The sequence below is a fragment of the Synechococcus elongatus PCC 11801 genome (genome assembly GCF_003846445.2).
GTDB classification, from domain to species: domain Bacteria; phylum Cyanobacteriota; class Cyanobacteriia; order Synechococcales; family Synechococcaceae; genus Synechococcus; species Synechococcus elongatus_A.
In genome coordinates this window covers 1,996,906-2,108,530 of sequence record NZ_CP030139.2, presented here as the reverse complement: position 1 = coordinate 2,108,530, position 111,625 = coordinate 1,996,906, and the positions used below count along the sequence as shown (strand labels likewise).

114 protein-coding genes and 1 tRNA gene (2 of these 115 running past the window's edge) are annotated in these 111,625 nt (G+C 55.3%); 67 read left to right on the top strand and 48 right to left on the bottom strand.

The features are described from left to right. The 4 genes in view from DOP62_RS10490 to DOP62_RS10475 are tightly spaced (at most 18 nt apart) and all read right to left on the bottom strand, a layout consistent with a single transcriptional unit that may run on beyond the window. Window positions 1-174, bottom strand: the 5' portion of a protein-coding gene (locus tag DOP62_RS10490) for an amino acid ABC transporter ATP-binding protein (RefSeq protein ID WP_275937693.1). The gene continues 612 nt to the left of window position 1, outside the view; 174 of the gene's 786 nt are visible here — the first part of the coding sequence; the start codon lies at window positions 172-174; its stop codon lies beyond the left edge, outside the window. Between the two features lie 18 nt (window positions 175-192). Next, a complete protein-coding gene (locus tag DOP62_RS10485) occupies window positions 193-1,383 on the bottom strand; it encodes an amino acid ABC transporter permease (RefSeq protein ID WP_208674628.1) in 1,191 nt (396 codons plus the stop codon). 1 nt (window position 1,384) lies between these two features. Then, a complete protein-coding gene (locus DOP62_RS10480; RefSeq protein WP_208676784.1) occupies window positions 1,385-2,515 on the bottom strand; it encodes an amino acid ABC transporter permease in 1,131 nt (376 codons plus the stop codon). 6 nt (window positions 2,516-2,521) lie between these two features. After that, on the bottom strand, window positions 2,522-3,601 hold the full coding sequence (locus DOP62_RS10475) for an amino acid ABC transporter substrate-binding protein (RefSeq protein ID WP_208674625.1): 1,080 nt from the start codon (window positions 3,599-3,601) through the stop codon (window positions 2,522-2,524). A gap of 177 nt (window positions 3,602-3,778) precedes the next feature. Here DOP62_RS10475 and gap point away from each other — a divergent pair, with 177 nt between their 5' ends. The 4 genes from gap to DOP62_RS10455 all read left to right on the top strand — a co-directional run bounded on the left by gap (window position 3,779) and on the right by DOP62_RS10455 (window position 8,838). Then, on the top strand, window positions 3,779-4,840 hold the full coding sequence (gap, locus tag DOP62_RS10470) for a type I glyceraldehyde-3-phosphate dehydrogenase (RefSeq protein WP_208674622.1): 1,062 nt from the start codon (window positions 3,779-3,781) through the stop codon (window positions 4,838-4,840). Window positions 4,841-4,851: 11 nt separating this feature from the next. Continuing rightward, window positions 4,852-7,386 carry a glycogen/starch/alpha-glucan phosphorylase gene (locus DOP62_RS10465; protein WP_208674620.1) on the top strand — a complete coding sequence of 845 codons (2,535 nt, stop codon included), beginning with the start codon at window positions 4,852-4,854 and terminating at the stop codon, window positions 7,384-7,386. 100 nt (window positions 7,387-7,486) lie between these two features. Continuing rightward, on the top strand, window positions 7,487-7,630 hold the full coding sequence (locus tag DOP62_RS10460; RefSeq protein ID WP_011243582.1) for a chlorophyll a/b-binding protein: 144 nt from the start codon (window positions 7,487-7,489) through the stop codon (window positions 7,628-7,630). 98 nt (window positions 7,631-7,728) lie between these two features. Next, window positions 7,729-8,838: a calcium/sodium antiporter gene (locus DOP62_RS10455; RefSeq protein WP_208674618.1), complete on the top strand. Its 1,110-nt coding sequence runs from the start codon at window positions 7,729-7,731 to the stop codon at window positions 8,836-8,838. Window positions 8,839-9,055: 217 nt separating this feature from the next. On the opposite strand, the gene trpA is transcribed toward DOP62_RS10455, so the two are convergent. Genes trpA through ndhL form a run of 3 tightly spaced genes read right to left on the bottom strand, consistent with a single transcriptional unit; the run spans window position 9,056 to window position 10,441 of the window. Then, the gene (trpA, locus tag DOP62_RS10450; RefSeq protein ID WP_208674616.1) at window positions 9,056-9,856 is read right to left on the bottom strand and encodes a tryptophan synthase subunit alpha; all 801 of its coding nucleotides are present in this window, start codon (window positions 9,854-9,856) and stop codon (window positions 9,056-9,058) included. 30 nt (window positions 9,857-9,886) lie between these two features. Next, window positions 9,887-10,216, bottom strand: a complete 330-nt coding sequence (locus DOP62_RS10445; RefSeq protein WP_208674614.1) for a DUF3007 family protein — start codon at window positions 10,214-10,216, stop codon at window positions 9,887-9,889. Continuing rightward, on the bottom strand, window positions 10,217-10,441 hold the full coding sequence (gene ndhL, locus DOP62_RS10440) for an NAD(P)H-quinone oxidoreductase subunit L (RefSeq protein WP_261789898.1): 225 nt from the start codon (window positions 10,439-10,441) through the stop codon (window positions 10,217-10,219). Window positions 10,442-10,883: 442 nt separating this feature from the next. Here ndhL and DOP62_RS10435 point away from each other — a divergent pair, with 442 nt between their 5' ends. After that, window positions 10,884-12,056: a homocysteine biosynthesis protein gene (locus DOP62_RS10435; RefSeq protein ID WP_208674612.1), complete on the top strand. Its 1,173-nt coding sequence runs from the start codon at window positions 10,884-10,886 to the stop codon at window positions 12,054-12,056. On the opposite strand, the gene DOP62_RS10430 is transcribed toward DOP62_RS10435, so the two are convergent. Beyond that, complete coding sequence (locus tag DOP62_RS10430; protein ID WP_208674609.1) at window positions 12,036-13,013, bottom strand: pentapeptide repeat-containing protein; 978 nt, start codon at window positions 13,011-13,013, stop codon at window positions 12,036-12,038. The two genes, DOP62_RS10435 and DOP62_RS10430, sit on opposite strands and share 21 nt — an antisense overlap. Before the next feature lie 243 nt (window positions 13,014-13,256). Here DOP62_RS10430 and DOP62_RS10425 point away from each other — a divergent pair, with 243 nt between their 5' ends. The 3 genes from DOP62_RS10425 (at window position 13,257) to DOP62_RS10415 (ending at window position 15,670) form a co-directional block, all read left to right on the top strand. After that, window positions 13,257-13,598 carry a hypothetical protein gene (locus DOP62_RS10425; RefSeq protein ID WP_208674607.1) on the top strand — a complete coding sequence of 114 codons (342 nt, stop codon included), beginning with the start codon at window positions 13,257-13,259 and terminating at the stop codon, window positions 13,596-13,598. A gap of 77 nt (window positions 13,599-13,675) precedes the next feature. Next, window positions 13,676-15,184 carry a stress-responsive protein Ycf46 gene (gene ycf46 / locus DOP62_RS10420; RefSeq protein ID WP_208674605.1) on the top strand — a complete coding sequence of 503 codons (1,509 nt, stop codon included), beginning with the start codon at window positions 13,676-13,678 and terminating at the stop codon, window positions 15,182-15,184. 135 nt (window positions 15,185-15,319) lie between these two features. After that, the gene (locus tag DOP62_RS10415; protein ID WP_011243410.1) at window positions 15,320-15,670 is read left to right on the top strand and encodes a DUF1257 domain-containing protein; all 351 of its coding nucleotides are present in this window, start codon (window positions 15,320-15,322) and stop codon (window positions 15,668-15,670) included. A 90-nt stretch (window positions 15,671-15,760) separates the two neighbouring features. Here DOP62_RS10415 and bioB read toward each other — a convergent pair whose 3' ends face one another. From bioB to DOP62_RS10400, 3 genes are read right to left on the bottom strand one after another with little or no spacing between them, the layout of a single operon-like run. After that, window positions 15,761-16,723 (bottom strand): biotin synthase BioB, encoded by a 963-nt coding sequence (gene bioB, locus DOP62_RS10410; RefSeq protein ID WP_370538906.1) that lies wholly within the window; start codon window positions 16,721-16,723, stop codon window positions 15,761-15,763. 47 nt (window positions 16,724-16,770) lie between these two features. After that, window positions 16,771-18,336, bottom strand: coding sequence for a peptide ligase PGM1-related protein (locus DOP62_RS10405; protein WP_208674603.1), 1,566 nt, complete (start codon window positions 18,334-18,336; stop codon window positions 16,771-16,773). Between the two features lie 29 nt (window positions 18,337-18,365). Then, window positions 18,366-18,767, bottom strand: coding sequence for an MAPEG family protein (locus tag DOP62_RS10400; RefSeq protein ID WP_261789896.1), 402 nt, complete (start codon window positions 18,765-18,767; stop codon window positions 18,366-18,368). 196 nt (window positions 18,768-18,963) lie between these two features. Here DOP62_RS10400 and DOP62_RS10395 point away from each other — a divergent pair, with 196 nt between their 5' ends. Continuing rightward, the gene (locus DOP62_RS10395; RefSeq protein WP_208674601.1) at window positions 18,964-20,106 is read left to right on the top strand and encodes a hypothetical protein; all 1,143 of its coding nucleotides are present in this window, start codon (window positions 18,964-18,966) and stop codon (window positions 20,104-20,106) included. 94 nt (window positions 20,107-20,200) lie between these two features. Here DOP62_RS10395 and DOP62_RS10390 read toward each other — a convergent pair whose 3' ends face one another. Further along, window positions 20,201-20,419 carry a hypothetical protein gene (locus DOP62_RS10390; protein WP_011243405.1) on the bottom strand — a complete coding sequence of 73 codons (219 nt, stop codon included), beginning with the start codon at window positions 20,417-20,419 and terminating at the stop codon, window positions 20,201-20,203. A 255-nt stretch (window positions 20,420-20,674) separates the two neighbouring features. On the opposite strand from DOP62_RS10390, the gene psbA reads away from it, so the two are divergent. Continuing rightward, window positions 20,675-21,757: a photosystem II q(b) protein gene (psbA, locus tag DOP62_RS10385; RefSeq protein WP_208678318.1), complete on the top strand. Its 1,083-nt coding sequence runs from the start codon at window positions 20,675-20,677 to the stop codon at window positions 21,755-21,757. Window positions 21,758-21,865: 108 nt separating this feature from the next. Here psbA and DOP62_RS10380 read toward each other — a convergent pair whose 3' ends face one another. The 5 genes from DOP62_RS10380 to DOP62_RS10360 all read right to left on the bottom strand — a co-directional run bounded on the left by DOP62_RS10380 (window position 21,866) and on the right by DOP62_RS10360 (window position 26,025). Continuing rightward, complete coding sequence (locus tag DOP62_RS10380; RefSeq protein ID WP_208675025.1) at window positions 21,866-22,243, bottom strand: DUF760 domain-containing protein; 378 nt, start codon at window positions 22,241-22,243, stop codon at window positions 21,866-21,868. An 85-nt stretch (window positions 22,244-22,328) separates the two neighbouring features. Continuing rightward, the gene (gene scpB / locus DOP62_RS10375; protein ID WP_208675027.1) at window positions 22,329-22,889 is read right to left on the bottom strand and encodes an SMC-Scp complex subunit ScpB; all 561 of its coding nucleotides are present in this window, start codon (window positions 22,887-22,889) and stop codon (window positions 22,329-22,331) included. 13 nt (window positions 22,890-22,902) lie between these two features. Further along, window positions 22,903-23,751, bottom strand: coding sequence for a heme ABC exporter ATP-binding protein CcmA (gene ccmA / locus DOP62_RS10370; RefSeq protein ID WP_208675029.1), 849 nt, complete (start codon window positions 23,749-23,751; stop codon window positions 22,903-22,905). A 30-nt stretch (window positions 23,752-23,781) separates the two neighbouring features. Then, a complete protein-coding gene (gene cimA, locus DOP62_RS10365; protein ID WP_208675031.1) occupies window positions 23,782-25,410 on the bottom strand; it encodes a citramalate synthase in 1,629 nt (542 codons plus the stop codon). A 75-nt stretch (window positions 25,411-25,485) separates the two neighbouring features. Beyond that, window positions 25,486-26,025 carry a hypothetical protein gene (locus DOP62_RS10360; protein WP_261789945.1) on the bottom strand — a complete coding sequence of 180 codons (540 nt, stop codon included), beginning with the start codon at window positions 26,023-26,025 and terminating at the stop codon, window positions 25,486-25,488. 158 nt (window positions 26,026-26,183) lie between these two features. Between DOP62_RS10360 and dxs the strand changes: the two genes are divergently transcribed. The 4 genes from dxs (at window position 26,184) to DOP62_RS10340 (ending at window position 31,451) form a co-directional block, all read left to right on the top strand. Beyond that, entirely contained in the window at window positions 26,184-28,094 is a 1,911-nt protein-coding gene (dxs, locus tag DOP62_RS10355; protein WP_208676816.1) for a 1-deoxy-D-xylulose-5-phosphate synthase, read from the top strand. 11 nt (window positions 28,095-28,105) lie between these two features. Further along, window positions 28,106-29,359 carry an NAD(P)/FAD-dependent oxidoreductase gene (locus DOP62_RS10350; RefSeq protein ID WP_261789946.1) on the top strand — a complete coding sequence of 418 codons (1,254 nt, stop codon included), beginning with the start codon at window positions 28,106-28,108 and terminating at the stop codon, window positions 29,357-29,359. Next, a complete protein-coding gene (locus tag DOP62_RS10345) occupies window positions 29,349-30,044 on the top strand; it encodes a M15 family metallopeptidase (RefSeq protein WP_208675037.1) in 696 nt (231 codons plus the stop codon). Before DOP62_RS10350 ends, DOP62_RS10345 begins: the two co-directional genes overlap by 11 nt. 198 nt (window positions 30,045-30,242) lie before the next feature. Beyond that, entirely contained in the window at window positions 30,243-31,451 is a 1,209-nt protein-coding gene (locus tag DOP62_RS10340) for a protelomerase family protein (protein ID WP_208675039.1), read from the top strand. A gap of 31 nt (window positions 31,452-31,482) precedes the next feature. On the opposite strand, the gene DOP62_RS10335 is transcribed toward DOP62_RS10340, so the two are convergent. Further along, window positions 31,483-31,556 (bottom strand) — tRNA-Arg (locus DOP62_RS10335). A 70-nt stretch (window positions 31,557-31,626) separates the two neighbouring features. Between DOP62_RS10335 and DOP62_RS10330 the strand changes: the two genes are divergently transcribed. From DOP62_RS10330 to DOP62_RS10315, 4 genes are read left to right on the top strand one after another with little or no spacing between them, the layout of a single operon-like run. Then, a complete protein-coding gene (locus DOP62_RS10330; protein WP_208675041.1) occupies window positions 31,627-32,631 on the top strand; it encodes a permease in 1,005 nt (334 codons plus the stop codon). 10 nt (window positions 32,632-32,641) lie between these two features. Then, on the top strand, window positions 32,642-33,397 hold the full coding sequence (locus tag DOP62_RS10325) for a TIGR03943 family putative permease subunit (RefSeq protein WP_208675043.1): 756 nt from the start codon (window positions 32,642-32,644) through the stop codon (window positions 33,395-33,397). Window positions 33,398-33,411: 14 nt separating this feature from the next. Then, complete coding sequence (locus DOP62_RS10320; protein ID WP_208675045.1) at window positions 33,412-33,708, top strand: HNH endonuclease; 297 nt, start codon at window positions 33,412-33,414, stop codon at window positions 33,706-33,708. Window positions 33,709-33,710: 2 nt separating this feature from the next. Further along, on the top strand, window positions 33,711-35,816 hold the full coding sequence (locus tag DOP62_RS10315) for a hypothetical protein (RefSeq protein ID WP_208675047.1): 2,106 nt from the start codon (window positions 33,711-33,713) through the stop codon (window positions 35,814-35,816). Between the two features lie 437 nt (window positions 35,817-36,253). Here the strand turns inward: DOP62_RS10315 and DOP62_RS10310 are convergent, their stop codons facing one another. Next, window positions 36,254-36,568: a P-II family nitrogen regulator gene (locus tag DOP62_RS10310; RefSeq protein ID WP_208675049.1), complete on the bottom strand. Its 315-nt coding sequence runs from the start codon at window positions 36,566-36,568 to the stop codon at window positions 36,254-36,256. A gap of 802 nt (window positions 36,569-37,370) precedes the next feature. On the opposite strand from DOP62_RS10310, the gene DOP62_RS10305 reads away from it, so the two are divergent. Continuing rightward, entirely contained in the window at window positions 37,371-38,498 is a 1,128-nt protein-coding gene (locus DOP62_RS10305; RefSeq protein WP_208675051.1) for a sodium-dependent bicarbonate transport family permease, read from the top strand. 297 nt (window positions 38,499-38,795) lie between these two features. Here DOP62_RS10305 and bchM read toward each other — a convergent pair whose 3' ends face one another. Both bchM and nagA read right to left on the bottom strand, forming a co-directional pair. Continuing rightward, window positions 38,796-39,488, bottom strand: coding sequence for a magnesium protoporphyrin IX methyltransferase (gene bchM, locus DOP62_RS10300; protein ID WP_208675053.1), 693 nt, complete (start codon window positions 39,486-39,488; stop codon window positions 38,796-38,798). A 45-nt stretch (window positions 39,489-39,533) separates the two neighbouring features. Continuing rightward, the gene (gene nagA, locus DOP62_RS10295) at window positions 39,534-40,748 is read right to left on the bottom strand and encodes an N-acetylglucosamine-6-phosphate deacetylase (protein ID WP_208675055.1); all 1,215 of its coding nucleotides are present in this window, start codon (window positions 40,746-40,748) and stop codon (window positions 39,534-39,536) included. Window positions 40,749-40,814: 66 nt separating this feature from the next. On the opposite strand from nagA, the gene purE reads away from it, so the two are divergent. Next, window positions 40,815-41,378 (top strand): 5-(carboxyamino)imidazole ribonucleotide mutase, encoded by a 564-nt coding sequence (purE, locus tag DOP62_RS10290; RefSeq protein ID WP_208675057.1) that lies wholly within the window; start codon window positions 40,815-40,817, stop codon window positions 41,376-41,378. Window positions 41,379-41,648: 270 nt separating this feature from the next. Then, on the top strand, window positions 41,649-43,142 hold the full coding sequence (locus DOP62_RS10285; protein ID WP_338429796.1) for an ammonium transporter: 1,494 nt from the start codon (window positions 41,649-41,651) through the stop codon (window positions 43,140-43,142). Between the two features lie 157 nt (window positions 43,143-43,299). Here the strand turns inward: DOP62_RS10285 and DOP62_RS10280 are convergent, their stop codons facing one another. Next, window positions 43,300-44,541 (bottom strand): S-layer homology domain-containing protein, encoded by a 1,242-nt coding sequence (locus DOP62_RS10280; RefSeq protein ID WP_208675059.1) that lies wholly within the window; start codon window positions 44,539-44,541, stop codon window positions 43,300-43,302. A 41-nt stretch (window positions 44,542-44,582) separates the two neighbouring features. Continuing rightward, window positions 44,583-45,266, bottom strand: coding sequence for a hypothetical protein (locus DOP62_RS10275; RefSeq protein WP_208675061.1), 684 nt, complete (start codon window positions 45,264-45,266; stop codon window positions 44,583-44,585). A gap of 35 nt (window positions 45,267-45,301) precedes the next feature. Between DOP62_RS10275 and DOP62_RS10270 the strand changes: the two genes are divergently transcribed. After that, window positions 45,302-45,490, top strand: coding sequence for a hypothetical protein (locus DOP62_RS10270; RefSeq protein WP_208675063.1), 189 nt, complete (start codon window positions 45,302-45,304; stop codon window positions 45,488-45,490). Between the two features lie 104 nt (window positions 45,491-45,594). Here the strand turns inward: DOP62_RS10270 and DOP62_RS10265 are convergent, their stop codons facing one another. The 6 genes from DOP62_RS10265 to DOP62_RS10240 all read right to left on the bottom strand — a co-directional run bounded on the left by DOP62_RS10265 (window position 45,595) and on the right by DOP62_RS10240 (window position 50,519). Next, window positions 45,595-46,662 carry an ABC transporter permease gene (locus DOP62_RS10265; RefSeq protein ID WP_261789948.1) on the bottom strand — a complete coding sequence of 356 codons (1,068 nt, stop codon included), beginning with the start codon at window positions 46,660-46,662 and terminating at the stop codon, window positions 45,595-45,597. Between the two features lie 68 nt (window positions 46,663-46,730). After that, entirely contained in the window at window positions 46,731-47,033 is a 303-nt protein-coding gene (gene rpsN / locus DOP62_RS10260) for a 30S ribosomal protein S14 (RefSeq protein ID WP_208675065.1), read from the bottom strand. A gap of 29 nt (window positions 47,034-47,062) precedes the next feature. Next, window positions 47,063-47,764: an endonuclease III gene (gene nth, locus DOP62_RS10255; protein ID WP_208675067.1), complete on the bottom strand. Its 702-nt coding sequence runs from the start codon at window positions 47,762-47,764 to the stop codon at window positions 47,063-47,065. After that, window positions 47,761-48,855 (bottom strand): RIP metalloprotease RseP, encoded by a 1,095-nt coding sequence (rseP, locus tag DOP62_RS10250; protein ID WP_208675069.1) that lies wholly within the window; start codon window positions 48,853-48,855, stop codon window positions 47,761-47,763. The genes nth and rseP overlap by 4 nt, the downstream gene beginning before the upstream one ends. A 45-nt stretch (window positions 48,856-48,900) precedes the next feature. Further along, window positions 48,901-50,187: a serine--tRNA ligase gene (serS, locus tag DOP62_RS10245; RefSeq protein WP_208675071.1), complete on the bottom strand. Its 1,287-nt coding sequence runs from the start codon at window positions 50,185-50,187 to the stop codon at window positions 48,901-48,903. Between the two features lie 86 nt (window positions 50,188-50,273). Beyond that, window positions 50,274-50,519, bottom strand: a complete 246-nt coding sequence (locus DOP62_RS10240; protein WP_208675073.1) for a NifU family protein — start codon at window positions 50,517-50,519, stop codon at window positions 50,274-50,276. A gap of 398 nt (window positions 50,520-50,917) precedes the next feature. Here DOP62_RS10240 and DOP62_RS10235 point away from each other — a divergent pair, with 398 nt between their 5' ends. Continuing rightward, the gene (locus DOP62_RS10235) at window positions 50,918-51,544 is read left to right on the top strand and encodes an alpha/beta hydrolase (RefSeq protein WP_208675075.1); all 627 of its coding nucleotides are present in this window, start codon (window positions 50,918-50,920) and stop codon (window positions 51,542-51,544) included. A gap of 99 nt (window positions 51,545-51,643) precedes the next feature. On the opposite strand, the gene DOP62_RS10230 is transcribed toward DOP62_RS10235, so the two are convergent. After that, complete coding sequence (locus DOP62_RS10230; protein WP_039755863.1) at window positions 51,644-51,973, bottom strand: DUF3155 domain-containing protein; 330 nt, start codon at window positions 51,971-51,973, stop codon at window positions 51,644-51,646. A gap of 291 nt (window positions 51,974-52,264) precedes the next feature. On the opposite strand from DOP62_RS10230, the gene DOP62_RS10225 reads away from it, so the two are divergent. Next, on the top strand, window positions 52,265-53,485 hold the full coding sequence (locus DOP62_RS10225) for a GAF domain-containing sensor histidine kinase (RefSeq protein ID WP_208675077.1): 1,221 nt from the start codon (window positions 52,265-52,267) through the stop codon (window positions 53,483-53,485). Here the strand turns inward: DOP62_RS10225 and cobS are convergent. Continuing rightward, on the bottom strand, window positions 53,460-54,215 hold the full coding sequence (cobS, locus tag DOP62_RS10220) for an adenosylcobinamide-GDP ribazoletransferase (protein ID WP_208676820.1): 756 nt from the start codon (window positions 54,213-54,215) through the stop codon (window positions 53,460-53,462). The two genes, DOP62_RS10225 and cobS, sit on opposite strands and share 26 nt — an antisense overlap. 28 nt (window positions 54,216-54,243) lie before the next feature. On the opposite strand from cobS, the gene tgt reads away from it, so the two are divergent. The 3 genes from tgt (at window position 54,244) to DOP62_RS10205 (ending at window position 58,022) form a co-directional block, all read left to right on the top strand. Further along, window positions 54,244-55,398, top strand: coding sequence for a tRNA guanosine(34) transglycosylase Tgt (gene tgt / locus DOP62_RS10215; protein WP_208675078.1), 1,155 nt, complete (start codon window positions 54,244-54,246; stop codon window positions 55,396-55,398). A 53-nt stretch (window positions 55,399-55,451) separates the two neighbouring features. Beyond that, window positions 55,452-55,589: a photosystem II reaction center protein K gene (locus DOP62_RS10210; RefSeq protein WP_208675079.1), complete on the top strand. Its 138-nt coding sequence runs from the start codon at window positions 55,452-55,454 to the stop codon at window positions 55,587-55,589. Window positions 55,590-56,087: 498 nt separating this feature from the next. Beyond that, window positions 56,088-58,022: a beta strand repeat-containing protein gene (locus tag DOP62_RS10205; protein ID WP_370538785.1), complete on the top strand. Its 1,935-nt coding sequence runs from the start codon at window positions 56,088-56,090 to the stop codon at window positions 58,020-58,022. 82 nt (window positions 58,023-58,104) lie between these two features. Here DOP62_RS10205 and DOP62_RS10200 read toward each other — a convergent pair whose 3' ends face one another. Then, window positions 58,105-58,617: a pentapeptide repeat-containing protein gene (locus DOP62_RS10200; protein WP_208675081.1), complete on the bottom strand. Its 513-nt coding sequence runs from the start codon at window positions 58,615-58,617 to the stop codon at window positions 58,105-58,107. A gap of 53 nt (window positions 58,618-58,670) precedes the next feature. Between DOP62_RS10200 and DOP62_RS10195 the strand changes: the two genes are divergently transcribed. The 7 genes from DOP62_RS10195 (at window position 58,671) to DOP62_RS10165 (ending at window position 66,614) form a co-directional block, all read left to right on the top strand. Further along, a complete protein-coding gene (locus DOP62_RS10195; RefSeq protein ID WP_208675082.1) occupies window positions 58,671-59,099 on the top strand; it encodes a YraN family protein in 429 nt (142 codons plus the stop codon). Between the two features lie 26 nt (window positions 59,100-59,125). Continuing rightward, a complete protein-coding gene (rsmA, locus tag DOP62_RS10190) occupies window positions 59,126-59,965 on the top strand; it encodes a 16S rRNA (adenine(1518)-N(6)/adenine(1519)-N(6))-dimethyltransferase RsmA (RefSeq protein WP_208675083.1) in 840 nt (279 codons plus the stop codon). Continuing rightward, window positions 59,962-60,897 carry a 4-(cytidine 5'-diphospho)-2-C-methyl-D-erythritol kinase gene (ispE, locus tag DOP62_RS10185; protein ID WP_208675085.1) on the top strand — a complete coding sequence of 312 codons (936 nt, stop codon included), beginning with the start codon at window positions 59,962-59,964 and terminating at the stop codon, window positions 60,895-60,897. Before rsmA ends, ispE begins: the two co-directional genes overlap by 4 nt. Before the next feature lie 322 nt (window positions 60,898-61,219). Then, complete coding sequence (locus DOP62_RS10180) at window positions 61,220-63,127, top strand: NAD(P)H-quinone oxidoreductase subunit F (RefSeq protein ID WP_338429781.1); 1,908 nt, start codon at window positions 61,220-61,222, stop codon at window positions 63,125-63,127. Window positions 63,128-63,157: 30 nt separating this feature from the next. Beyond that, on the top strand, window positions 63,158-64,297 hold the full coding sequence (locus tag DOP62_RS10175; RefSeq protein ID WP_208675089.1) for a CO2 hydration protein: 1,140 nt from the start codon (window positions 63,158-63,160) through the stop codon (window positions 64,295-64,297). Between the two features lie 32 nt (window positions 64,298-64,329). Further along, entirely contained in the window at window positions 64,330-65,547 is a 1,218-nt protein-coding gene (locus tag DOP62_RS10170) for a cation:proton antiporter (protein WP_208675090.1), read from the top strand. Window positions 65,548-65,576: 29 nt separating this feature from the next. Then, entirely contained in the window at window positions 65,577-66,614 is a 1,038-nt protein-coding gene (locus tag DOP62_RS10165; RefSeq protein ID WP_208675091.1) for a hypothetical protein, read from the top strand. Between the two features lie 46 nt (window positions 66,615-66,660). Here the strand turns inward: DOP62_RS10165 and DOP62_RS10160 are convergent, their stop codons facing one another. Together DOP62_RS10160 and DOP62_RS10155 are read right to left on the bottom strand one after the other, a co-directional pair. Continuing rightward, complete coding sequence (locus DOP62_RS10160; protein WP_208675092.1) at window positions 66,661-67,308, bottom strand: Coq4 family protein; 648 nt, start codon at window positions 67,306-67,308, stop codon at window positions 66,661-66,663. A 125-nt stretch (window positions 67,309-67,433) separates the two neighbouring features. Further along, entirely contained in the window at window positions 67,434-68,522 is a 1,089-nt protein-coding gene (locus DOP62_RS10155; RefSeq protein ID WP_208675093.1) for a potassium channel family protein, read from the bottom strand. A gap of 161 nt (window positions 68,523-68,683) precedes the next feature. Between DOP62_RS10155 and DOP62_RS10150 the strand changes: the two genes are divergently transcribed. Continuing rightward, window positions 68,684-70,123: a phospholipase D-like domain-containing protein gene (locus DOP62_RS10150; RefSeq protein ID WP_208675094.1), complete on the top strand. Its 1,440-nt coding sequence runs from the start codon at window positions 68,684-68,686 to the stop codon at window positions 70,121-70,123. A 39-nt stretch (window positions 70,124-70,162) separates the two neighbouring features. Here DOP62_RS10150 and DOP62_RS10145 read toward each other — a convergent pair whose 3' ends face one another. Together DOP62_RS10145 and DOP62_RS10140 are read right to left on the bottom strand one after the other, a co-directional pair. After that, window positions 70,163-70,594 carry a GNAT family N-acetyltransferase gene (locus tag DOP62_RS10145; RefSeq protein WP_208675096.1) on the bottom strand — a complete coding sequence of 144 codons (432 nt, stop codon included), beginning with the start codon at window positions 70,592-70,594 and terminating at the stop codon, window positions 70,163-70,165. Window positions 70,595-70,731: 137 nt separating this feature from the next. Next, complete coding sequence (locus DOP62_RS10140; RefSeq protein ID WP_208675098.1) at window positions 70,732-71,094, bottom strand: single-stranded DNA-binding protein; 363 nt, start codon at window positions 71,092-71,094, stop codon at window positions 70,732-70,734. Between the two features lie 228 nt (window positions 71,095-71,322). Between DOP62_RS10140 and DOP62_RS10135 the strand changes: the two genes are divergently transcribed. From DOP62_RS10135 to DOP62_RS10090, 10 genes are all read left to right on the top strand, one after another. After that, window positions 71,323-72,324 (top strand): rod shape-determining protein, encoded by a 1,002-nt coding sequence (locus DOP62_RS10135; RefSeq protein ID WP_275937699.1) that lies wholly within the window; start codon window positions 71,323-71,325, stop codon window positions 72,322-72,324. Window positions 72,325-72,348: 24 nt separating this feature from the next. Next, a complete protein-coding gene (gene mreC / locus DOP62_RS10130; protein ID WP_208675101.1) occupies window positions 72,349-73,098 on the top strand; it encodes a rod shape-determining protein MreC in 750 nt (249 codons plus the stop codon). Continuing rightward, on the top strand, window positions 73,059-73,742 hold the full coding sequence (gene mreD / locus DOP62_RS10125) for a rod shape-determining protein MreD (protein ID WP_261789949.1): 684 nt from the start codon (window positions 73,059-73,061) through the stop codon (window positions 73,740-73,742). The genes mreC and mreD overlap by 40 nt, the downstream gene beginning before the upstream one ends. Before the next feature lie 132 nt (window positions 73,743-73,874). Further along, entirely contained in the window at window positions 73,875-75,326 is a 1,452-nt protein-coding gene (locus DOP62_RS10120; protein WP_208675103.1) for a cbb3-type cytochrome c oxidase subunit I, read from the top strand. Further along, a complete protein-coding gene (locus tag DOP62_RS10115) occupies window positions 75,323-76,075 on the top strand; it encodes a cbb3-type cytochrome c oxidase subunit II (protein ID WP_208675105.1) in 753 nt (250 codons plus the stop codon). The genes DOP62_RS10120 and DOP62_RS10115 overlap by 4 nt, the downstream gene beginning before the upstream one ends. A 6-nt stretch (window positions 76,076-76,081) precedes the next feature. Continuing rightward, window positions 76,082-76,609 carry a DUF2231 domain-containing protein gene (locus DOP62_RS10110; RefSeq protein WP_261789950.1) on the top strand — a complete coding sequence of 176 codons (528 nt, stop codon included), beginning with the start codon at window positions 76,082-76,084 and terminating at the stop codon, window positions 76,607-76,609. After that, window positions 76,609-77,523 (top strand): DUF2231 domain-containing protein, encoded by a 915-nt coding sequence (locus DOP62_RS10105; protein ID WP_370538784.1) that lies wholly within the window; start codon window positions 76,609-76,611, stop codon window positions 77,521-77,523. The genes DOP62_RS10110 and DOP62_RS10105 overlap by 1 nt, the downstream gene beginning before the upstream one ends. A gap of 3 nt (window positions 77,524-77,526) precedes the next feature. Further along, on the top strand, window positions 77,527-78,954 hold the full coding sequence (locus tag DOP62_RS10100) for an NAD(P)/FAD-dependent oxidoreductase (protein ID WP_208675107.1): 1,428 nt from the start codon (window positions 77,527-77,529) through the stop codon (window positions 78,952-78,954). Window positions 78,955-79,013: 59 nt separating this feature from the next. After that, window positions 79,014-80,375 carry a folate-biopterin transporter gene (locus DOP62_RS10095; RefSeq protein WP_208675109.1) on the top strand — a complete coding sequence of 454 codons (1,362 nt, stop codon included), beginning with the start codon at window positions 79,014-79,016 and terminating at the stop codon, window positions 80,373-80,375. Then, window positions 80,372-81,853, top strand: a complete 1,482-nt coding sequence (locus tag DOP62_RS10090) for a carotenoid oxygenase family protein (protein WP_208675111.1) — start codon at window positions 80,372-80,374, stop codon at window positions 81,851-81,853. Before DOP62_RS10095 ends, DOP62_RS10090 begins: the two co-directional genes overlap by 4 nt. 190 nt (window positions 81,854-82,043) lie before the next feature. On the opposite strand, the gene DOP62_RS10085 is transcribed toward DOP62_RS10090, so the two are convergent. The 4 genes from DOP62_RS10085 to DOP62_RS10070 form a co-directional block, all read right to left on the bottom strand. Beyond that, window positions 82,044-82,271, bottom strand: coding sequence for a hypothetical protein (locus DOP62_RS10085; protein ID WP_208675113.1), 228 nt, complete (start codon window positions 82,269-82,271; stop codon window positions 82,044-82,046). Continuing rightward, window positions 82,249-82,497 carry a DUF4160 domain-containing protein gene (locus DOP62_RS10080; RefSeq protein ID WP_208675115.1) on the bottom strand — a complete coding sequence of 83 codons (249 nt, stop codon included), beginning with the start codon at window positions 82,495-82,497 and terminating at the stop codon, window positions 82,249-82,251. The genes DOP62_RS10085 and DOP62_RS10080 overlap by 23 nt, the downstream gene beginning before the upstream one ends. After that, a complete protein-coding gene (locus DOP62_RS10075) occupies window positions 82,481-82,831 on the bottom strand; it encodes a hypothetical protein (protein ID WP_370538783.1) in 351 nt (116 codons plus the stop codon). Before DOP62_RS10075 ends, DOP62_RS10080 begins: the two co-directional genes overlap by 17 nt. A 152-nt stretch (window positions 82,832-82,983) precedes the next feature. Continuing rightward, a complete protein-coding gene (locus tag DOP62_RS10070) occupies window positions 82,984-83,412 on the bottom strand; it encodes a pentapeptide repeat-containing protein (protein ID WP_208675119.1) in 429 nt (142 codons plus the stop codon). Window positions 83,413-83,525: 113 nt separating this feature from the next. Between DOP62_RS10070 and polA the strand changes: the two genes are divergently transcribed. From polA to DOP62_RS10035, 7 genes are all read left to right on the top strand, one after another. Then, on the top strand, window positions 83,526-86,387 hold the full coding sequence (gene polA, locus DOP62_RS10065) for a DNA polymerase I (RefSeq protein WP_208675121.1): 2,862 nt from the start codon (window positions 83,526-83,528) through the stop codon (window positions 86,385-86,387). Between the two features lie 379 nt (window positions 86,388-86,766). Continuing rightward, on the top strand, window positions 86,767-87,060 hold the full coding sequence (locus DOP62_RS10060) for a hypothetical protein (RefSeq protein ID WP_261789952.1): 294 nt from the start codon (window positions 86,767-86,769) through the stop codon (window positions 87,058-87,060). A 78-nt stretch (window positions 87,061-87,138) separates the two neighbouring features. Further along, window positions 87,139-87,282 carry a hypothetical protein gene (locus DOP62_RS10055; RefSeq protein WP_208675123.1) on the top strand — a complete coding sequence of 48 codons (144 nt, stop codon included), beginning with the start codon at window positions 87,139-87,141 and terminating at the stop codon, window positions 87,280-87,282. A 2-nt stretch (window positions 87,283-87,284) separates the two neighbouring features. Further along, window positions 87,285-88,085: a hypothetical protein gene (locus DOP62_RS10050; protein ID WP_261789953.1), complete on the top strand. Its 801-nt coding sequence runs from the start codon at window positions 87,285-87,287 to the stop codon at window positions 88,083-88,085. A gap of 426 nt (window positions 88,086-88,511) precedes the next feature. Beyond that, window positions 88,512-89,507: an ABC transporter transmembrane domain-containing protein gene (locus DOP62_RS10045; RefSeq protein WP_208675125.1), complete on the top strand. Its 996-nt coding sequence runs from the start codon at window positions 88,512-88,514 to the stop codon at window positions 89,505-89,507. Window positions 89,508-89,698: 191 nt separating this feature from the next. Beyond that, a complete protein-coding gene (locus DOP62_RS10040) occupies window positions 89,699-90,208 on the top strand; it encodes a protein-tyrosine phosphatase family protein (RefSeq protein WP_261789954.1) in 510 nt (169 codons plus the stop codon). A gap of 58 nt (window positions 90,209-90,266) precedes the next feature. Beyond that, on the top strand, window positions 90,267-91,052 hold the full coding sequence (locus tag DOP62_RS10035) for a hypothetical protein (RefSeq protein WP_370538782.1): 786 nt from the start codon (window positions 90,267-90,269) through the stop codon (window positions 91,050-91,052). Here DOP62_RS10035 and DOP62_RS10030 read toward each other — a convergent pair. Continuing rightward, window positions 91,049-91,252 (bottom strand): hypothetical protein, encoded by a 204-nt coding sequence (locus tag DOP62_RS10030; protein WP_208678387.1) that lies wholly within the window; start codon window positions 91,250-91,252, stop codon window positions 91,049-91,051. The two genes, DOP62_RS10035 and DOP62_RS10030, sit on opposite strands and share 4 nt — an antisense overlap. Before the next feature lie 150 nt (window positions 91,253-91,402). Here DOP62_RS10030 and DOP62_RS10025 point away from each other — a divergent pair, with 150 nt between their 5' ends. The 3 genes from DOP62_RS10025 to folB all read left to right on the top strand — a co-directional run bounded on the left by DOP62_RS10025 (window position 91,403) and on the right by folB (window position 93,895). Next, on the top strand, window positions 91,403-91,888 hold the full coding sequence (locus DOP62_RS10025; RefSeq protein ID WP_208676828.1) for an NUDIX hydrolase: 486 nt from the start codon (window positions 91,403-91,405) through the stop codon (window positions 91,886-91,888). Window positions 91,889-92,032: 144 nt separating this feature from the next. Continuing rightward, the gene (gene gndA, locus DOP62_RS10020; protein ID WP_208675129.1) at window positions 92,033-93,448 is read left to right on the top strand and encodes an NADP-dependent phosphogluconate dehydrogenase; all 1,416 of its coding nucleotides are present in this window, start codon (window positions 92,033-92,035) and stop codon (window positions 93,446-93,448) included. A gap of 18 nt (window positions 93,449-93,466) precedes the next feature. After that, the gene (gene folB, locus DOP62_RS10015; protein WP_261789956.1) at window positions 93,467-93,895 is read left to right on the top strand and encodes a dihydroneopterin aldolase; all 429 of its coding nucleotides are present in this window, start codon (window positions 93,467-93,469) and stop codon (window positions 93,893-93,895) included. Between the two features lie 164 nt (window positions 93,896-94,059). On the opposite strand, the gene DOP62_RS10010 is transcribed toward folB, so the two are convergent. Beyond that, window positions 94,060-94,560 (bottom strand): MarR family winged helix-turn-helix transcriptional regulator, encoded by a 501-nt coding sequence (locus DOP62_RS10010; RefSeq protein ID WP_208675132.1) that lies wholly within the window; start codon window positions 94,558-94,560, stop codon window positions 94,060-94,062. A 104-nt stretch (window positions 94,561-94,664) separates the two neighbouring features. Here DOP62_RS10010 and DOP62_RS10005 point away from each other — a divergent pair, with 104 nt between their 5' ends. The 7 genes from DOP62_RS10005 to DOP62_RS09975 all read left to right on the top strand — a co-directional run bounded on the left by DOP62_RS10005 (window position 94,665) and on the right by DOP62_RS09975 (window position 99,615). Further along, window positions 94,665-95,567 carry an NAD-dependent epimerase/dehydratase family protein gene (locus tag DOP62_RS10005; RefSeq protein WP_370538781.1) on the top strand — a complete coding sequence of 301 codons (903 nt, stop codon included), beginning with the start codon at window positions 94,665-94,667 and terminating at the stop codon, window positions 95,565-95,567. Window positions 95,568-95,615: 48 nt separating this feature from the next. Further along, a complete protein-coding gene (locus tag DOP62_RS10000) occupies window positions 95,616-96,110 on the top strand; it encodes a DMT family transporter (RefSeq protein ID WP_208675133.1) in 495 nt (164 codons plus the stop codon). Between the two features lie 3 nt (window positions 96,111-96,113). Continuing rightward, entirely contained in the window at window positions 96,114-96,569 is a 456-nt protein-coding gene (locus tag DOP62_RS09995; RefSeq protein ID WP_208675134.1) for a DMT family transporter, read from the top strand. Window positions 96,570-96,584: 15 nt separating this feature from the next. Beyond that, window positions 96,585-97,760, top strand: coding sequence for an MFS transporter (locus DOP62_RS09990; RefSeq protein WP_208675135.1), 1,176 nt, complete (start codon window positions 96,585-96,587; stop codon window positions 97,758-97,760). A gap of 124 nt (window positions 97,761-97,884) precedes the next feature. After that, window positions 97,885-98,682 (top strand): RecB family exonuclease, encoded by a 798-nt coding sequence (locus tag DOP62_RS09985; RefSeq protein WP_208675136.1) that lies wholly within the window; start codon window positions 97,885-97,887, stop codon window positions 98,680-98,682. A gap of 187 nt (window positions 98,683-98,869) precedes the next feature. Beyond that, entirely contained in the window at window positions 98,870-99,070 is a 201-nt protein-coding gene (locus DOP62_RS09980) for a hypothetical protein (protein ID WP_208675137.1), read from the top strand. A gap of 68 nt (window positions 99,071-99,138) precedes the next feature. Continuing rightward, the gene (locus DOP62_RS09975; RefSeq protein WP_208675139.1) at window positions 99,139-99,615 is read left to right on the top strand and encodes a Tic20 family protein; all 477 of its coding nucleotides are present in this window, start codon (window positions 99,139-99,141) and stop codon (window positions 99,613-99,615) included. A 79-nt stretch (window positions 99,616-99,694) separates the two neighbouring features. Here the strand turns inward: DOP62_RS09975 and DOP62_RS09970 are convergent, their stop codons facing one another. Then, window positions 99,695-100,843 (bottom strand): pyridoxal-phosphate-dependent aminotransferase family protein, encoded by a 1,149-nt coding sequence (locus tag DOP62_RS09970; RefSeq protein WP_208675141.1) that lies wholly within the window; start codon window positions 100,841-100,843, stop codon window positions 99,695-99,697. A gap of 74 nt (window positions 100,844-100,917) precedes the next feature. Between DOP62_RS09970 and cbiD the strand changes: the two genes are divergently transcribed. Both cbiD and guaA read left to right on the top strand, forming a co-directional pair. After that, entirely contained in the window at window positions 100,918-102,042 is a 1,125-nt protein-coding gene (gene cbiD, locus DOP62_RS09965; protein ID WP_208675144.1) for a cobalt-precorrin-5B (C(1))-methyltransferase CbiD, read from the top strand. Between the two features lie 156 nt (window positions 102,043-102,198). Then, window positions 102,199-103,785, top strand: coding sequence for a glutamine-hydrolyzing GMP synthase (gene guaA / locus DOP62_RS09960; RefSeq protein ID WP_208676830.1), 1,587 nt, complete (start codon window positions 102,199-102,201; stop codon window positions 103,783-103,785). A 119-nt stretch (window positions 103,786-103,904) separates the two neighbouring features. On the opposite strand, the gene DOP62_RS09955 is transcribed toward guaA, so the two are convergent. Next, window positions 103,905-105,641, bottom strand: a complete 1,737-nt coding sequence (locus DOP62_RS09955) for a GGDEF domain-containing phosphodiesterase (RefSeq protein WP_208675145.1) — start codon at window positions 105,639-105,641, stop codon at window positions 103,905-103,907. Between the two features lie 257 nt (window positions 105,642-105,898). Here DOP62_RS09955 and DOP62_RS09950 point away from each other — a divergent pair, with 257 nt between their 5' ends. Continuing rightward, the gene (locus DOP62_RS09950; protein WP_208676832.1) at window positions 105,899-106,942 is read left to right on the top strand and encodes a hemolysin family protein; all 1,044 of its coding nucleotides are present in this window, start codon (window positions 105,899-105,901) and stop codon (window positions 106,940-106,942) included. 228 nt (window positions 106,943-107,170) lie between these two features. Here the strand turns inward: DOP62_RS09950 and DOP62_RS09945 are convergent, their stop codons facing one another. The 4 genes from DOP62_RS09945 to DOP62_RS09930 all read right to left on the bottom strand — a co-directional run bounded on the left by DOP62_RS09945 (window position 107,171) and on the right by DOP62_RS09930 (window position 110,504). Next, complete coding sequence (locus DOP62_RS09945) at window positions 107,171-107,422, bottom strand: hypothetical protein (protein ID WP_208675146.1); 252 nt, start codon at window positions 107,420-107,422, stop codon at window positions 107,171-107,173. Window positions 107,423-107,435: 13 nt separating this feature from the next. After that, window positions 107,436-108,962, bottom strand: a complete 1,527-nt coding sequence (locus DOP62_RS09940) for a gamma-glutamyltransferase (protein ID WP_208675147.1) — start codon at window positions 108,960-108,962, stop codon at window positions 107,436-107,438. 64 nt (window positions 108,963-109,026) lie between these two features. After that, on the bottom strand, window positions 109,027-110,118 hold the full coding sequence (locus tag DOP62_RS09935; RefSeq protein ID WP_208675148.1) for an inorganic phosphate transporter: 1,092 nt from the start codon (window positions 110,116-110,118) through the stop codon (window positions 109,027-109,029). Then, window positions 110,115-110,504 carry a hypothetical protein gene (locus DOP62_RS09930; RefSeq protein ID WP_208675149.1) on the bottom strand — a complete coding sequence of 130 codons (390 nt, stop codon included), beginning with the start codon at window positions 110,502-110,504 and terminating at the stop codon, window positions 110,115-110,117. Before DOP62_RS09930 ends, DOP62_RS09935 begins: the two co-directional genes overlap by 4 nt. Window positions 110,505-110,668: 164 nt before the next feature. Between DOP62_RS09930 and DOP62_RS09925 the strand changes: the two genes are divergently transcribed. Continuing rightward, the gene (locus tag DOP62_RS09925) at window positions 110,669-111,316 is read left to right on the top strand and encodes a GrpB family protein (RefSeq protein ID WP_208675150.1); all 648 of its coding nucleotides are present in this window, start codon (window positions 110,669-110,671) and stop codon (window positions 111,314-111,316) included. After that, window positions 111,316-111,625, top strand: partial view of a class I SAM-dependent methyltransferase gene (locus DOP62_RS09920; protein WP_208675151.1) — the 5' end (the start) only. 422 nt of this gene lie beyond the right edge of the window; the window shows 310 of its 732 coding nt (coding positions 1-310); it begins with the start codon at window positions 111,316-111,318; the stop codon falls past the right edge of the window. Before DOP62_RS09925 ends, DOP62_RS09920 begins: the two co-directional genes overlap by 1 nt.

The window sequence follows — 111,625 nt, the reverse complement described above, 5'->3', positions numbered from 1 at the left end:
CCCCGACGGCCCCATCATCACAACCACTTCGCCGCGCTTCACGGTCAAACTCACGCCGCGGAGGGCATGGAACTGATTGCCGTACCATTTTTCGACCCCCTCGGCGTGGATCATCGTCTCTGGGGCTGAAGCGATCGCAGTCACAGGTTCGGGTTGCCGTCCTAGAGTGGTCATTCGTTCACACTGATCGTTCTAGCGCTGGGGAGTAAGTCGTTGTTCTAAGCGCCGACTGAGCTGGGCCAGACCATAGCAGCACAGCCAGTAAAGCACACCCAAGAACAGATAGACCTCAGCATAGCGACCGAGGTAGGCCGGATTCGCCAAGATGGATCGACTGATACCGAGCAGTTCCAGCAAGCCAACGATTGAGAGCAGCGTTGTGTCCTGCAAGAGGTTGAGGAAGAGTCCGACGATCGCAGGGATGGAGATGCGGAGCGCCTGCGGCAGCACAATGAACTGATAGGTTTGGAACAGATTGAGCCCCAAGGCAGAAGCCGCTTCAAACTGGCCATGGGGAATGGCTTGCAGACCCCCTCGCACCGTTTCTGCTAAGTATGCCGACAGAAAAATCGTCAGGCCAATAACTGCCCGTAGAACGCGATCGATCCGCCACTCTGCATCCAGCATCAGGGGCACCATCACCTGTCCAAAGAAGAGGATGGTGATCAGGGGGAGTCCGCGAAATAGCTCAATGTAGGTGATCGATAGCCAGCGGATTGCTGGCAGCGTGCTTTGGCGACCCAGCGCCAGCACAATGCCGACCGGCAAGGAGAGCACCATACTTAGCAGTGCTGTTGCTAGGGTCAGCAAGAGGCCACTCCAGTCATTGCTGGACACAGGCCGTAGACCCAAGCCTCCTTGCAGGATCCACAGCCCCACCAGAAAGAGAATGCCCCAGAGACTGGGCAGCAAGCGGAGCCAGCCTTGACCGCGACAGCGCTGAGCGAACCAACTCGTGGCTGGCACACCAGCAGCGATCGCCGTCAGTCCCAGCTTGTGAGGCCACCAAGGCAGAGGAATCAGTGCAATTGCTGCCGCAAAGAGCGCCCACCCCCAGAGCGATCGCCGGCGCCAGCGATAGGCTTCAGTCGCCAGACAGCCCCAAGTCAGACCAAGAGTTGGGCTGAGCAGCACTAGCCATAGCCAGAGTCGCCACTGCTCGGCAGCCGGATAGCGCCCGACAAAAAACAGTGTCCAGTTGTCGACCAGCACCGTCCAGCGAGCTTCCGTCGTAATCCAGAAACCCAAGCGGCCAACGATCCCGGCGATCACAGCGATCAAAACCAGCGTGATGACACTGTTCAGCCAAGAACTAAACAGGTTTTGCCGCAGCCAAGCAATCGGAGTCAGCCGAGGCGGAGTCCAGTCTGTTGACTGCATCATGTCAACGTACTCCCCGGCGCTGCAGGCGATTTTGCAGGCCATTCATCCCTAGGGAAATCACGGCATTGATAGCGAGATAGGTCAGCATCAAAATCGCAAACACCTCAACCGGTCGTCCTGTTTGGTTTAGGGTTGTTTGAGCCGTGGCATAGAGATCGGGATAGCCAACCGCGATCGCCAGACTTGAGTTTTTGGCAAAGCCCACGTACTGACTATTGAGTGAGGGCACAATCACCCGCAGGGCTTGGGGCACCACAATTTGCCAGAGGGTTTGGCCTCGAGTCAGCCCCAAGGCTGCTGCCGCTTCCCATTGTCCTGCTGGCACCGACAGAATGCCGCCGCGAATGATTTCGGCGATAAAGGCACCGGTATAGGCGACCAAGCCCAGCAACAGGGCCGTGAACTCTAGCGATAGCCGCAAGCCGCCCCGAATTTGTCCCGGTTGAATCTGTTGCGGCCAGCTCAGTTGAGTCAGTAGCATCAGGAGGGCGATCGCAGCGATCGCCCCATAGAACCAGCGCAGATCCCGTCGTGATCGCCGTCGTCCCAGCCAAGCCGCGAACGAGACTGCGGCCACTGCAATAACTAAGATGAGCCAGCCGGGGGTCTGGGGCCAAGGCACATAGATCCCCTGTTTACTCAGGTAAAGACTGCCCAGCCAGTGCCAAGGCTGCTGGGCTGCTGGCAAACTCAGCAGAATCGGGAAATACCAAACGATCAATTGCAGGAGAAGCGGCGTATTGCGGACGACTGCAACATAACCGCGACTGAGTTGCCGTAGTAACCAGTTTTCGGAGAACGCCGCAACGCCAGCGAGGGTACCAACAACCGTCGTCAGCACTAATCCGATCGCAATGACTCGCAGGCTATTGACTAACCCAACAACGAGCGCACGAGCGTAGCTATCTGCTGTTTGGTAGGCGATCGCCGACTCGCCAATGTTGAACCCTGCGGGTTGCTCCAGCCAGTCGAAGGTCAGACTCAGGCCGCGCTGCGACAAGTTGTAAAGCAGGTTATCAACCAGCCAAATTGCGCCAGCAATCACCAACACCAGCACCAGTCCTTGCCAGACCCAGCGCCAGACCCGCTCATCCCGCCAGAGCGATCCTTGCAACTTCAGACGAAAAGGCATAGCCAATTAACGGAATGGCGGCGAGTAGAGCAGGCCACCATTCTTGTAGAGCTGGTTGAGGCCTCGATTCAGCTTCAGCGGGGACTGCTGCCCAACATTCCGCTCGTAAATTTCGCCATAGTTACCGACGGCTTTGACAGCGCGATAGGCAAAATCATTGCTGAGGCCGAGTTGTTCTCCTAACTTTCCTTCTAGCCCGAGGAAGCGACGGATTTCCGGATTTTTCGAGGTCTTGAACTGATCGATGTTGGCTTGAGTGATGCCAAATTCCTCAGCCTGAATTGTGGCGTTGACCACCCATTTGACGACGTCAAACCAAGGGGAATCGTTATTCATCGTGGCTGGGCTGAGGGGCTCTTTAGAGATCACCGCATCCAGTAGTTGGTGCTGATCGGCATCGGACAAGGTCGTGCGGCGAGCTGCGAGCTGCGAGCGATCGGAGGTCACCCCTTCACAGCGCCCCTGTGCATAAGCCGCGTAGGTGGCATCCGAATTCGGGAATTTGACTTCTTGATACTTCACGCCCAGCTCTCGCATCGTATCGGCGAGGTTGAGTTCCGAGGTGGTGCCTGTCTCTACACAGATTGCTTTCCCTTGAAAATCCGACAGCGATCGGATGCCACTATTTCGACGCACCATTAGCCCTTGGCCGTCGTAAAAGGTCGTCGGAGCAAATTCAAGGTTGTTGCCCCCTTTGGCATCTCGGCTCAAGGTCCAAGTCGTATTGCGTGAGAGAAGATCGACTTCACCACTGGCCAAGGCTGGAAAGCGTTCTACAGAATCCAGACTGCGATATTCGATCGCGTTGGGATCGTTGAACAGAGCTGCAGCGATCGCCTTACACATATCGACATCTAAGCCGCTATAGTTCCCTTGGGCATCCAGAAAACTAAAGCCTGGCAGTCGGCCTTCAACTCCGCAGAGCAACTTGCCCCGCGCCTGCACTTGGTTCAATCGACTATTGCTCTCAGCCTCATTCCCCCCCAAGCTGCGACATGCTGCGAGCGGCACAAAACACAGCAGTAATAAGAGACAGCGCGAGGCGATCGCAGGCATGGGTGAGCCAGATAAACAGGTCGCCTTCATTCAACCATGTCTTGCCGGTTCTACCAGTCCAGCCAGCGATCGCTCAGGCAACTTGAGCGGGACTTTATCTGAGGGGAGCATTGCAAAGCACTACGGCTTTCTTTCATTCCTCTTAAGGCTGATCGCCCCTCGTGATCCCCTGTCTATAGTCAGGGCAATTCCCCTCTCCTGCCGACTATGTCCAGAATTCGTGTTGGAATTAACGGCTTTGGTCGTATTGGTCGTCTCTGCTTGCGTGCTGGCTTCGAGGATCCGCAACTCGATTTTGTGGCGATTAATGATCTCGTTCCTGCCAAGAATCTCGCCTATCTGCTGCACTACGACTCAACCCACGGACGTTTACAGCAGTCGGTACGCGCAGAAGAGAATCGGATTTGTGCCGGCGATCGCTGCATCCAATGCTTTTCCGAAACGGACCCAGCAGCCATTCCTTGGGGGGATCTCGGGGTTGATGTGGTCATTGAGGCCACAGGACGATTCACCGACTATGTAGCTGCCAGCCGCCACCTCGAAGCAGGGGCTCAACGGGTGGTGATTTCTGCCCCAACTTCTGAGAAAAACCCCGATCGCGTACCAACCTTTGTCTACGGCGTCAACCATCAGCAGTACAACCCCGATCGCCATCGGATTGTCTCCAACGCCAGTTGCACCACCAACTGCCTCGCCCCTGTAGCCAAGGTGTTGCAGGATCACTGCGGCATTGAAGACGGATTGATGACAACCATCCATGCCGTCACAGCGACCCAACCCACTGTGGATGGCCCCAGTCGCAAAGATATGCGCGGCGGTCGCAGCGCTGCCCAAAACATCATTCCTGCGAGCACCGGTGCAGCGAAAGCCGTGGGGTTAGTCCTTCCAGAACTCCAAGGCCACCTAACCGGCATGGCGCTACGAGTTCCGACTGCCGACGTCTCTGTGGTGGATCTCACGTTTCGGAGTCAGCGGGCCACTAGCTACACAGCCATCTGTGCAGCCATGCAAGAAGCAGCCGCAACATCCCTGCAGGGCATTCTGGGCTATACCGAGGATGACCTCGTTTCGAGTGACTTCATCGGCGATTCCCACTCCAGCATTTTTGATGCCACCGCTGGCATGGCTCTCAACGATCGCTTCTTCAAAGTGATCGCTTGGTACGACAACGAATGGGGATACAGCAATCGCATGTTGGATCTGATTCGCTATATGCGAAGCATCGAGCAGCAGCCAGCCCCGGCGCCACGTTCACTGACCCCCGCTTAGGTATGGCCCCTATGAGTGATTCCACCGCCCAACTCAGCTACGACCCAACAACGAGCTACCTAGAACCCAGCGGCTTGGTCTGCGAGGACGAACGGACTTCCGTAACACCTGAAACCCTGAAGCGGGCCTACGAAGCCCATCTCTACTACACCCAGGGGAAAACTTCGGCGATTGCCACACTCCGTGACCACTACATGGCCTTGGCCTACATGGTGCGCGATCGCCTGCTGCAACGCTGGCTAGCATCCCTTTCGACCTATCAGCAGCAACACGTCAAGGTGGTCTGCTACCTGTCAGCCGAGTTCTTGATGGGGCGGCACCTCGAAAACTGTCTAATTAATCTGCATCTCCACGATCGCGTCCAGCAGGTTCTAGAAGAAGTCGGGCTGGATTTTGAGCAATTGCTAGAAAAAGAAGAAGAGCCGGGCTTGGGCAATGGTGGCTTGGGCCGTCTGGCGGCTTGCTTCTTGGATTCGATGGCCACGCTGGACATCCCCGCAGTCGGCTATGGCATCCGCTATGAGTTCGGCATTTTCCACCAAGAACTCCATAACGGTTGGCAGATGGAGATTCCTGACAACTGGCTGCGCTTCGGCAATCCTTGGGAGCTAGAACGGCGCGAACAAGCCGTTGAAATTAAGTTGGGCGGTCATACTGAGGCCTACCATGATGCGCGGGGTCGCTATTGTGTCTCTTGGATTCCCGATCGCGTCATTCGGGCGATTCCCTACGACACACCCGTTCCAGGCTACGACACCAACAACGTCAGCATGCTGCGGCTTTGGAAGGCAGAGGGCACGACCGAGCTGAATCTAGAGGCGTTTAACTCCGGCAACTACGACGATGCAGTCGCTGACAAAATGTCCTCCGAGACAATCTCGAAGGTACTGTATCCCAACGACAACACCCCCCAAGGGCGAGAGCTACGGCTGGAGCAACAGTACTTCTTTGTCTCCGCCTCGCTACAAGACATTATTCGCCGGCACCTGATCAATCACGGGCATCTGGAACGACTGCATGAAGCGATCGCTGTGCAGCTCAATGACACGCACCCCAGCGTGGCCGTACCAGAACTGATGCGCCTGCTGATTGATGAGCATCACCTAACCTGGGATAGTGCTTGGACCATTACTCAGCGCACCTTTGCCTACACCAACCACACGCTCCTGCCCGAAGCGCTAGAACGCTGGCCAGTCGGGATGTTCCAGCGGACGCTACCGCGCTTGATGGAAATCATCTACGAAATCAATTGGCGCTTCTTGGCCAATGTGCGGGCTTGGTATCCCGGCGACGAGACGCGCGCTCGGCGACTGTCGCTGATTGAGGAAGGACCCGAACCTCAGGTGCGGATGGCACATCTAGCCTGTGTCGGAAGCCATGCCATCAACGGGGTCGCTGCTCTCCATACCCAGTTGCTCAAGCAAGAAACCCTGCGCGACTTCTACGAGCTTTGGCCTGAGAAATTCTTCAACATGACCAACGGCGTGACACCACGTCGCTGGCTGTTACAAAGTAACCCTCGCTTGGCCAATTTGATCAGCGAGAAGATTGGCCATGACTGGATTCATGACCTCAGTCAGCTGCGCCGTCTTGAAGAGAGTGTGGGCGATCGCGACTTCCTGCAGCGCTGGGCCGAAGTCAAGCATCACAACAAAGTCGATCTCAGCCGCTACATCTACCAACAGACTCGGATTGAAGTCGATCCCAGTTCGCTCTTTGATGTCCAAGTCAAGCGGATTCACGAGTACAAGCGACAGCTCCTCGCTGTCATGCACATCGTGACGCTCTACAACTGGCTGAAACATAATCCGCAGCTCAACCTGTTGCCGCGTACCTTCATCTTTGCGGGCAAGGCAGCGCCTGGTTATTACCGCGCCAAGCAGATCATCAAGCTGATCAACGCTGTAGGTAGCATCATCAACCATGATCCCGACATCCAAGGGCGGATCAAAGTTGTCTTCTTACCAAACTTCAACGTCTCCTTAGGACAGCGCATCTATCCAGCCGCTGATTTGTCGGAGCAGATCTCGACGGCGGGTAAGGAAGCATCGGGCACCGGCAACATGAAGTTCACCATGAACGGAGCCTTGACGATCGGCACCTATGACGGCGCCAACATCGAGATTCGAGAGGAAGTTGGCCCTGAGAACTTCTTCCTGTTTGGGCTACGGGCTGAAGAGATTGCGCGACGCCAAAGTCGGGGTTATCGTCCCGTCGAGTTCTGGAGCAGCAATGCTGAACTGAGAGCCGTCCTCGAGCGCTTTAGCAGCGGTCATTTCACCCCCGATCAGCCCAACCTGTTCCAAGACTTAGTCAGCGATCTGCTGCAACGGGATGAATACATGTTGATGGCGGATTACCAGTCCTACATCGACTGTCAGCGTGAGGCCGCCGCTGCTTACCGCGATCCCGATCGCTGGTGGCAAATGTCGGTGCTGAACACTGCGCGATCGGGCAAGTTCTCGTCCGACCGCACGATCGCCGACTACAGCGAGCAGATCTGGGGTGTTAAGCCAGTGCCGGTCAGTCTTAGCAACGGTTTTTAGGGATTGACGCAAAAATCCTTGAAGAAATGTTGCAAATCTCCCAGCGCTTGCGTTACATTGATTTACAGATACCAAACCACCCCGTAGGGAGGTCCCTGTCATGTCTGAGCAAAATACCAAGTTCGGCTTCACTGCATTTGCAGAAACCTGGAATGGCCGTCTGGCGATGATCGGTTTCGTTGTTGGTTTGGCCACCGAATTGTTGACTGGCCAAGGCATCCTGTCGCAGATTGGCCTGCTGTAGATTTCGATTTCCCAGTCAGTAGTCAGAGAGCAATACCGTTTAGCCCTGCCTTGGCAGGGTTTTTTTATAGGCGATCGCGTCCGTAAGATGAAGGAGACATGTTGGCGATTGCCTCAATGCTGATCAATGTTTTGCTTCTGCTGCTCGGCTTAGTAATCCTCGTAGCTGGCGCTGAGTTTTTAGTCCGAGGTGCTTCAAAACTTGCAGCCCTCGTTGGGTTATCGCCCTTGGTGATTGGTCTCACGGTCGTGGCCTACGGGACCAGCACTCCCGAGCTTGCCGTCAGTGTGCAGGCCATCCTTGAAGGCTCGAATGATATCTCTCTGGGGAATGTGGTCGGCAGCAACATCTTCAATGTGCTGTTCATCTTGGGGATCTCAGCCCTGATCACCCCCCTACAAGTCGCTCAGCAGTTGGTGCGACTAGATGTACCGATCATGATTGCGACGGCAGGCTTGGTCTATGGCATGGCCCTCGATGGTCGCATTAGCCGCCTCGACGGAATTGTCTTGGTCGTCTTGGGGGTCTTGTATACCCTCTTCCAGATTCGCCAGGGCGGAGAAGAACCTGATCCGGAGGTACAGGCAGAATACGCAGAAGAGTATGGTTTGAGCGATCGCCCGCCCCTTTGGCAACAGATCCTGTTGATCGCTGCGGGGCTCGGTCTGCTCATTCTCGGTGCCAAGTTACTGATCGATAGCTCAGTAGCGATCGCCCGCTCTCTGCAAATCAGCGAGCTCATTATTGGTTTGACTATTGTGGCTGCCGGAACATCACTCCCAGAGCTGGCCACTTCTGTTGTCGCGAGTCTGAAAGGCGAGCGGGATATTGCCGTCGGCAACGTGGTGGGCAGCAATATTTTCAACGTGCTGATTGTCTTGGGTATCGCGGCAATCATTGCCAGTAACGGTGTCCCAGTTGAAGCGCAGGCTGCTCAGATCGACCTTCCCGTCATGGTCGGTATTTCCTTGTTGTGCCTGCCCATTTTCTTCAGTGGCTTCATCATCAGCCGCTGGGAAGGCATCCTCCTGCTGGGTGCCTACAGCGCCTATTTCGCAGAGTTGGTTCTGCAAGAACTCCAAAATCCGTTGCTCACAAGCCTACGCTGGGTTTTGGTCTTGCTGATTGTGCCGATGGCAACGATCACCACTGTCAGCGCGGCTTACCAAGCTTGGCGGAAATTGCCCTCAGGACGTGCTCAGTCTTAGTTGAAGCGATCGCTTCAACTAACTCAACCGAGGCTCAGAGGTTCATTCGACTGTTCTTCTCACTGAATCACACAAGCAAGTGCTCCTCCGTAACCAGCATCAACGGAGGGGCACTTTCACTGCACAAGCGCGAGGGTATTCAGCCAAAAGAATGAGGGAGTGGACACGTACCACTGCTTGAAGCGAGGAGCAAGTCTGCAGTGACCTCAATACAGGCTCAGGACAACGCAGGCTGGCGATCGATCGCTTGCCGCAACTCTCGGCAAAGTGCTGCCACTCCCTCGACTCCCTGCTCTTGGAGGCGATTCACAAAGGCGCTACCGACAATCACGCCGTCCGCACCCCAATCACGTACCTGTCGAGCCTGCTCTGCTCCCGAAATCCCGAAACCCACACCAATTGGCTTATCGGTGCCTTGGCGAATTTCTTGCAGTAGATCTGCAACACGGGACTGCATCCCTTGGCGCATCCCAGTTACACCGGTGACACTAACCAAGTAAATGAAGCCGCGGGCTTGTTCACTGATGGCTGTAATGCGATCTGCGGAACTCGTCGGTGCGATCAGCAGAATCAAATCAATGCCGCGCTCAGCTGCGACTTCTGAGAGACGCTGAGACTCTTCTAAGGGCAGATCGGGGACAACCAAACCATTCGCACCTGCTGCTGCAATCTGATCGAGGAACGTTTCAAAACCGCGATTGAGAATTGGGTTGCAGTAGGTAAAAAGGACAACTGGTGCCTTGATCTGCGATCGCACGTCTTTGAGCAGGGCCAAGACATCATCCAGTCGCGTTCCCGCTTGTAGGGCGCGAGTTGCTGCTGCTTGGATCACCGGCCCATCGGCCAATGGATCCGAGTAGGGCACTCCCAACTCGATCAGGTCAGCACCTTCGCGATCGAGGGCCAGCAATGCCTGACGGGTGGTTTCTAAATCCGGGTCGCCCGCCGTCAAAAACGGGATCAGTGCGCAGCGTCCCTGCGATCGCAGTGCAGCAAAGCAGTCAGAAATTGCAGTCATGCCCAGTTCAAAGACGGCCAAAGTCTGATCTTAGGACTGTGAGGACTCTTGCGATCGCTCTGCCCGCTCAGCTTCGACTTCCGCCTGCAGTTTGGCTAGTTCTTCCGGCGACAGTTCTTCAAGGCGTTTCTGCAAGACGGCGTCTTCGTAGTCGCGCAACTGCTGCGCGTAGGTCATCCGCTTAGTTAGCACTCGAAAAACGTAGGTCAGGCTCCAGAGCACCACGCCGCCCACCAGCAGGGCTTCGCTCCAAATTCCCGCATCAAACTCCGCTAAGCCAAAGCGCTGTAGGACGCTGTAGAGCAGCGCCCCCGTTCCTACCAAACCTGCTCCCAGCAGCAGGATATCTAGGCGTCGCATCTAGGCTGGGATCTGGCGCGATCGCGGCCGGAAGTTGAGGACCGGCGCCAACAAGAGCAATCCCGGGAAGAAGAAGAAGACCAAAAAGTACATGAACGCCCGTTCCCAGGAGCTCGCAACGTACCAGCGCTTTTGCAGATACAGGTACAGTGCCGCCGGAACAACCAGCAGGTAAGCGCCCGCAAGCGCTAGGTACAAGGCCGCAATGATCAGAGTCACAGTCATACTCAGATGCTTGGCTTTGATTTTAAACGCTTGCGTCCAAGCCCTTGCCAATGGTGGAATAAGGAGGATTGATCAGGGGGCGTGGCGGAACGGTAGACGCAGCGGACTTAGAAAACTGGGCCTCGATCGCGAAAGGGATCGAGTGGCAGCTCTCAAACTCAGGGAAACCTAAAGCTTTAAACATTAAAGTCATGGCAATCCTGAGCCAAGCTAAAGCTAAATAACTGACAGCTTTAGAAGGTGCAGAGACTAGACGGGAGCTACCCTAGCGGATCCAGCCGAGGGTAAAGGGATAGTCCAATTCTCAACATCGCCATTGTCGATGGCAGCGAAAGTTGCAGAGAGAATGAAAATCCGCTGACTGTAAAGGTCGTGAGGGTTCGAGTCCCTCCGCCCCCACTATTCAAAATGACCTGTGGCGATCGCCTGGGCAGATTGCCAAATGCGCACGATTGCAGAAATCAATGAAAAAATCCGGGCGGGTCGCGCTGTTGTCTGGACGGCGGCCGAGGTCAAAGCGCGTACGCCAGAGTTAGGAGTCGAGGCGATCGCCCAGCAGGTGGATGTGATCACCACCGGTACGTTTGAGCCGATGGAAGCCTCGGGCGCAATTATTAACCTCGGTCAAACTGATCCGCCGATCAAAATTCGCCAATGCTGGCTGAATGATGTGCGCGCCTACTCAGGATTTGGCGCAGCAGACTTACTTTTGGGTGCCAGCGAAGAAAGTGAGGATCCGGAAGCAGAGTATGGCGGCGGCCAGGTCATTGCCGATCTAATTGCGGGTCAAAAAGTGCGGTTGCGGGCGATCGGGCAAGGAACAGATTGCTATCCGCGCCGCAGCTTTGAAACCACGATCGATCACGACAGCATCAACCAGTTCTATCTCTTCAATCCTCGTAATCTCTACCAAAACTTCATCGTCGGGGTGAATGGCGGCGATGAAACCCTCTACACCTATCTGGGGCCACTGTTGCCGAACCTGGGCAATGCGGTCTACGCCAATCCGGGGGCGATCGCGCCACTCTTCAATGACCCCGATCTGGCCAACATTGGCATCGGTACCCGCATTTTTCTGGGGGGCGGGGTCGGCTATATCGCTTGGGAGGGTACACAGCATTTTCCGCTGCAAAAGCGTTTACCCAATCGCACCCCGGTGGGTCCAGCGGCGACCTTGGCGCTGATAGGTGATGCCAAGCAAATGTCACCGGATTGGGTGCGGGGCTGCTATTTCCAGAACTACGGCGCTTCCTTGATGTTGGGTGTTGGCATCCCCTTGGCGGTGACCACAGAAGCTGTCGTTGCTGCTTGTGCGGTCACAGATGACCAAATTGTGGCGCCGATTGTCGACTTCTCGATTCCGCGGCGGGTACGACCTACCTTTGGCCTTGTCAGTTACGCCAAGCTCAAGTCCGGCAGCATCACGTTGGAGGGACAGCGCATCCGCACCGCGCCGTTAGCCAGCCTCTACCGATCGCAGCAAGTGGCCGAACTACTCAAACAATGGATTGAAGCCGGGGAGTTTTTGCTGACTGAGCCGGTGGCGAGTCTACCTAGCGATCGCCAGTTCCAACCGCAGGATCAGCGATCGCCCTCAGCTCTCAACGACGAATAGTGCACCGCGATCGCGCAGGGTGGTGATTTGCTCAGCTTCGAGTCCAACATTATTGCCAAAGCGAGCCCCGACAACATTGGCTCCCGTTAAGTTGGCTCGACTCAGGTTCGCTTCCCGCAAATCTGCCTGAGAGAGATCTGCGCCTGCCAGATTGACCAGTGCGAGACTCGCCCGTCGGAAATCCGCCCCGCGTAAGCGCGCATCACTGAGCAACGCTCCCGAAAGATCTGCTCCAGCCCAACGGCTATGGCGCAAATCCGCTCCCGAAAAATCAACATCATTAAGATTGGCACCACGCCAGTTGGTGCGTCGTAGGTCACAACCACTCCAATCACTGCCGCGCCAATCAACGCTCGTCAGGTTGGCTCCCACAAAATCTCGTTGGGGATCAAGCCCCAAGGATTGCCAGCCTTCATAACCGGCTAACACCGTCGGCAAAAGTGCAGCGAGAGACTGATCCCAGTCCAGCGATCGCTCCGTGGGGGCTGTGGTCGAAGCCAGCACTGCGCCTTCGGGTGTGGTGGGTAGCGATCGCAGCCAATGTTTGAGAATCAGTCGCTCTGCCAAGACCTGGGCATTGGGCGAGAGATCGTGATTCCACAACCCCCAAGCTTGCACGAGCACGACATCGGCTAAGCTCACCACCCAGTTCACCGGATGGGGCTGCGTGTGAGCGGGTAACCGCCAGCGGAGTTGAGTCAAGCCTGGACGTTCGCGCCAGCCCACCCAACCGCTGGGGGTTTGCTCCCATTTCAAGTCACTGGGGCCATCGACTAACAGTGCCAACGACTCTGGTCGCACTTGGGGAAGTCGTCCACCCCGAATCGCAATGCTGACGGTGCCTGACAAGCAGGCTAAGGATGGTTGAGGCAGGGATATCACTAAATCCACAGCGGGGGGTGCCGTCACCTGCCAGGACAAGCTGGCACCCGTTGGCGCGGTCGTCTTGGTGGCCATCTGCGCTACCCTCGGCTCTGCTCGCAACCTAGCATGCAGCGGGGATCAGCCGAGAGGTCTTGCAACCAGTCTTCATAGCTGAGCGATCGTCCCTTTTTGACTCAGCGATCGGAGAGTATTGGCGCTTTAATTTGTTGCTAAATGTAAATTAATTGCCAGTATGCCGTTGTACTGCCTTGACGCTTTTCAGCTAAAGCGTCTATGGTACGATTCATACCCGGGTATAGAGAACACTCGGATTCCATGCAAGACAAGCAAAAAGTTACGTTCTATTTGCCCCCTGATCTGCACCGGCAGCTCAAAATCCGGGCAGCCGTGGATCTCGAGCCAATGTCTGCGATCGCTGAGAAAGCACTTCAGTTTTATCTGGAGCATTCCGAGATCGTGGAAGAAGCGACCAATGCCCATGGCAGCACCTTCCGGGTTTATCACTGTCCAGACTGCACCTCCCCTGTTGTCCTGAAGCACGGAGAACTGACCTCTCTGCGCCATCAGCCCAACATTTTGCAAGAGGATTCCAGCCTCACGGTTGAGTCCACCCCTGCAACAGCGATTGCTTCTGATGAAGAGCTAGTTCCCTGCTAAACCGGGACTGTTGATCGACTGACCAAGCAAAAGCCTGTTGAGGGTCTGTCCATCGCTTTGCGAGGTCTAGATTCACCATGCGCGAAGAATTGGGCGTCCTGCTACAAGCGCAGTACCCGCTGATCTATTTAGTGACTTCTGAGGAAGAACGCAGCGAGCGCTCTTTGGCAACGCTGGCGCAGAGTTGTGGATCTCGGCAGCTGTTTCTTTGGACCGTGACTCACGGCATTGTTGAATACGGTCAGCCGCGACAGGTTGCCCACCACAGCACCGTCTCGCCCGAAGCGGCGATCGAGTGGGTGGTGCGCCACAAAGGTTCCGGCATCTACGTCTTCAAAGATCTTCATCCCTTTATTGAGTCGCCAGCCGTTACTCGCTGGTTGCGGGATGCGATCGCCCAATTCAAAGCCACTGATAAAACCATCATTCTGATGTCGCCGGTGCAGACGGTGCCGGTGGAACTGGAGAAAGATGTCGTTGTCCTCGACTTCCCCTTGCCTGATCTGGTGGAATTAGGATCGGTACTCGATCGCGAACTTGAACGGCGATCGCTGCCTCGTCCCTCTGAATCCGGTCGCGAAAAGCTGCTGAAAGCAACCCTGGGGTTGACCCGCGATGAGGCTGAAAAAGTCTATCGCAAGGCCCAAGTGACAGCCGGACGCCTGACGGAAGCTGAAGTCGATGTCATCCTTTCGGAGAAGCAACAGCTGATCCGCCGTAACGGCATTCTGGAATTCATAGAAGAGGATGAAACGCTCGATGCGGTTGGTGGCCTGGAAGAGCTGAAACACTGGCTCCGGCAGCGATCGGGTGCTTTTTCCGAGAAAGCGCGCAGCTACGGCTTGCCCCAACCCAAAGGGATGCTGATCTTAGGGGTGCCGGGTTGCGGCAAGTCCCTGATTGCCAAAACAACCTCAAGATTATGGGGACTTCCTTTGCTGCGGCTGGATATGGGGCGCGTCTACGACGGTTCCACGGTCGGACGTTCGGAAGCCAACCTGCGCAATGCCTTGAAGACAGCCGAGTCGATCGCGCCTGCGATTCTATTCATCGATGAGCTAGACAAAGCCTTTGCAGGCTCTGCCGGATCAGCTGACTCGGATGGCGGGACCTCTAGCCGAATCTTTGGTTCCTTCCTGACTTGGATGCAGGAAAAGCGATCGCCCGTTTTTGTGATGGCGACGGCAAACCGAGTCGAGCGGCTGCCCAGCGAGTTCCTCCGCAAAGGGCGCTTTGACGAAATCTTTTTTGTCGATTTGCCCACGCCGGAAGAACGTGCCGAAATTTTCCGCATTCACCTTGCCAAGCGCAAGCGCCCCCTCGATCGCTTTGACCTTGAGCAACTCGCCAAAGTCTCGGATGGCTTTTCAGGTGCCGAGATTGAACAAGCTTTGATTGCAGCTATGTATGAGGCCTTTGCCCAAGAGCGCGAATTTACGCAGCTCGACATCATTGCCGCAATCAAGTCCACGCTGCCCCTCTCCAAGACAATGAATGAACAGGTGGCAGCGTTGCGGGACTGGGCTCGACAGCGAGCTCGACCCGCTGCGGCCTCCGTCGCTGAATACCAGCGATTGGAGTTCTAAAGGCTTCTCCCCTGATCCCAACAGGGGGAAGGCTGGTTTGATCCCAACAGACCAGCAGTTTCTCACCCGTCAGGTTTGCTCAAGGGCAACCTGGGACTCTCCCTCTCTCCACCGTTGATACAGGAGTTTCTTCCGATGTCTCACTTCAGTACCCTTCGCACCAAGATCAGTGATGCTGTGATCCTGAAGCAGTCGCTGCGCGATCTCGGAATTGCGGTGCAAGAAAATGCCGACGTGCGGGGCTATAACGGCCAGCGCGTGCGGGCTGACTTGGTTGCCACGCTGGAAGGCGACTACGATCTGGGCTGGTCGCGCAATAGCGATGGCTCCTTCGATTTGATCGCTGACCTTTGGGGCGTAGCCAAAAAGCACAATCAGACTGAGCTGATCAATGCGATCAACCAAAAATACGCCGTCAACAAAACCTTGGCTGAGGTCAAACGGCCTGGTCTAAGCAATGCCAACGTCAAGCTGGTGTTGCAATAAGTCCTCTTCCTTTGGCGTTCCATCATTCGAGGGGTAGGTTGTCCTACCCCTTTTTTTGTATTGGTGTTTGGGTGGGATCGCTAGTCAAGGCTAAGCAGTCACCACCTCAAGCGCTTGGGCACCGATGTCGGCGAGGAGTTGGCGATCAGCTTCGCAGGCTGGGTTTGCCGTGGTCAGCAGGGTGTCGCCGTAGAAGATCGAGTTGGCACCTGCCATGAAGCAGAGGACTTGCGCTTCGCGGCTGAGGGCGGTGCGACCGGCGCTAAGGCGAACCCGTGCTTTCGGCATCAAAATCCGAGCGACGGCGCACATCCGCACCAAATCCAGTGGATCGAGGCGATCGCGATCGCCTAGAGGAGTTCCTTCAACTGGCACTAGGGCATTGATCGGCACACTCTCAGGATGAGGATCGAGGGTTGCAAGAACCTGCAGCAATCCAGCGCGATCGCGCTGCCCTTCACCCATGCCAATGATGCCGCCGCAGCAAACACTGATGCCCGCTTGCCGCACCCGTTCCAAAGTGGCGAGGCGATCGGAGTAGGTGCGGGTCGAGATGATTTCGCCGTAAAATTCGGGACTTGTATCGAGATTGTGGTTGTAGGCAGTGAGCCCCGCTTCTGCCAGTCGCTCGGCTTGGCGATCGCTGAGCATGCCAGCAGTGACACAAGCTTCGAGCCCCAACTGACGCACGCCTTGGACCATCTCCAGCATGGCGTCGAACTGGGCGCCGTCACGGATCTCGCGCCAAGCCCAGCCCATGCAAAAACGGCTAGCACCAGCCGCTTTGGCGCGTTCCGCCTGTTCTAAAACGGTTTCGATCGGCAAGGTGAATTGAGGATCGACCTCAGTGTTGTAGTGAGCTGACTGAGGACAATAGGCGCAGTTTTCGCTGCAACCGCCGGTTTTGACGCTGAGCAACGTTGCCAGTTGGATGGCATTAACGGGTTGATAGTCGCGATGCACCGTTTGCGCACGATGGACTAACTCGAGGAGTGGTGTGTTGAGAAGGGCTTCGATTTCGTCGAGGGGCCAGTCGTGGCGGATAGCTTCCATCGTGCTCGCGATCGCGACCTTAGGATCATACTCGTGCCCCGATCGCCTCAGACAGCCCAAGTGAGTGGCAGGGCAGAACCGGTGGGGCTGGTGGCCGGGTCGGTTTCGCGATCGAGCACCGCCACTACTTCGTCATAAATGGCTTGTGCCTGCTCGGGACTGTTACCAATGCTCGTGAGTCCTAGCTTGCCGTACTGCGACAGGCAACCCATGAGGTGAAACACAGTGCCCGTTTTGGTGCTGCTATCGAAGTGGAGTTGGTTGGCCGCGATGATGTCCATCAGGTCTTGCGGCAGCAGTCCGCGATAGCGCGGCGATTGCAGGTTATCTGTTGCGACGTAGGACTTGGGTTGGCCGAGTTCACTGCAAAACTGACCAGTCTGGCGATCGTAGTAGCCGTTTGTTAAATACTTGAGGGTCATGAAGGGATGGGTCGTGCCACCCTTCCTTAGGTTGATTTCAATCGCCTCTAGTTCCCAGTGATCGCCGCCCTGATGCACCGCAACAAAATCGACACCAAACCGCTCTAACGCGCCGCGTTCAGCCAGAGCTTCACCGATTTTTTGCCCCCAGGTCTGTAACTGCAGTCGATAGGCCGGATCGGCAGGAAAGCGACAACCTAAATAAATTTGTCCATCTGGCCCGCCCAAAATTTGATCGTGGGTCGAGAGAATTTCCACTTGCCCACTGGGATGGATGCAGCCTTGGACACTGGGCGATCGCTTCACTTCGCCTTCAATGAATAATTCGGCGATCGCGCCCAAATCGGCAATTCGTCCCTTGAAGTTCTGCCAAGTTTCATGAGCAGCCTGAAAGCGCATCACCGGGAACTGCTGGGCGATCGCCTGACTGGCAGCGGTTAAGCCAACGCGATCGGGTGATTGTTGAGCGATCGGGCGTAAATCCAGCAACGCATTCCCTTCACCGGAAAAGCCTTGATTGAGCTTGATCACAAAGCGCTGAGCTTGGGGCTGGTCTTGCCAGAGTTCAGCTGCTGCTGCTGCCAGATCTTCCACACTATCCATCAGTGGACTGCCTGCTGGATGGGGCAGCCCGCATTCTGCAAAGAGCGATCGGCTCCCTGCCTTGGTGCCCCATTCCAATAAATCCGGATCGGCGGCAAACAAAGGTACCCGCAGGGCGACTGACAGTTCCCGTTCCAGCGGACTGCTGTTGAAGCAAGTCATAAATGAGCTACCGGGGCGCAGTGCGCGACGAATCCGCTCCAGTAGGCGGGGTCGCTCCAGAATTTTTTGCGTCAGTGGTTTGAGTGAGGAATCGCAAGTCGAGAGCAGCAGCAGGCGATCGCGGGCATGGGAGAAGGGAATGCCCGGCAGCAGTTGCAGGTAGTAGTCAATCACCAAGGGCGGCAATGGCTCCGAGGTGACATAAATGACGCGAGTCCGCGGATCGCGCAGTCGAATCAAGGAAAACAGCAGACGTTCCTCGTAAAACAGAACGCCTGAAATTTTCTGGAGCTCATGGGCATCGAGGCTAAGGGAGGGGACGACCAGAATGTCGTAGTCACTGGTCAATCCACCCGATTCCAGCCCACACCAATCGCGACGCAGCTCATTTTGCAGTTGCTGAAACGACTGTTGCACGGCATCCATTTTTGGGCTCCTGCGCTTGCAGTGAAAAATTAGGCGGCAGGCTGAATCAGGGCGAGCAAGCTGCCGATCAAAGCACCGATCGCCAGCACAGCGGCGGCCAAGAAACTGATGCCAAAACCGGGACCTCGTTTCTCGGGGGCTTGATAGTAGCCCCAAGCGTAGAGGATGCGACCGAAGATCCAGATGCCACCAAAACTAGCTGCAGCAGTCACATTGACGAAGCCTGCAAACAACCACAGGCTAGGCAGGAAAAAGACCAATTGCTCCAGCGTATTTTGCTGAACGCGATAAACCCGTTCAAACTCGGGTGGCCCGCTGACTTGCGGCGGCTTGACCTGATAGCGCACCCGAGCGCGCCCAACATTGAAGGCCAGAACCTGATAGAGAATCAGCGCGACAGCAGAAACAACAGCAATTGACGGGGGGATCACAAAACAACCCCTAAGAGATTGAACGTCTAGCCTCAGCATGCCTTACCCTGCTTGACTTGCCTAGCTTTCTGGGGACAGCCACTGCCCAACGAGAAACAACCATCAGCGCGGCTCAGCAACTCTTCGTTTGCGGTCGCAGCCCCAACTCAGACTGGGCATTCTGGCAGCAGTAGACCATGGGATCCCTGTACTCGCTATGACTCAACGGATCACAGCCCTGACAACCGCCGTTTTCTTGTTTGGTGGGGCGATCGCACTTCTCCCGTCGACCTCAGCCCAGGCCGCAGAGGTGAATCCCAACCTGTTACGTCGCTGTCAAAATGCTTTAGCCGAGCGGATTGGCCAACGGATTCAGGTTCAGACAGATACGCTGACGCCCTACTTTATTTCCAACGCTGAACAGGGCATTCGGGGACAGGGCAATCTCGACAGTAGCGGTAACTTCCGTCCCTTTGACTTTGACTGTCAAGTCAATGTCCGCGATGGCCGAGTAGTTAGTTTGGAGTACAACTACCAGTCTTCTGGGAACAACGGCACAGTGAATGACAATGTCCGGCGTCGTTGCCAGGATGCCCTCGCCGATCGCATTGGGCAGCGCGTTCAGCTCAGTAGCGATACTTTTCGCCCTTATTTCATCTCCAATGCTGAACAGGGACTACGGGGGGAAGGCACGCTCGATCGCGCAGGGAACTTCCGTCCTTTTGAATTTGACTGTCAAGTCAACACCCGCACAGGTCGGGTCAATCGCCTCACCTATAACTACTTGTCGGCCAACAATCCAACGGATATAAGCCCTGCCGTTCTTCAAGCCTGTCAAATAGCACTGCGGGATCGCATTGGGCAACGTGTCCAAATCGATCGCAATAGTCTGCAGTCCTACTTCATCTCCAATGCGGCAGAAGGGCTGCGGGGTGAGGCCGTGGCAGGGCGCGAAACGCAACCTTTTCAGTTCGATTGTCAGGTCAATCTGCGCAACGGTCGCGTGACTCGGCTCGACTATGACAATGCTGGATCAATCGCTGACCTGACGCCCGTGTTTACCAGCCATCAAGATGGCGAGCGCATCACCACTCAAGGCTTTACGCTGACAGGGCGCACCCAACCTAATGCCCGTGTCCGCGTTCAAGTTCGGGCTAGCACAGCCGTCTTGGGAGGACTGATCGATGTCGGTGGAACTACCTTGGTCGATCGGGAGGTGATTGCTGATCGGGATGGCAACTTCTCCGTACAGGTCAGACGGCCAGTCGTTGTGACTAGCAGTACCCGCTACGTTGTGCGAGCCAGCGCCAGCCTAAATGGACAAACACGGGACGCCGAAATCGTGCTGCGTCAGCAATAACGGGACTCAATCCTAAGACTTCGGGGAAGGATGTTGCCTCTGTCCTTCCCCTCTTAAGTACAACGGAGACGACCTAGCAACTCGCGATCGCACCCTAGCTGAGCTTGAGTGAGGAAGCGGGCACTTCATCCCAAGAAGCGACGGTCCGTAGCTGAGCTCGCCAGCCATTGGCTCGCTGCTCTGGTGTCAGATTCCGTTCAAAGGACTCGTGGCAGTCACGGGCCTGCTGTTCGTCACAGGTAGCGATGCAGGAATAGAGGATTCCCGCAGGATCGAATTGCTCGTTCACCCAAATCACTTTATCGGTCGCCATAGGGGTGTCGCTCCTACGCTCAGCTAGAGTTAGCGTCTTCTATTCCAGTGTAGACAGCAGATCTGACTCTCCTAAAAACAGGACCCACTGGCGATCGCCCTCAGTATTACATAAATTTACAAAGTTTTTGTTACATGAAACGAGCATTTACTCAATCAAAAATTAAGGCTTTTTTACACCTTTTTAGGAGTTCTTCCCCTAGCCTAAAAAGCAAGAGTTTTTAACAAAGCTCTTGACCTTTACCCAAAGATCGATATGACCAGCATTCTTCGCGAGCAACGTCGCGAAAGCGTTTGGGATCGGTTTTGTGACTGGGTGACCAGCACCGACAACCGCCTCTATGTGGGCTGGTTCGGCGTGTTGATGATCCCCACCCTGCTGACCGCCACCATCTGCTTCATCGTTGCGTTCATCGCAGCACCTCCCGTCGACATCGACGGCATCCGCGAGCCTGTTGCCGGCTCCCTCATGTATGGCAACAACATCATCTCCGGCGCAGTTGTTCCTTCCAGCAACGCCATCGGCCTGCATTTTTATCCGATTTGGGAAGCCGCTAGCCTCGACGAGTGGCTCTACAACGGTGGCCCTTACCAGCTCGTAGTGTTCCACTTCTTGCTGGGTATCAGCTGCTACATGGGTCGTCAATGGGAACTGTCGTACCGCCTTGGTATGCGCCCCTGGATCTGTGTTGCCTACAGCGCTCCCCTCTCGGCTGCTTTCGCTGTCTTCCTGATCTACCCGATCGGCCAAGGTTCGTTTTCGGACGGCATGCCTTTGGGTATCAGCGGCACCTTCAACTTCATGTTCGTGTTCCAAGCTGAGCACAACATCTTGATGCACCCCTTCCACATGCTCGGCGTTGCCGGCGTGTTCGGTGGCTCGCTATTTTCGGCAATGCACGGTTCGCTCGTGACCAGCTCACTGGTGCGGGAAACCACTGAAACCGAAAGCCAAAACTATGGCTACAAATTCGGCCAAGAAGAAGAGACCTACAACATCGTGGCAGCCCACGGTTACTTCGGTCGCTTGATCTTCCAATATGCTTCATTCAACAACAGCCGCTCGCTGCACTTCTTCTTGGGTGCATGGCCGGTTGTGGGCATCTGGTTTACCTCCATGGGCATCAGCACCATGGCGTTCAACCTGAACGGCTTCAACTTCAACCAATCGGTCTTGGATAGCCAAGGCAAAGTCATTAATACCTGGGCAGACGTGCTGAACCGCGCCAACCTGGGTATGGAAGTGATGCACGAGCGCAATGCTCACAACTTCCCGCTGGACTTAGCTTCGGGTGCTGAAGCACCTGTGGCTCTGACGGCTCCGGCTATTCACGGTTAATACCACCGAATTCCAGAGTGTCTAGATAACAAAAAGCGCCTCAATTGAGGCGCTTTTTGTCGTTTGGAAATTAATTGAAAAGTAAGGGAGTAGCTGCGATACGGTTGATTAAAGATCGTCCAGCAGCTCGTCTTCAGAGTCATCAGCTGTCGGGGGTTGAATACCGAAAACGGTTGGCCCTAGGAGGCTAACATCCAGTTCCATTCGCTGCTCCATTTGACGCAGGAAGTAGCCGGTCATCATGGCTGAAGCCAATAGCCCTGCGAGGTTTTCTCGACTCGTAGCAATTTGAACGTTAAAGCCTTCGCTAGGCAACATTCCTAGCAAGCCTTGAACATTTTGTTGAATGATTTCTTGAATATCCGAAGTCGCCGACTTTGCTACCCGCGCCATCACCTCTGGTGACTGGTGCTGAAGGTACTGCAACAGCGCATTGCCCTTAAGGGTTTCTGTGTCGCTGTGGAAAAAGTCAGAACCAAAGACCATTACGGCAGTTCAGAAACGTAAACAAACTCTATCGCATCTCCCTCCCAATCGTGGGTTTGGATCCCAGTTCGGTTATCAGAACTTGTCAGGTTCGTGACTCAACTTCTCGGTCAGGATCGTCAGTACTTTCGGCAATTACTTCATCAGTGGGCTGCGATCGCGCCGGAATCAGCGCTTCTAAATTGGTGCCCTCAGTTTGAAAATATTGATGAAACTTTTCCGTGACTTCCAGCCAGTAGGAGCGGCCATTGGATTGGCGCCGCTTTTGGACAAAGCCCTGTTCCACCAGTTCTTGCACCTGCTGATAGGCGCCTGAACCGCGCAGGTCCACTAGATCAGTCTGAGCAATGCGGCCTTTGAGGGCGATCGCAGCCAGTGTTCGCAAACTACCCGTGCTGAGATCAACCGGCAGTAGTTCATGAACCAGTTCCTGCAAGGCGGGGCGCAACTGCAGACAGAAGCCCCGCTCATCTTCTAGCAGCTCCAGCGCACTGTCGCGATGGGCATAGTCATCCATCAGTTGCAGCAGCGCATCCGCAGCGGCATCGCGATCGCATTTGGCATGCTCGGCGATCGTGGCCAAGCTGAGGGGCTGACCCTTGAGGTAGAGGATGGCTTCAATCCGAGCCGCCAGAGAAACCGCCATCAGACCTCCTGAATCAATCGAGACTGCGACCTGTCAGTTCCACAAAAATATCTTCGAGGTTGGAGGGACGCACCATCAAGCCAGTTTTGTCGACTTGGGCCTCGAGGAAATGCTCGGCTTCTGCTTCGGTGGGGAAGAAGTGATAGTCCCAGCGATCGCCTTTCTGTTTCACGACCAGCCCTTCGCCATGTTGCCGTCGCAACTCCGCCAGTGTCCCCAGCGCGATGAGCTGACCGCCATCCAAAATGCCAATGCGATCGCAGAGGGATTCGACTTCCTCCATGTAGTGCGTGGTCAACAGGACAGTCATGCCCTGACGGTTGAGGTCGCGAATAATTTCCCAGATGCGGCGACGGGTCTGCGGGTCAAGGCCAACCGTCGGCTCATCCAAGAGCAGAATCGAGGGCTCATGCAATAGTGCCCGAGCGATCTGCAAGCGGCGCTTCATACCCCCTGAAAGCGTTTGAACGCGATCGTTGCGGCGATCGCTCAGCTCCACATAGTCCAGCCAGCGATCGATTCGTTCCTGCCGCTCGCGATCGGGAATGTGGTGGAGCCGCCCGTGATATTCCAGGTTTTCCCAGACGGTGAAGTCGTTCTTGACGCTGACTTGCTGCAGCACAACGCCGATTTGTGATCGCACCCGATCGCGATCGCGCTGCACATCGTAGCCGGCGATCGTGATTTGACCCTGACTCGGCCGAGTCAGCGTTGTAATCATGCGAATCGTGGTCGATTTGCCCGCACCGTTCGGCCCTAGCAGTCCAAATGATTCTCCCGGCGCGATCGCAAACGAAAGCTGATTAACGACGGTGCGATCGCCAAATTGTTTGGAGACCGAATCGAGAACAACGGCGGACATGGGCAGGCAAGGACAGCGAGTCTCTGGATTCTAGGGCTTTTCGACTGCCTGCAGGGGCGCTTGCTGTTGTAAGAGCAGGCCGTATTCGATGCCTTCCACGACGGCTTGATAGGAGGCTTCGATGATGTTGCCCGAGACGCCAACAGTCGACCAGCGCTGCGATCCATTACTCGACTCGACTAAGACGCGGGTTTTAGCCGAAGTGCCTGCCGCCCCATCCAAAATCCGCACCTTATAGTCCGAAAGGTGGAATTGCATCACGGCAGGATAGAAGCTGCCGATCGCCTTGCGCAGAGCCGCATCTAGCGCAGAAACGGGGCCATTGCCCTCGGCCGATTCCAAAATGTCGCGACCTGCGACGGCAACTTTGACCGTCGCCAAAGCATTCAGCTCCTGCCGCTGCTTGCTGCAATGGACGTGGAAATCCTTGAGGTCAAAAAAGTGCGGGCGATCGCCCGTCGCTTCCCGCATCAGCAGATCAAAGCTGGCCTCCGCTGCTTCAAACTGGTAGCCCTGGCTCTCGAGGTCTTTGAGGCGAGCCAGCAGATCGCGACAGGCCGGATCGTTGCGCTGCAGATCCAGCCCGAAACTACGGGCTTTGGCGAGGACATTGCTGAGTCCGGATTGCTCAGAAATAACGATGCGGCGCAGGTTCCCAACTTGCTCGGGGCGAATGTGTTCATAAGTGAGGGGGTTGCGCTCCACCGCGCTGACGTGGATGCCGCCCTTGTGGGCGAAGGCCGACTGACCAACGTAGGCGGCGTGATCATCTGGTGCGAGATTGACGATCTCGCTGACTAAGCGGCTGGTTGCCGTCAACTGCGTTAGTTGCTCAGTCGAAACGCAGTCGTAGCCGAGCTTAAGCTGCAGGTTGGGAATGACCGAACAGAGATTGGCATTGCCGCAGCGTTCGCCGTAGCCATTGATTGTGCCGTGCACCATGCGAGCGCCCGCTTGAACTGCTGCGATCGCATTGGCCACAGCAGTCTCGGAATCATTGTGGGTGTGGATGCCCAGTTGAGGGCCGTCGCGATCGGGCGCCAGCATCGGGAAGCGATCGAGTACCGCCGCCACAATTTCACTGATCTGGTGGGGAAGACAGCCGCCATTGGTGTCGCAGAGGACGATCCACTCTGCTCCAGCTTCAACGGCTGCTCCTAAGGTTTGCAGCGCATAGTCAGGATTCGCCAAGTAGCCATCAAACCAATGTTCAGCGTCGTAAATGACATGGCGATCGCAGCGCCGTAGGTAGGCGATGCTGTCGCTGATCATCGCCAGGTTCTCATCCAGGCTGGTTTTCAGTCCTTCGACAACATGCAGATCCCACGACTTGCCAAAGATTGTTACCCAAGTCGTGCCCGCTGCTAGCAGGGCTTTGAGCAGCTCATCCTCTTCCGCAACCTGATTGGGGCGACGGGTAGAGCAGAAAGCGATAACCTCCGCTTGCTGAAGCGGTCGCTGTTGCAACTCCCAGAAAAACTGCACGTCCTTCGGATTAGCCCCAGGCCAGCCGCCCTCAATGAACTTCACCCCGAGGCGATCGAGGCAGTGAGCAATTCGCAGCTTGTCTTCTAGCGACAGCGACAAGCCCTCTCGCTGGGCGCCATCGCGCAGGGTCGTGTCGTAGACCGCGATCGCGGCAGAGGCTGGCCGAGTCATAAAAAAATTGCTGCTTCTCTCCCGAGTGTAGGCGGAGACAAGCAGCAACGAAGGGATCAATGCAGGTGAGCAATCTTAAGGGCGAGGGGCGGGTGAGACCGCCGGCAGGCTTTCTCGTTGGGTTTCGCCCAAGGTGGTGAAGTTGGGATAGATGCGGCGGGGGACATCACCGTTGTTGGCGCAGACTCGCAGCAGCTCATCACGGGTGAGCGTCAGGCTATCCCCCAAGCCCAACACACAGTCGGCATAGCGATCGGGCAACAAGCTGAGTCGGCAGCCATCGGCAATCAGGGCTGGGGTTGCACCACCAGCGTCCTGCAGTCGCTCGGCGCAGCTGGCAACTGCCAAGGGTTTACGGACACTGCGGCAAGCCGCCAAGCTGTCGGCTGCCGATAGTTTCAAGCTGCTGGTGAGGCGATCGGTGCAACTAGAAAGGTCGGTCGGAAACTGCGCTTGGGCACAGGTCGTAGCCGCTACGGAAGCGGACAAACCCAGCCCAGTCAAAGTGGCAGCGCAGTCGGCAAAGCTAGAAGCTTGAGCTGCAGGCACCGAAAGACCCAGTCCAGCTAGGCCAGAGAACGCGATCGCAGCGAAGGGGACAGACAAGCGGGACATGGGTGACGGCCTCACAACAGGTACTGCAGCCAGCAGCGGATTCTTCGCAAGTTTTAGCATTCAGTTGTTGCGATCGCAGCAACAGCGACCGTTTGGGGAAGGCCATCCTCTACAGTGAATGAAGGTTGCGCGTCTTGGCTGCCACCGGAGGACGTCTGATGCATCTCAGCGAAATTACCCACCCCAACCAGCTTCATGGGTTGTCGATCGCTCAGCTCGAGCAAATCGGCCACCAGATTCGTGAGAAGCACCTGCAGACGGTTGCAGCAACGGGTGGACACCTCGGGCCGGGCTTAGGTGTTGTGGAACTGACTCTGGCGCTTTACCAGACGCTAGATCTCGATCGAGACAAGGTAGTTTGGGACGTTGGCCACCAAGCTTACCCCCACAAATTGCTGACGGGGCGCTATCACGACTTCCACACGCTGCGCCAAAAAGACGGCATTGCGGGCTACCTGAAGCGCACAGAAAACCGCTTCGATCATTTTGGTGCCGGTCACGCCTCCACCAGTATTTCTGCGGCCCTTGGGATGGCTTTGGCGCGGGATGCCCAAGGTGAAGACTATAGATGTGTCGCCGTGATTGGTGATGGTTCGCTCACCGGTGGCATGGCACTGGAGGCGATCAACCATGCGGGGCACCTGCCCAAAACGCGGCTGTTGGTCGTGCTGAACGACAACGACATGTCGATCTCGCCCAACGTGGGCGCACTCTCCCGTTATTTGAATAAGATTCGCGTTAGTGAGCCGATGCAATTGCTCACCGATGGCCTGACTCAAGGGATGCAGCAAATTCCCTTCGTTGGCGGCGCGATTACCCAGGGCTTTGAGCCGGTCAAGGAAGGGATGAAACGCCTTTCCTACAGCAAGATTGGGGCGGTCTTTGAAGAACTCGGCTTCACCTACATGGGGCCGGTGGATGGTCACAATCTCGAAGAGCTGATTGCCACCTTCCGCGAAGCCCACAAGCATGTGGGGCCAGTACTGGTTCACGTTGCTACGACCAAAGGCAAGGGCTATCCCTACGCCGAGGAAGATCAGGTCGGCTACCACGCTCAGAATCCCTTCGATCTCGCCACTGGCAAAGCAAAGCCTGCCTCGAAACCGAAGCCGCCGAGCTACTCCAAGGTGTTTGGCCAAACCCTGACCACACTGGCCAAGACCGATCGCCGCATTGTCGGGATTACGGCTGCGATGGCGACGGGTACTGGCCTGGACATTCTCCAGAAGGCGCTACCGAAGCAATACATCGATGTCGGCATTGCCGAGCAACATGCTGTGGTGCTGGCCGCTGGGATGGCCTGCGACGGCATGCGGCCGGTCGTAGCGATTTACTCGACCTTCTTGCAGCGGGCGTTTGACCAAGTCATTCACGACGTTTGCATTCAAAAGCTGCCGGTCTTCTTCTGCCTCGATCGCGCGGGGATTGTTGGCGCGGATGGCCCAACTCACCAAGGCATGTATGACATTGCCTACCTGCGGCTAATTCCCAACATGGTGCTGATGGCACCGAAGGATGAGGCCGAACTACAGCGGATGCTGGTGACGGGCATTGAGCATGACGGCCCGATCGCCATGCGCTTCCCGCGCGGCAACGGTGTCGGTGTACCCCTGCCGGAAGAAGGTTGGGAGTCATTGCCGATTGGCAAAGCTGAACAGCTGCGCCAAGGCGATGATCTGCTGCTGCTGGCCTATGGCTCGATGGTCTATCCGGCGATGCAAACAGCAGAACTGCTGAACGAACACGGCATTTCGGCCACGGTGATCAATGCCCGTTTTGCGAAGCCCTTGGATGAGGAGCTGATTGTGCCGCTGGCGCGCCAAATTGGCAAAGTCGTCACCTTTGAAGAAGGCTGCCTACCCGGTGGCTTTGGCTCTGCGATTATGGAGTCCTTGCAAGCGCATGACGTGCAAGTGCCGGTGATGACCATCGGCGTTCCTGACCTGCTCGTGGAACATGCCAGCCCCGATGAATCCAAGCAGGAGCTGGGTCTGACACCGCGTCAGATGGCCGATCGCATCCTCGAAAAATTTGGCAGCCGTCAGCGGATTGGTGCAGCCTCGGCTTGAGTGGTGCGATCGTGACCGAAGCAACTGAGGCGTTTGACATCGTTGTGGTTGGTGCTGGGCCTGCGGGTGGGCAATGTGCCCGTCAGCTAGCGAAAGCAGGACGGAGTGTCTTGCTCGTCGACCAGATCAAAGACTGGACAGATCACGACTTTTCCAGTGGTGGCACGCCCCTCGAAACCCTCGATCGCTTTCATCTGCCCGATCGCGTCGTTGGTCGGGCTTGGTCGAAACTGCGAGTCGTGACCACCCAAGAGGATCACACTTGGAAAGGCGATCGCCCCTTGGGGGTTGTCCTAGATTTCGCTGCCCTGCGCCAGTTTCTTGCAGAAGAGACGGTTGCACATGGTGGAACTGTGCGGCTGGGCTGGCAATACCGCGACCGCGAGCAGCTAGCTGATGGACGTTGGCAGCTGCGGTTTCGCGATCGTTCAACAGGCAGTGATCGCTGGGTGACTTGTCGTGCTGTTGTCGATGCAACCGGATCCGCCCGAAAGGTCATCTATCAACCCTTGGAGTCGCAGCCAGACTACCTGCGGGGCGTGGGTATTGAGTACCTGATTGAAGTGCCGGATGCCGTCTATCAGCGCTTTGATGATGCCTTGCATTTCTACCTTGGCCATCATTGGTTGCCCAAGGGTTATAGCTGGATTTTCCCTATGCAAGCGGGACGACTAAAAGTTGGAGCTTGTTGGTTTCAGGGAGCGCACCGTTTTCTTGAACCCGACCAGTCGCTGCGGCACTACATTGACTTGCTGCTGACAGAACAGGTGCAATGTCCGGACTATCGGTCGATTGATGTGCATGGAGCCGCGATTGACTACAGCGGCGATCGCCGCGATCGCCATGTGCAAGGCTCGATTTTGGCGATCGGGGATGCGGTGTCAGCCATCAATTTTCTGGGTGGTGAAGGCATTCGCCATGGCATGGAAAGTGCCGATCGCGCTGCTCAAGTGATTGAGGCTTGGTTGCACGGGACAGTTGCTGATTTTTCCAGCTACGAGCGGCAAATTCGTCGCCGCTTCGATCGCCTTTGGACGCTCAGCCTACGACTGGGCATGAAGAAGTATCTGCAGGATTCCGACGCCAAAATCGATCGCATCGTCCGCTGGTGCCGTGCTTTGCCGACGGATGACTTGATGGCGATTCTGTTCGACTATCGCTTCCAGCGCTTAGGTCGACGACTCGGGCGCTTTCTGTGGCTTTCGGTGATGACACGGCTACGACTGCGCTGGCAGCGCTGGCGGAGGTCTGCCCATGTCGCCTAAGCCTTGGCTGAAGATTGCGATCGAAGAAAACCGTGAGCCGTTGCTGCCGATTCCGGGCGATCGCTTTGCTCTGATCAACCCTCATCCCTATGCAGTACTCGGTGCTGACTATGCCGAGCGATCGCCCTTTTGGCTGCGCACTTCTGTCCTCGGTCGCTTGCTGCGTGCCCAAGCCCAACTCTCACTGCTCAAGCCCGGCTATCAGCTCCAAATTTTTGATGCTTACCGACCACTGAGTGTGCAGCAGTTTATGGTCGACCACACGCGGCAACAACTGCTGGCTGACCAAGGATTGACTGAGGAAAATGTTGATCCAGCCATGTTAGCGGCGGTCAATGAGCAAGTCTTTACCTTCTGGGCTGCGCCGAATGAAGACCCCAAGCAACCACCGCCCCACAGCACTGGCGCAGCGGTTGATCTGACGATCGTGGCTACAGATGGACAGGAGCTGGATATGGGCTCTCCGATTGATGAGCCGAGCGATCGCTCCTATCCCGACTACTTTTTGGGGCGATCGCCCATTGCTCATCAGAACCGCGAATTACTGAATCAGGTGATGACAGCGGCTGGGTTTGTGCGCCATCCCAACGAATGGTGGCACTTTTCCTTCGGCGATCAGCTCTGGGCTTGGCGACTGCAAGCACCAGCAGCCCTCTATGGGCGCTATGCCTTGCTAGAAGCTTGAGCCCCGTTCGATCACGTCCAACAATCAGAAGTATTGCTTAAGAGCTCAGCTAATCCATAGACTCGGGCTTATTACAAGGAGTGATTAGCCACTCAGCAGCGCATAGACAGACTGGGCTGGGACGGTGCCTAGGCCTGTCATGGGCTCATCAACCTTGTGTATTCCTTGCTGGGACAGGGACATTGCGATCGATTAACAATGGATGATCAGCCACTCCAAGAACAATTTGAGACCATTGTCAGCACAATTTGTGATGGCTGGGAGCAGTATTGGAACCATCGCGATGTCAGTGCGAAGAAACGCGCTTGTCAATACTGTGAAAGCATCGTCAAAAGCTGGATTGAAAATAAGACCGACGAGTCCACGTTAAAGCGCTACCAAAGCACCCTTCGCAATCAGGTGCGGCATGAATTGGCAGCTCGCGGCTGGATGTGGCGCCCCAGCAGCCTAGAACTCAATCGTTCTGGTGATTGGGAGCAACTGACACCCCATCAGAATGTCGATCGCATTCCCATCGGGGATGAACCCTGTACATGGCTAACTACCTATGTGCAATCGCTGGGAACTGCACGAGATGTTGTACGAACGAATCCTCAACTGACGCAGGACGTTAGCTCGCTCGCAGACCAACAAGCACGCATTCCCCTGCCCCCCTCTGTTTGTCAATTACTGCTGGGTCAAGCAATTTCTACATTGCAAGAGTTTCTGACCCATCAATCACCTCGACTGACGGCAGCCTCCTTGCGCATTCCGCACTACACGAGTTCCAGCAGTGCCGATCCGCAAGCACTGAATCCCGTGATGACGATGGTGCCGAGGCTTCAGTTGGCCTATGATGCCGCGATCGCGATCGTGATTCTGACTGGACGGCGTCCTTTCCTCGAAGTGTTGCGCGATGCTCGGTTCCAACCCAGCGATGATGGCTGTCTGCTGATTCATGGCATGCACCAAGGCAACGATCCACAGGCCAAGACCTTTAAAATCCGACCGTTGGGCAATCCGCAGCTCATTGCTCAAGCCCATGTCAAAGTCCTAGCAGAACTGACAGCACTTGCCGCTTGGTACAGCCCCAGAATTCATTTGGACTTACTGAGGCAGCAAGCCTATCCCGGCATGGAATCCAGCATTCAGCAGTATTTGCCCTGTCTACGGCCTGTGCTTCGGCAAGGGTTCCAACTGGGCAGCTTGGCACCGATCGACGGGCGAATTTGGTATGCCCAGATCGCCTTCCAACGCTGGCGGGAAGCCACCCATAAAGTCATGGACGAGCAGACCTTTATCAATAAAGTCCTGATTCACGATGCCGCTTCCGATCCGCTCAGTAATCTCAACGGCGATCGCCCCAGTCACCGCTGGACTGCCACCGATACAGAGGATCTTTCAGCTTTCTTGACCGCACCAGTCTAAGTAGGGGAGCACAGGTCGCTGAGTGGTGAAACGGGACTGGCGCGATTTGAACGCGCGGCCTAGCGCTTAGGAGGCGCTTGCTCTATCCAGCTGAGCTACAGCCCCAAGCAAACACCCCAAATCGTAGCAAAGCAGGGTGAGCCGATAGAATAGCGGCAATCTGCTCCTCCTAGCAATGACCCGTCTTTACAACGCCTTTACCCTGTTCCTCAGTTTGTTGGTAGAGGCCTTACCCTTCTTGCTATTGGGGGTATTGCTGTCCAGTCTGCTGCTCTGCTTTACCAACGAAAAAGCCCTATTGCGGATTTTGCCTAAAAATCCCTTGGGGGGAGCCTTTGCAGGCAGCTTAGTTGGATTCTTGTTTCCTGCCTGTGAATGTGGAAACGTTCCCGTCACCCGCCGCCTCATTCTGCAGGGTGCACCACCGGCGGTAGCGATGGGCTTTCTGCTGGCAGCTCCTGTGATCAATCCGATTGTGATTTGGTCGACTTGGGTTGCTTTTCGTGATCAACCTGAAATCGTCGTGCTGCGAGTGGTGTTCACGATGATCATTGCGACTCTGGTCGGCTGGGTGTTTAGCGCCCAGAAAGACCTCCGTCCAATCCTGCAGCGTCGCACAGCGGCCCTCTTGGAAGCCACCAGACAGACCACTATCGAAAAACCCGCGCTGCTGCAACGAGGCACATTCTTCTTAGGTCAGGGCAATCAGCCAGCCGCCGCGATCGCCTTGGAGCAATCGATCGCCAGTGACCTAGCGCTACCTGCAGGCTTTTGGCCCAAATTGGGCCTAGCCCTCGACAACACCTTGCAGGAACTTCGGGATCTGGGTGGCGTTTTGGTACTGGGCAGTGCCGTCGCAGCCTTGATTCAAACTTTTGCTCCGCGCGAGCTGATTTTGGGTCTTGGGCAAGGCCCCGTGACCTCTGTGGTCGCGATGTTGGTCCTAGGGACGGTCGTCTCTATCTGTTCCACCGTCGATGCCTTTTTTGCGCTGGCTTTTGCCAGTAGCTTTACCAGCGGGGCACTGCTGGCCTTTTTGGTACTAGGCCCTATGGTCGACCTCAAGGGGTTGGGGATGCTGCTGACGGTGTTCCGGCCGCGGGCAGTGACCTATCTGTTCTTCCTCACGACCTTGCTAACCTTTTTGCTTTGCCTGGCCGTCAACTTCTATTTGAACTGAGCCTGACTGCATGATTCTGCGTCGCCTCACCTCACCGACTCTGCTGCCTTGGCTCGACTGCCTCGCGCTCGTGGCTTGGGGATTGCTGCTACTGGTCTACTGGCTGCGGGGCGATCTCAACCTGCTGATTCATCCGGCCTATCAAGCCTTGACAGTCTTTACCGCGATCGCTTTTCTGGGCATGGCGATCGCCCGAGGCTGGCAACTCAAACACGATCGCAGTCCAACGCCAGCACTCCATTCCGCCCTGTTACCCCGTCGCTTGAGTATCGGCTTGCTGCTGCTGGTGGCGATCGCGGGCTTTTTAATTCCCCCGCGGGTGTTTGCCAACGACCTAGCTCGCGACCTTAATCTTGACGACTTGACTGGCTACAGCCGCAGTCGGCCGCAGGCTTTTCGGAATAGCCAACGACCAGAGGAGCGGACGATTACGGACTGGGTACGCACCCTCAACGTCTACCCAGAGCCATCGGCTTATGTGGGCCAGCGCGTCAATGTCACAGGCTTTGCCATGCATCCGGCCGAGCTCCCCAATAACTATTTATTGATTGCTCGCTTTACCTTGACCTGCTGTGCAGCGGATGCCTATCCGTTGGGGCTGCCAGTGCGTTTACCTGCTGGCGATCGCCAGGCCTACCCAGTTGATCAATGGCTTTCTGTTCAGGGTGTCATGCAAGCTGAGACGGTAGCTGGCAAGAAACAAGTGGTGATTGCAGCAAGGCAGATCGAGCCCATTAATCCCCCGAGTAATCCCTACGACAGCTAAATCACAATCGCCCGATGCCCGCAGCACCCCAAGACCTCGGTCCTTGCCCCCTCTGCGATCGCCCCCTATGGAAGGATCGCTTTGTCGATCGCCATCACTTTTTACCCCGCAGTCATGGCGGTAAGGAATGGCTGTATGTCCATCAAATCTGCCATCGCAAAATTCATTCGCTGTTCAGTGAACAGGAGCTAGCGCTGTTCTACAACACCCCCGATCGCCTGCGATCGCATCCGGAAGTGCAGCGTTTTCTCAAGTGGGTGCGACGCCATCCACCCGATTTCTACGATCCCCCCAATCATCGCCAGCGTTAGGCTTGAAGTACATTATCAAACAAAAAAATCAACCTCAATCTAAAAACTTAGTAAAAATATTTTGCTTAACAGTAATTATTGTTACTATTGGAGTGCCGCCAAATAAAAATTCAATTTCAACCACAAAATACTCAAAAATCGACTTATTCAAAATGGCAAATATCAAAGAAAATAAGTATGCTTTTGCAGTAGGTATTATCATCAAAAAAGACACAAGCAATGACGAGAAATTTAAATATGATTACCAATTAATAGTAGAAAAATTTGAATATGGTTATCAATTAGCAGTGGACATGAAAACAATAAATATAAAATCCACCTTGGATTTGCCTATCTATTCATTAGTGCACCTCACAACAAAATTAGCTTTGAATTTTTCAGATCTTAAAAGCCATGAAATAGCACAAGTTTTGCAGTTAGTTTCTATCTACGCCAAGAAAAAAGGAAATACAGAAGCTGCTAAAATCTTAGCTCATCATATCAAGAGTCTAGACTTACAAAGAGTTTACGAAATAACACCCCTTTTAGGGAAAACTTTTAATCAGAGTTTTATTCTAGAAATTGCCAAATACTCGAGTCAATCTTCAAAAACATCAGAATACCAAAATCTTGAAAAAGAAAAGCAAGCTAAAGTTATAAACACAATTCAGGGAAAGGACTCAATACGGTCTAGAGCTTCTGCTTTGTTAAAGCTAAACAAGTCTATTTATCCTGATCAGCATCTGTCTATTCATTGGCAGGATCTATATTCTCTCAGTGAACTCGATGAGGAGTTAACTGAATTATGGTGCGGTGATAGAAGTTCAAATGACTACTGGAAAGCACAAATGATCTCAGCTAGAGGCGCTGAGAAGTTAGTGAGTAGATTTTATAAGGGCCAAGGTTACTCCGTTGAGGATCTTGCAATCCATCAGATTACTAATCAAAGTACTGCATGGATGATTGCTGATATACGCCTAGACAACACAATATTGATTGATGTAAAAAATGCAAGACGGTCAGTAAATTCTAGCACTTACTCAGAATTCTATGTCAAGAAATTTAAGAATAATAATGGTAGTGATGTCACTATAGTAGGTGTTTTGTCACCTTATCTGACATTGCAAAGTATCAATGATGGACAAACATCATTTTACGTAAAAAATCCCATCATTCTCGGAGAAACGCAAAAGTCATTAATCAAGCATCTCAAAGATATTTTTGAAGACAGCTATTTTTATCTAACTTTTAATCGTTATCAGGATTGTGAGGAATATTTACCACCTTGGCTGTTTGACTATAATGACAAATTTTATAAAAATCAGTTAGAGGCAATATGCGAGATTAGAAAGAATTTCAGATTTGATACATTCTCCTACCGTGAATTAACTAAGGCATTGTATTTAAATTATTTTGCAGTATGCATTGCTTCCAAAAATCCTATCCCTAAAAGCTGGGAAGATGCAAAGCCTATTTGGCTTGAAAGCTTTGTTGAAATATTATATTCAAGCCCAAACCCTAGAATATCTTTGCCATATCTTTACTTATCAATACTGAAGCACTTTTTATTGATGGCAAGATCTAATACGACTAATTTTTCACCTAGAGATTATTCAAAAATAATTTATCCATCTAAGGATTCTACTCATCCATTATGGATTTATGATCCTCTAAATACAGTCAAAGATTTATGTGAAACCTTAACTACTCTGTGGGAGCATAAAGACTCAATCAGGCTAAGCAGTTTCACCAGCTTTCACTTCTCTGGTAATGGTTTATTGCAGGCGAGAAAAAGTAGTAATGATCCTTGGACCACGTTACTTGCGTATTGCGGCGGAAAAGTTGACAGGAAAGGTAAATGCGGATTTAGTCCCCTAATTTTGGGAGAACACCATACTTGTCCTGTTTGTCAGAAGCTCATTTGTCCATGTTCTAACTGCCACTATTGCAGTGAAAGCTGTCTGCAAGAACAAAAACGTTTTGCTGAATTAGCTGAATTGGCCAAAGTTCGAGCTCAGGCGCAAGCACGAGCGCAAGCAAACAAAAATCTTGTGCAACCTAGAATTACAGAGCCAGCGAGAGACTCTTCATTCTTTGGAAAGCTCAAACGATTTTTTAATTTGTCTTAGTAGTGATGAGTCTGTGAATGCAAAAATCACTGGCTTCTGTCAGCCTTTGAATTTACTTTCTTGAGAACACAACAGATTAAGCAGTCCGAACGGCTTCCAGCAGAAGCGAGAAATAGAACGGAGCTTTATTGAAAGCACGGCGCTGAACTTGGAAACCATTGGCCGCTAACGCAGCAGCGATCGCGGATCTAGTGTGATCACGGTCGAGCGATCGCTATCTTTGCTGATCCTGTCGTTAGAGGGATAGCATCATTTCCCATCTCACACAGGCACTTTCTCAAAGCCACAGAACACGGGCGATACCGGTGAGGGAGGTGCGCTCCAACAACACATAGTCTAATGACTGCACAAACCTACCCTCACCCCACCGCCCCTACAACACTCCACCAAAGCCCCTGCACTGAGGCACATTTTGGGCATTGAGCGGGGGCTTCGCCTTAGAATCTGTGCGCGTGCAGGACTTCTGCATCCGAGAGATAAGAGATGCCAGAGTAATCATCGAAAAACTTCTCGGCAACTTCATCCGCAATCTTGAGCGCCAGCTCTCGATCAACCGTCAGAACCTCGATCTTGATATTTGAATAGGTGTCGCTCACCGTGGGTTGCCCTGACGAACGCACGTTGCGACTGCCTTTCCCACCAGCAGAGACCACCGTGTAACCAGTCGCCCCAGCATCATCAATGATCTGAGTGATCTTCTTCTGCAGCACCTTTTCAGTCACGATGATCAGCTTGCATGCTTTCTGAGTCATGGGCGGTACCTCCTAAGGCGATCGGCTAAGACAATCCAAGGCAAGAGTCTATGGTTAGGCCTTGAACCATGTTTTCGAGTCTATGCCAAAACTCAGCGAACCCATGCCCTTTCTTTGAGGAAGATCGCCTCAGATTCGAGGAAGCATTTCATAAAAAACACTTATCTTTTTGATGCGACGATCCTGCTTCTGCTGCAGACTGCCGTGAGCATTGATCGATCAGGACGCTATCTATAGTTGTGATTGAGCTACAAGGTATAACTCAAGATCAATAGGGCAGGTCAGTTGTTAGTTCAGCACCCATAACAAAAGCTCAGCTTATGAATCTATTTAGGCCAGATGATGATATTAGTGGGCCAAGCATCGTAATTGACTTGGCTCAATAATTTTCATGCGTAACGTGATGCATTGAAAGAAATCTGCGATCACGATTTACATGAATACCAAAGCACTCAGAAATGGTTATCCAATAAAGAAAAACTTATGACATGGATTTGACATTACGTTGTAAATCCATGTTGAGCAGCAAAAAAATCTGTCGGACTCAGGATAGACTTGAACACATAAAAATTTGAGTCTTGATAGACAGGAGTCTATGGGGAAATAAAGGGCCAGAATAGCTGTCACTTTTCAGTCCGCTGTGGAGAGTAATCCTCTCTCAATACCCTGTCAGTAAATCCTTATGTAATGCCTGTGCTATTGGGGTGAAGTCTTTCACCCCTCTTTTCTACTCAATTTTTTTAGGCTCACTGAACACATCACAATCATTGCTCCTCTTCAAGGGAGGCAAAAGGAGGGATTCGTGGATTTTCTGTCCAATTTTTTGATGGACTTCGTTAAGCAGCTGCAGTCGCCAACACTCAGTTTTCTGATTGGTGGGATGGTCATTGCTGCCCTGGGTAGCCAGCTGCAAATTCCGGAGTCGATCTGTAAGATCATCGTCTTCATGCTGCTGATCAAAATCGGTCTGACTGGTGGCATAGCTATCCGCAATTCCAACCTGACAGAGATGATATTGCCTGCCATATTTTCTGTGGCAGTTGGCATTCTCATCGTCTTCATCGCCCGCTACACCTTGGCCAGACTTCCAAAAGTCAAAACGGTCGATGCGATCGCGACAGGAGGGCTATTTGGTGCTGTCAGTGGCTCGACGATGGCTGCGGCACTGACACTCCTTGAAGAGCAAAAAATTCCCTATGAAGCGTGGGCTGGCGCACTTTATCCTTTCATGGATATTCCTGCGCTCGTGACTGCGATTGTGGTCGCCAATATTTATCTCAATAAGAAAAAACGCAAAGAAGCAACCTATGCCGTGGCGCAGGAGTCTTTCAGCAAACAACCTGTTGCAGCAGGCGATTACTCGGATCAGTCAGATTACCCCACCAGCCGGCAAGAGTATTTCAGCAAGCAGCAAGGGTCTGGCAATAACCGAGTCAAGATCTGGCCGATCGTGGAAGAAAGCCTCCAAGGTCCTGCCCTCTCAGCAATGTTGCTCGGCGTAGCACTGGGTCTTTTCGCTCGACCGGAAAGTGTCTACGAAAACTTCTACGATCCCCTCTTCCGCGGCCTGCTTTCCATCTTGATGCTGGTCATGGGGATGGAGGCTTGGTCACGGATTGGTGAACTGCGCAAAGTAGCTCAGTGGTACGTCGTCTACAGCATAATCGCTCCGATTGTGCACGGGTTCATTGCCTTCGGTCTCGGCATGATTGCCCACTACGCTACGGGCTTCAGTATGGGCGGTGTCGTGGTTCTAGCCGTTATCGCGGCTTCTAGCTCAGACATCTCAGGCCCCCCGACTTTGCGCGCTGGTATTCCCTCCGCTAACCCCTCTGCCTATATCGGTGCTTCGACTGCAATCGGGACACCCGTTGCAATCGGGTTGTGTATCCCGCTCTTCCTTGGGCTTGCTCAAACTATCGGCGGCTAATTCGAGATGGTGTATGGTCTGCCGCACTGATGGCAGGCCAACTCCTCTCCTTAGGTCTGTCGATTCCCAGCAACTTGCTGGTCTCACTGCAGCAATCCGCCTTCGTGAATTCGAGGGCGGATTTTTTAATTGGAGCCTCCAGCTCCCACAAGGGTCACAGAAGAACTACAGCAATGGCGAATCTTCTCGCCCATGCCGAGCAGGGAGCTAGGAAAAAGCATGCATCGCTGCGATCGCAGCTAACCAGAAATTCTTGGACTGATCGCCGGATCAGGAAACCTCGCCTGAGCTACCGCACTATGCTGTACGAACGGCTTCGAGCAGCAGCGAGAAATAGAACGGCGCTTTATTGAAGGCGCGGCGTTGCACTTGGAAGCCATTGGCTGCAAGGGCTGCTGCGATCGCGGTTTCGCTGTGTTGGTAAGCCCGCGTGGTTTTGCTGGCACCGGGGAAGAACTGTCCGATGCGCTTCAGCACATTCAAGACGGGTGATTTCGGCGCGAAGCTGACCAAAACCCGTTGTTCCGCCAGGCTACACAGATGGCTGAGCATCTCAGCGGCTTCCGTTTCGGGGTAGTGAATCAGAACATCGAGACAGATGACTGTGTCGTAACGACCTGTGAGAGAAGCTAAATCCGAAACTTCCAGCCGCAGGTTGCTAGCGTCGCCTAGGCTTTGGCTGGCGCGATCGCGCGCTTCCTCGACCATCTTGGCCGAGATGTCACTAGCAAACACAGACTTGGCACCGCGCGCTGCCAAGGGCAAGCTCAAGCTCCCTACCCCGCAGCCTGCATCACAAAAACTGCGATCGCTCACATTGCCGTCGGCTTCAAACCAAGCGAGGACCGTATCAACGGTGCGCTGATGGCCGATGCGGATGTTTTTTTGAACGAAGTTGACCTCGCCATCGCCGTAGATGCGGCTCCAGCGATCGAAGCCCGTGGCGTTGAAATAGTCACGAACGATAGTCTTGTCGTCGAGGGCTGTCATGGCAAGGGCGGCATCTTCGCAGACGATTCTAATATTCCGACCGGCCTAGATCGACGCAGGCGTAGGTAATTCGTCGTTTTCGCACAGCCGCTGCCAAGTTAGTTCACCCGTTTCGGCCTGGTGCCAGCGCAGCAGCTGACAGACGGGGCGAGACAAGTAGAGCAGACGCGGATCCGACCAATCGACCCCTAAGGCGCGCAGGGGCGCTAGGGTCGCTAACGCGATCGCGGTTTCTGGTGTGCAAATTTGCCAACGCACCAGGTTCTGAACGCCTGCCAGTAGCTGCAGGGTTGTACCCGCCAAGGTGCCATCATCCAGTCGACAGGTGCCATCAGTCACCGTAATCTGGCGTTCATCCCAGGGATAGCGACCATCGGGCAACCCCAAGGGAGCTAGGGCATCACTGACGAGAAATAGGCGGCGATCGCCCTCACCAGCCCGCAACAGGAGCTTCAGCATGATCGGGTCGATGTGCTGACCATCGGCAATCACCCCGGCAGCAACGGTATCTGTGGTCAGTGCTGCACCCAAGAGTCCCGGCTGACGGTGATGCAACGGCGGCATGGCGTTGAAGGCGTGGGTCACCATCGTGGCACCCTGCTCAAATGCCGCTTGTGCTTGCTCTGCTGTGGCTTGGGTGTGCCCCAAGCTGACAATCACACCCTGCTGGCGTAACCAAGCGATCGCTTCTCCCGTGGGGTCGAGTTCCGGCGCGAGGGTGACAATTCGAATCTGCGCCAAGCGATCGCCACAGATCTCCGAGAGGACTTCGACAGTTAGCGGTTGCAAATACTCCTGCGGGTGAGCCCCACGCTTCGATTCTGCGAGGCAAGGCCCCTCTAGATGCAACCCCAAAACCTTGGCGTGGCGCGGTTGCAAGGGCTGTGCCATGAAGTCCGCGATTGCCTCAATGGCCTGCCGTAACTGCGCGATCGAACTTGTCACTAAGGTCGGCGTAAAGGCATCGACGCCCTGTTCCCAGAGCAAGCGACAAATCGCTACAAGGCGATCGCGATCGTTGGCTTGCACATCGGGAAAAGCTAACCCCAAAGCACCATTGATCTGAAGATCGACACCGCCCAAAGATAGCCAGTCGCCCTGCAAATCAATCATCCGCAGTTGTGGCGGCGGCAGGCGATCGAAGGTTTGCGACATCGGCTCAATCGACTGCACAATACCGGCAGCATCAAGCCAAAGGCGCTGAACCTCTGCACAGCCCGGAACGCGAATATTCGTCAGCAGGGTAGGAGCAGCGGTCATCGTCGATCTGCACAAACGGTCGACCTAGCAATTGCGGTCGATCGCCCCAATCTTACGCCAGTGACCATGACCTCTTCTGTTCCTGCTTCACCCGCTGCATCTTCTCAGCCTGCTGTCGGCATCATCATGGGCAGCGATTCCGATTTGCCCACCATGCAGGCCGCGATCGCCATTTGCCAGCAATTTGACATTGCCCACGAGGTTGAAATTGTCTCAGCCCACCGCACTCCTCTCCGAATGGTCGAGTATGCCCAAACGGCTCATCAACGCGGCTTGAAAGTGATCATTGCGGGAGCCGGTGGCGCTGCGCATCTGCCGGGAATGGTCGCGGCGCTGACTCCCCTGCCTGTCATTGGAGTTCCGGTTCAGACCCGAACCCTGCAGGGTGTGGACTCGCTCTACTCAATCGTGCAGATGCCTGCTGGGATTCCGGTCGCAACGGTTGCGATCGGCAATGCCACCAATGCCGGGCTTTTAGCTGTCCAAATGCTCGCCAGTCACAATCCTGATCTACTACAAGCCGTGCAAGACTATCGCCAGACCTTGGAGCAAATGGTGCAGGACAAGCAAGCCCGCCTAAGTGCGATCGGTGTGGAGTCCTACCTCGAACAGACTGAGGGTCGCCACTAGGATGCTCAAAGCCGCTATATCAAGAGCCCTCAAGGGGGATCGCACTTAACCCTTTGTTTTTTCTATTGAAACCATAATTATTCTAAATACCTGATTCGAGACCCTTAGGGCGAACTGTTACATCGATTACAAAACAACCTTGAGTCTCGCTGAATGCTTACAGAGACCTCTAAGGATGCTAGACAGCTTGTTGCTCCAGTACAGGGAGCCATCTGTTGAGTCATCCTTTGCCTTTGCTAGATTGACGTGCTGTCAAAGGAGTTGTTCCAAATGCCTCGAGGTGTGGCGCCTGCGTTTGGCGGGCGAAAACCGAAGGGATGGGCGTGGGCCTCCACTGCTGTTCCTGACTTTCAAAGTGGCTTTCTACGCCTAGTTAACCGTTTTCAAGGGTCCAAGCTCTGGCTGGCCTGTGTCCCCTTGGCGACGGTCATTGCGGTTCTTTGGGGCGTCGCCGCTAACGCTCAAGATGCGGCCGAGCCAGTCCCCAGTGCTCAGTTTCTGGTCAATAACCTCTGGCTGATGATCTCCACTGTGTTGGTGATCTTCATGAACGCCGGCTTCGCCATGGTTGAGACCGGTCTTTGCCGCCAAAAAAATGCTGTTAACGTCTTGGCGAAAAACCTGATTGTTTTCACCTTGGCAGCAACGGCTTACTGGATCATCGGCTACTCGCTGATGTACGGCAGTCCTGTGATTGATGGCTTCCTGTACTTCGGAAAAGGTGGCCCGCTCGGTCTTTTCTTTGATTCCACAGTGTCGGCTGAGACGATCAAAAACGATGGTCTTATCCCCTCACTAGACTTTCTGTTCCAAGCCGCATTTGCTGGCACCGCCGCGACGATTGTGTCTGGTGCTGTTGCAGAACGGATCAAGTTTGTTGACTTCATTATCTTCAGCTTGATTCTGACCGCGATCATCTACCCGATTTCCGGCTCGTGGCAGTGGAACGTAGGTTCTGGCTGGCTGAATAAAGCCGGGTTCCTCGACTTTGCAGGTTCTACCGTCGTTCACTCAGTGGGTGGTTGGGCTGCCTTGGTCGGTGCCATCATCCTCGGTCCTCGGATGGGCAAATTCCAAGATGGTCGTCCGGGTGCTCTGCCGGGTCATAACCTTGCGATCGCAACCTTGGGTGCATTGATTCTCTGGATCGGCTGGTACGGCTTTAACGGCGGTTCAGTCTTGGCTTTCAACACCGCTGTTCCCTATGTTGCTGTCACAACAACGCTAGGTGGTGCGGCTGGTGGTATTACAGCCACGATCACTTCTTGGGCAACTTCGGGCAAACCGGACCTGTCGATGGTGATTAACGGCATCTTGGCTGGTTTAGTCGGTGTCACCGCAGGCTGTGATGGCTTTGGCATGGGCGGTTCTTTCATCGCTGGTGCAATTGCTGGGGTTCTCGTTGTCTTCTCCGTCTATACCTTCGAAAACCTCAAAATTGATGACCCGGTCGGTGCTTGCTCTGTCCACCTAGTCTGCGGTGTCTGGGGCACCTTGGCAGTTGGCTTGTTCAACCTCCAAAAAGGCCTTTTCTATGGCCATGGCTTTGCCCAGCTAGGCTCACAGATCCTGGGGATTGTTTCCTACGGTGTTTGGACAGTTGTCGGTAGCGTCATTATCTGGAGTATCCTTAAGGCCCTATTGGGTCTGCGGGTTTCGCCCGAAGAAGAGCTGCAAGGCTTGGATATTGGCGAGCATGGCATGGAAGCTTACTCGGGCTTTGCCAAAGATGCTTCTAACGCTCTGAGCAGCATTTCGGAATAAGTTCTTTCCTGCGCTGTCAATCAGCGAAATCGTCCGCTTCCAGTGGGGGCGGGCGATTTGTTTTCTGTTTACAGATCCTTGGCTGGCAGCAGTCACACAAAAGCGATCGCCCTATTGATGGAGCGATCGCTTTTTTCATCGATGAGTGTAGGGTTGCTTAGCGCGCCGCAAACTCGCTATCGAGGGTCAAGGCTAAGTCGCGATTGGGATCAACAACCAAGAGATCGACATTATTTTTGACCAACAAGCCACTGAGTAAACCGCCGAGTCCCGCGCCTCCAAGGACTTCCAGCACATCAATCCGGCGATCGCCCGTCAAGCCACTGATCACCGCAGCAGCGGCAGCCCCCACCGCAGTGCCCGTGAGAATATTCCCGAGGTTTGCGCCCCGCTGCACTGTTTCCACATCCGTAATAATTTCGGAGCGGGCGTTGAGAGAGCGGGTCTGCCCATTTGGCAGCACAAGCGTCCGAGCGACAAATTGCGTTCCAGGTTGGTTGCCCAGATTCGCTGGCCGCAGTTCCCCATTGATCTGACTCCCGCGGGGAATGACAAGACTGCCCGATCGCGTCAGGTCTTGAGACACCGTCAGGGTGATCGGAACCGTTTCCCCCGGCGCAAGAAGTACCCGCTCCGCGGCATCGTAGCGAACCGGAATCAGGCTGCCCGGGGGTAAGGCAGCGTTTGAGCTGGGAATGACCGGAATCGTGTTCTGACCGACAATGTAGGGCGAGTTAACCTGAGCCACTTGGCCATTGTTGGCTAGCGACTGGTAGAGGAAGGCCGCCACCTCTGCACGAGTAGCCGAACGATTGGGATTGAGGAACTGTGGGTCTGGATAGTTGACCACGAGGTTACGCTCAGTCACCGCAGCCACGCGATCGCGGGCATAGTCAGGAATCGAGCTGCTATCCGCAAAAACGCTGAGGGTGCTGTTAATGTCCGAACGCGGTGTCAAGTTCAGGCCAGAGCCGAGCGAGACCAAGGCTTGAACCCTGGGAATGCTCTGCTCCGGTTGAAAGCGGTTGCCCGTATAGCCACTCATAAAACCGCGACTGTAGGCAGAGTCGATCGCAGTGCGGGCCCAGTAGTTACCCGGGACATCGCTGAAATTTTGGGGCGATCGTTGGCTACTGACGGTGAAAGCCTTGTCCAACATGGCTGCAAACTGAGCCCGACTGACAGGTTCATTGGGTCGGAAGCTGCCATCAGGGAAACCACTGATCACGCCACGACTGGCTAAGGCTTCCACAAAGGGCTGTGCCCAATAACCAGCAGAGACATCCGTAAAGCGGCTCGATTGTGCCCAGGCAGCAGGACTCAAGGTCAGGGCGAGTGCACTACCACTGCTACCGATGAAGAGGAGGGAGGCAAAACCGGCTTTTAATGCTTGAGACATGAGAAATGCTCCAGTGAAGGGAGAAGTGAAAGGTAGGAAGGTTAGCGGAAGGTCAGATCGGACAGCAGCTCTAAGTCGAGATCGCTGGAATCGAGAACGATGATTTGGGAATTGCCACCCCGCAGTGCATCGTCAAAGCTGCGATCGATGGCGCCGTTGTAGCCAGGCAAATTGTTTAAGAGGGTTCGCGCTGCGCCGGTAATCAGAACGGTGCTGAGGTCAGGCCGACCAAAGGACGGTTCGCTAAAGATCAAGCCAGAGTGAGCCCGCATCGGAAAAATCCCGCCGTTGGGCAAGATCAGGCGATCGCTAACAAAGCGCAGACCACGGCCATCAGGACGCAGTTGGCCAACAATCCGGCTATTGCGGGGGATCAGAATCCGACCGCGGTTGTCGAAGATATCGCGCGCTAAGCGACCTTCGAGGGGCAATACTTCGCCTCGCCGCAGCACAATGCGATCGCGGCCAGGGAAGAACAAGTTCATGCGACTCCCGGATCGCAGAAAGCGTCGATCGACGACGGGAATGGGAATGCGGCGACGGTCAAACCGTTCGGAGCGATCCCAGCGCTCAAGGCAGGCACGACGATTCCCTTGGCCGGGGCGATCGCAGCGATCCCAACCCTTGCCGGGTCCTGCAGCCGCAGGCTGTAGCTGTACTTCGAGCAGGGTACCACCAGCTAAACAGGCAGCAAGTGCGAGTCCACAAGTCCGTGCAAAAGTCATAGTGCAGGAGCAATTGATGACAACAGGAATGCTCCTTGGGACGCGATCGCAGATCGAATGTTCCGGCGATCGCCGGCAGAAATAAAGAAACAAATAAAACTTTTAGTCTTGACCAACCAAAACACAAAATCCTTATTGAGACAGGACTTTTAGGAATTTTAAAAATTAGAATAGAAGCCACAAAATCAAAAATTTTAGCTTTAGCAACACTTGTGACAGTCTAAAAACCGGCTGAAAATAACGACTCAATCAATGCAGAAAATAGGCCAGTTATACAACTGTCTTAGTCGTGACAGATGGCTGGGATAAAGGGGCAAGCCACTCCGTATTACTGATGGGGGTCAAGGCGATCGCGCAAACCATCGCCCACTAAGTTGAAAGCCAACACCACCACCACAATCAGAACCGCAGGCGGCCAAATCAGCCAAGGATTAAGCAGCAGCATTGATGCATTGGTTGCCAGCGAGAGCATGTTGCCCCAAGACGGATCGGGCTGCTGAATCCCCAAGCCGACGAGACTCAACACCGATTCCGCCACGATAAAACTCGGAACCGCCAGTGTCGCGGCAATGATCACGTAGGTCAGCGTCTGCGGCAGTACATGGCGAACCAGTAGATAGAGCTTGCTGCCCCCCATCACTTGTGCAGCCTGGACGTACTCCCGTTCGCGTAGCGAGAGCACTTGTCCGCGAATCACCCGCGCCAACCCTGCCCAGTTGACCAATGAAGTGATCGCCACAATCAGCAAAAAGCGCTGGGCACTACTTAATCCTGGCGGCAAGACGGCTGCCAGCGCCACCAGGAGATAGAGACTGGGAATGGTCATCAGGACTTCCACCAGCCGCATGATCGCTGCATCGACCCAGCCGCCCCAATAGCCCGCAATGCCGCCAACCAAAACACCGAGGGGAAATGTGAGCAGTACCCCGACTAGCCCCACACTCAGGCTGATGCGACTGCCATAGAGAAGTCGACTAAACTGGTCGCGACCTTGATCGTCAGTTCCGAGTAGATACAGCTTGCCAGGGCCATTGGTGCCGAATAGATGGCGATCGCCCTTCCAGCCCAGCAATTGGTAGGAGTCGCCCACCACCCACAGCCGCAGCGGTGAGGGTGCGTTCCAGTTCGTGATGAGTTCGCGCTGCCCTGTTTTGAGATCGATTGGGCCTTGGCGGACTGGATAGACATGGGGTCCAATCCATTGGCCTTGGCGATCGCGCCAATAAATTTGACTGGGGGGAAGCAATGCCGCATCGGCCTGCGAGGCATAGGGATCGTAGGGTGCGATCCAGTTAGCACCCAAGGCACCGAGGTAGAGCAGGAGCAAAATTGTCAGACCCCAGCGGGTTAGGGAGCCGGCAAATCGCGATCGCTTGGCAGCCATAAGATCCTGCATCCCAACAAAAAGGGAGCCCAGTGGGCTCCCTTTTGACTTTAAGACTTGAATTGAGCGATCGCGGCTGTCTACCAGCTCGACTTCACGACGCCCGGCAGAAGTCCTTGGTGAGCCATCTCCCGCAGGACGTTGCGGCACAGGCCGAAATCACGGTAGTAGCCACGGGGACGACCGGTTGCCCAGCAACGGTTGCGCACGCGAGTGGGAGCGCTGTTACGCGGCAACTGTTGTAGCTTGCGGTGCAGCTCCAGACGTTCCGACTGGGTGGTAGCAGCCTCGAATTGGGCTTTCAACGCTTCACGCTTGGCCGCGTATTTCTCGACTAGTTTCTTGCGCTTGCGGTCGCGCTCGACCATCGCTTTTTTCGCCATTAGCTTGCCTTAAAAAGATGCTCAGGAATTTAGACAGCATTCTCCATAATACCAGAGGCCTTTCTACCCGTCCGCTGCGATCGCTTGAAGGTGGTGCAGTGAAGCGCTAGGGTACAGCGATCGCAGGCAGGCTTGCGGGCATCACAGACGGCACGACCATGGTAGACCAGCCGAATCGACCAGTTCTCCCAGTCGGGCTGGGGCAGCAACTTCATCAAGTCCTGCTCGATCTTGACCGGATCGTCATGGGTTGTGAAGCCGAGGCGATTCGCCAGCCGTTTGACGTGGGTATCGACGGTGACGCCAGCGTTAATTCCAAAGGCATGGGCAAGGACAACGTTGGCAGTTTTGCGTGCTACGCCTGCGAGGGTCAGCAACTCAGGCATCGATCGCGGCACTTCTCCGTCATAGACTTCGACAATCCGCCGGCAGGCCGCATGAATGTTCTTGGCTTTGTTGCGATAGAAGCCGGTGGAACGAATCAGTTCCTCAATCTCGCGCACATCTGCTGCCGCAAAGGCCGGTGCATCGGGGAAGCGAGCAAACAGGGCTGGCGTCACCACGTTGACGCGGGCATCGGTGCATTGCGCTGAAAGAACCGTCGCTACCAACAGTTGCAGCGGCGTTTCAAAGTCCAACGAGCAGGGCGCTTCAGGATAGAGCTGTTTCAGCTCAGCCAGAACAGCCAGCGCCCGCTGCTTTTTGGAGAGTCTGGGAGGAGTTGAGGTCACTGTTGCAAGAACTGTTGAACCCAAGCTAGTTGCGTCGTGTCACGCACAATCAGGACGATGCCCAGCCCCAAGAGCAGCATCAGACCCGTTTGCATCACGCCTTCTTGCAACTTCTGGGGCAGGGGGCGACCGCGCAGCGCTTCAATCAACAGGAAGAACAGTTGGCCACCATCCAGTGCTGGCAGCGGCAGGATGTTGATCACAGCGAGGTTGACGCTGATCAAGGCTGCAAAGAAGAAGAGGTTGCCGGAATCACTCGCCGCAATGTTGGCTCCCCATTCCACGATTTTGACGGGGCCCGAAACTTGACCCGCTGTCTCTTGGAAGTTGGTCACCAATTGACCAAAACCTTGAATGGTGCGGCGGACAATTTCTTCAAATTGCTGAGAAGCAAGCCGTAGCACTTCGCCGGGGCCATTGGGTCGCCGGTAGTTAATTTGGCCATTGGGTGCCAGTTGCACGCCAATGCGACCCTGACCTTCAGGGCTGCGCTCAGGTACCAGCGTCAGTTGCAGCTCCGTCCCATTCCGCTTCACCGTGATCGGAATCGTCTGCTCAGGGCTGGTCTTGATGATTTGGATGAAATCTTTGACGGTGGTTTCACCGCTGCCGAGGGCTTGTCCGCTGCTGGCTGTGATCACGTCGCCCGCTTGCAAGCCTGCGATCGCGGCTGGTGTTTTCTCCCCCATCACCTGTGGCACGACGATGCCGGGCTGGGGCTGCAGCGATTGGGGAATGCCCACAATCGCGACCTGTGTCACCAAGATTACGAACGCGAAGATCAGGTTGGCGATGACCCCAGCACTGATCACAATGGCGCGATCGAGGACTGGCCGGTTGCGCATCAAGTTGGGATCGCGCGGGTCGATTGTGCTGTCGGGATCATCATCGGGAAAGCCGACGTAGCCACCCAAAGGAAACGCGCGCAAGGCATATTCCGTTTCTTTGCCCTGATAGCGCAGCAGGACAGGGCCAAAACCGATCGAAAAGCGGTTGGCATAGATGCCTTGCCAGCGCGCCGCCAAAAAGTGACCGGCTTCATGCACGACAATCAGCAGCGCTAAGACAGCGATCGCAGCCAAAACCGACATGCGCAATCCTTCAAGGGTCAACCGCTCTATTCTGGCACCGGCGCTCTAGGGCCGACCAATCACCGTTTGGCGTAGGTAGGGCTGCAGCGCTTCGGGGACTCGCACGCTGCCATCCGGTTGCTGATAGTTTTCCAGCACCGCCGCCATCGTCCGACCCACCGCAAGACCAGAGCCGTTGAGCGTGTGGACGAATTGGGTGCCCTTTTGACCGGCTTCTTTAAAGCGGATATTGGCACGCCGGGCTTGGAAGTCACCGCAGTTAGAACAGCTAGAAATTTCGCGGTAGCGACCTGCTGAGGGCAACCAGACCTCAATGTCGTAGGTTTTTTGCGCCGAGAAACCCATATCGCCAGTGCAGAGTTCGATCGTGCGGTAGGGCAGTTCCAGCGCCTGAAGGATGGCCTCCGCATCTGCCAGCAGCTGTTGGTGTGCTGCATCCGAGTGATCGGGATGGACGAATTGGTACAGCTCAACTTTGTTGAACTGGTGCAGGCGAATCAGTCCGCGGGTGTCGCGACCATAGCTACCTGCTTCCCGCCGGAAGCAAGGTGTGTAGGCGCAATAACGCAGCGGCAGTTGATCAGCGCTGAGGATTTCGTCGCGGTAGAGGCTGGTCAGTGGCACTTCTGCGGTGGGAATCAGCCAAAGATCGTCGCGATCGCAGCGGAAACTTTCTTCGGAGAACTTGGGAAGTTGACCGGAAGCTGTGAGCGAGGTGCTGTTGACTAAGTAGGGCGGGGCAACTTCTGTGTAACCAGCTGCTGTTTGGCGATCGAGCATGAAAGCAATCAGTGCCCGTTCCAATGCCGCACCTGCGCCTAGCAAGGTGACGAAGCGACTTTGGGCAATGCGAGTCGATCGCTCGAAATCAAACAGTCCCAGCCGCTCGCCAATTTCCCAATGCGGTGCAAACTCACCCTCACGGATGCGATCGTCACCCCAGCGATGAATCTCGCGGTTGTCGTCCTCGCTGCTACCGAGCGGAACACTTTCGTCGGGTAAATTCGGCAACGTCAGCAGCGTACTCTCTAGCTCACTGCGCACCTGACGTTCTTGCTGTTCTAGATCAGCAATTTGTTGTTTGAGCTGGTTGCCTTCCTCGCGCAGGGCAGCAATTTCTTCACTTTTCGGGTCTGCGCCTTCGCGCATTTTTTGCCCGACGGTACGGCCAATTTCATTGCTACGGGCTTGCAGTTGGGTGCGTTCCTGCTCCCACTGACGGACCTGCCGGTCAAGATTCAATAGCGGCTGGATGTCGTAGCCGGAGTGACGGCGATCGAGGAGAGCTTGGGTCGCCTCAGGATTTTCACGCAGCAAACGAAGGTCGAGCACCGGTTCAGCAGGAATGCATCTAGCGCAAACAGTTGCGCCTCACTCAGCATACTGGGGCGACGGTGCTCGACTGAATTGGGGAGACCCTAGAAGACTTGTTCGACTTCAGAAATTTCAGGAATCGCTTCGCGCAGCTTGCGCTCAATGCCCATGCGCAGAGTCATGGTCGAGCTGGGGCAAGAACCACAAGCGCCATTTAGGCGCAGCTTGACGATCGGGCCATCCAACTCAACGAGTTCGACGTTGCCACCATCAGCAATCAAGTAGGGGCGCAGCTCATCCAATACGGTTTCTACGTTTTCAGGCGTCAGCGCCAAAGTCTCTGTAGCCATGCCATCTCGGAAGGTTCAACTACCCGCCATTGTGACGCAGGCCGCGATCGCTTGGCTGTTCCTTCGGTTGGCGAGTCGCTTGAAAAGTTTTAAAGGTGAGGATTGAAGAGCAGCGATCGCGCTCTGAGCATTCCTTCATGGGCAAGAAAGTCCCTGCTTTTGCCAATCTCACATTTCGTTGAAGAATCTGGATCTTCCAAGGAATCCTCAGCCAGACTGCAAATAGCTCAGACTTCTCCACCCACCCGAAAGCAGGAGAAGCTGTTTTTCGGCCTCCAGCGATCGCTGGAGGCTCTTCCTTATAAGAGACTGCGCAACTTCATTACCAATACCTGCACTGCAGCTCAGCGTTCGGCTTGCGAGAATAGCGAAACCTGACTGGAAGCCAAGGAATGACCATGACGCTCACTGCTCGCCATCGTCCAGCGATTGCGCCTGTCGCTGGACAAGTGGTGTTGCTGCATGGCTTCGGGGCGAATGCAGAGGATCTTTTGGGCTTGGATGCCGAATTTGCTCGGCCCGACCTTGATCTTTGGTCAGTGGAAGCGCCGCTACCCTGTCCAGGAACAGAGGCCGGTCGGATGTGGTACGACCTCATGCAAACAGATTGGCCGGGGTTACCCGAAGCGATCGCCGCGCTCCAAGACTGGCTGCAAGCACTGCCTGATCAGAATGGACAACCGCTCTCAAAAACCTTGCTGCTTGGCTTTTCTCAAGGCGCTGCCATGACCCTGGAGATGGGTGCACGCTTGCCCGTAAAAGGACTGATGGTCTGTAGTGGCTATTGGCATCCGACCTTGAGGTGGCCTGACACCCAGTCACTGACAGCGTTTGTAACTCACGGCACGATCGATCCAGTGGTGCCGTTTGAAGCCAGCGAAGAAATCCACCGACGGCTCCAAGCCGCAGGCTGCCAGAGTCAGCTTTTACCCACTCAAAGTGGCCACTGGATCGATCGCCCTGCGATCGCGGCACTGCGCGACTTTTTGAATCAACAACTGCCGCCCCACGTTACTGAGCCTTAAGGATGTAATCCTGAATTAGCTAAACAAAAAGCGTAGAAATCACTAAAGATCCCTACGCTTTGGAGAACAACTGTTCTGCTACAGCCTTTGGTTGTTGAGCTAGCAGGTTGCGAGCATCGGCTCTTCTTCGTCTTCGTACTCTTCTTCCTCTTCGAGAAGAGCCCGCAGACTTGGGAACAAGAAATGGTTCTCTTCCACATACTGAGCGCCAAACAGGCCTTTCTCGGCCCAGAAGTAGCGATCGGTAGTGTGCTCGTTCCGCTTGACAAGAAGCAAAGCCGGCGGCGCAATTTTTTCAGAGTGGATAAAGTTGCGGGCGGCTGTGACGGGCTTGTCGTCACCACTGTCGATGCTATATTGAGGCACCAAGTCGAGAATTTTACGTCCTTCTAGACGCCGCCGACTTTTCCGTTTCCGTCTTCTCGCCACGACTTTACCCCCTCGGTTCGGCCGATCTTGCACGTTACCCAGAGCCCTAGGCAGTCCAAAAAAGACTGAACGCTCTGTAATTGTCAATACAAAATTAACTTCCATCATATAGATAGTGCTGGGGTCGCACAAGCAGAGCGTTACAGTCCGTATCAGTTCTGTCATTTTTGTGCAACTCTGTGGGGATCGCTCGCCCATTCAGCTTTTCAGTTGTCTTGGACTCACTAGGCTGAGGCCGAAGGCTCGCGTTAGGCTTGGCACAGCTCCGTCTTAGATTGATGGGGATTGTGCATGACAACCGGGGTCGAATTTTCGCGGCTTTGCCAAGCGCAGCTTGAATTGCTGAGCCATGCGCTCGGTGCAAGTTTGAGTGCGGTCTACCTGGTCGATCCCCAGGCTCAAGATTCGGCAACGATGTTGGTGCCGATCGCGCTTTATCCTGTTACGGCTCAGCCTTCGCTGGTGCCAGCGCGAGACAGTCGCGAACCAACGGCCGCAACCAAGCTTGTGCCCCCCATCGATCAGTTCATGCGGTCTTCGGAGGCAGGCGAACTGTCTTATCAGCGTTGGATTCCATTGCGCCAAGGGGAGCAAGTGCTGGGGCTATTAGTGACGCGTCGCGACGATCGCGACTGGACGGAGTCTGAAGCCCTGCAGCTCGAACAGATTGCCGACACCCTTGCCTTGGGACGATCGCTCGATCAGAAAAATCAATTACTGCAACAGCAACTCCAGCATCGTGACTATTGGCAGTTGCAGGAACAGGATCGGATGGAAATCCTGCTACACCAAATTAAAAATCCTTTAACTGCACTGCGTACCTTTGCCAAACTCTTGCTGCGCCGGATGCAGCCGGAGGAACGTAATCATCAACTGGCAGCAAGTTTGCTGCGCGAGAGCGATCGCTTGTCCGATCTATTAGCTCTCCTCAGTCATCCATCCTCAGCTGCCCCAGCCGCAACGCTACCCAGTGCTAACCCACTGTTATTGAATGCTGCAGCGACTCAGATTCCTACTGAAGTGGCGGAGTATCTGCCGCTGTTAATCGAACGGACGGTTGCGCTCGCTCAGGAAAAAGGGCTGGATTTTGAAGTCCAAGATTGGCAATCAGTGCCACCGGTGTTGGCTCCAGCCAGCACTCTTCTGGAAGTACTCGGTAATCTGTTGGAAAATGCCTGCAAATACACGCCAGTGGCGGGTCGGGTCGGTCTGAATTGGGCTGCCATTGGTGGAACCGCGATCGCCTTTTGCATATGGGATGACGGCCCCCAGATTCCGGCGGAAGACTTACCGTATCTCTTCGATCGCAACTTTCGCGGTGTTCAAAGCAATGGCTCGATTCCGGGGAGTGGCTTGGGTCTAGCGATCGCCCGTGATCTCAGTCAGTCTGTGGGCGGTGAGTTGCGTTGCTATAGCCCTGCAGCTCAGTATCAGCCGGATTTGCCCGCAACCGGAGCTGCTTTTGTTCTGACGGTACCAGTCTGGACTAAGCCTGACCGATCGTCAGGCTGACCCAAATTAGAGCTTCCGTCCATTCCACGATCGCGCCGTAGGTGTCGCCAGTTTGGCCCCCCAGTTTTTTCTGCAACCATGCTCCTGTTGTCCAAGTCCAAAACAGGCCGATCGCAAGAAGTTGCAGCGCAACTGTCAGGGATTGAAGTCGAGCGATCGCGCTAATTCCAATCAGTAAGGCGATCGCCCCTGGGAGTAAATCGATCGCGCCGCGCCCCGTCTGTTTATGGATCGCGCCCTTGCCCTCCGCTTTGAGGTAGGGATATCGGACGATCGCCAGCACTTGCGCCCAGCGTCCCCAGACTGGAATCAGCAGAATCAAGAGCGATCGTGGTGCGGGAAGGTAGCAAAGAGCGAGGGTTTTGAGGCTGATAATCGCGATCGCGGCGATCGCTCCGAATGCACCGGTACGACTGTCACTCATCACCTCCAGTCGGCGATCGGGGTTGGGAACCGCCAGACCATCTGCTGTATCCATCGCCCCATCCAGATGCAATCCGCCGGTTAGGGCGATCGCCAACAAAACGATCAGCAGACTTCGTAGCGGCAACGGTAATTGAGCCACAGCTAAGAGGCGATCGCTGACGGTCAAAATCAGTCCCAGCATCACGCCCACGATCGGAGCCCAGCGGCTCATACCGGCAAACTGTGTCGGCCAGCGTTGAGGGAGCGGCAGCACCGTGTAGAAAAGGATGGCAGCGTTCAGCTCTGCCCAGAGTTGCCGGATCATTTCAGGAAGCGCCAGCTGCGGCGATAGCATGGATCGGCAGTGCGCGGTGGCTTCATTGACAGCGTTTCAGTTCCAAATCGATCGACAGTGCAGCCAAACTCGTGGCCGAGCTTGCAGCTTCCACACGCCCCACGGGATTGTTGAAACCCCGCGCTTTATGCCAGTGGGTACGTTGGCTACGGTCAAAACTGTAACGCCTGCCCAACTGAGCGAGACCGGCGCCCAAATGGTGCTGTCCAATACCTACCACCTGCATTTGCAGCCGGGTGAAAACATTGTCGCCAAGGCGGGCGGACTGCACCGCTTCATGAATTGGTCAGGGCCGATGCTGACTGATTCCGGTGGCTTTCAGGTTTTCAGCCTCAGTGAGTTGCGCAAGATTGAAGAGCGCGGCGTCACCTTTCGATCGCCCCGCGATGGCGCGGTGATTGAGTTCACCCCCGAGCGATCGATTCGCATTCAAAATGCACTGGGGGCCGATGTGATCATGGCCTTCGATGAATGTCCGCCCTATCCGGCGGAGCGCAAGGATGTCGAAGCAGCGGTGGCGCGGACCTATCGCTGGCTGGAACGCTGCATTACTGCCCATGAACGACCGCAGGATCAAGCTCTGTTTGGTATTGTCCAAGGCGGCGTCTATCTCGATCTGCGGCAACAGGCGGCACGAGATCTGGTGCAGCTTGACCTGCCGGGCTATGCGATCGGTGGCGTCAGTGTGGGTGAACCCTCCGAAGAAATTCACCGCATCGTGGAAGCAACTGCACCACTGTTGCCCGCCCATAAGCCCCGCTACTTGATGGGCGTGGGGACTTACCGCGAAATGGTGCAGGCGATCGCTTCTGGGATTGATCTGTTTGACTGTGTAATCCCAACCCGCTTGGCTCGCCATGGTGCTGCCCTAGTCAAAGGCGATCGCTGGAATCTGAAGAATGCTCAGTTCCGCGAAGACTTCCGGCCGCTCGATGAAGACTGCTCTTGCTACTGCTGCCAAAACTTCAGCCGTGCTTACCTCAACCACCTGATTCGATCGCGGGAAATTCTCGGCTACACCCTGCTCTCGATCCACAACATTACCGAGCTAGTGCGCTTCACGACTCGGATTCGCGAGGCGATTCTCAGCGATCGCTTCGTCGAAGAGTTTGGTCATTGGTTACAGCCATCCGCAGTGCCGGTAGCGCCGTGATAGCATTCAAAACAACTGAGTCGAGTCCTGCGTTCAGAGAAGGGAGTCCCACAATGGAAGCTGCATTGCTCTTGGCAAAACTGCCGGAAGCCTACCAACTCTTCGATCCCTTGGTGGATGTTCTGCCCGTGATTCCGGTGTTCTTCCTCTTGCTCGCCTTCGTTTGGCAAGCAGCAGTCGGCTTCCGCTAAGACTCAACACACAAGCTTCATGCGATCGGGGAGGTGGCAATGCCATCTCCCCACTTTTGTGCGCCTTATTTAAGTATCTAGGTATCTAGAGCAATAGTTTTTCTCAATTAACTTAGGGCAATTAACGCCATAGACCACTGATTCTTTCAAGCAAGTGGCGTACCACTCTTGTCGCCTTCACTACAACACACTCTCCCTGTATTAGCACTGTCCCGATTAAGGTAATAGCTGCCACAACTAGTCCTGATGAGTTCTGGCTCTCCCAGTCTTCAATCGGTCAATCATTCACAAGCTTGGGATTGGGATTACATGCATCCACTGAACCAGGATGAACGTATCTCTTTTGGAGCGATTAACTGTCGTAGCCTAGGAGATACTGACCATGACCCTACTACACAACTTATGACTTTTCAGGTCTAGATAAAATGCATCCATTCAACTCAGTTGTCCGTATTCCTACCAAAGGCTCAACTTTCCGTAGGTTAGAAGGACTAACTCATGAGTTTGCTAAACACTGTTACAGGCGGTTCAGGTCGCAACGGTCTCTTACCCGGTGTCGTTAATACAGTCACAGGTACAGTTAACGGTGCTCTAGACGGTAACCCAAATACTGGTGTTGTCCCTGATGTCCTCGGTGTAGTTGGTGGCGTACTCTCCCCAGGAACAAGTACCCCGGGCACAGGCAACCCAAATACTGGCAACGGTCTCCTACCCGGTGTCGTTAATACAGTCACAGGTACAGTTAACGGTGCTCTAGACGGTAACCCAAATACTGGTGTTGTCCCTGATGTCCTCGGTGTAGTTGGTGGCGTACTCTCCCCAGGAACAAGTACCCCGGGCACAGGCAACCCAAATACTGGCAACGGTCTCCTACCCGGTGTCGTTAATACAGTCACAGGTACAGTTAACGGTGCTCTAGACGGTAACCCAAATACTGGTGTTGTCCCTGATGTCCTCGGTGTAGTTGGTGGCGTACTCTCCCCAGGAACAAGTACCCCGGGCACAGGCAACCCAGGCACAGGCAACCCAGGCACAGGTAACCCGGGCACAGGTAACCCAGGCACAGGCAACCCGGGCACAGGTAACCCGGGCACAGGCAACCCAGGCACAGGCAACCCAGGCACAGGCAACCCAGGCACAGGCAACCCGGGCACAGGCAACCCGGGCACAGGCAACCCGGGCACAGGTAACCCAGGCACAGGTAACCCAGGCACAGGTAACCCAGGCACAGGTAACCCAGGCACAGGTAACCCAGGCACAGGTAACCCAGGCACAGGTAACCCAGGCACAGGTAACCCAGGCACAGGCAACCCGGGCACAAGCCTAGACTTTCGTGACTATCAGGACTTAGTTGCAGAGTTAGCTGCTACAGATAGTCAGCTAGGTGCATGGCGTAATGGACTGACACCACTCTCTGGCAAGCCCAACCCTGATCAGGCATCAATCCAAGCCCAACGACTTTACATTGGCTACTACAATCGAGCTGCTGATGCTGGCGGGCAACAGTTCTGGGTTAGTCGTTTAATTACTAGCTCAGATATTGGTCGAGCAAGCCGTGATTTTGCAAATCTACCTGAAGCTCAAGCTTTATACCCTATTTTAGCTAATCCTAATGCTGCTTCTGATGAGGCAATTGCATCCTTCATAAATAGCGTTTTTCGAAATGTTTTTAATCGAGACGTTGATCCAGTAGGCGCTAGTTTCTTCCTACAGCGTTTTAAAGAACTCCGAAATTCTCCAATTCAAGGGCGAGTAGGAGAAATTGTCACTCAAATTCTAGATGGAGCGATCGGAAGTGATGCAGCAATTTTGACTCAGAAGGTTGCCCTAGCAAATGCCTACACAGATAGTTTGATTTTGTCTAACACTCCTTACAATCCTGAGTTTGGACAAAATGGCATCTTCTCTACTCTCGAGGCGGGTGCATCAACCACTGAGGCACTAAATGTCGCCAAAATTGTCGGCCAGGGGAAAGCACCTTTCCTTGACGGAACAATAGGGAGCGACACACTCACCAGTTTTGGAGGATCAACTATTGTCAATTTTGGTAATGACACTGCTACGGACAAGCTCATTTTTACGAGTCTGGCAAGAAGTGGTGACCTCGTACAGTTATTTCGTACCCAGGATATCCTTGCAATTCAAAGTTCTGGCTTTATTGGTGCTCCATTACCCACTTCGGATCCAATTACCAGCAGTGTGACAAGCGCCATCAATACTGCCAATACGATTTTGGTTGACATTCGCAATAATCTGAATAATGCGAATTTCAACAATGTACGCTTTGCCTTCGACTTGAGTAGCGGTTCTTTCCTTTACGATGCAGACGGCAATTTTGGCAGCACATCTGACCAAGTTACCCTAGCTCAGCTAGATGGTTTCTCAACAAGTAGCATCAATCTAACGGCAGCTAATTTTGATTTCATCGTTTAGTTAATTACTAGGAATTTTTTGCTTATAAAAGCCTTCTCAATGTGAGAAGGCTTTTATCTTGAAGATTTTGTCACCAAGTTCACTAAGGGCAGTCCAAAGTCTCACGGGTCGCTCGCCCTGTCTTGGAGTTGATACCTTTTGCTACCTGACAGAGCAGGTTTTGTGCATCTTCTCGCATCAAGACATCGGTGAAATCCGCACCGGTAATCTTGGCACCTTGGAAGAGGGTATTGAAAGCATATGCCCCTTCCAAAATGGCGTCTGTCAAGTCTGTGTTGGTCATCCGTGCTTGGTCAAGAATTGTGTTACTCAGGTTCGCACCATGCAGATCAACACTTTCCAAGTTCGCACCATAAAAACGAACCCCAACTAGCACCGAGTTGCTAAAGTCACTACTGCGCAGATTCGCTTTCGTAAAGTTGGCGTCGCTGAGATCGCGATTGGAAAAATCGGACTCAATCAGGATTTCCTTAGTGAAATCGAGGGCGATCGCGGGTGGGGCAATCCAACTCCAGGCGAGACCAGCGATCGCGATGAGGAGTAGGCTGCGACAACAGTGTCGCCAGAGCGTGTGCAAGGACAAAATCACGGGCATTCTGAGCAGAACGCTGCAATAGTTCCAGCCTAACGGCACGGAGGGCAGACCCGATGCAGGTCATTGATCTTCCACTCGATCGCGCAGGTGAGGCATTAGTCGCTGCTTGGTGCCGCGATCGGCGGGTGGAGGTTCTGGCGGAACGCTGGCATTGTCGCTGGGGCGAACTCGACTTGGTCGCTCAAGAAGAGTCGGCTTTACGCTTCATTGAGGTCAAAACCCGACGACAGACTGGCTGGGATCAGTCCGGGTTACTGGCGATCGGCCTGGCTAAACAACGCTGCCTCAGTCGGGCTGCTGCTTGCTATCTCGCCAGCCTAGGGGATGATGCAGCCGCTGCTTGTCGCTTTGATGTTGCGCTGGTTCGCTATCGGCGCGAACCCTCAGCCGATGCTGTCAAGGTCGCCGCTTGGGGGCAAGGCTATCTGGAACTCTGGTGCTATCTGCCCGATGCCTTTAGCGCCGTCGAGTCAGGCTGGTAGGATTGCGGCTGATTCACTCCTGATCCATGCCTGCTCGCAAACGCTTTGGTCAACATTGGCTCCGCAGCGAAGCCATCCTCGATCGCATTGTGGCGGCCGCTGAGTTTCAGCCGGGCGATCGCGTTTTGGAAATTGGCCCTGGGCGGGGGGCACTGACCCAACGGTTACTCGCCGCAGTCGATGGATTAGTCGCAGTTGAACTCGATCGCGACCTGATCGGTCAGTTGCAACGGCGCTTTGGTGAGGCCGAAAACTTTTGCCTGTTGGAAGGTGACTTCTTGCAGCTCGATTGGGCCGCTGCGATCGCCGATCAGCCGCGCTTTGCCAACCCCACTAAGGTTGTTGCCAACATTCCTTACAACATCACGGGCCCGATTCTGCAGTCGTTGCTGGGCACGATCGCTAAGCCCCGACAACCGGCCTTTGAACGCCTTGTCCTGCTGGTGCAGCAAGAAGTCGCCGATCGCCTCTGTGCCACTCCGGGTCAACGCGCCTACGGTGCACTGTCGGTGCGGGTGCAGTATCTGGCCGACTGTGAGCGGGTCTGCGCCGTGCCACCCAAGAGCTTCTCACCACCGCCCAAGGTTCAATCCACGGTCATTTGCCTGAAGCCACGACCTTGGCCGCAGGTCTGTGGCAATCCAGCTCGACTGGAAAAACTGCTCAACCAAGGCTTCAGTGCCAAGCGCAAAATGCTTCGCAATAACCTCAAGTCGCTCTACAGCAGCGAGCAAATTGAAGCAGCGTTTGCCGCTCATCAGATTGCGCCCGAGGCCCGAGCCGAAACCCTGAGCATTGATCAGTGGATTGGCCTCTGTACCGATCTGGGCGATCCTACAGACAGCGCCGTTGATCCCCTCGCATGAAGACTCTGACGCTGGTAGCTCCAGCCAAAATCAATCTCTATTTGGAAATTTTGGGCGATCGCCCTGACGGTTTCCATGAGCTAGCGATGGTGATGCAGAGCATTACCTTGGGCGATCGTCTTCACCTACGGCCGCGATCGGGGCATGGGTTTCAGCTCAGCTGCGATCGCGCTGACTTGGAAGTGGATGAGCGCAATCTGATCCTCAAAGCTGCGCAGCGGTTGCAGCGATCGTTTCCGCAACTCGGTGGGGTTGAATTTTTTCTGGAGAAGCGGATCCCGATCGGAGCGGGGCTAGCTGGTGGCTCGACCGACGGAGCAGCCGCGCTGGTAGGGCTCGATCTTTTTAGTCATCTGGGACTGACTCAGCCCGAACTAGAGGCGATCGCAGCAGAACTCGGCTCGGATATGCCCTTCTGCATTGCGGGTGCCACCCAGCTTTGTACGGGTCGCGGCGAACAGTTGACGCCCTTGCCGCCTCTGCCTGAGTTGCCGATTGTGTTGGCCAAGTTTGAAAGCCTGTCCGTTTCAACACCCTGGGCTTACGGTCGCTACCGCGAGCAGTTTGGCGATCGCTATCTACAAACTGAATCCGCACGCCGCGATCGCCTGCAAGCCCTGCATGCCGGTCCACTCCTGCAAGCGATGAGTGCTGGTGATCCAGTTGCGATCGCCCAGCATCTCCGCAACGATCTCGAAGCTGTGGTCTTGCCGGAATACCCCCAAGTGGCGCAACTGCGAGCTGTTCTGGGCGACTGTGCCGGTATCCTCGCCGCCCAAATGTCCGGTTCTGGTCCCAGCGTCTTTGGGATTGCTGAAAGTCCTGCAGCTGCTCAAGCAGCGGTTGAACAGGTCCGGGAAGCGATCGCTGATCCCGACCTCAAACTATGGGCTACCACAACTGTTAGCCACGGCATTCAAACCGAGGTATAGCTGCCGCTTGCGCGGGCGATCGCCCCTGAGTTGGATACCCTCCGATCTCGGATAATGACAAGTGCATTGTGGCTAGCTGTCGTCTTTTGCAACGACTGAAAGACTTTGCAAGCCATGAAGGGCTGGAATTGTAACCATCTTGATCCCAAGGGATCAGCGCTTCGGATCGCTCTGCTAAGGTAAGGGAAATTTCTGGGCTGCCTTGTCGGCAGTGCAGTTAGGCACGTCTATTCGGCACTTGTACTGCGGCTCTTCTTCCGCGATCGCCGCTCCGGTTTCGAATCACCTCCGTGTCGTTCTCTTTCCTCCTCGCCGCTGCAGCATGACGGACTTCCTACTCCAAACGAGTTGGTTTATTCCCTTCTACGGACTGATTGGGGCCTTGCTGACGCTGCCTTGGTCCTTGGGGATTGTCCGTCGCACTGGCCCGCGGCCTGCCGCCTACTTCAACTTTCTACTGACGATCATCGCGTTGATCCACGGCGGTATCGCTTTCCGCACCAGCTGGAACCAAGAACCACTCGAGTTGGCTTGGCATTGGCTACAGGCTGCCGACCTCGACCTGACTTTTACTATCGATATTTCTCCCCTCAGTCTTGGGGCAATGGAGTTAGTCACGGGGCTGAGCTGCTTGGCCCAACTCTTTGCCCTGGGCTATCTCGAACGGGACTGGTCCCTCGCTCGCTTCTTTGCGCTGATGGGCTTTTTTGAAGCGGCGATCAGTGGCATTGCGATCAGTGATTCGCTCTTTCTTAGCTACGGCCTACTGGAGCTGTTAACCCTGTCGACCTATCTCTTGGTCGGCTTTTGGTACGCCCAACCCCTCGTGGTGACAGCTGCCCGCGATGCCTTCCTGACCAAGCGGGTTGGCGATGTGTTTTTGCTGATGGGCGTTGTTGCTCTTTCCAGCTATGGCACCGGTCTGACCTTTTCTGAACTGGAGCGGTGGTCGGAGACGGCTTCCTTGCCGCCTCTGCAAGCAACATTGCTGGGCTTGGCTTTGATTGCAGGGCCGATTGGTAAATGCGCCCAGTTTCCGCTGCACCTCTGGCTCGATGAAGCGATGGAGGGGCCAAACCCAGCTTCGATCATGCGGAATTCCGTTGTGGTCGCAGCCGGAGCCTACATCCTGATCAAGCTGCAACCCGTTGTCACGCTGTCGCCCGTTGTTTCCAATGTGCTGATTGCGATCGGGATTCTGACGGCGATCGGCGGGTCCTTGGTGGCGATCGCGCAAATCGATTTCAAGCGTGCCCTCTCCCACTCAACCAGTGCGTTTCTTGGCCTCGTGTTCATTGCGGTTGGTCAGCAAGCGGTCGACGTTGCGCTGCTGCTGCTCTTCTGCCATGCAGTAGCTAAAGCGCTGCAATTCATGAGCGTTGGCTCGATCATTGCCACGACCAGCAACCAAGATATGCGGGAAATGGGGGGGCTCTGGTCGCGGATGCCTGCCACCACGATCGCCTTTATCGTGGGGTCGTTGGGGCTGGTAGCTTGCCTGCCTCTGGGTAACTTCTGGACCTTCCGCCGCTGGGTCAATGGCTTTTGGGAAGCTCCCGTCTGGCTGCCGCTGCTGTTGATCTTTGTCAACTTGCTGACTGCGATTAACTTTGCCCGGATTTTTAACTGGGTTTTCTTGGGTCAGCCCCACGCCAAGACACGTCGGGCGCCCGAGGTTCCTTGGCCGATGGCGGTTCCGATTGTCTCCTTGGTAATTGTGGTGCTAAGTCTCCCGTTGCTCCTGCAGCAATGGCAGCTCTTGGTCACTTGGGCGGCACCGTTGCTGGCTGACGGTACTTGGCTGAACCACTACGCCATGCCACTGATTGCAGCGAGTGGTGGGATTGGCTTCTGGATTGGTTTTCAGATCCCCTGCCCTCCCGTTGGCGACATCCGCGGCAAACTCAATCCGGTTCAAGACCTGTTGGCTTACGACTTCTACATCGATCGCGTCTACCGTCTGACGGTTGTGGCCCTTGTGAGTTTGGGTTCGCGCACCGTCTCTTGGATCGATCGCTACATTGTCGATGGACTGGTTAATGCTGTCGGTTTTGTTGCCCTGATCAGCGGCCAAAGCCTGCGCTATAGCGCCTCAGGACAGTCTCAGTTTTATGTGATCACGATTCTGATTGGCCTAGCGACCCTGCTGGTCCTGACCTTTGGACTGGGCGATCTGTGGCAGGAAATCCAGACGCTGATCCAACACACTGGTACACCCCCGACTCTCTAGTTCACCCCTGACCTGCAAGGAGACATTGGCATGTCTGCAACCACCGCTCGGCCTTTGCCGCCCAACCCCGCCAATGCCGTTCTGGAGCGCTTAGAGGCTGGCGGAGCACTACTGCTCGATACGCCCGACAATCTGCTGGAGGTGGTGCACATTCTTGACAGTTACGGGGTGGTGCTGGATGCCTACTCTCGCAATCTTTGCTATATCGCCGAGAATGAGTTTTTGGTGCTGTTCCCGTTCTTTAAGTACTTCAACGGGCAAGTGACACCGGCTAAACTCTGGCAACACTGGGTCCACGATCGCATCAATTTTGAGTACGCCGAATACTGTATGAAAGCCATGTTTTGGCATGGTGGCGGCGGGCTAGATGCCTTTCTTGATGGCCCAGAATTTCGGCAATTGGCCGATCGCGCGATTCGGGCTCGCTGGCGCTCTAACCCTGTGATGCTGGGACTGCATCAGGTCTTCCCTGACTTTTGGCCAGAATTGATTCGTCAGTCGGCCTACTACAGCGCTTTGGGTCAGTTCTGGCGGGTGATGAGCGATATGTTCGCTAGTCTTGCCGCTCGCTATGCAGCAGGGGAAATCCGGCAAATTCCTGACGTGGCAACCCATGTCCGCGACGGGTTGGTGGCAGCGGCTGCAATTCCGATTACCTACAGCGTCGAGATTCACGGCGATCGCTACGACATTCTGCCAGCTTCGGCGGGTCTGACCTTCCTTGCAGATACCGCTATTCCCTACGTGGAAGCTGTGTTCTTCCGCGGCACGCCCTTCCCTGGCACGGTGTCCTATAACGCCCAAGCTCATCAAATCCCCGACGAGCAAAATCAATTTGCCTATGGGGCGCTGTTTGCCGATCCCTTGCCGATTGGGGGGGCAGGGATTCCTCCAACGCAGTTGATGCAGGACATGGTGCACTACCTGCCCGAGGAACTGAAGCAGTTCTACGCGAACCGTACGCGGGGTAGCCGCGATGTGCGCGTCAAGATTTGCGAAAGCTTTCAAAAATCGATGTTCTGTGTCACAACCGGTGCCTTATTAGGATTGGCTCCCTATCCTTTGACTACGGATGTCCCAGAGCAACAGGCTGCCAATCGCCAATTTCTGGGTCCTTGGCTCGATCGCATTAGCACCACTCGGCTCAGTCGCGTCAATGCCTTTTGCTAACGCTTAATTCGCCGTTTGGCGAGGAGGCGCCCATGCTGCTTGCAGCGATCGCTGTTCCGATTCAGGCTCCCTTGCCTGCCATGACGCTGCTGTTAATGGCAGCGTTATTTTTGCCACCGGTATTTCGCGCGCTCAAGCTGCCTGAATTACTGGGGCTGATTTTGGCGGGAGTCTTGCTGGGTCCTAGCGTCTTCAACATTCTGGAACCCAAAGCGGACACCGTGGCGCTTCTGGCAGGGGTTGGCAAACTCTACCTGATGTTTCTGGCGGGGTTAGAAATTGACCTCAGTCAGTTTCAGGCTGCCCGCGATCGCTCCCTGCGGTTTGGCCTCGCCACCTTTGCCATCCCGCTCAGCGTTGGCCTCCTGATTGGCCTCGGGTTTGGCTTTAACCTCAACAGCGCCTTTTTAATTGGATCGTTGCTGGCCTCCCACACCCTCCTGACACTGCCGATTGTGGAGCACTACGGCCTGCTGCGTCAGCGAGCTGTGGCAGCGACCTTGGGGGCCACCATCTTTACGGACATTGGGGCGCTTCTGGTGCTGGCCGTTTGTCTGGCGGTGCAGTCGGGAGATGGGGGCATCACTGCGATCGCGCGGGATTTATTGATCTTCTCGGTGTTCATTGCCTTGGTGCTCTATGGCGTTAAGCCCCTGAGTCGCTGGTTTTTCCAACGTGCCCGTGCCAATGAGCGCAATCAGTTCCTCTTTATTTTTCTGGTCTTGCTCTTGGTCTCCTTGGGGGCGCAGACCATCCAGCTCGACATGATCATCGGTGCCTTCTTGGCGGGACTGGCCGTCAACGAAACCCTACAGGATGAGCCCGTCCGCGAAAAGGTCGACTTTTTTGGCAAGGTGTTTTTCTTGCCTTGCTTCTTTATCGACATCGGCCTGTTGCTCAATCCCGTTGCCTTTTGGCAAACCCTGACTACTGCCACCAGTTTGACCATTGCAATTATTGGCGGTCTGTTTGGTAGCAAGTTCCTTGCAGCATTCGCCGTCAAGCAGCGGGAAGGCTACCGCTGGGAAGAAGTACGCCTGATGTGGTCACTATCGTTGCCGCAGGTTGCTGCGACTCTGGCTGCGGCACAAGCAGGCTTGAAAGCACAATTAATTTCGCCAGCGGTGTTCGACAGCATCATTGCCCTTGTTCTAGTAACTGTATTGATTGGGCCATTGCTGACCGATCGCTTTGCTCAACAACTACAACTCCATCCAAAGTCTAATGAGGTAGCAAAGCTCCTCTCTTAGAACCAATCCTGAAAAACATCGAAGCAGAGATGATAGAAATCAAAGTTTATGGTCAAAACTTGGATTGCATTATAAGTAATGGAATCTCTGCTCTTAGACGCAACCTTGAAACTTTTCCTAGTTTTGATCCAACCCTCCCCTATGAGGAAAAGGATGCTTATATTCAAGGACCCATACAAATCGGCAATTACTTGCTCACCTATGCAAACTTATATCAAAAGGCTGAAGAGTACTTTGATAGGCTAATCCAAGAAATTGAAGCCTTTGAATCTGAAAGTGGCAAAACTTTCAACAAGGGAATGGTCTATGCAAACTTGGGAATTGCTCAGATTATTGGCAAGAATTTTGATCAAGGAATTGCTCATCTTCTCTGGGCATCTGAAGAAGACAAGGCTTTCAGCAGAAATCCTCATGGGATTATAGAGTCAGACTTATGGAAACAGTTTGAGAATCAATATATTTTTCCTTTATTTATTAACTTAAACACAATAGAAGCAGCTGAATTAAGCTCCAAAGTAGACAAAATATTTATCGAAAGATTGCTGAGATATTTTGATTTAGAACACAGGCTGCTTCTCGAAGTGGCAATGTTCTCTATTTGTGAAAACTTAAAATTTAACCGCTTCAAGAGGAATAAGTACACTCAAGTCAAGATGTACATGCTACTAAGAGACTTGTGTATTCTAATAGAAGCACTCCTTAGAAAGAAATACTTAACCAACTATCCGAATGGTTCAGAGGGAGGGAGTCTTTTTAAATTACTTGAGTTCAATTTGTCTATTAGGGGCTTTAGGTTTAATAACTCTAGCCTTAAAGGGAAAAATAGAGCTCAAGGTATTCAGGAGTTTCTTGATAAATTAGATTCTATCTTTCAGTCAACTGAAGATTTAGTAGTCAAGCAATGTTTCTGCTTGGCTCTAACAAGAAACTTTACAAGTCATCATCTCGATATTTCCAATGAGATCAGGTCTGAGTCTAGTCAGTTCACTCTATCTGATGTTTGCGAGACTATTATTGTTAACCTTCTTTCAGTATTGCTGTATTTTTATGCAGTTAATGCAGTCTAGAGCCAAGAACAAAAAATCAGTTCAGTCCTTGGCTCTATTGGGTTTATCAGAGCACAATTCCCAATTTTTGTCGCCACTGATCTAGCGTCCAATCCCAGTGATCTTCCCAGCGCTGCGACACCAATAAATCCGCCTTGTCAGCTAGTTCCAGTCCACGAGCCACCTCTTTAAGAATGGGGGCTGGATCGCGTCCTTCCTTGATTGTTTTCAGCAGACCACCAGCAATCAGCAACACCGCAAGAGGCGATCGGTTTTGGCGCAAATTGAAAGCTTGCAGCCCTAGCTCACTGGCCGGATCAGTGCCAAAGCCTGTGATCACGTGGGTGATGTCATGGGTGACCCGCAGTCGCTCAATGATGTATTCATCCGCATTGGTAGCTGGCTTTGCGGGCTGCAAGTCATCGGGGGAGAGATTTTGACTGAGCAAGAGCGAGGCATAGGCCTGCCCGAGCGTCCCCGTCGGTAGTTGGTTGAGCGCTTCAAGAGAGGGGCGAGCTGGTGCGTAGTGTTCCTCAGCGAGTTGAGCCACTGCCGGATGCGAAAGCATCCAAGCCCGACTCTGAGCTGCGATTTCCGTTTTATTGAGAGAATCGGCGATCGCCAACACGCGATCGAGACTTTCGGCACGGGCTGCTTTTAGGAAACCGAGCAGCGTCCGCAAATTTTCGAGCCGCTGTCCCAAATTGATCAACATGGCAAGTCCTCTTCGCCGTTTCCACTCTAGGAGTACTGTTGCGCACACTCCAGAGAGATCCTGCTTGTCTTAAGACATCTGACTCCGTCTGACTCAGGGATCAACCTTCACCTCAGCAACAAGGGCTAGGGACGCTGACGCACGCCTCGATACTGCACTTGGCGCTGAAGGGCGTAGTGTTTGGCAAAGCGGGGTAGATCGCCACTGTGCCCCATGACAATCAACGTGTCGCCAGCATGCAAAAACAGATCTGAACCAGGCCGCAGGATCATCTCGCCGGTAGATCGCCGTAGCGCCACGATAATGAAAGCCCCCTTGCCGCTGACTTCAACTGACCCTAAGCGATGGCCAATCAGTGGCGATTGGGGGGCGATCGCCAGCTCATCCATTTGGATATCCAATTCACCCAATAATTCATTGAGCGTTTGGTGACTATCACTACTCTCCAATAGACTCGATGAAGCTGGATTAGTAATTAAATAGGCCATCCGTAATGCGCCGATCGTCGCAGGCAAAATGACGCGATCGGCTCCAGCCTGCAATAGCTTCTTCTCAGTGGCGGGCAACTCTCCCCGTGCAATGATGGTCAAGTTAGGATTGAGTCCTCGAGCTGTCAGCGTAATAAAAACATTGGCAGCATCATCAGGTAAAGCAGTTGCTAAAGTCAGTGCCTGTTCAATACCCGCATCTAGTAGAACTGTTTCATCTGTCGCACTGCCCCGCAATGCTAAAAAGCCTTGCTCTTCTGCTTGTCGGACTCGAGATTCATCACTATCGATAATGATCATCGGCAGATTAGCATCCGCAATCTTGCGAACTAGAATTTGGCCAATTCGACCAAAGCCGCAGATAATCACGTGCTGTTTCAGGTTTCGAATCTCTCGAGTCATGCGTCGCACGCCCAAAGCGCGTCGAATTTCGCCTTCCGTCACCAGCTGCGCCAAGCCGCCGATCAGATACACCGCTGAGGAAGTGCCCGCCAGGATGACGAAGATCGTGAAGACTCGCAGCTCAGGGGTATTGATCGGGCGCACTTCGCCATAGCCCACCCCAAAAATCGTGATGACGACCATATAGATCGCATCCATCAAACTCCAGCCCGCTAACCAGTAGCCCAAGATGGCGATCGCTTGGGTCGCGACAAAAAACAGTCCCCCAATCAACACCTTGCGCAGGGATGGCGGGAGCGATCGCCGGGGTGAGCCAGCCGTCATGGAGCCAAGACGCGATGCATGGTTGAGTTCTAGTCGGAATCAGCAACCGAGAACTGTATCCAGCGCAGCGATCGCCCACCCCAGAGCTGAAGCTGGGCTTAAATCTGACTGAGTTTGCAGCGAGATCCCGTCCTATTGAAGAGAGTTGCCAGATGCTCAAGATGAAGCCTGGAGTGATCGCTTTTCTACTGGGACTGCTCACCGCCTGCCAAGCGCCGCTCGCGCAGATTCTCCCCGTTGCTGGCGGTGGCTCCACTCGTTGGGATGCCAATGCGCCTCTACAGGTTGCTTTTAATCACGATCCAGACCAGCGATTTACCGACGGCTTAGGGCGCGATCGCGAGGGAGATGACCTGGAAGGGCGACTCCTTGCCAGCTTGGAACAAGCAACAACTTCAATCGATGTTGCGGTTCAGGAAATCCAGCTTCCTCGACTGGCAACGGTCTTGGCCCAAAAACACCAGGCGGGCATCCCGGTTCGCGTCATTTTGGAAAACCAATATCGCCAGCCCTGGAGTCAGCGCCTCTCTGCCCCGATGAGCGATCGCGATCGGCAACGACTGGAGAACTACCGGCAACTGGCCGATCGCAATCGAGATGGCCAGCTCAGTCCAGCTGAAATTGCCACGGGAGATGCTGTCGTCATCCTTGAGCGTGCTGGGGTGCCGATCCTAGATGACACCGCTGATGGCAGCAAAGGTAGCGGCCTCATGCACCACAAGTTTGCGATCATCGATCGCCAATGGGTCGTCACCGGTTCAGCCAACTGGACAGCCAGTGATTTCTTTGGCGATCCGGGTCGACTGGCCAGCCGAGGCAATGCTAATCATCTGCTCTGGTTCCGCAGCCCTGCGATCGCCGCTACCTTCCAAACAGAATTTGACCTTATGTGGGGAGATGGCCCCGGTAACTTGCCCGACAGTCTGTTTGGCCGGGCGAAGCCGCCGCGATCGCCGCAATCAGTGCGCGTAGGTCAGACCCGTGTCCTGGTGCAGTTTTCGCCCTCCAGCCTGCGATTGCCTTGGGAGCAGAGCACCAATGGCACGATCGCTCGTTACCTCACGCAAGCTCAACAGCAGGTTGATCTGGCGCTCTTTGTTTTTTCCGAGCAGGCGATCGCGGATGTTTTGGAAGCGCGATCGCAGCAAGGCACCCAGATTCGCTTGCTGATTGACCCTGGCTTTGCCTATCGGCCCTACAGCGAACTGCTGGATGCGTTCGGCCTAACGCTACCCGATCGCGACTGTCGTGTTGAGCCTAACAATCGCCCTTGGGCAACACCACTGGGAACTGCCGGAGTGCCGCGTTTGGCGCCGGGCGATACGCTGCATCACAAGTTCGCCGTGATCGATCGCCAGCGTGTGCTGACCGGATCCCACAACTGGAGTGCAGCGGCAAACGAAAACAACGATGAAACCTTTCTGGTCATTGAGGATGCAACCCTAGCGGATCGATTCAGTGCCGAATTTGAGCGACTCTATGCCAGTGCGTTCTTGGAAATTCCGCCAGCTCTACAACGGCGAGTCAACGAGGCCAATCGCCGCTGTGGGAGTCGATTGGAAATCGCACCCAGCCGAGATTCCGCAGAGCCTGAAGACTAACCAGTCATGTCTTTCATCGCGCGATCGCACCTGTGCGGATCAGGTGGTTGACCACTGCATGAACAACTCACGCTCCCCAGTGCGCTCATCCAGTCGCTCTTCAACTGGCTTGAAGCCGTGTCGGCGATAGAATTTCTGCGCGCGATCGTTGTTCACGTACACACAAAGTCCCAGCCCCTTTCGCAGGGACTGCGCCTGCCGGAGGAGTGCGCTACCGATACCCTTGCCTTGATGCGTTGGATCAACGAACAAGGCTGCCAGACTATCCTCCACAAGCGACAGAAAGCCCACAGGCGTTCCAGCTGCATCACAAACCACGTAGGTTTCGGCTCCGGGAAGGTACTGGTCTCGCATGGCCTCGGCTTGAGAGAGCCAAAACTCGTCGGGAATGAAGGCGTGCGCTTCGCGGGAAGCGGAAAGCCAGATGTTGACGAGAATTGGGAGATCGTCATTGTTGGCCAGACGAATCATGCAGCCCTCTCAGTCACCATTGGTCATCCTCAAGATGCCTGTTTTATGCCTGTTTCAAGCTGCTGTTTGCGATAAAAAGCAGTCCTACCACGGGCTGGGTAAGACTGCGGATTGTTGAATTCAGCTTGACTTGGTTCCTAGAACAAATCGCTATCGGGATCTCGAGGTGCCATCCCACCTTCCTGATCGCGGCGCGAGCCGAGCAGTTCGAGACGATTGCCCCTCACCACAGGAGTGGTTCGCTGCTTGCCATCGCGATCGGTCCAGCTTTCGATTTTGAGGGCGCCACTGATCCCGATCAGGCTGCCTTTTTTGACATAGTCGATCGCAACTTGTGCCTCACGCCCCCAAAACTCCACGTTGAACCAGTCGGGTTCATCGTTCCGGGTGCGGCGATTGACCGCCAGCGAAAACTTACAGACTACTGAGCCGGACTCGAAGTAGCGAGCCTCAGGGTCGCGGCCCACGCGCCCCACCAAGTTGACAACATTTAAGCTCATCGTGCAGTCAAACTCCCGTGCGTTGCTCAGTTTCATTCTGGCAGTTGTCGCCCAACCCGCCGAGCCAATCGCTGCCTAGACTGAGTTAGCAGGAGGCGATAGAATCCTCTGGCGTTGCAGGCCACTCCACTGCGTTTCTGGCTTGCTACTCAGCTTAATTACCGCAGCCACGTCATCAAGGCGGATTTATCAGTGAGTATTCTTCGGCGCTTCTCCCTCTCCCGCGACATGGGTATTGACCTAGGGACGGCCAACACACTGGTCTATGTCTCCGGTAAAGGAATCGTTCTGCAAGAGCCTTCAGTGGTCGCGATCGACCAAAACCTCAAGAAACCCCTAGCGGTCGGCTCTGAGGCCAAGTTGATGTTGGGGCGTACGCCCGGCAGTGTCGCAGCCCTGCGCCCCCTGCGGGATGGTGTCATCGCTGACTTTGATGCCGCTGAGCTGATGCTCAAGCATTTCATCCGGCGGGTGCAGGAAGGGCGATCGGGGGTTGCCCGCGTCGTGATTGGCATTCCCAGTGGCGTCACGGGGGTGGAACGACGGGCAGTGATGGAAGCTGCAACCCAAGCAGGCGCCCGCGAAGTCTATCTCATTGATGAGCCGGTTGCAGCCGCGATCGGGGCAGGACTGCCAGTGGCAGAACCGACCGGGACGATGATTGTCGATATTGGCGGTGGCACTACCGAAGTCGCCGTGATGAGCTTGCAGGGCATTGTCCTCAGCGATTCAGTGCGAGTCGCAGGCGATGAACTGAGTGAGGCGATCGCGCAGTATCTCAAGAAAGTCCACAACCTCGTGATTGGTGAGCGAACCTCCGAGGAAATCAAAATTATGGTCGGGTCGGCGTTCCCCGACAACGAATTTGACGAGACGACCATGGAAGTCCGGGGTCTGCACCTGCTCTCGGGTCTGCCCCGTACCGTCACGATCAAAGCAGCGGAAGTGCGCGAAAGTATGGCGGAGCCGCTGAATGTAATTGTGGAAGCCGTCAAACGTACCCTCGAAAAAACCCCGCCAGAATTGGCAGCAGACATCGTCGATCGCGGGATTGTGCTTGCCGGCGGCGGCGCTTTGGTGCGCGGCTTGGATGAGCTGATCAGCCATGAGACGGGCATCATCACCCACATTGCACCAGACCCACTCAGCTGTGTGGTCTTGGGAACGGGACGTGTGCTCGAGAACTTCAAGAGTCTGGAGCGGGTGTTTAGTGCTAGCTCCCGTGCCTAGCGCGGTACGAGACGGCAGAACACGATGACGGATGTGCTGCGTTGGTTCAATCGCTTTGGGATCCGCGTGGCGATCGCAGGGGGACTGATTGGGGTCGCTTGGATTTTGCGGCAAACCCAAGGTGCCCTGTTGGCAGAGGTCTATGCCTTGATCACTCGCCCCTTTTATCCAGGGCCAACGCAGCAGGAATGGGTGCAGTCGGCAACGGTGTCGGGTCTAGAACAGGCACTCCTAGAAGCCGAAGCCGAGAATCGAGTTCTGCGTCAACAACTCGCCCTGCAACCCAAACAGCCCCCGGGAACCGTTCTCGCCCCGATCATTGGTCGCAGTGTCGACAGCTGGTGGCAGCAAGTCACTCTCGGACGCGGTAGCCGCGCTGGGGTGCAAGTGGGGGATAGCGTGAGTGGTCCAGGAGGGCTAGTGGGGCGCATCGTTAGCGTTTCCCCCAACACCAGCCGGGTTCTGCTGATTACCGATCCCAGCAGCGGCGTCGGCGTAATGATCAGCCGATCGCGCAGTCAGGGCTACATTCGCGGCCAAGGCACCAACCAAGTCACCGTGCGCTTTTTCGATCGCGATCCCGTCGTGCGTCCGGGGGACGTCGCCGTGACCTCCAGCGCCAGTACACTTTTCCCCGCTGGCTTGCCGGTCGGGGTAGTTCAGAAAGTTGATCTGCAAGCCACACCTGCCCCCGAGGCAGTCTTGCAACTCTCGGCTCCGATTGGGCAGCTAGAGTGGTTGACGATTCAGCGATCGGTACCCAGCCCGCCATGAGCTTCAGTGCTGACGATGCGCGATCGCCTTGGCTGGCGACTGGCTTATCGGCACTGGGGCTAACCTTGCTGATGCTAGTTCGGCTCCCTGGTTTGGAGCTGGCAGGTATTGCGCCTCACTGGGTGCTGCTCTGGTTGATTACGTGGGCACCGGGTCATGCCGTCTGGCAGGGGATTGTGGCGGGGGTAACGCTGGGATTGCTGCTCGATGCGCTCAGTACTCCCTATCCCACCCATGCACTGGGACTAGCGATCGCGGGTTGGCTGATCACCGCTGGCTACCGCCGCCGCTGGTTTAGCTTGGAACCGATCGCGTTAGTCAGCCTCTGTTTTGGCCTGGCTATTTTGATCGAAGCCACGACGGCGCTGCAATTCCTGATTCACTTTCACGATTCCAATAGCTGGTCGCCCGAAGCCAGCAATACTGCCCAGCGAATTATTGCCGACCTCAACCGCCCTCTAGTGCCCGATCAAAAGGTGGGCATTAACCCCCGCTATGTCGCTCAACCGCTGTACTTTTTGCGCGGGATTCTCTGGGACTTCGCCCATATCGGCTTGGCTTCAGCCGTGATCAGCAGTCTATGCCTACCCCTCGTCTTTATCCCGTTGCGATCGCTCTGGCAGGCTAAACGCGATCGCCTGTAAGGCATGGCTGGCAAGGCTAGCGATCGCTGGCGATCCGTCTGGATCAGGGCGGAGACCTTAAGCTTTCCTCAGAGGAAATTGCCGAATCAGAATTGCCTGTGGATACTGAGGGCAGTTTTTTGAGCCCCTGGCATGACTATCGCGAGCCCAACGGGGTTTCGTCGCCTGCCCCCCTGGCTGGCACGACTGGCGGGCAGTTCAACGCTGAGTGAATCTCAGCCCGATCATGCGGCTTGGGTCTGGCTGGGAGGTGCGCTGGTCTGGATGATTCTGGGCATGTGCCTCGGCATGATCGCCGCCATTAAGCTGACCTATCCCGACTTCTTGGGTGGAACTGCACCGCTTGGCTTTGGGCGCGTCCGTCCCGAACACGTCAACACGATTCTGTTTGGCTGGATTGTCGGCGGTGAAATTGGTGCAGCGCTCTACATCCTGCCTCGTGTCTGTCAGCGATCGCTGATCTTGGGAGAACTGGCTTCCTTGAGCGGCTGGGCATATCACATTGCTGTGCTGCTGGGCCTAGTTAGCGTCAGCTTGGGTTGGACAAAGGGTGCCGAATACGAGGAATGGGTGCGTGGCATCAACCTCGCGGTGGTGATTACGGTCAACCTTACGGCGCTTTGTCTGGCCTTGACCGTGTTTGAACGGCGAGTCAGTGGATTGTTTGTCAGCGTCTGGTACTTTTTCCTGTTCGCGATCGCCTTTGACTTCATCTACATTCCCGCCAACCTGAGTCGGAATGCAGGCGCGGAAGGTGCGGTGATCAACTGGTACTACGGCCACAATGCCGTTGGTTCAGTGATGACTGGAGCAGGACTGGCGATCGCCTATTACGTGGTGCCGCGGCTGCTGAATCGCCAACTGTTTGCCCACGGCGTCGCCACGCTGAGTTTCTGGACTTTTGCCGGTTTCTACATCTGGAATGGCGGCCACCACTTGCTCTATGGGCCGGTGCCGCGCTTCATCACGATGATGGGCTACTTCGCGGCCTTTGGTATGACCCTGCCCTTCGTCCTGTCGACAGTTTCGCTCTGGGGAACGATTTGGGGGCAGTGGCGCGCCATTTGGGAAAGCATTGCGGTGCGCTTCGCTGTGCTGGCGGCTTTTGTCTACTTTTGGGCTTCGGCTTCGGGAGCCATGCTGGCCTGGCATGAACTCACCATCATTCAGCACTTCTCTGACAACACGATCGCCCACGTCCACCTTGCCTTTTTGGGTTTTACAACGCCAGCCCTGAACGCCTTGCTCTATCTAATGGTGGAGCGCGGTCTACGACGTCCTTTGATCCCGGTCCTGCAAAAACTGCACTGGTGGATGTTTGTGATTGGCTGCGCCCTCTACATCTTGCCGATCTACGGAGCCGCTTTTTTTGAGGGTGTTGGTTGGTTCCAGCAAGTGCCTTTTAGCGAAACCGTTGCGCTGCGCTACCCCTACTACTACCTGCGGATGTATAGCGGTTTGTTCCTAATCGGCGGGCAGCTCGCCATGGTCTGGAACCTGATTTATGCCTGGCGATCGCCGGCACTGGAACCTGTGGCTGCGATCGAATCACCTGTCTGGCTGGTTCCGGGAGAAGACGCATGAGACGCCTCTCCTTTCTGCTCTCGGGGTTGCTCATCCTCTGCCTGGGCGTGTTCATCATCAGCGAGCTATCGATCCGGATTGCTGGTGATACCGTTCCGTCCCCGGGGCTACAGCCCTACAGCGAAGTGGCGCTGCGCGGCCGTCAGGTCTACATCGAAAATGGGTGCCTCTATTGCCACACCCAGCAAGTTCGACCGCTGACGATCGACGCACCTTATCTACATGGCACGCGCCCCTCGCTGCCCAATGACTATGTCTACGATGCGCCCCACCTGATGGGGACAGAACGTCAAGGTCCCGACCTCACCAACATTGGGCGCAAGTATCTGGGAGCTGAAGGTGCTGCCCAGTTGTCGGTGCTGCTGCGGAATCCGCGCTTGCAATTCGCCAATGCGACGATGCCGAGCTTTGATTTCCTCAGCGATCGCGATCGCGCTGATCTCGTCGTTTATCTCCAGACACTCGGGTTGTGGAAGGAAACCTACGACGGACCGATTGAGCGCTGGACCTTTGAATACCTGCGGGATGTCCCCAACCTGACGCAGGAAACGATCGATCAGATCGATGGACTGACCGAAGCGCGGCAAGTCACCACCGTGAATGTGCTGATGCTGGTCTGGTTTGGGCTGGCGGTGGTTTTGCCCTTCTTCTTGGCTTGGCGCAGCGGTCAATTCCGCGATATGGAAGCGCCAGCGCTGCAACTCAGCCAGCAAGCTGAAAATCCGACTGACCCTCGTGCTGGAGAGTAATTGATTTTGGACTTTCCGTTGAATCGGGCGAATTTGCCCTACCCCGATCCGCTGCATGCGATCGTGGTGCACTTCGTGATTGCGATGGTGATCATCTCGTTCCTGTTCGAGGTGATCGGGTTGATCAGCAAACGCCAAAGCTTGCTGAATGCGGGCTGGTGGAATCTGGTGGTAGCCGCGATCGCGATCTTCTTTGCCATCCTCTTCGGCCAGTTTGAAATCGGTCTCACCCAGCCGTCGCAAGCCGCTCAGCCGGTAATCGATCGCCATCTTGCTGTGGGTTGGTTGCTGCTGCTCTTGCTACCGAATCTTGCACTCTGGCAGGGCATTGAGCGATCGCGCGATCGCACGCGCATTTCTAAAGGTGTGCTGGCGTTTAAGGCGATCGTGGTCGTGCTGGTCTGCTACCAATTCCTGCTGGGTACCACGATGTATTGGGTCTACGGGCTGCATGTGGAGCCGGTGTCCACCGCTGGCCGAGCTGGACTACTCAGTACTGCGGTCAATCCTGAGTTGACTGGGGAGGTGCGCTGATGATCTGGTCCCTATTTGCAACCAATCCCAACTGGAGTAGCGGGCTGGATTTGGGGCTGAATGGTCTGCCCTACACGCTGCCAGTGCACCCCAACTTAGTGCACTTCACCATCGGCCTGTTCTCGATCGCGCTGATTTTTGATGTGATCGCCACCAGTCATGGTCTGCTACGACCCATCTATGACGGGCTGAAGATCAATCCCGATCGCTCGGCTTACTACGACTTGGGCTGGTGGAATTTGTTGGCCGCTGCCCTGATCACCTTCGTCACGGTAGCCTTTGGTTTTTTCGAGATGCTGCTAGCTGAACCACCAGCAGGAGCCGTCAGTCCTTGGGGTTTACCGGCGCTGGAAACCATGTACCTGCACGGAGTGGGCGGCGTTTTTTCGCTGTTCATGATTGTGTTGCTGACTGTCTGGCGCGGGCTGGAACGCTATCGCTGGCGATCGCGCCAACGGGCACAAGTCAGTCTGCGCTACGTGGCGGTGTCTCTACTCGTGCTGGGCTTTATCAGTATCCAAGCCGAGATGGGGGCGCAACTGGGCGGGACCTTTGGCCTGCACAATACAGCAGCGCTCCACATCAGCGAACAACAGTCGGTCGCAGAACTACAAACCCTGATGATCCCTGCCCGTTCTGTGGGGCAAGCGATTTCAACACCAACCACGAATTACCCGCTACCCCGCTGGGAAATTCAAGGCGATCGCCTCTACTACGGCGTTGCGGAAGTGCTGACACTGCCTGCCAGTGTGAATCGCGCCGCGCTCCTGACACAACTGAATGAACGCAATTGGTCAGCGGATGATTTCGCGATCGCCGGCAATCAACTGTTGCTGGGCGATCGCCCCTTGCCGTTGACCGCGAGTACCGATCATCTCTACCGCCTCCAAGCTGCTCTCCTCTCCCTGAGATAACCAATGACTTCTGCTGAGACCAAACCCACGGTCATTGTTGGGGGCGGCTTTGTTGGCCTATTCTGCGCACTGCATTTGCGTCATCGTCGCTATGCTGAGCCGATTATTTTGATCGATCCCAAGGATCGCTTCATCTTTCGGCCACTCTTATTCGACTTCCTCAGTGGGGAACTCAGTGATGAGCAAGTTTGGCCGCGCTACGAAGAACTCCTGCAAGGGAGCGAGGTCGAGTTTGTGCAGGATTCTGTCAGCCAAATTGACCTCAAGGGGCGATCGCTGACGACGGCCACAGGTCGGCAACTGAATTACGGCCACCTCGTGTTGGGGCTGGGGGCCACACAGGGCTACTTTGGGACGCTGGGGGCAGCAGAGCATGCCTTTGCTTTCCGCGATCGCGATGATGTGTTGAAGCTGGGGAAACACTTACTCCAGCGCTTGCAGCAGGCGAGTCAAAGCCGCGATCGCCAACAGCGACAAGACCTCCTGACGATCGCGGTGGTTGGCGCAGGGCCATCGGGCATTGAAATGGTTGCGCTCTTGGCCGATTGGTTGCCGCTGCAATACGAGCGTCTGGGAGGCGATCGTCAAGAAATCCGGCTGGTGCTGGTCAATCGCAGTCCTGAAATTCTCAAAGGCGACGCCAACGCCAGCCTGCATGATCTGGTTTTAGAGGAACTGCAGCAGCGTCAGATCCCGATCGAGCTGCTGCTCGGTGTGGCTGTCGAAGGCGTCACGGCAGAGGGATTGGTCTATCGATCGGCAGCTGAAGCGGAACCGCAGCAGCTGACTAGCACCGTCATTTGGACGGCGGGCGTCAGTAACAATCCGCTCTTGGCAGAACTAGAGATTCCCGCCAGCGATCGCAATCGCCATGGCGTTCCTTACGTTTCACCGACCTTGCAGCTCCTGGGCTATCCCGAGGTGTTTGCGGCGGGTGACTGCGCTGTGGTCAAAGAGCAGCCGCAACCCGGACTGGCGCAAGTAGCCTATCAACAGGGCGCAGCGATCGCCCACAATCTGCTGGCACTCAGCCATAATCACGCCCTGAGTCCAGCCAAAGTCAGTCTGCGCGGCACGTTGATGGGCTTGGGAATCGATAACGCCGTCGCCAACTTGCTGAACCGCTATCGCGTCACGGGCAAGCCGGGAGCATTACTGCGAAAGGCGACCTATTTGGAGCTACTACCGACACCCGTTCACAACTTCAAAGCAACGGTGGACTGGCTATCGGAGGAGTTGTTCCATCGTCATAGCGGCGGACAAACTCAGAGTTTGGAGAAGCGCGAAATCGGGATCAGTCGAGCGATCGCGATCACGATTGTCGGTCTAGTGGCGATTCTCGGAGGCTTCTTGGCAACCCGCCTGCTCAACGAACCGCGATCGCCGCAACCGCAGCCCAGCCCAACACAACCAGCACCGCCTGCACCCTAGCCCAGCTCGAGAAAGGCGATCGCTATACTGAGGATTGACATTTCTTTACAGTCGAGCCGATGCCCGATTCGACCCTCAGTACCGTCGCCAAGCCCACGTGGCAGCAGCGGTTGCTGTTTGGTCAAGAGCCCAGTCCTGAACTGGCCGCCATCCTGCTGGTCTACTTTGTGCAGGGCATTCTCGGACTCTCTCGGCTAGCTGTCAGCTTTTTCCTCAAAGATGATCTCGGCCTCAGCCCCGCTCAGGTTTCTGCCCTGACGGGGATCGCAGCGCTGCCTTGGATGATCAAGCCGGCTTTTGGCTTGCTCTCCGATGGCTTTCCCTTGGGCGGCTATCGGCGGCGACCTTACCTGATTGCTGCAGGCCTGTTGGGCAGCCTTGCGTGGTTGGGCTTGGGCACCGTTGTTCATTCCCCCGCAATGGCGACGCTGGCGATCGCGCTCAGCTCGTTGTCGGTCGCGCTCAGTGATGTGATTGTCGATTCCCTCGTTGTTGAACGAGCCCGCCAAGAATCGCGATCGGAATCCGGCTCGCTCCAGTCCTTGACTTGGGCCGTATCGGCACTGGGTGGCTTGGTGACAGCCTATCTCAGCGGCTTTTTGCTGCAACTGTTTGAGACCCGCACCCTGTTTCTGATCACGGCCACTTTCCCGCTGATTGTCTGTCTGGTCGCGGGCTGGATTGCCGAAGTACCCCAAACGATTCAGCCGGGACTAGCGCTGATTCGCGAGCAGGTTGGTCAAATTGGCCAAGCTCTGCGCCAGCGCCGTATCTGGATGCCGACGCTCTTTCTGTTTCTCTGGCAAGTCACCCCTAGTGCCGATTCTGCTTTCTTCTTCTTCTCGACCAACGAGCTGCACTTTGAGCCAGAGTTTCTGGGTCGCGTTCGACTCGTCACAAACTTGGCCTCGCTGCTGGGCGTTTGGATTTTCCAGCGCTTCCTACGGGGGGTGCCGATGCGTCGCATCTTCGGCTGGATGATCGTGGTGACGACGTTGCTGGGCTTGACCTCGCTGATTCTGGTCACGCACCTCAATCGCAGTTGGGGAATCAGCGACCAGTGGTTCAGCCTTGGCGACAGCTTGATCCTGACGGTGGCTGGTCAGCTTTCCTTCATGCCGGTGCTGATTTTGGCGGCGCGGCTTTGTCCCAGTGGCATTGAAGCAACGCTGTTTGCCCTGCTGATGTCGGTGCTGAATCTGGCGCACTTTGGCTCTGTCGAGCTGGGAGCGCTGCTCACCCATTGGCTGGGCGTCACCGAAAGCCAATTCGATCGCCTTTGGCTGTTGGTGCTGCTGACGAACCTCAGTAGTCTGCTGCCGCTGCCCTTGCTGGGGCTCTTGCCCGCCGAGGAAGCCGAAACGGCTCCTTCGGACGCGATCGCCTCCGCTACTCCTGAACCCTTGGTTGTAACCCAATGACTGCCACTGTTCCTTCTGCTACGACTGAGACCTTCAGCCGCGCTGATTGGCTGCGGGGTTACGAGTCCCAAACTGAAGAACGGGACTACTGGATTGATGACATTGAAGGGGAGATTCCCGCTGAGCTAGAGGGCACGGTCTTCCGCAATGGCCCCGGCCTGCTGGAAGTGGGCGGCCAAAGTCTGCACCATCCCTTTGATGGCGACGGCATGATCAGCGCGATCGCCATTCGCCAAGGGCGCGCCTATTTCCGCAATCGCTACGTCCGCACTGAAGGGTTCCTGGCGGAGCAAAAGGCTGGCAAGATTCTCTATCGTGGCGTGTTTGGCACCCAAAAACCGGGCGGCTGGCTGGCCAATATCTTTGACCTTGGCCTCAAGAATATTGCCAACACCAACATCCTCTACTGGGGCGATCGCCTGCTGGCGCTGTGGGAGGCGGCAGAACCGCACCGCCTCGATCCACAGACGATGGAAACTTTTGGCCTCGATCGCTTGGATGGTTTGTTGGCCGATGGCGATCCTTTCTCAGCACATCCCCGCATCGATCCCGGTTCAGAGCGGACGGGCAGTCAACGGCGACTGGTCAACTTTGCTGTCAAGACCGGTCCTTCCAGCCGTATTCGGCTCTATGAATTTGACGAGGCAGGCCGCTGCGTCGAGCAGCAAGAGCGGGTAATTCCGGGCTTTGCCTTCCTGCACGACTTTGCGCTGACCCCCAACTACGCCATCTTTTTCCAGAACCCGATTCGCTTTAATCCGCTGCCCGCCTTGTTGGGACAGCGGACGGCTGGGCAATGCTTAGCCAGCGATCGCAACAAGTCCACCCAGATTTTGGTGATTCCGCGCGATCCCCAAGCGCCGATGCAGACCTTTGAGGCGGAGTCCTGCTTTGTCTTCCACCATGCCAATGCCTTTGAGACGGCGGATGGCGCGATCGTGGTTGATTCGGTCTGCTACGACTCATTTCCGATGCTGGAACCCGATCGCAACTTTAAGGAAGTTGATTTTGAGAGCTATCCCCGCGGTGAGCTGTTCCGCTTCACACTGCGCCCCGGTCAACCCCGTGCTGAGCGGCAACTGATTGAAAGCCGCACCTGTGAGTTTCCGGTTCAGCATCCCAGTACTGTTGGGCAAGACGCTCGCTACTACTACATCGGCGCGGCAGCAGCTCCGACGGGCAATGCACCGCTGCAAAGCTTGCTGAAAATCGATCTGGAAACCGGCGATCGCAAGCTCTGGACGGTCGCACCGCGTGGCTTTGTCGGAGAACCGCTCTTTGTGCCGCGTCCTAATGGCGAAGCAGAAGATGATGGCTGGGTCTTGAGCTTGGTCTACGATGCCGCCCAACATCGTTCCGCACTGGTGATTTTGGCCGCGCAAACGCTGGAACCGGTGGCACGGCTGAACCTCAAGCAGCACATTCCCTACCCTTTGCACGGTTGCTTCACGCCGCACTATTTCGGCCCTGAAGACTGAGTCTCTGTTGAATTTGGACGAGTCCAGCTGTCGATAGATTGACTGGCGGCTTCACGCTTGTGGTTGATAGGGGTGAGCAATCACCCCGTCACTAGCAGCTGAGCTAGGCACACGAGCTGAGAGGCGATCGTGGCATCCAGCTCAACCAGGCAGTTGTCGGTTGCAACGTTGGCTGTCCAACATCCGTCAGCTAAGCCGCTGATAGGGAAGCCGCGATCGCGTGTCGAATAAATTCTTGAACTGTTAGGCCATGGTCTTGGCAATAAGCATGCAAACGAAAAGCCTCTTCTTCTGATAGAGGTAAGAGGTTGAGGAGTTGTGACTCCAGCCACTGCTGCTGAAACTCTGCCTCAGAGAATCCTAGCTCTGCCAACAATTCAGCATCTGTCATCTGATCAACGGGACGAAGATTCTCCATGAATGGCCTCCCAAACAGCCAGACAGCGCTGTTGATAACGCTGAACGAGCACCAAAGCTTTTTTGAGTTCTCGAGACGTTAGTGTAGTCTTGCCGATCACTCTAACAGTGCCATCAATACAGATTCGGCCAGTATGATTGCCCGTTTCAACATGTACATGTGCAGGATAGTGATCTTGCGGATAGACCCGCGCAACAATCCCAGCTTCCTCAAAAACTTTGGGCATATTTGGCTAGACGTTGCTGCAACTGCGCTTCATTGATCTGTGCAGTAGCTGACGGCGCCCAAGTCTCCCAGTCCTCCTCTGAAATTGGCCGGCGGATGCGATAGCGGGATAACTGATGTGCGGGCGAAGGAGCATTCAAGTCTTCGATCAGATTCACGAGGGACTGCAGAGCTTCGACCAGTGTTGGGTGCTGCGATCGCGCCTGCGTCAGTAGATTGACCCCGTTGAAATCCACCAAGCTCCAAGCGACAGCGTAGAGTTCTTCTTGTTCCTCGGCCGTCAGGACAGCCCACTCGTAGGGCAGTGAGAGCACCAGGGACTGCACGCGAGCCATCACGAGATCCACCAGCGCTGACTGACTGGAATCAGCATGCAAGATCCTGAATAAGAGCTGTCGGGGCGGGGCAAGCGTGGCCATGGCCTAGGACGAGTCTTTAGCTGCAATTGTGGCACTTGCCCCATTCTGGACATGTGATCTCGCGATTGCTATTGGCCGCCGATGTTGATAGCAGTACCACCGATTGTGGCACCGGCAAGGTTGATGCCCGACAGTTGTGCCCCGCTGACATCAGCGTGATACATGGTGACGCCGCTGAGGTTGGCATTCCGGAGATCTGCGTCTGCAAAGACTGCGTTCGTTAGATAAGCCTGACTGAGGTTGGCACCCGTTAAATCAGCACCGGTGAGATCAGCTCCTTCGAGGTTGACCTCGGTTAGGTTGGCACCGCTGAGATCCGCATTGCGCAGGTCCGCACCAATCAAGTGAGCACCTGTCAAATCTGCATCCTGAAGATCGCAGCCAGCGCAGGCTCCGGTTTCTAGAAGCTGGCGAACATGAGCCGGATTCTCGGCTCGGAGTGGCGGCGCAATCAAGAGGAGGGCGAGGGCAGACCCTAGGAGGATAGAAGCTTTCATGATGACTCTCCGAAATGGAGCAGCGGGTGAGGAAGGAGGCTGGAGCCTTAGTGTTAGTGTTCCCTCGGCGATCGCTTCCAGTGCGGTTGAACGCAGGTGGGAGAATACGAATCATGTCTGCAGACTCTCCCCTCTTGCTTCTCGTGGATGGCCACTCCTTGGCCTTCCGCAGCTACTATGCCTTTGCCAAAGGGCGTGATGGTGGCCTCCGTACGCGCACCGGCATTCCCACCAGCGTTTGCTTCGGCTTTTTGAAAGCGCTGCTGGAGGTGATGGAGCAGCAGCAACCGCAGGCACTGGCGATCGCCTTTGATCTGGGCGGCCCGACCTTTCGCCACGAAGCGGACGAAAACTACAAGGCCAACCGCGACGAAGCCCCCGAGGACTTTAAGACTGATACCGATAACCTCGTCGCCCTGTTGCAGAGTCTGAATCTGCCAATTCTGGTGGAGCCGGGCTATGAGGCGGATGACCTGCTAGGGACGGTCGCTCATCGTGCTGCCCAGTCTGGCTACCGGGTGCGAATTCTCAGCGGCGATCGCGATCTCTTCCAGCTCGTTGACCCCGACGGTGCGATCCGTGTGCTCTATTTGGGCAATACCTTTGGTCGCAGCGCTAATCGAGAAGCGGCCCGTGAGATTGATCCGGCAGCAGTAATCGACAAGCTAGGAGTGCCGCCGGAGCAGGTGATCGATTTCAAGGCGCTCTGTGGCGACAGCTCAGACAATATTCCCGGCGTGAAAGGGATTGGCCCCAAAACAGCGGTGGAGTTATTGCAAGCTTGGGGCGATCTCGATCGCATTTATGAAAATCTTGAGGCGATCAAACCGGCAGTCCGCAAGAAATTAGAAAGCGATCGCGAAGCGGCTTACCACTCCCGCAAACTGGCGCAAATCGTTACTGATATTCCGCTGGCGATCGACTGGGATCACTATGCCCTGACAGGGTTCGATGAACAGGCTGTTTTGCCTTGGCTGGAAAAGCTGGAACTGCAAGCGTTCCGGCGACAGGTCGATCGCCTGCAGCAGCTATTCGGAGGACAACCGACAACAGTCGAAGATCTGGGCGATGAATCGCTGGACTTTTGGACCGCGGAAGAAACTGCTGCTCAGCAACCCCGTTGGCCACAACTGCAGCCGCGAATCATTACAACCGAGGCAGCGCTTACTGAATTGGTAGCTCTGCTAGAACAACGGACTGATCCTGAGGCGATCGCGGCTTGGGATACCGAGACAACCGATCTCGATCCGCGTAAGGCGCAACTGGTGGGAATTGGCTGTGCGTGGGGTGAAGAGCCGGATCAACTGGCCTATATTCCCCTCGGACATACCGAAGGGGAGCAGTTACCGCTGGAAACTGTACTCACAGCACTGCGACCGATTTTAGAGAGCGATCGCTATCCGAAAGCCTTCCAAAATGCCAAGTTCGATCGCCTGATTCTGCGGCACCAAGGCATTGAGCTAGCAGGCGTGGTCTTCGACACGATGCTGGCCAGCTATGTACTTAACCCCAGCCTCAGCCATAACCTCGATGCCTTAGCCGATCGCTGGCTGAAGGTGCAGACGCGCAGCTACAGCGACCTGGTCCCCAAAGGCAAAACGATTGCTGACGTTGCGATCGCAGAAGTGGCGCAATACTGCGGCAGCGATGTTCATGTGGTGCAGCGGTTGATTCCCTTGCTGAAAGCGGCGATCGCGGAATCACCTGCCCTGAAATCCTTGCTGGAAACCGTGGAACTGCCGCTGGAAGCCATTCTTGCGGAGATGGAAGATAGCGGCATCCGCATTGATGAAGCCTATCTGGCGGAACTGTCGGAGCATCTCAAAGGTGAACTCGATCGCATTGAAGTGGAAGCCTATGAGGTGGCGGGCGATCGCTTTAATCTCGGCTCGCCCAAGCAGCTGAGCGAACTGCTGTTTGAAAAGCTCGGGCTGAACGTCAAGAAGTCGCGCAAGACCAAAACCGGCTATTCCACCGATGCGGCAGTGCTGGAGAAACTCCAGGGCGATCACCCAATCGTCGACCTGATTCTGGAGCATCGCACCCTTGCCAAGTTGAAATCGACCTATGTGGATGCGCTGCCCAGTCTGGTCGCAGCCGACGGCCGTATTCACACGGACTTCAACCAAGCGGTGACGGCGACGGGACGGCTCTCCTCCTCGAATCCCAACCTGCAAAACATCCCCATTCGCACCGAGTTCAGTCGTCAAATTCGCAAGGCATTTCTGCCGCAAGAAGGTTGGTTGCTGGCGGCGGCGGACTATTCGCAAATCGAGCTGCGGATTTTGGCACATCTCAGCCAAGAGCCAGTGCTGCTGGAGGCTTATCGCCAAGGCGACGATGTCCACCGTTTAACGGCGAGCCTACTCTTCGATCGCGAGGAAATTACCTCAGAAGAACGGCGCATCGGCAAGATCATCAACTTTGGCGTCATCTACGGCATGGGAGCTCAGCGCTTCGCCCGCGAAACCGGCACCAGCAATAAAGAAGCGCAGGGCTTTATCGATCGCTTCTACGATCGCTATCCCCGTGTCTTTGCCTATCTGCAAAGTTTGGAGCGGCAGGCGATCGCCCAAGGCTATGTCGAAACTGTGTTGGGTCGCCGTCGCTACTTCGATTTCGAGGAAACGGGGTTGAACAAACTACGCGGCGCGGATCCCGACAGTATTGATCTTGATAAGCTACGTCCGAGTCGCTTCGAGGCGCAATCACTGCGAGCTGCCGCCAACGCTCCGATTCAAGGCTCCAGCGCCGACATCATCAAAGTGGCAATGGTGCAGTTACAGGCTTTACTCCAGCCCTACCAAGCGCGGATGCTGCTGCAAGTTCATGACGAATTGGTGTTGGAGCTACCGCCCGAAGAATGGGACATGCTCGCACCGCAAATTCAGCAAACGATGGAGCAGTCTGTCAGCTTGAGTGTGCCCTTAGTGGCAGAACTCCATGCTGGGCATAACTGGATGGCCGCTAAGTAGTCTCGGTGCCGCTCCACTAAGGCCTCATAGCATAAGCAGCCTTAGGCAAGACTGTCTGTCATGACACAGCCACGCCTAGTTTCTGTGCTAACCTTCAGACGGCATTCACATTAATGCTGATATCAAATATAAAAACTTCAATTCGTGGAGTTTGTTCGGAGTTGGGCTTTGATGGTCTACGGATCTCAGTCTCTCCAACGCAGCCTTTGTACAAGTCTGGTGTGGACGAGGAGGCCGAGTGCAGAAGCGGTGTGCCCGAAATCGGAAGCGATCGCAGCGACGTGCGATTTTCTGCCCTGAGCATGGCTGATACCTCGATAGTGTCAGCCCCAAGTTCCCGTTATTTGCTGATTCGGCGGGACAGCTCCAAGTGCGTGGGATGGGTGCCAAGACAGCCAAGCTCGTGATTCACACCCATGGCACGGTGCCCTTGCAGGACGAGTGGCTAGAAGCCTTTTGGTGCAATCAGTGTCAGACCCAGCGGTGGCATCATGTGCGGAAGCTGGGCGATCGCCAGTACGATACGCAAGTCGCCCCTATTGCACTCTGGCGTCAAGTGAGTGGGGTAATCGATCCGCATCGCAATCCAAGCGTCAGTGAGTTTAGCGATCGGGCCGCCCGTGGTCGCGGGGGCTATGCGGCGGGTCTCAGGGGATTCCGGCAGCTGGCTTAAGCTTCGTCTGTCTATGACCATGCCGGTCAAGTGGCATTTGCTCTATGCTCTGAGCTTGATCATGAGCATCATTGAGGGATGTCCCTGCGTGGTTGTGGGGCTGAGGGGCTTGGATTAACCGACTTGGGATTCAGCTTGTCGATGGCAATCGTGGCGCTGCTAGCCCTAACGAGCGTGCGCCAGTTTCGGCGGATGGAAAAGCAGTTTGCTGATGTGATTTGAGGATGCAGGATCCAGAGATTGAGTCGCTGCCTTACACGGATAGCGACTCCCCTTGGAAGGAACTGATTGAGGCGTTCTTCCCAGAGTTCATCCGCTTCTTTCTGCCCGTTGCCGACCCTGAAATTGATTGGGAGCGTGGCTACGAATTTCTCGATAAGGAGTTGCAGCAGATCACCGCTGATGCGGAAGTGAGTCGTCGCTACGCCGATAAGCTGGTCAAGGTTTGGACTACAGCAGGGACTGAGACTTGGGTGTTGGTCCATGTGGAGGTGCAGGGTGCGAAAGAGACGGCCTTTGAAGAGCGGATGTTTGTCTATCGCTATCGGACTCGCGATCGCTTCCGCCGCCTGTCGCCATCCTTGCCGATGAATCTCCGACTTGGCGACCCGAGTCCTTCGAGGAAAGCTTGTGGGGCAGCTCTTCAATCTGGTCAAGGTAATCCGTTTGCGATCGCGGTAGTGGCTCATCTGCGGGCAATTCAGACCAAGAAGGATCGACGGCTGCGCAAGCAATGGAAGCTCGAATTGCTGAAGTTGCTTTATGAACGGGGCTTCGATCGCGATCGCATTATTGGACTTTTCAAGTGCATTGACTGGCTAATGAGCCTGCCCCAAGGACTTGAGCTACAGTTCAAGAGTGAGCTGTCGGCCTATGAACAGGAGCGGCGGATGCTCACCATCACCAGCACTCACGCATTGGCCGAGAGGAAGCCTGGTAAGCGTGATTCGCCGATGGGTAAGGGCGATCGCTCCCAAGCGACACCACCCCGATTCGAGTGCTTGAAGTGTCGCGGAGAGCTCTAGATACTCTGCAAGAGTAATTCGCGCATCTTTGAGAGTCGTTGGTTTATCTTTGAGAGCCGCCGCCAGTTATTCCTAAACAATAACTGGATACTTCCAGGCTATAAATAGAGGCTCTAAAACAGTCGTCAGGAACTCTCCAACAATAAAAAGGGATTCCCGGACTATAAATCGGCCAGATTGCAAGGACGATCGCCCTGCCCAAGACAGCATGCTCCCTAGGGACTAGGGTCGCACTTCCTGCGATCGCGCTGGATGAGACGAAGCGATCGGGAGTGGGCTCCAGAAATGATGTGAAGTAACATTTTTATCTCTCAACTGCTTTCTGTGACTTCTGCTACTTCCAAATCGCTGCTGGCTAACTTACGACAGTTGTGCCGTTTCCTCAGTGCTCGTCGACGTCGCCAATTGGGGCTCGTAGTAGGGGTCATGGTGCTCAGCTCTCTGGCAGAGATGCTGAGCTTGGGGGCTATTGTGCCGTTCTTGGCAGTGTTAGCCCAACCGGAACGGCTTTGGAGCAATCCTTGGGTGCAATACCTAGCCCCAACTCTCGGCTGGACGCGCGCCAGTGATCTCGTGATTCCCATCTGCCTGCTCTTCGCACTGACAGCACTAATTTCAGGTGGAGTGCGAATTCTGTCGTTGCAGATGAATATACGGCTGGCTAACGCTGTCGGCTCGGACTTGAGTAGCGAAGTCTATCGCCGCACACTTTATCAACCCTATACGGTGCAGGTAAGCCGCAACAGCAGTGAAGTGATTACCGCAATTTCCAATCAAGTGGGTGCGGTTATTTCAATCTTGACTGGTCTCCTGCAGTTACTGACTGGACTCTTAATCAGCCTAGGCTTAATCCTGACGTTGGTCGCTATCAACCCCCAGGTTACTTTGGGGCTGGCGATCGGAGTGGGATTGATCTATGCCGTGATCATTCATCGCAATCGTCTCCAGCTAGCACTCTTAGGACGACGGATTGTTGAGGATGAGACCCGACTGATTCGGCTTCTACAAGAAGGACTCGGTGCAATTCGAGATGTTTTGCTAGATGGCAGTCAACCACTGTTTGTCGATAGTTATCGCCGTGCCGATCGCCGTCTGCGACGCGATCGAGGGATGAGCCAAGTGCTGGCTCTTGCGCCCCGTTATGGATTAGAGGCGGTTGGCATAGCTCTCATTGCCCTGACCGTATTGGTGTTGGGACAGCAAGGAGCTCCACTTTTAAGTGTTCTGCCGCTGTTAGGAGTTTTGGCGCTGGGATCTCAGCGATTATTGCCAACTCTCCAGCTGATTTATGGCTGCTGGGTTGGACTGACGGCAAATCTACCGGCACTTCAGTCGATAAATCATTGGCTGGATTGCTGCCAGAAAGTGGCACCAGCGTTGGAGCCGCGATCGCAGCATAAAGCATTCCATCGCCGAGGCTGACTAGAGTTAAGCTGAGTGCGATCGCTAGAGATTTTTGCCGATTACTCATAAGAAATACCAAGGCGGTTTAAATCGGAAATCATCAAAGTGCGTTAAGTATACTGCATCTTTTTTAAACTGACAGTTTGCAGTCAGCCCCGTGCTGACGCCCGAACAACTGACCGAATCCCCATCTGTTTGTTCCCGTTCCTATGTTTCTTTTTCCGCGCAAAGCTCGTCGTTCCAGAAAAGCATCTGCAGCCAAGCTAACCATTGATTGGGTGATCCCTGGGCGGTTGGCGATCGGACCCCTGCCCCACGACCAGCAGCGATCGCAATTTGAGCAGGCTCAGATTCAAGCCGTTTTGTCACTTTGCGCCCCCCACGAAGGTCCCATTCCCGCTTGGATACAGGCTTTGCAGTGGCAACGCTGTGTTCTGCCAGACAGTCACTGCAATCGCTTGATTACAGTTTCAGAAATTGAGCAGGCCGTCGAGCAACTCCACCAGCTGCTCCAAGTGGCAACACCTGTCTACATCCACTGCATTGCCTCGATCGAGCGATCGCCCCTGATCACGTTGGCCTACCTCTGTCGCCATCGCAGCCTAGACTTTTGGGAGGCGTTGAGCCATCTACAGCAGGTGCATAATCCCACCCGGCCCACGGATGCCCAGATGAAAGTGTTGCAGCAATATCTCCGCACTGTCTCGAGTCAAACTTAATGCGATTCAGCAGGGACATACCCCTTCGAGCGTTGCAGCCTCACGATGGTCACGACTGATGGCTTCTCCCCCCACGGTGCCACAAACGCCACTGTGGCAAGACCAACGCCGAACAGCGGCGGACTGGCTAGCCTACTTTCAGCACAACCACGGGCAGCTCTTACCTCTACCCTCGGAGGTTCAGATCACAGCAGCAGATTACCCAGCCACATTTTGGCGATCGCTCGCCATGTTTCAACTGGGTGAATACTCCGAAGGGCACAACCTGATGCGGGCCACCCATCAGTGGATCGCCAAAGGCGGTGACCCCGACTTAGCGCCAGCGATGCAGTGGTTCATTCGCGAAGAACAGCGTCACGCCGCCGATCTGGGTCGTTGCCTCAAAGCCGTCGATCAACCCTCCATGCGATCGCACTGGCTCGATCACACCTTTCGGCACTTGCGGCGACAAAATCTCAACCTTGATACGGCACTGAGTGTCTTACTCAATGCTGAAATCATCGGCTTCCTCTATGCCCAAGCCCTACAACGAGCTATCGCCTCACCCCTAATTCAAACCGTGGGTCGCCAAATTGAATGGGACGAAAGCCAGCATCTCTGCTTCCAAGCAGTTTGGCTCCAACAACTCCGTCAGCCGCGATCGCCTTGGCGCAATCGTCTCAGCCAGTGGTTGCAACACTGCTTACTATGGGGAACCCTCCGTGCCATTTGGCCCGATCATCGTGCAATCTTTTTGGCTGCAGGCTGGTCGTTTAGCACTGTTGAACAAGCGGCGATCGCCACGCTACAGGCCACTTTGTTACCCACAAATGCTCACCAACCCAGACAAAAACAACGGGCCTAAGCCACTTGTTGATCCCAACAGCGATAGAGATGCAGGAGTTGGTCAAAATAGTGGCGAGCCAACTCTAACTGGGGAAAAGATTTCACCGAAAGCTGATCGCTCCGGCAATCCAATACCCGAACTTGATGGTCTTCAATATTGGCAACTGCAGGGCTGAGAATTACGATCCAGCGCCCGATATGTTGTCGTTGGGTTTCCATAAGAAAGACAAGTGAATTTCAGCTTAAAGTAGCGAAGGAAAAGCCAGAAAATCGTTACTTAGATCACGATCTGGCTTAGAGTAGCCTCCGAGGTTGTCAAAAGCAGAACTAGTCGGTTCTTTTCCCGTCGAGGCTGAAGCTGCGATCGCGATGTCTATTCCTCCTGCTGCCCCAGAACCGGCTCCAGAAGTTGCGTTGGCTGTCATCACCCAAGGTCGTCAATACTTGCTGCAACTGCGCGATGACTTGGACTGGATTCTCTATCCCGGCCAGTGGGGCTTGTTTGGGGGCCATATTGAACCTGGTGAAACGCCTTGGCAAGCCCTGCAGCGCGAACTCCAAGAAGAAATTGGCTATTCGCCGCAGACAGCGACGTTTCTCTGGAGCGAAGCAGAACCAACTGTGACCCGTCATCTGTTTCATGTGCTGCTAGAGGTTGATCTCTGGGCTTTGCAACTGGGAGAGGGTCAAGACTTCCACCTCGTCGATCCGGCTGCGATCGCCCAAGGCGCCGTCTATTCAGCTCGCATCCAGCAGCAACGGGCGATCGGCGCACCGCACTACAAAATCTTGCAGCGCTTCCAGGCCAACTATTCATACCTGCTGAACGGCGATCGCAAGACAGAAGTGCAATAGCGATCGCAACGCGCCATTCCGATTTTTCTCTGGCTTGACCTCAAATCGAGTGATCCCCGCAAAGAAAGTCTAAAGAGGTTGCCAGAGAACCCTAAATTGGCAGGCTAACCTGAGGTCATTCGTTGTCCTAGCAGGAATTTTCCTATGGCACTGCAACAGTTCGGCCTCATCGGGCTGGCAGTGATGGGTGAGAATCTCGCCCTGAACATCGAGCGGCATGGCTTCTCTCTGACGGTCTACAACCGCACCGCCGAGAAAACGGAAGCCTTCATGGCCGATCGCGCCCAAGGCAAGAACATTGTGCCGGCCTATAGCCTCGAAGATTTTGTCGCTAGTTTGGAACGACCGCGCCGCATTTTAGTCATGGTCAAGGCGGGTGGGCCAGTTGATGCTGTCGTAGAGCAACTGAAACCCCTGCTGGATCCCGGTGACTTGATCATTGATGGGGGGAACTCCCTGTTTACGGACACCGAGCGCCGCGTCAAAGACCTCGAAGCTCTCGGCCTCGGCTTCATGGGCATGGGCGTCAGTGGCGGTGAAGAAGGGGCGCTGAATGGCCCCAGCTTGATGCCGGGGGGGACACAAGCTGCTTACGAAGCTGTTGAACCAATCGTGCGCAGCATTGCCGCTCAAGTCGATGATGGCCCCTGCGTTACCTACATCGGGCCGGGCGGATCGGGGCACTACGTCAAGATGGTGCACAACGGCATTGAATACGGCGATATGCAGTTGATCGCCGAAGCCTATGACCTGCTCAAATCAGTGGTCGGATTGAATGCCAGCGAACTGCACCAGGTCTTTTCGGCTTGGAATGAAACGCCGGAACTCAACTCCTTTCTGATTGAGATCACGGCAGATATCTTCACCAAGCTGGATGACTTAGGCACCGGTCAGCCACTGGTTGAGCTGATTTTAGATGCCGCTGGTCAAAAAGGAACTGGTCGCTGGACGGTGGAAACGGCGTTGGAGATCGGCGTAGCCATTCCAACCATTATTGCGGCGGTCAATGCGCGCATTCTGTCCTCGATCAAAACCGAGCGTCAGGCGGCTTCTGAAATTCTTTCAGGACCGATCGCAGAACCCTTTAGTGGCGATCGCCAAGCCTTGATCGACAGCATTCGGGATGCGCTGTACTGCTCGAAAATCTGTTCCTATGCCCAAGGCATGGCACTCCTTGCCAAAGCCTCACAGGTCTACAACTACAGCCTCAATCTGGGTGAACTGGCACGGATTTGGAAAGGCGGTTGCATTATTCGCGCTGGTTTTCTGAACAAGATTAAGCAGGCCTACGACGCCGACCCGACTCTCGCTAATCTGTTGCTGGCACCCGAGTTTCGGCAGACGATTCTCGATCGCCAAGTCGCTTGGCGGCGTGTGATTGCGATCGCGGCCGAGCGTGGCATTCCAGTTCCTGCCTTCAGTGCTTCGCTGGATTACTTCGATAGCTACCGGCGCGATCGCCTACCCCAAAACCTCACGCAAGCGCAGCGCGACTACTTTGGGGCTCACACCTACGAACGTACCGATCGCTCAGGCACGTTCCACGCCCAGTGGTTCTAGGCCGGCAACCTGCCATCCTTGCGCGAGGCAGACGGATCGACTCGTTTGGGACAATCAGGACTGGCGAGGCGATCGGAGTCAGGCATGGATGAGTTAGTGGTGCGGGGCATCCGTGCCTACGGCTACACAGGGTTCTTTGATGCCGAGCAAGAACTGGGTCAGTGGTTTGAAGTCGACATGCGTGTCTGGGTCGATCTTCAGCCTGCTGGAACCAGTGATCAGCTCGGCGACACCTTGGACTACAGCCAAGCCGTGCAGGTTGTGCAAACGGGGATTCGTCAGAGTCGTTTCCGCACGATCGAGCGGCTCGCCGCCGATCTCTGCGATCGCCTGTTTCAGCACTTCCCGAGTTTGTCAGAACTAGAGTTGACGCTGCGGAAGCTCGCGCCCCCAATTCCCGACTTCAGCGGAGATGTCAGCTTGGTCTTGCGGCGATCGCGCCCGTGATTCACGACCAGATCTCCACGATTTAGAAGGCGTGGGATGACCGCAAGGATGTAGCTACTGAAGCTGAGTCCATCCACTCACTAGAGCAGCCATCTGCAGAGAAACAGGGCTGAGACATCCTCATGCAATTGCTGTAGGAGGACAAGGACAGTCATGGGGCAGGCCTAAGCTATCTCTTCCAAAGACAGCAGTAATCGTCTCAGCAGTGGCACCAACCTCTCCAACTCCTCTGGAGTGGCAAATTCGGAGAGCAGTGCCCCTTCTTGAGCAAAAAGAACAGGCATCACTTCATCTGCTAGCGCAATGCCTTTCGGCGTCAGTTGCACAATCACGCTGCGGCGATCGCTGCCATCTCGCGATCGCACCACGATTCCATCCTGCTCTAGGCGATCGATGCGGTTGGTCATCGCTCCCGAGGAGAGCATCAACAGACTGTAGAGATCCGTCGGTTTGAGCTGATAGGGCGGCCCCTGACGGCGCAGCGTCGCCAGCACATCAAAGGACCAAACGCTGAGACCGTACTTGGCCAGCAAGGTCTCACGCTGCTTTTCGAGCAATCGAGCAATGCGCAACAACCGACCCGTCACAGCCAACGGAGCAACGTTGACCTGGGGCAGTTCCTGCTGCCACTGCTCAAGAATGCGATCGATTTTGTCTGAAGCCATGGCTTCACTATATCTTGACGTCGAGATTCTTGACAGTCATCTTTATCTTGATTATCTTGATGTCAAGATAGTTTCTGGGCGAGTGACAGCCCGAAGGATCGTTGATGAACGTCCTCCTCACGAGTGCAACCGGTTATTTAGGGCAGGCGATCGCGGCTGCTCTTCAGGCCAAAGGTCATCGGGTGACTGCCTTGGCGCGATCGGCAGCAACTGTCCAACGACTGGAAGCTGCGGGAATTCAGTCCTATCGCGGCGACCTCACGGACACCATCGCCTTGCAAAAAGCTGCGGCTCAAGTTGACGCGGTCATTCACACCGCGGCCACCAACGATGCAGCCATGGGGCTGGTGGATCGGCAGGCTGTGGAAACCTTACTGGCAGCGATCGCGGGCACTCACAAGCCCTTCCTCTACACCAGCGGTCTTTGGGTGATAGGTAACACCGGCGCAACGGTTGCGGATGAAACGTTCCCGCTTAATCCGCCAGCGCTAGTGGCTTGGCGACCCGCCGTGGAAGCGCTGGTTTTGTCGGCTGCTGATCGAGGGGTGCGATCGATCGTGATTCGGCCTGCACTGGTCTATGGGCGGGGTGGTGGCTTGCTCTCCCTGCTAATGCAAGCAGGCCAACGCCAAGGGGCGGTTCCTGTGATCGGTGCGGGAGACAATGCTTGGTCTTTCATTCACATCGATGATCTGGCAGCACTCTACGTGGCGGCGCTGGAGCAGGCACCGGCTGGAACCCTGCTAATTGGCGCCAGTGGCGAGTCCATTTCCATGCAACAAGTGGCACTCACGATCGCCAAGACCCTAGGGATGGGTCATCGCTTGCAGCACCTGACGCTGGAGGAAGCTCGGGCTATCTGGGGAGATTTAGCGGATGCGCTTGCCCTCGATCAACGGGTTTCAGGCGCTCGCGCCCAACAACAGCTGAATTGGCAGCCCGTTGCCCCTTGGGTGTTTCAGGAATTGACCCAAGGCTCTTACGCGGCTAAGGCGATCGCAGCCTAGAGCAACCGGCATTGATTCAGTCGCAGCCAATTCAGAGGCCAGACCTCAATGATTTCGCTTCGTTCCAGTTGGCGGCAGGTTGTTGCCCGCTGCCAAGCCTGTCTGTTTCTGGGGCTGGCTCTGCTTAGTGGAGCCATCCTGCCGATTCAGGTCAGTTGCAATGCTCAGCTCGCGCGATCGCTCGACTCTGTGCCCCTCGCCGCAACACTGTCCTACCTCACGGGCAGTGTGGTGCTCATCGGCCTGCTGCTGAGCGGTCGGTTTGAACGCCCTCGCTGGTCCGCGATCGCCCAAGCGCCGCGCTGGAGCTTGATTGGGGGCGTGATGGGACCTTGGTATGTCCTTTCTAGTACGCACTTTGTCTCTGTTCTGGGCACTACCCTGACGCTCGGGCTAGTGGTCAGTGGGCAGGCGATCGTCAGCGTCATCACGGATCACTACGGCTGGCTCAATGTGCCTCGGCATCGCCTAACTCCCTTGCGGCGGGCGGCTTTGGGACTGTTCGCGATCGCTCTGTTCTTTCTCCTGCAACCGAGGGCTTAAGTCATGGATGTTTTGATTGCGTTACTGGGTGCTGGATCGGGAGGTGGGTTGCTATCCATAGGAGCCGCAGCCAACGCCCGACTGAAGCAAACGCTGCGATCTCCCATCGCTGCAACAGCCATCAACTTCATCGTGGGTTCCAGTACCCTGGCGCTGCTCTTAGCGCTGGGTGTGTTTGGCGCTCAACCCCTCGATCGCCTCGGACAGGTGCCCATCTGGGCATTTTGTGGAGGCGGACTGGGAGCCGTTTACGTGACCCTAAATACGCTGGTCATTGGCAGGCTAGGGCTCACGACCACGATGCTCGCGGTGGTCTGCAGTCAGTTGCTGATGTCCCTCGTCATTGACCAATGGGGTTGGTTTGGCCTCACACCTCAACCGATCAGCCCGTCTCGCGTTGTTGCGATCGGCCTACTCCTGGTTGCCGTTACGCTGACCCATTTAGACCGCGATCGCTAAGCCGGAGTTGGAGCCATGCGCCTCGTTGCCCAGTCATCACCACCACTTTGGATCAGTGTGGCGGTCGCCTTCTATGCCTTCATCAGCATCGGTTTAGCGGAAGCCAGCCTTGGTGTGCTGTTGCCCTCGATTCTGGCGGAGTATGGGCTGACCTCAGCCACAATCACGCTGCTGTTTATCAGTCAAATCTGTGGCTACATCCTCGCGGCGATCACCAGCAGTTTGGTCATGGCACGACTGGGGCTAGGACGGTTGTTGGTCTTGGCCGCTGGTCTGCTAACTGCCGCACTACTGATTTATGCCCTCGTTCCAACTTGGTTGCTGATGGTGCTGGCGGGGCCACTGCTGGGCATGGGCATTGGGCTAATTGATGCAGGCATCAACACCACACTGGTGCAGGACGATCGCACGGCTCATTTGCTGGGAGCGCTGCACGGCTTCTATGGCATTGGCGCTTTTGCGGGACCAGCGATCGCGACCACACTCTTGGCTTTGGGTTTGGAGTGGCGACAAGTCTACGGCGTTCTCGCCACGCTCACGAGCTTGCTATTGATTGGCGTGTTTACAGCCTTGCTCTATCGCTACCCACCCCTCCTCAAGGATCCAAATCCGCTTGCTAGTGCTGCTGATGTGCAGCTCCGGCGATCGCTGCGTACCCCGATCGTGTTTTTGTTTGGGGCATTTCTGCTGATCTATGTCGGCATCGAAGCCTCGGTGAGCCACTGGGCCTACAGCGTCCAAACGATTGCTCGGGCCACGCCGCCCCTTTGGGCGGGCTATGGTCTCAGTGCCTACTGGTTAGGGTTGACAGCCGGTCGATTCTTGCTGAGCTACAGTCTGCGATCGCTGGGCGGACTCCGCACCATTACCCTCTCGCTGGGCTTGCTGATGATCGGGCTGATTGGCTGGTGGCAGCAGCCTCAATCGCTGATCAGTCTGCCGTTGATTGGCTTTGCGCTGGCTGCGATTTTCCCCACGATTATCTGGCTGATTCCCAAACGTCTACCGGAAGGCATGGTGCCGGCAACGGTTGGTTTTGCAACCAGTGCAGCCAGTGTGGGGTCAGCGCTGATTCCGGCTGGAATCGGCTGGGTGGCTAGTGGCGCTGGCTTAGAAGTGGTACCGCTGCTGATTCTGCCGCTGGCGATCGCCATGGGGGGCTTACATGGCCTACTGCTGCGATCGCCTTAACAGGGCTGGCAACCACGCGAACATCCGCTCGCATTACTCAGGAAACACTGAAAGCCTCTCGGCAGCCGAGCCTCGTTCCTAAAAGCGTTGTGGACTTGCTAGTCTCTGGCAAAGGAGAGTCGCTATGGCCTATCGGTTGAGTGCAACGCGGCTACAGACCTATCGCCGCTGTGCCCAAGCCTATTACTGGCGCTACGAGAAACGCTTGCCTGGACCCGCAGGGTTTGGTGGCACAGCATTAGGCACCAGCTTGCATCGCTGTCTGGCTCAATTCCATGGCGACTGGGACGCCCAAGATCCTCAACCCAGCCGCGCCTGGCTTGCCCAGTGTTGGCACGCGATCGCCACTGATCTCAATCAAGAACAGCAACACGAAGGCTGGCAGCTTCTCGAAACCTACTACCGAGAGCAGATCCAGCCGCAAGCGACTTGGCAGCGGCCTCTCGCAATCGAAGGGCGCATTCAAGCCACGCTGGTTTTAGAAGGCATTGAATTTTTGGTCAGTGGTCGCTACGACCGCCTCGACCTTCGAGAGGATGGCTTGCATCTAGTAGATTACAAATCGGCCAAACGACTAGAGCCACCCCGACCTGAGCAAATTGATGTGCAACTTGGGCTCTATCAACTGGCGTTAGAGCAACGCTATGGTCAGCTCAAGAGCTTGAGCCTCGTGCATCTACGCAGCGGCCAAGCCTATTGTTACGGCTGTACAACCCAGCAACGAGAGGCCGTCTTGGCACAAATTGCCACGCTGGCCCAGCAGATTCGCTCAGACCAGCAATGGCAACCACAGGTCGGGGAACAATGTCGCAGTTGTGGCTATCGGCGCTATTGTCCTGCCGTCAATGCAGAAGCTGAACCGATTCCCGAAACGATTACATCGTCGAGCGATCGCCGAATTCAACTGTCTCTTGCGCTGTAGACCCTAGGCGCGATCGCCCACGATTTTTTGTCTTCTCTGAATCTTGAGGACAAGCAGCAAAGACCAAGACAACAGACGTGCGTTAATGACCCATTTGTGAATAAGTCCCGCAATTCGTTGCGCACCGAACATTACGGAGGGACTGGCATGTCTAGACTGGGGGCAAACGCCTGAGCAGGAGGTCCGTATGCTTGTTGTCTTAACCGACCAGCATGTGTTGGCCACAGATTGTGTCTGCCAAAACTGTCCACTAGCGGATGGTAGTGGGCATCCGCGCTGGCAAGCCGGTCGTCTGCGCTGTGGCCATGGTTTAGCGAAGCAAAATGCTCAACAAGCCGATCAATTCCGTTGCACCATGGGCTTTCGCTTAGCCAATATCGATGGTTAATTGACCACGTCCGTGATTTCAGGGTTCTGTCGCTACACTGGGCAAGACGACTCAGCCTGCAACTACCCATGACTTGGCGCGGTTCTGCCTCACCTGCCGATCGCTTTTTTGCCTGCCTGCCCTACCTGTTGCCACTGGCAGAAGGCGTGGGCTTTGGCTTTGCTTTATTCAATCAATTCCCTGTTCTTCAGTATTTAATTCTGCCGCTCGTTCCTGTCCTTCAGCTCTTTCAGATTCCGTTTGCAGGTTTGATTATTTTCTTCTTGCTCTTCTTCTTAGTCGTTCGCAATGAAAAAATCAATCACTTCATTCGCTTCAATGCCATGCAGGCGATCTTGATTGATATTTTGTTGATCTTAGCGAACATTATTTTCCAGATGGTGCTCCGGCCGACTTTGGGCGGTGGTTTTATCTTGGAAACGCTAAATAACACTATCTTCTTGGCAACGCTAGTGGGCTGCTTCTATTCGATCATTCAATCGATTTTGGGTCGCTATGCTGAGATCCCAACGATTTCCGATGCGGTTTATATGCAAGTTCGCTAAACAATCCTGACTAACAAAAAGGGCCTCATGCGAGTCATGAAGCCCTTTTTTATTGCGCTTGCGATCGCAGCCTAATCGACTACTTTGCCAATTCAGTAGCGGCAGCAGCGACCCCAGCACCCGGTGTGAAGTTGCTGTAACCCAGACCAGTCAACGCCGCTTCGATCGCCGCGATCGCCGTTAGCAAGTCACGACCTGAGACAAAGCCCAAGTGGCCGATGCGGAAGATTTTGCCCTTCAGGTCATCCTGACCACCTGCTAGCAAGATGTCGAAGTGCTTCTTGGTGTAGCTGCGGATATCTTCAGCTCCAACCTCAACAGGTGCCACCGCCGTAATGGCGGGGCTGGCTGCTTCATCAGCTGCGTAGAGCGGCAGGTTGAGCGCTTTGATGGCAGCCCGAGTCGCCCGAGTCAGCTTGGTGTGGCGAGCAAAGATATTCTCCAGACCTTCGCGCTGCATGATTTTCAGCGCCGCATCAAGGGCGTAGTAGAGGTTGACCGGCGGCGTGAACGGATTTGAGTCCTTTTGAGCCGCTTTACGGTACTTACCAAGGTCGAGATAGAACTTGGGCAGCGTCGCTGTTGCGTAGGCTTGCCATGCGCGATCGCTAACCGCCACAAAGCCCAGCCCGGGCGGAATCATGTAGCCTTTTTGCGAACCTGAAGCCACAACATCCAAGCCCCAAGCATCGATCGGGACATTGGCCGCACCCAAGCTTGTGACCGCATCAACGATACTGAGCGCACCGTGGGCACGAATGTAGCCACTGATCGTTTCGAGGTCGTTGATCACCCCAGTTGAGGTTTCGCTGTGGGTAAGGATGACCGCTTTGATTTGCTTGTCGGTATCTGCTTCCAACTTGGCGCGAATCGCTTCTGGATCGAGCGGCTTGCCCCAAGGCGCTTGCACGAGATCCACGTCCAGCCCAAAGGCTTGCGCCAGCTTGACCCAGCGCTCACCAAACTTGCCGTTTTCGCAGCAGAGAACGCGATCGCCTGCACTGAGGAAGTTGATAATGCCGGCTTCCATGGCACCCGTGCCACTGCTGCAGAGCACCAGCACATCGCCCGTGGTTTGGTGCAGCCACTTCAGGCCAGCGGTGGTGTCGGCTACTAGGCGACTAAAGTCAGCGCTGCGGTGTCCAATCGGGTGCTTGGCCATCGCTAGCAAGACCTGCTCCGGCACCGGGGTCGGGCCAGGAATCATCAGCATCAATTTGTCTTCCATGGGGCCAGCTTCGCGTTGATCGTCCAGAAACTACTAGCCTACGATCTGCACTTGGCGATCGGAAAGATTCTGGGATGGCTCGTTCGGGGTATACCTTGCCCGTGTTTGCCTGCGCGGCTGCGATCGCGGCTTTACAACGACTACGCCAACCCGCGGCGAGCATTCAAAGTGTGGATTGTGACTTGATTGATCCCGCCCAAACGGTGGCGATCGCGATTGAACAGGTTGCGCCTTTGGGGCGCGATCGCGCCTTGGCCATTTGCCGCAGTGATCCGGGCGATAACCTCGATTTGACGCGGGGCACACCCATCTGGGCAGAAGTGCAACTCAGTCCGCGATCGCCGGATCAAGATTCACTGGCAATAGAAGCCGGAGAAGGCATTGGCCATAGCGAAGCAGGACCCGCAATTTATGACTACGCCCAACGACTATTGCGGGCAAATCTGCTGCCGCTTCTACAAGCTGAGGAGCATTTAACCGTTCGGCTGATTCTGCCGGAAGGACGACGACTGGCGGAGCGTACAGCCAATGCTGCTTTTGGTGTGGTCGAAGGTCTCTCTCTGTTAGGGACGCATGGCGTGGCCGAAGCCCTGAGTGCGCCGGAGCAACTACAAGTCTTCCGCGATCGCCTCCGTCAATTAGCCACTGATCCCGATCTCGTCATCTTTTGCATCGGCGAAAACGGTCTGGATCTCTCGCAAAAGATTGGCCTGCCTCGCGATCGCCAACTGAAAACGGCGAACTGGTTGGGGCCATTGCTGGTGGAAGCCGGCTTGTTGGGAATTCCACACATTTTGCTGTTTGGCTACCACGGCAAACTCCTCAAGCTAGCGGGCAGCATTTTCCATACCCATCACCATGTTGCGGATGCCCGCCGTGAAATTTTGGCTGCTAATGCGATCGCGGCCGGAGCTTCAGTCGAGCAATTGCGATCGCTGCTGGAGTTCCCGACGGTGGATGCGGCTGCTCAGTATTTGGATCAGTCCGATCCAGTGCTGGCTGGTCGTTTGTGGCCACAAATCGCCGCAGCGATCGCCAATCGCAGTCAAGCCTACATTCGTCGCTACAGCGAGCAAATCCCTGAGATTGGCGTGGTGCTATTTGGGCGCGATCGCCAGTTGCTCACGGCCTCGCCGCAAGCACAGACTTGGTTGGCGGACCGAGCGATCGCCTATTCGCTGCGCTACCCCGGTGCCTAAATCCCCGTGATAAATTGGGGGAATCTTCAGCCCGGAAACCGAATATCAGCGTCTGCGGACGATGGCTTGTTCACCCCGCGATCGCGGCCTCCGGTTCTGCGTTTCCCGGTTGTTTCTGCCCTTTTGACGAGCCCTGCCGTGACGCTCCAGACAGAAATGGATGCTGCCCTCGAGGTTGCAGCCCTCAATCGAGAAATGCTGATCATTCTGGACTTCGGGTCGCAGTACTCGGAGCTGATTGCGCGGCGTATTCGCGAGACGCAAGTTTATTCAGAAGTGCTGTCCTACCGCACGACAGCGGAACAAATCCGGCAGCTGTCTCCCAAGGGCATTATTCTCTCGGGCGGCCCCAATTCGGTCTACGACGACTACGCCCCTGTTTGCGATCCAGAAATCTGGAACTTGGGTATTCCCGTGCTGGGCGTCTGCTATGGCATGCAGCTGATGGTGCAGCAGCTGGGCGGACAAGTTGAGCGGGCAGAGCGCGGCGAGTATGGCAAAGCTGCGATCGTCATTGATGATCCGACCGATCTGCTGACCAATGTCGAACCCGGCTCGACCATGTGGATGAGCCATGGCGACTCAGTCAAAGTCATGCCCGAGGGCTTTGAGCTGCTGGCTCATACTGACAACACGCCTTGCGCCGCGATCGCGGATCACCAGCGCAAGTTTTACGGCGTGCAATTCCACCCCGAGGTGGTGCACTCCGTCCATGGCATGGCGCTGATTCGCAACTTCGTCTATCACATCTGCGATTGCGAGCCGACGTGGACAACTGAAACCTTTGTTGAAGAGGCAATTCGCGAAGTGCGCGCCCGTGTTGGCGACAAGCGCGTTCTGCTTGCACTCTCGGGCGGTGTCGATTCCTCAACGCTGGCCTTCTTGCTGCATCGGGCGATCGGTGATCAGCTGACCTGCATGTTCATCGACCAGGGCTTCATGCGTAAGGGCGAACCAGAGCGCTTGATGGAGCTGTTCCGCGAGAAATTCAAGATTCACGTGGAATATATCCAAGCCCGCGATCGCTTCTTGCAAAAGCTAGAAGGCATCACCGATCCGGAAGAGAAACGTAAACGGATTGGTCACGAATTCATTCGCGTTTTTGAAGAAGAATCGCGCCGCCTTGGCCCCTTCGACTATTTGGCTCAAGGCACTCTCTATCCCGATGTGATTGAGTCGGCGGATACCAACGTCGATCCGAAAACCGGCGAGCGGGTGGCGGTCAAGATCAAGAGCCACCACAACGTCGGTGGTCTGCCCAAAGACCTCCAGTTCAAGCTGGTTGAACCGCTGCGGCGTCTGTTCAAAGATGAAGTACGTCAGGTCGGGCGATCGCTGGGTCTACCGGAAGAAATCGTCAAGCGCCATCCTTTCCCGGGTCCTGGCCTCGCGATTCGGATTTTGGGTGAAGTCACCGCTGAGAAGCTAAACATCCTGCGCGATGCTGACTTGATCGTTCGTCAAGAAGTCAACCGTCAGGGTTATTACGACGAATTTTGGCAAGCCTTTGCAGTGCTCCTGCCAGTCAAGAGCGTTGGCGTCATGGGCGACAAACGCACCTATGCTTATCCGATTGTGCTGCGATTTGTCAGCAGTGAAGATGGCATGACGGCAGATTGGTCGCGAGCCCCATACGATCTGCTGGAAACGATCTCCAATCGAATCGTCAATGAGGTCAAGGGCGTCAACCGCGTCGTCTACGACATTACCTCCAAGCCGCCTGGAACGATTGAGTGGGAATGATCACCATCACCGCTCCATAAGTTGTTGAATGAACGCTCTCTAGCCAGCCCTAGGGAGCGTTGTTTTTAGGGATAACGACAGAGAAGTTAGCAGTGAAGAATTAGGCGATCGCGGCAGGACTACCAAGCGGGAGCTTGGGGCGATCGCGCGACTTGCAGGGCTTCTTCAATGTTCAGCGGAGCGGAGTAGGCGAGACCCTGCATCGCATCGCATTCTGCCCGCGCCAAAAATTTAGCCTGCTCTACCGTATCAACACCCCGTGCAACAACCCGGACCTTGAGGGCTTGGGACATCGCCATCACCCCACGCACGATCGCTCGGTCGTTCGCGTCATCAGGCAACCCACGCACAAAGCGTCGTTCGAGCTTGAGCGTCGTTAGGGGTAAATCGCGGAGGTCATAGAGGCCGACAGTGCGACTCCCAAAATCAGCCAAGCTGACGCCGATGCCCAAGGCGCGAACCTCATGGATCCAGGCCCAAGATTCCGCAGACCCATCCACGAGCCCTTGGGCTGGCACATCCAGTTCCAGCTGCTCTGGCGGAATTTGATAGGTCTCGAGCAACGTGCGCAGGTCACTGAGAAAGGTGGGTGATTGCCATTGTTGCGGCAGCAGCGGAATTGCAAACAGCCCGCTGAACTGAGCGCCAGTTCGCCATTGACTCAGGAGCTGACCGGCTTGATCCAAGAACCAGCGACCCACGGCTTCCCGATGGGGCGATTCCTCTAGGTGATCTAGTAGCTGTGAGGCCAGCAACATCCCTTGCTGCGGATGCTGCCAGCGTAGTTGCACTTCAAAGCCACGCAGTTGGCGATTGCGCAGACCCATCTGGGGCTGGAGCGCGAGCGTCAATTCGCCAGCATCGATCGCCTGTTGCCAATCGCGATCGCGGGAGTGTTGAACGGGAGCCTCTTGAACTGTACTGGACTCAAGGCTGAGGTAGCTTTGCTGCTGCGATCGCGCCTTCTGTGCTGCCGCTTCTGCAGCTTGAAGCAAGACAGTCGCCGGTGTCTTAGTCACAAAGGGCACGATGCCAATATGAACGCCCCCTTCAAATCCCTCTAGGCGATCGCGAATCACCGCTTGAATGCCATGGGCGCGTTCCTCCGCCCGCAACTGCACGTTCGGATCCAGCAACAGCAAACCAAACTGATAGTGGCTGAGGTGCGCCAGCGTTTCGTGGGGACGAACGTAGGCCTGAAGGCGATTGGCAATGACTTCGAGATTCTCTTCAGCTTCGGGACTTAGGACCGGACTGCCATCGAGGTGCGTCGGTGTCCCCAGATCAACTAATAGCAGCGCTCCAGGGATGCCACTGAACTGACTCCAAGCCAGTGCCTGATTGAGGCGATCAAGGAAGAGCTGGCGCTTGGGAAGCGTGGTGCGATCGTCATAGATCCCTTGGCGCTGAATAGCCTGCTCTTGTTCTTTAAGGGCTGTGATATCGCGCTGCAGGGCAACATAGTGGGAAACCTTGCCTTGACTATCAGTAATTGGCGCGATCGCTAACTGGTTCCAAAACAGCGAGCCATCCTTCCGATAATTGCGCAGCACGACTTCGCAGCTCTTGCCGCTCTGAATCGCCTGACGCAGGGTGGCAATCCCCGGTTGGGCGCGATCGCTCCCCTGCAAAAATCGACAACTTTTGCCCAAGGCTTCAGCGGCGTTATAGCCCGTCAGCTTTTTGAAGGCTGAATTGACGTAGGTCAGGATCAGGTCTGGGTGGTTAGCATCGGCGATCGCTACGCCCTGACCCGTCGCTTCTAAAGCCGCTAGCCAAAATCGCGATCGGTCAGCCAGCCCTAAATCATCCGTTGCAAACTGATCGGTTATTGGCACCATAGGGCGAGCAATCATCGTGAATTGCGGCTTTGATTCCGCCCTCAGACTAGAGGGTCGAGGTTAAGTTTCTTTTAAGGTTTTGCAACCCCAGCTCAAACCTCAGCCGATCACATGGGTGCAAGATCATGCGGCGATCGCTGTCTTGCAGTCGTTTACTCCATCCCAAGCCATCCAACCCTCCTAACGAGCCGTGAAGGGCTGTTCTCATTGCGGATCGCTTGCAATCAAGGGCGGGAAGATGTCACATAAAACAATCCTTGCCTGTCCCCGACATGCTGTCCCTTGCGATCGCTACGCTCGTTGTCCTAATTGGTTCAGCTCTCTGCTCAGCGAGTGAAGCTGCTCTGCTCTCGCTCCCGCTAATTCGGGTGCGTCAACTGGCGGAGTCGCGTCGCCCTGCAGCCCTCGCTTTACTGGCGATCAAAGAGCAGATCAGCCGCCCTCTCGCCACCTTGGTGGTGCTCAACAACCTGTTCAACATCCTGGGCAGCATCATTATCGGTAGCTTGGCAGCGCAAGTCCTGCAGTCGGCTTGGATTGGCGTGTTTTCCGCTGTCCTGACCCTGCTGATCATTTTGTTTGGCGAGATTGTTCCCAAGACCTTGGGCACCCGTTTCGCACAAACCCTCTCCCTGATCTCCGCTCAGCCGCTACGCTGGCTCACCCGTTTGTTGCTGCCGATTATCTGGCTGCTGGAGCATTTCACAGCACCGTTCAATGAGGGCAGTCCGCAACTGACGACGGACGAGCAGGAAATTCAACTGCTCGCCAGCATCGGTCATCAGGAAGGGGCGATCGAGCAGGATGAGCTGGAGATGATTCAGCGCGTGTTTCAGCTCAATGACCTGAATGCATCGGATGTGATGACGCCCCGAGTCGCGATTACCTATCTCTGGGGCGAGGATCAACTGGAGACGGTCAAGGCAGAAATTCTGGCCTCACAACACAGCCGCATTGTCATTGTTGATGACAGTATCGATGCCGTCAGTGGCATTGCCCTGAAAACAGAACTGTTGGCGGCTTTGCTGGCCGGTCAGGGGAATTTACCACTGTCAGCGTTGGCGCGTCCCGCCCACTTTGTGCCTGAGACGGTGCGGGCTGATAAGTTGCTCAAGACGTTCCAAAAGGTACGGGAGCATTTGTTTATCGTGCTGGATGAATATGGGGGCGTTGCGGGTGTTGTCACGCTGGAAGATGTGCTGGAAGTGCTGACGGGCGAGATTGTTGATGAAACCGATCGCAATGTCGATCTGCGGGCGATCGCTCGCTTCCGGCGGCGGCAGATTCTGCATCAACGCGGCTTGGATGAGGCTTGATGTTTGCCATTACAAGCTGAAATTGAGAGAGAAAAATATTGGCTTGGGTGCCTTGGGCTGAGCATTCAAGGCTTCTGTCCGTGGGGGTGATTGCGCACCCCCACCCCCACGCACTGGGGGACTCGACTCCCCCAGTCCCCCCGCAACAAGATTGCAGGTAAGGCATGCCGGTGAAGTTGCGATCGCTTTTGGTAAAACCAGTCGGTTTTGAGTCCCTGCTGGGAAGCTCTAGTTGACGTAGAGGGTGCGAGCCTGTTCAAACACCTGAAGCAGCTCGGTATCTGATAGCTGTAGGGAACTAGGTGCAGCAGTCTGCAAATACTGGCGCAAGCGTGCGGCATCGAGTGGCGATCGCGTTCCGGTTTGGAGTGCAGCTTGGCTCAGAAAGGGATCAAAAAATTCCTCTTGGGCAGCGAGAACACGGAACTTGAGGAATTCCAACAGTTTGGCCTTAAGGATTGGTGCTGTTGTGCTCGACATCGACTGACCTCCATCAACAGCAACCATAGGCGCCCGATCGCCGCGGATCTCCTGCCCCACAAAATTCACCAGTCGCTGTCAGTCCCACGGCATGCACGCCGCCAAAGAACATATTGGGAGCCGTCCAAGCGATCGCAGTTTCAGGGGGTTGACTCGCTGCTTCAATCCCCGCAGGATCCCAGCCGGGTTCCCAGTTCAGCACTCCGGCCTCCCAATGCAGCCGAGGAGCTGCGATCGCCTCAGCGAGTGCGTAGCCTTCCACGGCCCAGCGATGAATCACCTGCAGAATGGCCGTGCGAATCCGGTTGGAGCCGCCGGAACCCAGCACTAAATGCGGACGATCGTCTTCGCCCCAGAGCAGGCTGGGTGACATCATCGATCCGAGGCGTTGCCCCAGCGGCCAGCGATGGAAGCCCAAGGGATGCAGATCAGCTTCACCCAGCATGTTGTTGAGCATGATGCCGGTGCCCGGCAGGACATGACCACAGCCCTCGCCATTGGAACTGGTGAGACTGGCAGCGTTGCCTTCGGCATCAATGACGCTGATGTGGGTGGTGCTGCCCAGTCGATTTAGCCAGCCAGCAGCAGCTTGTTCAAAAGCCGCACCTTGCAGGAATTGGCGATCGATTCCGGCTTGTTGCAGTGCCCCATCGAGAAAGTCACGGCGAGCCGCATTGGTCAACCGCATCAATTGCACGAGATCCTGCGGATGCCGCTGCGGGTCGAGGCTAATCGCGGATTGATTGAGCAGCGACAGGGCAAAGGCAATCAGCAGCCCGCCACTACTGGGCGGTGGGTTGGTCAACAGCCGATAGCGACCAAAGGGGATGGCGAGGGGCGATCGCACAGCGACGGGATACTGCTGCAAATCCGCCAGTTGCAGGTTGCCGCCAGCAGCGCAGTAGTTCGCTAGGGCAGGCAACAGTTCTTTCTGATAGAAACGGCTACCATGGGCCGTTGCTAGTTCCTCTAAGACCGCAGCAAGGTCGGAATTGGTGAAGCGATCGCCCGATCGCAGCGGTTGCCCCTGGGGCTGATAGAGCGATCGAGCTCCCGGCGTTACAGTCACGATTGGGTCCAGCAGCCGAAAGCAGTATTCACCAAAGGCATTGATTTCCACACCCTCGCGGCCTAAGATGATCGCCGGTTCCAAGACGACAGAAAGCGGTAATCGTCCCAGTTCGGCCTGCACCCTCAGCAGTCCAGCCAGCAATCCGGGGACGGCGACGGAGCCTAAGCCGATGTGAAATTCCTGAATCGCATCGCCAAAATCCACCCCAACGGGATAGAAATCCTGCGGTTCTGACGATCGCTGACTGGGAGTCTGGCAAAAGAAGTCATAGAGGCGAGGGCTTTGGTGGGGCTGTGCTGCGAGCAGAAAGCCACCTCCCGCCGGTGAGGTCAGCAGGGGCTCAGTGATCCACGAAGCTGCCAACGCCGCGATCGCAGCATCAAAGGCATTACCCCCTGCTTCCAAGGCCACCAAGCCAGCCGCAACGGTCTGTGGATGTCCGGCGGCGATCGCCCCCCGCTTAGCCATGCTGGTCCTCAGAGACTGCCGCGATCGTCGCAGCTTGCCGAGAGCCTGACAACAACAACGAACGTCAAGCCCCAATCACGCGTCCGAGACTGTAGAGCAACAGCGCCGAGCCAATGGCGATCGGCAGGGTAATCAGCCAAGTCCAGAGCAAACGTCGAATTGTCTGGCGGTTGAGGGCTATTTGAGTGGCGAGCGTGCTGCCAGCAATGCCCGCCGTCAGGACTTGCGTGGTGCTGATCGGCAGTCCCCAAGCACTGGCCGTCAGAATCGTCGCAGTCGTCACCGTAGAGGCTGATAGGGCTTGAGCGGTAGTCAGCGGGCGATCGCCCATTGCTTCGCCGAGGGTGTGGGTGATCCGTTGCCAGCCAATCAGGGTGCCAATCGCCAAGCTGAGGGCAACGATTGCTTTGATGCCGAGGGGTAAGTAGTGCTGATCCAATGCCGTCGCAAAGCGATCGGGCAATGCCGTCGCCAGAATCAAGAGCAGCAGACCCATGCCCTTTTGACCATCATTGGTGCCGTGACTCAAGCTCATTCCGGCTGAAGCCAGCAAGAGACTACCGCGCACTCGCCATGACAGCGGTGGCTCACTTGGAGCTTCCAACGGGTCCAACCGGGACTGTAAGCGCGATCGCACCAGACTCAGCAATCCATAGGCCAGAGCAAAGCCCAGCAACGGCGAGAGCAACAGCGCCTCCACCGTGGCGGGGAGCGGCGGCACCGTCAAAGCCTGCCAAGTCCAGGCCTGCTCACTCCACAGTTGTCCCCAGTGGACACCAATCAATGCCCCAATCAGGGTTTGCGAACTGGAGAGCGGAATACCCCGCCACCACGTCACCCAGTTCCAGGCGATCGCCACCAATAACAGCGCTGCTACGGCCCACCAGTCCGGCGACTGCCCTGCTGCTGTAGGTGGCAAGAGCGCCACAATCCCAAAGGCGACTGCACCGGAAGAGGCGATCGCCCCCACCAGATTCCAGACACTACTCCAAACCACAGCTGCCAGAGGCGTCAGGACGCGACTGTAAATCAGCGGCGCGATCGTGTTGGCACTGTCGTGGAAGCCGTTGATTAACTCAAACAGCAAACAGAGCAGCACCCCCAAGATCAGCCAACTGCGATCGCTGCTGCTCAGTTCCAACAGGGCGGCGATCATGAACTGGGAGGAATGGACTCGGAAACAGCAACTTTTTCCGGTTGGCGAGCCAAGCGCCGACGCAGGCGCTGCACAGTAATTCCCGCTTCGATCGCCGATCCAAAGCCCACGGCCAACCAGCCCACACTGCCCGTTCCCAGCGCCGCCCAAGCAAAATTAGTGGCGCGGTCTTCAAAGCTGACAGACGGCGTTCTGGCCCAAGCGATCGCCCCCGCCACACTCCCGCTACCCAGTGCGGCGAGAAAGGCAATTAATGCACCGAGCCAGTAGGCTTTCCAGCGTCGTTGATAGACATAGCCGCCGCCGTTACAGGTCAGGTTAAACAAAACTGCAATCCAAATCGCAGTTCCAGCCAGCGATCGCTGGCGTTCTTCGGGAGTCTGCATCGACCCAACCCATCGCTTTCCGGATCATACGCTGCGGCTGCTTGACCCTCGCGGAGCAGCCTTGGTTCTACCGTTCGATTTTGCGATCGCTTGTTTTATGGGAAGGGGTTATTAGAAGATGTGATTCATCAGCATTTTCTGATTTTGAGTGACCGTCAGCGATCGTGAAAATTACGCTGGAGCCCTACACACCGGCTTGGAAAGAGCAATTTCAACAGCAGCGATCGCGGATTAATCAAGCGATCGCCCCTCTCAATCCGGTGATTGAGCATATTGGCAGCACAGCGATTGGGAATCTTGTTGCCAAACCCATCATTGATATCTTGGTTGGCCTACGTGACTCGCATTCGCTAGATGCCACGATCGCACCAATGCTGGCAGCAGGCTATGCCTACGTCGAAGCCTTTAATCAGGCGATGCCCTACCGTCGCTTTTATGTGCAATTGAAAGCACTTTCAGATGCAGAATTACCGACAATCCTGAAACCTGATCAACCCTTAGCTTTTGGTCAGGATTACCTTTCCACAGTCAATATCCATGTCATCACCTATGGCACCTATCATTGGGTTCGGCATGTAGCCTTTCGGGATTACTTGATCGCTCATCCAGAGATGCGTGAGGCTTACCAAGCGCTCAAGCAGAGAATTTCTGCAATCGATTTTGAGGATCTACTGGACTACAACAGTCACAAAGAGGCTTTTATCCTGGAGGTTCAAGCCAAGGCGATCGCGTGGTTTTTAGAGCAGCCCGAGAATGAGATCTTTCGAGCGGCGATCGCCCAACACTCATCCACATCTGCATCAATAAGCTGATGACCGCCACAGCCCAACACTACGAGCAATTGCTTGCACTTATTTATGAATGGATGGCCGGTGGCGCGGAGGCCGCACTGGCAGCGGGAGCCGCAGACTTAGCCGGACTCTTACCCTCACCGGGGCTGTGTTTGGATTTGGGTGCAGGCTTTGGGATGCACGCGATTCCTTTGGCAAAGGCAGGCTTTGAGGTAATCGCGATCGATTCTTCTACTTACCTATTGGCGCGGTTGCAGGAGTTGGCGGGTTCTCTGCCCATCCAGTCTGTTTGTGGCGATTTGCTGGATTTTCCTAAGCATCTACCAACGG

Excerpts from the sequence above, each read along its gene's own strand:
- DOP62_RS10050 (WP_261789953.1), top strand. The coding sequence starts at position 87,285 with ATGCAGGATCCAGAGATTGAGTCGCTGCCTTACACGGATAGCGACTCC.
- DOP62_RS10280 (WP_208675059.1), bottom strand. The coding sequence starts at position 44,541 with ATGTCTCAAGCATTAAAAGCCGGTTTTGCCTCCCTCCTCTTCATCGGT.
- DOP62_RS10095 (WP_208675109.1), top strand. The coding sequence starts at position 79,014 with ATGCCCGATTCGACCCTCAGTACCGTCGCCAAGCCCACGTGGCAGCAG.
- DOP62_RS10005 (WP_370538781.1), top strand. The coding sequence starts at position 94,665 with ATGAACGTCCTCCTCACGAGTGCAACCGGTTATTTAGGGCAGGCGATC.
- DOP62_RS10160 (WP_208675092.1), bottom strand. The coding sequence starts at position 67,308 with ATGTTGATCAATTTGGGACAGCGGCTCGAAAATTTGCGGACGCTGCTC.
- DOP62_RS10170 (WP_208675090.1), top strand. The coding sequence starts at position 64,330 with ATGCTGCTTGCAGCGATCGCTGTTCCGATTCAGGCTCCCTTGCCTGCC.
- DOP62_RS10090 (WP_208675111.1), top strand. The coding sequence starts at position 80,372 with ATGACTGCCACTGTTCCTTCTGCTACGACTGAGACCTTCAGCCGCGCT.
- DOP62_RS10100 (WP_208675107.1), top strand. The coding sequence starts at position 77,527 with ATGACTTCTGCTGAGACCAAACCCACGGTCATTGTTGGGGGCGGCTTT.
- DOP62_RS10175 (WP_208675089.1), top strand. The coding sequence starts at position 63,158 with ATGTCTGCAACCACCGCTCGGCCTTTGCCGCCCAACCCCGCCAATGCC.
- trpA (WP_208674616.1), bottom strand. The coding sequence starts at position 9,856 with ATGACTGCAATTTCTGACTGCTTTGCTGCACTGCGATCGCAGGGACGC.
- DOP62_RS10415 (WP_011243410.1), top strand. The coding sequence starts at position 15,320 with ATGTCTCACTTCAGTACCCTTCGCACCAAGATCAGTGATGCTGTGATC.
- DOP62_RS10330 (WP_208675041.1), top strand. The coding sequence starts at position 31,627 with ATGACCCGTCTTTACAACGCCTTTACCCTGTTCCTCAGTTTGTTGGTA.
- DOP62_RS09950 (WP_208676832.1), top strand. The coding sequence starts at position 105,899 with ATGCTGTCCCTTGCGATCGCTACGCTCGTTGTCCTAATTGGTTCAGCT.
- DOP62_RS09970 (WP_208675141.1), bottom strand. The coding sequence starts at position 100,843 with ATGGAAGACAAATTGATGCTGATGATTCCTGGCCCGACCCCGGTGCCG.
- DOP62_RS10075 (WP_370538783.1), bottom strand. The coding sequence starts at position 82,831 with ATGGCTCGCGTGCAGTCCCTGGTGCTCTCACTGCCCTACGAGTGGGCT.
- cbiD (WP_208675144.1), top strand. The coding sequence starts at position 100,918 with ATGGCTCGTTCGGGGTATACCTTGCCCGTGTTTGCCTGCGCGGCTGCG.
- DOP62_RS09940 (WP_208675147.1), bottom strand. The coding sequence starts at position 108,962 with ATGGCTAAGCGGGGGGCGATCGCCGCCGGACATCCACAGACCGTTGCG.
- bchM (WP_208675053.1), bottom strand. The coding sequence starts at position 39,488 with ATGACAGCCCTCGACGACAAGACTATCGTTCGTGACTATTTCAACGCC.
- DOP62_RS10485 (WP_208674628.1), bottom strand. The coding sequence starts at position 1,383 with ATGATGCAGTCAACAGACTGGACTCCGCCTCGGCTGACTCCGATTGCT.
- DOP62_RS10340 (WP_208675039.1), top strand. The coding sequence starts at position 30,243 with ATGGATGATCAGCCACTCCAAGAACAATTTGAGACCATTGTCAGCACA.
- DOP62_RS09975 (WP_208675139.1), top strand. The coding sequence starts at position 99,139 with ATGACTTGGCGCGGTTCTGCCTCACCTGCCGATCGCTTTTTTGCCTGC.
- rseP (WP_208675069.1), bottom strand. The coding sequence starts at position 48,855 with ATGTCGGTTTTGGCTGCGATCGCTGTCTTAGCGCTGCTGATTGTCGTG.
- DOP62_RS10070 (WP_208675119.1), bottom strand. The coding sequence starts at position 83,412 with ATGAAAGCTTCTATCCTCCTAGGGTCTGCCCTCGCCCTCCTCTTGATT.
- mreC (WP_208675101.1), top strand. The coding sequence starts at position 72,349 with ATGACGGATGTGCTGCGTTGGTTCAATCGCTTTGGGATCCGCGTGGCG.
- DOP62_RS10180 (WP_338429781.1), top strand. The coding sequence starts at position 61,220 with ATGACGGACTTCCTACTCCAAACGAGTTGGTTTATTCCCTTCTACGGA.
- ycf46 (WP_208674605.1), top strand. The coding sequence starts at position 13,676 with ATGCGCGAAGAATTGGGCGTCCTGCTACAAGCGCAGTACCCGCTGATC.
- DOP62_RS10285 (WP_338429796.1), top strand. The coding sequence starts at position 41,649 with ATGCCTCGAGGTGTGGCGCCTGCGTTTGGCGGGCGAAAACCGAAGGGA.
- gap (WP_208674622.1), top strand. The coding sequence starts at position 3,779 with ATGTCCAGAATTCGTGTTGGAATTAACGGCTTTGGTCGTATTGGTCGT.
- DOP62_RS09935 (WP_208675148.1), bottom strand. The coding sequence starts at position 110,118 with ATGATCGCCGCCCTGTTGGAACTGAGCAGCAGCGATCGCAGTTGGCTG.
- DOP62_RS09930 (WP_208675149.1), bottom strand. The coding sequence starts at position 110,504 with ATGCAGACTCCCGAAGAACGCCAGCGATCGCTGGCTGGAACTGCGATT.
- psbA (WP_208678318.1), top strand. The coding sequence starts at position 20,675 with ATGACCAGCATTCTTCGCGAGCAACGTCGCGAAAGCGTTTGGGATCGG.
- DOP62_RS10060 (WP_261789952.1), top strand. The coding sequence starts at position 86,767 with ATGGGTGCCAAGACAGCCAAGCTCGTGATTCACACCCATGGCACGGTG.
- DOP62_RS10010 (WP_208675132.1), bottom strand. The coding sequence starts at position 94,560 with ATGGCTTCAGACAAAATCGATCGCATTCTTGAGCAGTGGCAGCAGGAA.
- DOP62_RS10240 (WP_208675073.1), bottom strand. The coding sequence starts at position 50,519 with ATGGCTACAGAGACTTTGGCGCTGACGCCTGAAAACGTAGAAACCGTA.
- DOP62_RS09995 (WP_208675134.1), top strand. The coding sequence starts at position 96,114 with ATGGATGTTTTGATTGCGTTACTGGGTGCTGGATCGGGAGGTGGGTTG.
- DOP62_RS10000 (WP_208675133.1), top strand. The coding sequence starts at position 95,616 with ATGATTTCGCTTCGTTCCAGTTGGCGGCAGGTTGTTGCCCGCTGCCAA.
- guaA (WP_208676830.1), top strand. The coding sequence starts at position 102,199 with ATGGATGCTGCCCTCGAGGTTGCAGCCCTCAATCGAGAAATGCTGATC.
- gndA (WP_208675129.1), top strand. The coding sequence starts at position 92,033 with ATGGCACTGCAACAGTTCGGCCTCATCGGGCTGGCAGTGATGGGTGAG.
- polA (WP_208675121.1), top strand. The coding sequence starts at position 83,526 with ATGTCTGCAGACTCTCCCCTCTTGCTTCTCGTGGATGGCCACTCCTTG.
- DOP62_RS10205 (WP_370538785.1), top strand. The coding sequence starts at position 56,088 with ATGAGTTTGCTAAACACTGTTACAGGCGGTTCAGGTCGCAACGGTCTC.
- DOP62_RS10045 (WP_208675125.1), top strand. The coding sequence starts at position 88,512 with ATGGTGCTCAGCTCTCTGGCAGAGATGCTGAGCTTGGGGGCTATTGTG.
- DOP62_RS10115 (WP_208675105.1), top strand. The coding sequence starts at position 75,323 with ATGAGACGCCTCTCCTTTCTGCTCTCGGGGTTGCTCATCCTCTGCCTG.
- DOP62_RS10320 (WP_208675045.1), top strand. The coding sequence starts at position 33,412 with ATGCCCGCAGCACCCCAAGACCTCGGTCCTTGCCCCCTCTGCGATCGC.
- DOP62_RS10085 (WP_208675113.1), bottom strand. The coding sequence starts at position 82,271 with ATGGAGAATCTTCGTCCCGTTGATCAGATGACAGATGCTGAATTGTTG.
- DOP62_RS10225 (WP_208675077.1), top strand. The coding sequence starts at position 52,265 with ATGACAACCGGGGTCGAATTTTCGCGGCTTTGCCAAGCGCAGCTTGAA.
- DOP62_RS10150 (WP_208675094.1), top strand. The coding sequence starts at position 68,684 with ATGAAGCCTGGAGTGATCGCTTTTCTACTGGGACTGCTCACCGCCTGC.
- DOP62_RS10310 (WP_208675049.1), bottom strand. The coding sequence starts at position 36,568 with ATGACTCAGAAAGCATGCAAGCTGATCATCGTGACTGAAAAGGTGCTG.
- DOP62_RS10390 (WP_011243405.1), bottom strand. The coding sequence starts at position 20,419 with ATGGCGACCGATAAAGTGATTTGGGTGAACGAGCAATTCGATCCTGCG.
- DOP62_RS09980 (WP_208675137.1), top strand. The coding sequence starts at position 98,870 with ATGCTTGTTGTCTTAACCGACCAGCATGTGTTGGCCACAGATTGTGTC.
- DOP62_RS10325 (WP_208675043.1), top strand. The coding sequence starts at position 32,642 with ATGATTCTGCGTCGCCTCACCTCACCGACTCTGCTGCCTTGGCTCGAC.
- cimA (WP_208675031.1), bottom strand. The coding sequence starts at position 25,410 with ATGACTCGGCCAGCCTCTGCCGCGATCGCGGTCTACGACACGACCCTG.
- DOP62_RS10345 (WP_208675037.1), top strand. The coding sequence starts at position 29,349 with ATGTCGCCTAAGCCTTGGCTGAAGATTGCGATCGAAGAAAACCGTGAG.
- tgt (WP_208675078.1), top strand. The coding sequence starts at position 54,244 with ATGGATCGGCAGTGCGCGGTGGCTTCATTGACAGCGTTTCAGTTCCAA.
- rpsN (WP_208675065.1), bottom strand. The coding sequence starts at position 47,033 with ATGGCGAAAAAAGCGATGGTCGAGCGCGACCGCAAGCGCAAGAAACTA.
- DOP62_RS10105 (WP_370538784.1), top strand. The coding sequence starts at position 76,609 with ATGATCTGGTCCCTATTTGCAACCAATCCCAACTGGAGTAGCGGGCTG.
- DOP62_RS10025 (WP_208676828.1), top strand. The coding sequence starts at position 91,403 with ATGTCTATTCCTCCTGCTGCCCCAGAACCGGCTCCAGAAGTTGCGTTG.
- DOP62_RS10380 (WP_208675025.1), bottom strand. The coding sequence starts at position 22,243 with ATGGTCTTTGGTTCTGACTTTTTCCACAGCGACACAGAAACCCTTAAG.
- rsmA (WP_208675083.1), top strand. The coding sequence starts at position 59,126 with ATGCCTGCTCGCAAACGCTTTGGTCAACATTGGCTCCGCAGCGAAGCC.
- DOP62_RS10235 (WP_208675075.1), top strand. The coding sequence starts at position 50,918 with ATGACGCTCACTGCTCGCCATCGTCCAGCGATTGCGCCTGTCGCTGGA.
- DOP62_RS10405 (WP_208674603.1), bottom strand. The coding sequence starts at position 18,336 with ATGGATGCCGTGCAACAGTCGTTTCAGCAACTGCAAAATGAGCTGCGT.
- DOP62_RS10460 (WP_011243582.1), top strand. The coding sequence starts at position 7,487 with ATGTCTGAGCAAAATACCAAGTTCGGCTTCACTGCATTTGCAGAAACC.
- DOP62_RS10455 (WP_208674618.1), top strand. The coding sequence starts at position 7,729 with ATGTTGGCGATTGCCTCAATGCTGATCAATGTTTTGCTTCTGCTGCTC.
- ccmA (WP_208675029.1), bottom strand. The coding sequence starts at position 23,751 with ATGTCCGCCGTTGTTCTCGATTCGGTCTCCAAACAATTTGGCGATCGC.
- DOP62_RS10425 (WP_208674607.1), top strand. The coding sequence starts at position 13,257 with ATGCAAGACAAGCAAAAAGTTACGTTCTATTTGCCCCCTGATCTGCAC.
- dxs (WP_208676816.1), top strand. The coding sequence starts at position 26,184 with ATGCATCTCAGCGAAATTACCCACCCCAACCAGCTTCATGGGTTGTCG.
- DOP62_RS09990 (WP_208675135.1), top strand. The coding sequence starts at position 96,585 with ATGCGCCTCGTTGCCCAGTCATCACCACCACTTTGGATCAGTGTGGCG.
- DOP62_RS10195 (WP_208675082.1), top strand. The coding sequence starts at position 58,671 with ATGCAGGTCATTGATCTTCCACTCGATCGCGCAGGTGAGGCATTAGTC.
- DOP62_RS10055 (WP_208675123.1), top strand. The coding sequence starts at position 87,139 with ATGTCCCTGCGTGGTTGTGGGGCTGAGGGGCTTGGATTAACCGACTTG.
- ndhL (WP_261789898.1), bottom strand. The coding sequence starts at position 10,441 with ATGACTGTGACTCTGATCATTGCGGCCTTGTACCTAGCGCTTGCGGGC.
- DOP62_RS10145 (WP_208675096.1), bottom strand. The coding sequence starts at position 70,594 with ATGATTCGTCTGGCCAACAATGACGATCTCCCAATTCTCGTCAACATC.
- DOP62_RS10200 (WP_208675081.1), bottom strand. The coding sequence starts at position 58,617 with ATGCCCGTGATTTTGTCCTTGCACACGCTCTGGCGACACTGTTGTCGC.
- DOP62_RS10080 (WP_208675115.1), bottom strand. The coding sequence starts at position 82,497 with ATGCCCAAAGTTTTTGAGGAAGCTGGGATTGTTGCGCGGGTCTATCCG.
- DOP62_RS10475 (WP_208674625.1), bottom strand. The coding sequence starts at position 3,601 with ATGAAGGCGACCTGTTTATCTGGCTCACCCATGCCTGCGATCGCCTCG.
- DOP62_RS09985 (WP_208675136.1), top strand. The coding sequence starts at position 97,885 with ATGGCCTATCGGTTGAGTGCAACGCGGCTACAGACCTATCGCCGCTGT.
- bioB (WP_370538906.1), bottom strand. The coding sequence starts at position 16,723 with ATGGAAGCTATCCGCCACGACTGGCCCCTCGACGAAATCGAAGCCCTT.
- DOP62_RS10435 (WP_208674612.1), top strand. The coding sequence starts at position 10,884 with ATGCGCACGATTGCAGAAATCAATGAAAAAATCCGGGCGGGTCGCGCT.
- DOP62_RS10265 (WP_261789948.1), bottom strand. The coding sequence starts at position 46,662 with ATGCAGGATCTTATGGCTGCCAAGCGATCGCGATTTGCCGGCTCCCTA.
- DOP62_RS10135 (WP_275937699.1), top strand. The coding sequence starts at position 71,323 with ATGGGTATTGACCTAGGGACGGCCAACACACTGGTCTATGTCTCCGGT.
- cobS (WP_208676820.1), bottom strand. The coding sequence starts at position 54,215 with ATGATCCGGCAACTCTGGGCAGAGCTGAACGCTGCCATCCTTTTCTAC.
- DOP62_RS10445 (WP_208674614.1), bottom strand. The coding sequence starts at position 10,216 with ATGCGACGCCTAGATATCCTGCTGCTGGGAGCAGGTTTGGTAGGAACG.
- DOP62_RS09945 (WP_208675146.1), bottom strand. The coding sequence starts at position 107,422 with ATGTCGAGCACAACAGCACCAATCCTTAAGGCCAAACTGTTGGAATTC.
- nagA (WP_208675055.1), bottom strand. The coding sequence starts at position 40,748 with ATGACCGCTGCTCCTACCCTGCTGACGAATATTCGCGTTCCGGGCTGT.
- DOP62_RS10465 (WP_208674620.1), top strand. The coding sequence starts at position 4,852 with ATGAGTGATTCCACCGCCCAACTCAGCTACGACCCAACAACGAGCTAC.
- ispE (WP_208675085.1), top strand. The coding sequence starts at position 59,962 with ATGAAGACTCTGACGCTGGTAGCTCCAGCCAAAATCAATCTCTATTTG.
- DOP62_RS10480 (WP_208676784.1), bottom strand. The coding sequence starts at position 2,515 with ATGCCTTTTCGTCTGAAGTTGCAAGGATCGCTCTGGCGGGATGAGCGG.
- DOP62_RS09955 (WP_208675145.1), bottom strand. The coding sequence starts at position 105,641 with ATGATTGCTCGCCCTATGGTGCCAATAACCGATCAGTTTGCAACGGAT.
- purE (WP_208675057.1), top strand. The coding sequence starts at position 40,815 with ATGACCTCTTCTGTTCCTGCTTCACCCGCTGCATCTTCTCAGCCTGCT.
- DOP62_RS10360 (WP_261789945.1), bottom strand. The coding sequence starts at position 26,025 with ATGTCCCGCTTGTCTGTCCCCTTCGCTGCGATCGCGTTCTCTGGCCTA.
- DOP62_RS10120 (WP_208675103.1), top strand. The coding sequence starts at position 73,875 with ATGACTATCGCGAGCCCAACGGGGTTTCGTCGCCTGCCCCCCTGGCTG.
- DOP62_RS10155 (WP_208675093.1), bottom strand. The coding sequence starts at position 68,522 with ATGACGGCTGGCTCACCCCGGCGATCGCTCCCGCCATCCCTGCGCAAG.
- scpB (WP_208675027.1), bottom strand. The coding sequence starts at position 22,889 with ATGGCGGTTTCTCTGGCGGCTCGGATTGAAGCCATCCTCTACCTCAAG.
- DOP62_RS10140 (WP_208675098.1), bottom strand. The coding sequence starts at position 71,094 with ATGAGCTTAAATGTTGTCAACTTGGTGGGGCGCGTGGGCCGCGACCCT.
- DOP62_RS10035 (WP_370538782.1), top strand. The coding sequence starts at position 90,267 with ATGGCTTCTCCCCCCACGGTGCCACAAACGCCACTGTGGCAAGACCAA.
- DOP62_RS10275 (WP_208675061.1), bottom strand. The coding sequence starts at position 45,266 with ATGACTTTTGCACGGACTTGTGGACTCGCACTTGCTGCCTGTTTAGCT.
- DOP62_RS10430 (WP_208674609.1), bottom strand. The coding sequence starts at position 13,013 with ATGGCCACCAAGACGACCGCGCCAACGGGTGCCAGCTTGTCCTGGCAG.
- DOP62_RS10210 (WP_208675079.1), top strand. The coding sequence starts at position 55,452 with ATGGAAGCTGCATTGCTCTTGGCAAAACTGCCGGAAGCCTACCAACTC.
- DOP62_RS10165 (WP_208675091.1), top strand. The coding sequence starts at position 65,577 with ATGATAGAAATCAAAGTTTATGGTCAAAACTTGGATTGCATTATAAGT.
- DOP62_RS10395 (WP_208674601.1), top strand. The coding sequence starts at position 18,964 with ATGACTCAACGGATCACAGCCCTGACAACCGCCGTTTTCTTGTTTGGT.
- DOP62_RS10040 (WP_261789954.1), top strand. The coding sequence starts at position 89,699 with ATGTTTCTTTTTCCGCGCAAAGCTCGTCGTTCCAGAAAAGCATCTGCA.
- DOP62_RS10030 (WP_208678387.1), bottom strand. The coding sequence starts at position 91,252 with ATGGAAACCCAACGACAACATATCGGGCGCTGGATCGTAATTCTCAGC.